This is a genomic window from Kosakonia sp. MH5, from assembly GCF_009935945.1.
Taxonomy (GTDB): domain Bacteria; phylum Pseudomonadota; class Gammaproteobacteria; order Enterobacterales; family Enterobacteriaceae; genus Kosakonia; species Kosakonia radicincitans.
The window spans coordinates 171,210-286,552 of sequence record NZ_QODH01000004.1 but is presented as its reverse complement, the minus strand read 5'-3'; the positions used below and the strand labels follow the sequence as shown (position 1 = coordinate 286,552).

At 55.4% G+C, this 115,343-nt stretch carries 94 protein-coding genes, 1 tRNA gene, 1 other RNA gene and 1 pseudogene (2 of these 97 cut by a window edge); 66 read left to right on the top strand and 31 right to left on the bottom strand.

The window, feature by feature from the left end; genetic code table 11:
- Positions 1 to 610: the 5' portion of a D-xylose ABC transporter substrate-binding protein gene (gene xylF / locus DK872_RS13575; protein WP_007369540.1), read on the bottom strand. Its footprint begins 383 nt before the window's first position; the window shows 610 of its 993 coding nt (coding positions 1-610); its start codon is at positions 608 to 610; its stop codon lies off the left edge, out of view.
- Positions 611 to 959: 349 nt separating this feature from the next.
- On the opposite strand from xylF, the gene xylA reads away from it, so the two are divergent.
- From xylA to DK872_RS13555, 4 genes are all read left to right on the top strand, one after another.
- Entirely contained in the window at positions 960 to 2,282 is a 1,323-nt protein-coding gene (gene xylA, locus DK872_RS13570) for a xylose isomerase (protein ID WP_071921688.1), read from the top strand.
- Positions 2,283 to 2,332: 50 nt separating this feature from the next.
- Positions 2,333 to 3,787 carry a xylulokinase gene (gene xylB / locus DK872_RS13565; RefSeq protein WP_079517235.1) on the top strand — a complete coding sequence of 485 codons (1,455 nt, stop codon included), beginning with the start codon at positions 2,333 to 2,335 and terminating at the stop codon, positions 3,785 to 3,787.
- A gap of 121 nt (positions 3,788 to 3,908) precedes the next feature.
- Positions 3,909 to 4,445 carry an isochorismatase family protein gene (locus DK872_RS13560; protein WP_007369544.1) on the top strand — a complete coding sequence of 179 codons (537 nt, stop codon included), beginning with the start codon at positions 3,909 to 3,911 and terminating at the stop codon, positions 4,443 to 4,445.
- Positions 4,445 to 5,365 carry a GlxA family transcriptional regulator gene (locus tag DK872_RS13555; RefSeq protein WP_035886765.1) on the top strand — a complete coding sequence of 307 codons (921 nt, stop codon included), beginning with the start codon at positions 4,445 to 4,447 and terminating at the stop codon, positions 5,363 to 5,365. The genes DK872_RS13560 and DK872_RS13555 overlap by 1 nt, the downstream gene beginning before the upstream one ends.
- Here DK872_RS13555 and DK872_RS13550 read toward each other — a convergent pair.
- Positions 5,358 to 6,353 carry an acyltransferase gene (locus DK872_RS13550; RefSeq protein WP_090398080.1) on the bottom strand — a complete coding sequence of 332 codons (996 nt, stop codon included), beginning with the start codon at positions 6,351 to 6,353 and terminating at the stop codon, positions 5,358 to 5,360. The genes DK872_RS13555 and DK872_RS13550 overlap by 8 nt on opposite strands.
- A gap of 169 nt (positions 6,354 to 6,522) precedes the next feature.
- Here DK872_RS13550 and DK872_RS13545 point away from each other — a divergent pair, with 169 nt between their 5' ends.
- The 3 genes from DK872_RS13545 (at position 6,523) to glyS (ending at position 9,949) form a co-directional block, all read left to right on the top strand.
- Positions 6,523 to 6,822, top strand: a complete 300-nt coding sequence (locus tag DK872_RS13545; protein ID WP_072439470.1) for a YsaB family lipoprotein — start codon at positions 6,523 to 6,525, stop codon at positions 6,820 to 6,822.
- A 136-nt stretch (positions 6,823 to 6,958) separates the two neighbouring features.
- Complete coding sequence (glyQ, locus tag DK872_RS13540) at positions 6,959 to 7,870, top strand: glycine--tRNA ligase subunit alpha (RefSeq protein WP_035886762.1); 912 nt, start codon at positions 6,959 to 6,961, stop codon at positions 7,868 to 7,870.
- Positions 7,871 to 7,879: 9 nt separating this feature from the next.
- On the top strand, positions 7,880 to 9,949 hold the full coding sequence (gene glyS / locus DK872_RS13535) for a glycine--tRNA ligase subunit beta (protein ID WP_035886761.1): 2,070 nt from the start codon (positions 7,880 to 7,882) through the stop codon (positions 9,947 to 9,949).
- A 54-nt stretch (positions 9,950 to 10,003) separates the two neighbouring features.
- Here glyS and DK872_RS13530 read toward each other — a convergent pair whose 3' ends face one another.
- From DK872_RS13530 to DK872_RS13515, 4 genes are all read right to left on the bottom strand, one after another.
- On the bottom strand, positions 10,004 to 10,960 hold the full coding sequence (locus tag DK872_RS13530; RefSeq protein WP_035886759.1) for a GGDEF domain-containing protein: 957 nt from the start codon (positions 10,958 to 10,960) through the stop codon (positions 10,004 to 10,006).
- A gap of 2 nt (positions 10,961 to 10,962) precedes the next feature.
- Positions 10,963 to 11,601: a chemotaxis protein CheC gene (locus DK872_RS13525; protein WP_007369551.1), complete on the bottom strand. Its 639-nt coding sequence runs from the start codon at positions 11,599 to 11,601 to the stop codon at positions 10,963 to 10,965.
- A complete protein-coding gene (locus tag DK872_RS13520; protein ID WP_071921684.1) occupies positions 11,598 to 11,969 on the bottom strand; it encodes a response regulator in 372 nt (123 codons plus the stop codon). The genes DK872_RS13525 and DK872_RS13520 overlap by 4 nt, the downstream gene beginning before the upstream one ends.
- A 380-nt stretch (positions 11,970 to 12,349) precedes the next feature.
- Positions 12,350 to 12,643 (bottom strand): HTH-type transcriptional regulator, encoded by a 294-nt coding sequence (locus tag DK872_RS13515; RefSeq protein WP_007369554.1) that lies wholly within the window; start codon positions 12,641 to 12,643, stop codon positions 12,350 to 12,352.
- 391 nt (positions 12,644 to 13,034) lie between these two features.
- On the opposite strand from DK872_RS13515, the gene DK872_RS13510 reads away from it, so the two are divergent.
- Positions 13,035 to 13,748: a DUF3053 domain-containing protein gene (locus tag DK872_RS13510; protein WP_007369555.1), complete on the top strand. Its 714-nt coding sequence runs from the start codon at positions 13,035 to 13,037 to the stop codon at positions 13,746 to 13,748.
- A 66-nt stretch (positions 13,749 to 13,814) separates the two neighbouring features.
- Here the strand turns inward: DK872_RS13510 and ghrB are convergent, their stop codons facing one another.
- From ghrB to DK872_RS13485, 5 genes are all read right to left on the bottom strand, one after another.
- Positions 13,815 to 14,789, bottom strand: coding sequence for a glyoxylate/hydroxypyruvate reductase GhrB (ghrB, locus tag DK872_RS13505; RefSeq protein ID WP_007369556.1), 975 nt, complete (start codon positions 14,787 to 14,789; stop codon positions 13,815 to 13,817).
- Positions 14,786 to 16,078, bottom strand: coding sequence for an MFS transporter (locus DK872_RS13500; RefSeq protein ID WP_161518447.1), 1,293 nt, complete (start codon positions 16,076 to 16,078; stop codon positions 14,786 to 14,788). The genes ghrB and DK872_RS13500 overlap by 4 nt, the downstream gene beginning before the upstream one ends.
- 92 nt (positions 16,079 to 16,170) lie before the next feature.
- Positions 16,171 to 17,112, bottom strand: a complete 942-nt coding sequence (locus DK872_RS13495) for a sugar kinase (RefSeq protein WP_035886756.1) — start codon at positions 17,110 to 17,112, stop codon at positions 16,171 to 16,173.
- Positions 17,105 to 17,866 (bottom strand): sugar phosphate isomerase/epimerase, encoded by a 762-nt coding sequence (locus tag DK872_RS13490; protein ID WP_161518446.1) that lies wholly within the window; start codon positions 17,864 to 17,866, stop codon positions 17,105 to 17,107. The genes DK872_RS13495 and DK872_RS13490 overlap by 8 nt, the downstream gene beginning before the upstream one ends.
- A gap of 113 nt (positions 17,867 to 17,979) precedes the next feature.
- Positions 17,980 to 18,996 carry a LacI family DNA-binding transcriptional regulator gene (locus DK872_RS13485; RefSeq protein WP_035886754.1) on the bottom strand — a complete coding sequence of 339 codons (1,017 nt, stop codon included), beginning with the start codon at positions 18,994 to 18,996 and terminating at the stop codon, positions 17,980 to 17,982.
- A 205-nt stretch (positions 18,997 to 19,201) separates the two neighbouring features.
- Between DK872_RS13485 and DK872_RS13480 the strand changes: the two genes are divergently transcribed.
- Positions 19,202 to 21,532 (top strand): molybdopterin guanine dinucleotide-containing S/N-oxide reductase, encoded by a 2,331-nt coding sequence (locus DK872_RS13480; RefSeq protein ID WP_161518445.1) that lies wholly within the window; start codon positions 19,202 to 19,204, stop codon positions 21,530 to 21,532.
- Here the strand turns inward: DK872_RS13480 and DK872_RS13475 are convergent.
- Both DK872_RS13475 and tag read right to left on the bottom strand, forming a co-directional pair.
- Positions 21,495 to 21,941 carry an N-acetyltransferase gene (locus DK872_RS13475; protein WP_035886752.1) on the bottom strand — a complete coding sequence of 149 codons (447 nt, stop codon included), beginning with the start codon at positions 21,939 to 21,941 and terminating at the stop codon, positions 21,495 to 21,497. The two genes, DK872_RS13480 and DK872_RS13475, sit on opposite strands and share 38 nt — an antisense overlap.
- A complete protein-coding gene (gene tag, locus DK872_RS13470) occupies positions 21,922 to 22,500 on the bottom strand; it encodes a DNA-3-methyladenine glycosylase I (RefSeq protein WP_161518444.1) in 579 nt (192 codons plus the stop codon). The genes DK872_RS13475 and tag overlap by 20 nt, the downstream gene beginning before the upstream one ends.
- Positions 22,501 to 22,646: 146 nt before the next feature.
- On the opposite strand from tag, the gene DK872_RS13465 reads away from it, so the two are divergent.
- The 18 genes from DK872_RS13465 to DK872_RS13380 all read left to right on the top strand — a co-directional run bounded on the left by DK872_RS13465 (position 22,647) and on the right by DK872_RS13380 (position 45,744).
- The gene (locus DK872_RS13465; protein ID WP_161518443.1) at positions 22,647 to 23,336 is read left to right on the top strand and encodes an autotransporter domain-containing protein; all 690 of its coding nucleotides are present in this window, start codon (positions 22,647 to 22,649) and stop codon (positions 23,334 to 23,336) included.
- A 244-nt stretch (positions 23,337 to 23,580) separates the two neighbouring features.
- Positions 23,581 to 24,783 carry an MFS transporter gene (locus DK872_RS13460; RefSeq protein ID WP_007369566.1) on the top strand — a complete coding sequence of 401 codons (1,203 nt, stop codon included), beginning with the start codon at positions 23,581 to 23,583 and terminating at the stop codon, positions 24,781 to 24,783.
- A 118-nt stretch (positions 24,784 to 24,901) separates the two neighbouring features.
- Positions 24,902 to 25,333: an organic hydroperoxide resistance protein gene (locus DK872_RS13455; RefSeq protein ID WP_007369567.1), complete on the top strand. Its 432-nt coding sequence runs from the start codon at positions 24,902 to 24,904 to the stop codon at positions 25,331 to 25,333.
- A gap of 198 nt (positions 25,334 to 25,531) precedes the next feature.
- On the top strand, positions 25,532 to 27,214 hold the full coding sequence (eptB, locus tag DK872_RS13450) for a kdo(2)-lipid A phosphoethanolamine 7''-transferase (protein WP_007369568.1): 1,683 nt from the start codon (positions 25,532 to 25,534) through the stop codon (positions 27,212 to 27,214).
- Positions 27,215 to 27,305: 91 nt separating this feature from the next.
- Positions 27,306 to 27,382 (top strand) — tRNA-Pro (locus DK872_RS13445).
- Between the two features lie 37 nt (positions 27,383 to 27,419).
- Positions 27,420 to 27,552, top strand: a non-coding RNA gene (locus tag DK872_RS13440) — RtT sRNA.
- A 701-nt stretch (positions 27,553 to 28,253) separates the two neighbouring features.
- Positions 28,254 to 29,861, top strand: a complete 1,608-nt coding sequence (dppA, locus tag DK872_RS13435) for a dipeptide ABC transporter periplasmic-binding protein DppA (RefSeq protein ID WP_035886750.1) — start codon at positions 28,254 to 28,256, stop codon at positions 29,859 to 29,861.
- Positions 29,862 to 29,995: 134 nt separating this feature from the next.
- On the top strand, positions 29,996 to 31,015 hold the full coding sequence (dppB, locus tag DK872_RS13430; protein WP_007369570.1) for a dipeptide ABC transporter permease DppB: 1,020 nt from the start codon (positions 29,996 to 29,998) through the stop codon (positions 31,013 to 31,015).
- 9 nt (positions 31,016 to 31,024) lie between these two features.
- On the top strand, positions 31,025 to 31,927 hold the full coding sequence (gene dppC, locus DK872_RS13425; protein WP_161518442.1) for a dipeptide ABC transporter permease DppC: 903 nt from the start codon (positions 31,025 to 31,027) through the stop codon (positions 31,925 to 31,927).
- A gap of 10 nt (positions 31,928 to 31,937) precedes the next feature.
- On the top strand, positions 31,938 to 32,921 hold the full coding sequence (dppD, locus tag DK872_RS13420; RefSeq protein WP_007369572.1) for a dipeptide ABC transporter ATP-binding protein: 984 nt from the start codon (positions 31,938 to 31,940) through the stop codon (positions 32,919 to 32,921).
- A complete protein-coding gene (dppF, locus tag DK872_RS13415) occupies positions 32,918 to 33,931 on the top strand; it encodes a dipeptide ABC transporter ATP-binding subunit DppF (protein ID WP_007369573.1) in 1,014 nt (337 codons plus the stop codon). The genes dppD and dppF overlap by 4 nt, the downstream gene beginning before the upstream one ends.
- Before the next feature lie 625 nt (positions 33,932 to 34,556).
- Positions 34,557 to 35,048, top strand: coding sequence for a cellulose biosynthesis protein BcsO (bcsO, locus tag DK872_RS13410; RefSeq protein ID WP_161518441.1), 492 nt, complete (start codon positions 34,557 to 34,559; stop codon positions 35,046 to 35,048).
- The gene (bcsQ, locus tag DK872_RS13405; RefSeq protein WP_007369575.1) at positions 35,039 to 35,842 is read left to right on the top strand and encodes a cellulose biosynthesis protein BcsQ; all 804 of its coding nucleotides are present in this window, start codon (positions 35,039 to 35,041) and stop codon (positions 35,840 to 35,842) included. Before bcsO ends, bcsQ (DK872_RS13405) begins: the two co-directional genes overlap by 10 nt.
- Positions 35,843 to 35,858: 16 nt before the next feature.
- The gene (gene bcsA / locus DK872_RS13400; RefSeq protein ID WP_007369576.1) at positions 35,859 to 37,973 is read left to right on the top strand and encodes a UDP-forming cellulose synthase catalytic subunit; all 2,115 of its coding nucleotides are present in this window, start codon (positions 35,859 to 35,861) and stop codon (positions 37,971 to 37,973) included.
- Positions 37,970 to 40,255 carry a cellulose biosynthesis cyclic di-GMP-binding regulatory protein BcsB gene (gene bcsB, locus DK872_RS13395; protein WP_035886746.1) on the top strand — a complete coding sequence of 762 codons (2,286 nt, stop codon included), beginning with the start codon at positions 37,970 to 37,972 and terminating at the stop codon, positions 40,253 to 40,255. Before bcsA (DK872_RS13400) ends, bcsB (DK872_RS13395) begins: the two co-directional genes overlap by 4 nt.
- A 14-nt stretch (positions 40,256 to 40,269) precedes the next feature.
- Positions 40,270 to 44,265, top strand: coding sequence for a cellulose biosynthesis protein BcsC (locus DK872_RS13390; RefSeq protein ID WP_161518440.1), 3,996 nt, complete (start codon positions 40,270 to 40,272; stop codon positions 44,263 to 44,265).
- Entirely contained in the window at positions 44,262 to 44,744 is a 483-nt protein-coding gene (gene bcsD, locus DK872_RS13385) for a cellulose biosynthesis protein BcsD (RefSeq protein WP_161518439.1), read from the top strand. The genes DK872_RS13390 and bcsD overlap by 4 nt, the downstream gene beginning before the upstream one ends.
- Positions 44,745 to 44,748: 4 nt before the next feature.
- A complete protein-coding gene (locus DK872_RS13380; RefSeq protein ID WP_007369580.1) occupies positions 44,749 to 45,744 on the top strand; it encodes a glycosyl hydrolase family 8 in 996 nt (331 codons plus the stop codon).
- Between the two features lie 39 nt (positions 45,745 to 45,783).
- On the opposite strand, the gene bcsG is transcribed toward DK872_RS13380, so the two are convergent.
- Genes bcsG through bcsE form a run of 3 tightly spaced genes read right to left on the bottom strand, consistent with a single transcriptional unit; the run spans position 45,784 to position 49,209 of the window.
- Positions 45,784 to 47,463, bottom strand: coding sequence for a cellulose biosynthesis protein BcsG (bcsG, locus tag DK872_RS13375; RefSeq protein WP_007369581.1), 1,680 nt, complete (start codon positions 47,461 to 47,463; stop codon positions 45,784 to 45,786).
- Positions 47,456 to 47,653 carry a cellulose biosynthesis protein BcsF gene (gene bcsF / locus DK872_RS13370; protein WP_043956159.1) on the bottom strand — a complete coding sequence of 66 codons (198 nt, stop codon included), beginning with the start codon at positions 47,651 to 47,653 and terminating at the stop codon, positions 47,456 to 47,458. The genes bcsG and bcsF overlap by 8 nt, the downstream gene beginning before the upstream one ends.
- Complete coding sequence (bcsE, locus tag DK872_RS13365; RefSeq protein WP_007369583.1) at positions 47,650 to 49,209, bottom strand: cellulose biosynthesis c-di-GMP-binding protein BcsE; 1,560 nt, start codon at positions 49,207 to 49,209, stop codon at positions 47,650 to 47,652. The genes bcsF and bcsE overlap by 4 nt, the downstream gene beginning before the upstream one ends.
- A 174-nt stretch (positions 49,210 to 49,383) precedes the next feature.
- Here bcsE and bcsR point away from each other — a divergent pair, with 174 nt between their 5' ends.
- The 9 genes from bcsR (at position 49,384) to DK872_RS13320 (ending at position 65,335) form a co-directional block, all read left to right on the top strand.
- Positions 49,384 to 49,572, top strand: coding sequence for a cellulose biosynthesis protein BcsR (gene bcsR, locus DK872_RS13360; RefSeq protein WP_007369584.1), 189 nt, complete (start codon positions 49,384 to 49,386; stop codon positions 49,570 to 49,572).
- An 11-nt stretch (positions 49,573 to 49,583) separates the two neighbouring features.
- Positions 49,584 to 50,342 carry a cellulose biosynthesis protein BcsQ gene (gene bcsQ / locus DK872_RS13355; protein WP_007369585.1) on the top strand — a complete coding sequence of 253 codons (759 nt, stop codon included), beginning with the start codon at positions 49,584 to 49,586 and terminating at the stop codon, positions 50,340 to 50,342.
- On the top strand, positions 50,339 to 52,942 hold the full coding sequence (gene bcsA / locus DK872_RS13350) for a UDP-forming cellulose synthase catalytic subunit (protein WP_007369586.1): 2,604 nt from the start codon (positions 50,339 to 50,341) through the stop codon (positions 52,940 to 52,942). The genes bcsQ (DK872_RS13355) and bcsA (DK872_RS13350) overlap by 4 nt, the downstream gene beginning before the upstream one ends.
- 25 nt (positions 52,943 to 52,967) lie before the next feature.
- Complete coding sequence (gene bcsB / locus DK872_RS13345) at positions 52,968 to 55,358, top strand: cellulose biosynthesis cyclic di-GMP-binding regulatory protein BcsB (protein ID WP_161518438.1); 2,391 nt, start codon at positions 52,968 to 52,970, stop codon at positions 55,356 to 55,358.
- A gap of 6 nt (positions 55,359 to 55,364) precedes the next feature.
- Positions 55,365 to 56,471 (top strand): cellulose synthase complex periplasmic endoglucanase BcsZ, encoded by a 1,107-nt coding sequence (bcsZ, locus tag DK872_RS13340; RefSeq protein WP_161518437.1) that lies wholly within the window; start codon positions 55,365 to 55,367, stop codon positions 56,469 to 56,471.
- Complete coding sequence (gene bcsC, locus DK872_RS13335; RefSeq protein ID WP_161518436.1) at positions 56,453 to 59,950, top strand: cellulose synthase complex outer membrane protein BcsC; 3,498 nt, start codon at positions 56,453 to 56,455, stop codon at positions 59,948 to 59,950. The genes bcsZ and bcsC overlap by 19 nt, the downstream gene beginning before the upstream one ends.
- 223 nt (positions 59,951 to 60,173) lie before the next feature.
- The gene (gene hmsP / locus DK872_RS13330) at positions 60,174 to 62,180 is read left to right on the top strand and encodes a biofilm formation regulator HmsP (protein ID WP_237656200.1); all 2,007 of its coding nucleotides are present in this window, start codon (positions 60,174 to 60,176) and stop codon (positions 62,178 to 62,180) included.
- Between the two features lie 157 nt (positions 62,181 to 62,337).
- Positions 62,338 to 63,624 carry a dicarboxylate/amino acid:cation symporter gene (locus DK872_RS13325; RefSeq protein ID WP_007369591.1) on the top strand — a complete coding sequence of 429 codons (1,287 nt, stop codon included), beginning with the start codon at positions 62,338 to 62,340 and terminating at the stop codon, positions 63,622 to 63,624.
- A 217-nt stretch (positions 63,625 to 63,841) separates the two neighbouring features.
- Entirely contained in the window at positions 63,842 to 65,335 is a 1,494-nt protein-coding gene (locus DK872_RS13320; RefSeq protein WP_007369592.1) for a pitrilysin family protein, read from the top strand.
- Positions 65,336 to 65,379: 44 nt separating this feature from the next.
- Here the strand turns inward: DK872_RS13320 and DK872_RS13315 are convergent, their stop codons facing one another.
- A complete protein-coding gene (locus DK872_RS13315) occupies positions 65,380 to 66,315 on the bottom strand; it encodes a sugar kinase (RefSeq protein WP_072439496.1) in 936 nt (311 codons plus the stop codon).
- Between the two features lie 232 nt (positions 66,316 to 66,547).
- On the opposite strand from DK872_RS13315, the gene pdeH reads away from it, so the two are divergent.
- Positions 66,548 to 67,318, top strand: coding sequence for a cyclic-guanylate-specific phosphodiesterase (gene pdeH, locus DK872_RS13310; RefSeq protein WP_161518435.1), 771 nt, complete (start codon positions 66,548 to 66,550; stop codon positions 67,316 to 67,318).
- 65 nt (positions 67,319 to 67,383) lie between these two features.
- Entirely contained in the window at positions 67,384 to 69,438 is a 2,055-nt protein-coding gene (locus DK872_RS13305) for an AsmA family protein (RefSeq protein WP_161518434.1), read from the top strand.
- A 38-nt stretch (positions 69,439 to 69,476) separates the two neighbouring features.
- Here DK872_RS13305 and DK872_RS13300 read toward each other — a convergent pair whose 3' ends face one another.
- The 3 genes from DK872_RS13300 to DK872_RS13290 all read right to left on the bottom strand — a co-directional run bounded on the left by DK872_RS13300 (position 69,477) and on the right by DK872_RS13290 (position 73,049).
- Complete coding sequence (locus DK872_RS13300; RefSeq protein ID WP_007369597.1) at positions 69,477 to 70,793, bottom strand: MFS transporter; 1,317 nt, start codon at positions 70,791 to 70,793, stop codon at positions 69,477 to 69,479.
- A gap of 273 nt (positions 70,794 to 71,066) precedes the next feature.
- The gene (gene yhjD, locus DK872_RS13295) at positions 71,067 to 72,098 is read right to left on the bottom strand and encodes an inner membrane protein YhjD (RefSeq protein WP_007369598.1); all 1,032 of its coding nucleotides are present in this window, start codon (positions 72,096 to 72,098) and stop codon (positions 71,067 to 71,069) included.
- Between the two features lie 54 nt (positions 72,099 to 72,152).
- A complete protein-coding gene (locus tag DK872_RS13290) occupies positions 72,153 to 73,049 on the bottom strand; it encodes a LysR family transcriptional regulator (protein WP_035941981.1) in 897 nt (298 codons plus the stop codon).
- 118 nt (positions 73,050 to 73,167) lie between these two features.
- Here DK872_RS13290 and DK872_RS13285 point away from each other — a divergent pair, with 118 nt between their 5' ends.
- On the top strand, positions 73,168 to 73,926 hold the full coding sequence (locus tag DK872_RS13285) for an SDR family NAD(P)-dependent oxidoreductase (protein ID WP_161518433.1): 759 nt from the start codon (positions 73,168 to 73,170) through the stop codon (positions 73,924 to 73,926).
- 44 nt (positions 73,927 to 73,970) lie between these two features.
- Here DK872_RS13285 and DK872_RS13280 read toward each other — a convergent pair whose 3' ends face one another.
- Both DK872_RS13280 and DK872_RS13275 read right to left on the bottom strand, forming a co-directional pair.
- A complete protein-coding gene (locus DK872_RS13280; RefSeq protein ID WP_161518432.1) occupies positions 73,971 to 74,369 on the bottom strand; it encodes a YdeI family stress tolerance OB fold protein in 399 nt (132 codons plus the stop codon).
- 68 nt (positions 74,370 to 74,437) lie between these two features.
- On the bottom strand, positions 74,438 to 74,974 hold the full coding sequence (locus DK872_RS13275) for a GNAT family N-acetyltransferase (protein WP_007369602.1): 537 nt from the start codon (positions 74,972 to 74,974) through the stop codon (positions 74,438 to 74,440).
- Between the two features lie 158 nt (positions 74,975 to 75,132).
- Here DK872_RS13275 and DK872_RS13270 point away from each other — a divergent pair, with 158 nt between their 5' ends.
- Positions 75,133 to 76,722: an STY4199 family HEPN domain-containing protein gene (locus DK872_RS13270; RefSeq protein WP_007369603.1), complete on the top strand. Its 1,590-nt coding sequence runs from the start codon at positions 75,133 to 75,135 to the stop codon at positions 76,720 to 76,722.
- A 69-nt stretch (positions 76,723 to 76,791) separates the two neighbouring features.
- On the opposite strand, the gene DK872_RS13265 is transcribed toward DK872_RS13270, so the two are convergent.
- Positions 76,792 to 78,441: an alpha,alpha-trehalase gene (locus DK872_RS13265; protein ID WP_007369604.1), complete on the bottom strand. Its 1,650-nt coding sequence runs from the start codon at positions 78,439 to 78,441 to the stop codon at positions 76,792 to 76,794.
- Positions 78,442 to 78,736: 295 nt separating this feature from the next.
- On the opposite strand from DK872_RS13265, the gene DK872_RS13260 reads away from it, so the two are divergent.
- Positions 78,737 to 79,144, top strand: a complete 408-nt coding sequence (locus DK872_RS13260; RefSeq protein WP_079517248.1) for a GNAT family N-acetyltransferase — start codon at positions 78,737 to 78,739, stop codon at positions 79,142 to 79,144.
- Positions 79,145 to 79,177: 33 nt separating this feature from the next.
- On the opposite strand, the gene aguA is transcribed toward DK872_RS13260, so the two are convergent.
- Together aguA and aguB are read right to left on the bottom strand one after the other, a co-directional pair.
- Positions 79,178 to 80,260, bottom strand: coding sequence for an agmatine deiminase (gene aguA, locus DK872_RS13255; RefSeq protein ID WP_161518431.1), 1,083 nt, complete (start codon positions 80,258 to 80,260; stop codon positions 79,178 to 79,180).
- A gap of 3 nt (positions 80,261 to 80,263) precedes the next feature.
- Positions 80,264 to 81,148 carry an N-carbamoylputrescine amidase gene (gene aguB / locus DK872_RS13250; RefSeq protein WP_007369608.1) on the bottom strand — a complete coding sequence of 295 codons (885 nt, stop codon included), beginning with the start codon at positions 81,146 to 81,148 and terminating at the stop codon, positions 80,264 to 80,266.
- Between the two features lie 132 nt (positions 81,149 to 81,280).
- On the opposite strand from aguB, the gene DK872_RS13245 reads away from it, so the two are divergent.
- The 3 genes from DK872_RS13245 to DK872_RS13235 all read left to right on the top strand — a co-directional run bounded on the left by DK872_RS13245 (position 81,281) and on the right by DK872_RS13235 (position 83,316).
- Positions 81,281 to 82,174: a LysR family transcriptional regulator gene (locus DK872_RS13245; protein ID WP_074989322.1), complete on the top strand. Its 894-nt coding sequence runs from the start codon at positions 81,281 to 81,283 to the stop codon at positions 82,172 to 82,174.
- A gap of 370 nt (positions 82,175 to 82,544) precedes the next feature.
- The gene (dinQ, locus tag DK872_RS13240) at positions 82,545 to 82,628 is read left to right on the top strand and encodes a damage-inducible type I toxin DinQ (RefSeq protein WP_143091372.1); all 84 of its coding nucleotides are present in this window, start codon (positions 82,545 to 82,547) and stop codon (positions 82,626 to 82,628) included.
- A gap of 82 nt (positions 82,629 to 82,710) precedes the next feature.
- Positions 82,711 to 83,316, top strand: coding sequence for a histidine phosphatase family protein (locus DK872_RS13235; protein WP_007369610.1), 606 nt, complete (start codon positions 82,711 to 82,713; stop codon positions 83,314 to 83,316).
- Positions 83,317 to 83,504: 188 nt separating this feature from the next.
- Here the strand turns inward: DK872_RS13235 and gorA are convergent, their stop codons facing one another.
- Both gorA and DK872_RS13225 read right to left on the bottom strand, forming a co-directional pair.
- A complete protein-coding gene (gene gorA, locus DK872_RS13230; protein WP_007369612.1) occupies positions 83,505 to 84,857 on the bottom strand; it encodes a glutathione-disulfide reductase in 1,353 nt (450 codons plus the stop codon).
- 82 nt (positions 84,858 to 84,939) lie between these two features.
- Positions 84,940 to 85,782, bottom strand: coding sequence for a 23S rRNA (adenine(2030)-N(6))-methyltransferase RlmJ (locus tag DK872_RS13225; RefSeq protein ID WP_007369613.1), 843 nt, complete (start codon positions 85,780 to 85,782; stop codon positions 84,940 to 84,942).
- Positions 85,783 to 85,975: 193 nt separating this feature from the next.
- On the opposite strand from DK872_RS13225, the gene DK872_RS13220 reads away from it, so the two are divergent.
- From DK872_RS13220 to rsmJ, 3 genes are all read left to right on the top strand, one after another.
- Complete coding sequence (locus tag DK872_RS13220; protein WP_007369614.1) at positions 85,976 to 87,247, top strand: phosphatase PAP2 family protein; 1,272 nt, start codon at positions 85,976 to 85,978, stop codon at positions 87,245 to 87,247.
- Positions 87,248 to 87,403: 156 nt separating this feature from the next.
- Complete coding sequence (prlC, locus tag DK872_RS13215; RefSeq protein WP_071921666.1) at positions 87,404 to 89,446, top strand: oligopeptidase A; 2,043 nt, start codon at positions 87,404 to 87,406, stop codon at positions 89,444 to 89,446.
- 4 nt (positions 89,447 to 89,450) lie between these two features.
- The gene (rsmJ, locus tag DK872_RS13210; protein WP_007369616.1) at positions 89,451 to 90,203 is read left to right on the top strand and encodes a 16S rRNA (guanine(1516)-N(2))-methyltransferase RsmJ; all 753 of its coding nucleotides are present in this window, start codon (positions 89,451 to 89,453) and stop codon (positions 90,201 to 90,203) included.
- Between the two features lie 66 nt (positions 90,204 to 90,269).
- Here rsmJ and uspA read toward each other — a convergent pair whose 3' ends face one another.
- Entirely contained in the window at positions 90,270 to 90,707 is a 438-nt protein-coding gene (gene uspA / locus DK872_RS13205) for a universal stress protein UspA (protein WP_007369617.1), read from the bottom strand.
- A gap of 26 nt (positions 90,708 to 90,733) precedes the next feature.
- On the opposite strand from uspA, the gene DK872_RS13200 reads away from it, so the two are divergent.
- Together DK872_RS13200 and uspB are read left to right on the top strand one after the other, a co-directional pair.
- Entirely contained in the window at positions 90,734 to 90,949 is a 216-nt protein-coding gene (locus DK872_RS13200) for a hypothetical protein (protein ID WP_035886712.1), read from the top strand.
- Between the two features lie 212 nt (positions 90,950 to 91,161).
- Positions 91,162 to 91,497: a universal stress protein UspB gene (uspB, locus tag DK872_RS13195; protein WP_007369618.1), complete on the top strand. Its 336-nt coding sequence runs from the start codon at positions 91,162 to 91,164 to the stop codon at positions 91,495 to 91,497.
- Between the two features lie 73 nt (positions 91,498 to 91,570).
- Here uspB and pitA read toward each other — a convergent pair whose 3' ends face one another.
- Positions 91,571 to 93,067: an inorganic phosphate transporter PitA gene (gene pitA, locus DK872_RS13190; RefSeq protein WP_007369619.1), complete on the bottom strand. Its 1,497-nt coding sequence runs from the start codon at positions 93,065 to 93,067 to the stop codon at positions 91,571 to 91,573.
- Positions 93,068 to 93,295: 228 nt separating this feature from the next.
- Here pitA and DK872_RS13185 point away from each other — a divergent pair, with 228 nt between their 5' ends.
- The 4 genes from DK872_RS13185 to DK872_RS13170 all read left to right on the top strand — a co-directional run bounded on the left by DK872_RS13185 (position 93,296) and on the right by DK872_RS13170 (position 98,751).
- Positions 93,296 to 94,486, top strand: coding sequence for an NAD(P)/FAD-dependent oxidoreductase (locus DK872_RS13185; protein ID WP_007369620.1), 1,191 nt, complete (start codon positions 93,296 to 93,298; stop codon positions 94,484 to 94,486).
- Between the two features lie 184 nt (positions 94,487 to 94,670).
- The gene (locus DK872_RS13180; protein ID WP_161518430.1) at positions 94,671 to 96,083 is read left to right on the top strand and encodes a hypothetical protein; all 1,413 of its coding nucleotides are present in this window, start codon (positions 94,671 to 94,673) and stop codon (positions 96,081 to 96,083) included.
- A gap of 304 nt (positions 96,084 to 96,387) precedes the next feature.
- A complete protein-coding gene (locus DK872_RS13175; RefSeq protein ID WP_007369622.1) occupies positions 96,388 to 97,614 on the top strand; it encodes a RimK family alpha-L-glutamate ligase in 1,227 nt (408 codons plus the stop codon).
- A gap of 27 nt (positions 97,615 to 97,641) precedes the next feature.
- A complete protein-coding gene (locus DK872_RS13170) occupies positions 97,642 to 98,751 on the top strand; it encodes a phosphoserine transaminase (RefSeq protein ID WP_007369623.1) in 1,110 nt (369 codons plus the stop codon).
- A gap of 44 nt (positions 98,752 to 98,795) precedes the next feature.
- Here DK872_RS13170 and DK872_RS13165 read toward each other — a convergent pair whose 3' ends face one another.
- Positions 98,796 to 99,500: a GNAT family N-acetyltransferase gene (locus DK872_RS13165; protein WP_007369624.1), complete on the bottom strand. Its 705-nt coding sequence runs from the start codon at positions 99,498 to 99,500 to the stop codon at positions 98,796 to 98,798.
- 523 nt (positions 99,501 to 100,023) lie between these two features.
- On the opposite strand from DK872_RS13165, the gene DK872_RS13160 reads away from it, so the two are divergent.
- The 9 genes from DK872_RS13160 (at position 100,024) to DK872_RS13120 (ending at position 110,859) form a co-directional block, all read left to right on the top strand.
- On the top strand, positions 100,024 to 101,946 hold the full coding sequence (locus DK872_RS13160) for a type VI secretion system Vgr family protein (protein ID WP_161518429.1): 1,923 nt from the start codon (positions 100,024 to 100,026) through the stop codon (positions 101,944 to 101,946).
- Complete coding sequence (locus tag DK872_RS13155) at positions 101,946 to 102,359, top strand: DcrB-related protein (protein ID WP_071921661.1); 414 nt, start codon at positions 101,946 to 101,948, stop codon at positions 102,357 to 102,359. Before DK872_RS13160 ends, DK872_RS13155 begins: the two co-directional genes overlap by 1 nt.
- Before the next feature lie 3 nt (positions 102,360 to 102,362).
- Positions 102,363 to 106,892, top strand: a complete 4,530-nt coding sequence (locus DK872_RS13150; protein WP_161518428.1) for an RHS repeat-associated core domain-containing protein — start codon at positions 102,363 to 102,365, stop codon at positions 106,890 to 106,892.
- Positions 106,889 to 107,515 carry an imm11 family protein gene (locus tag DK872_RS13145; RefSeq protein ID WP_071921659.1) on the top strand — a complete coding sequence of 209 codons (627 nt, stop codon included), beginning with the start codon at positions 106,889 to 106,891 and terminating at the stop codon, positions 107,513 to 107,515. The genes DK872_RS13150 and DK872_RS13145 overlap by 4 nt, the downstream gene beginning before the upstream one ends.
- A gap of 147 nt (positions 107,516 to 107,662) precedes the next feature.
- On the top strand, positions 107,663 to 107,926 hold the full coding sequence (locus DK872_RS13140) for an RHS domain-containing protein (protein WP_071921658.1): 264 nt from the start codon (positions 107,663 to 107,665) through the stop codon (positions 107,924 to 107,926).
- Positions 107,927 to 107,964: 38 nt separating this feature from the next.
- Entirely contained in the window at positions 107,965 to 108,120 is a 156-nt protein-coding gene (locus DK872_RS13135) for a hypothetical protein (RefSeq protein ID WP_161518427.1), read from the top strand.
- Between the two features lie 41 nt (positions 108,121 to 108,161).
- Entirely contained in the window at positions 108,162 to 108,641 is a 480-nt protein-coding gene (locus DK872_RS13130) for a hypothetical protein (protein WP_236946367.1), read from the top strand.
- 142 nt (positions 108,642 to 108,783) lie between these two features.
- Positions 108,784 to 109,761 carry an AEC family transporter gene (locus DK872_RS13125; protein WP_007369632.1) on the top strand — a complete coding sequence of 326 codons (978 nt, stop codon included), beginning with the start codon at positions 108,784 to 108,786 and terminating at the stop codon, positions 109,759 to 109,761.
- A gap of 99 nt (positions 109,762 to 109,860) precedes the next feature.
- On the top strand, positions 109,861 to 110,859 hold the full coding sequence (locus DK872_RS13120) for a bifunctional helix-turn-helix transcriptional regulator/GNAT family N-acetyltransferase (protein WP_071921657.1): 999 nt from the start codon (positions 109,861 to 109,863) through the stop codon (positions 110,857 to 110,859).
- A gap of 35 nt (positions 110,860 to 110,894) precedes the next feature.
- Here the strand turns inward: DK872_RS13120 and DK872_RS13115 are convergent, their stop codons facing one another.
- A complete protein-coding gene (locus DK872_RS13115) occupies positions 110,895 to 111,689 on the bottom strand; it encodes an SDR family NAD(P)-dependent oxidoreductase (protein ID WP_007369634.1) in 795 nt (264 codons plus the stop codon).
- Between the two features lie 220 nt (positions 111,690 to 111,909).
- Between DK872_RS13115 and DK872_RS13110 the strand changes: the two genes are divergently transcribed.
- The 4 genes and pseudogenes from DK872_RS13110 to DK872_RS13095 form a co-directional block, all read left to right on the top strand.
- A complete protein-coding gene (locus tag DK872_RS13110) occupies positions 111,910 to 112,803 on the top strand; it encodes an ABC transporter substrate-binding protein (protein WP_035886702.1) in 894 nt (297 codons plus the stop codon).
- Positions 112,803 to 113,729 (top strand): amino acid ABC transporter permease, encoded by a 927-nt coding sequence (locus DK872_RS13105; RefSeq protein ID WP_007369636.1) that lies wholly within the window; start codon positions 112,803 to 112,805, stop codon positions 113,727 to 113,729. Before DK872_RS13110 ends, DK872_RS13105 begins: the two co-directional genes overlap by 1 nt.
- Positions 113,722 to 114,483, top strand: a complete 762-nt coding sequence (locus tag DK872_RS13100) for an amino acid ABC transporter ATP-binding protein (RefSeq protein WP_007369637.1) — start codon at positions 113,722 to 113,724, stop codon at positions 114,481 to 114,483. Before DK872_RS13105 ends, DK872_RS13100 begins: the two co-directional genes overlap by 8 nt.
- A gap of 2 nt (positions 114,484 to 114,485) precedes the next feature.
- Positions 114,486 to 115,343, top strand: a pseudogene (locus tag DK872_RS13095) (molybdopterin-dependent oxidoreductase) (it continues 1,419 nt past the right edge of the window).

Sequence of the window (115,343 nt, the reverse complement as noted above, 5' to 3'; positions counted from 1 at the left end):
CGTTTTCCATTATTTTCAGCGCATTTTCCGGCAGCCAGCCATCGACCCACTGATCGCCGACAATTTTGATTTTTCCGCTATCGATATACGGTTTTAAAACTTTCATCTGCCCGGCGCGGAACAGCTTAGCGTTATTATCCACCGGTGAGCCGCCCATTAAAAAGTAATTCCCTTGCGGCACTTTCTTGACCAGGCTTTGCGCCTGTAATTCCCCGACTTTTTCATTGTCGAAGGAAATATAGAAGTCGATGTCGGCATTATTAATCATGCGATCGTAAGCCAGAACTTTAATTCCTTCCTGTTTGGCTTCTTTTATTACGTTACTTAATACCTGACCGTTGTAGGGAATAATAACCAGCACATCAACGCCACGGTTTATCATATTTTCAATTTGCGACATTTGTGTTTCTTCATTGCCGTTGGCGGATTGAACAAACACATCAGCGCCGAGCGATTCGGCTTTTTTAACAAAAATATCGCGATCTTTTTGCCAACGTTCAAGGCGCAGATCGTCAATCGCCATGCCAATCTTCACTTCTTTGGCGTGACCAACGGCGCTGGCAAGGAGCAGGGAGGCGCAGAGTGTAAGGCAAAGGTTCTTTATCTTCATAATAGTAATACCTTTCGTAGGGTGATGAGCGAGATAAAAGAAACATGCAATGCTTTGGACGAGCAAATTTTTAACACGGAACGTTAAGTTGGCAATTACTGATTTTTATCCACGCATTACGTTTTTTGGTTTATTTGCTGATTTATGACCGCGATCTTATTTTAAAAAAAGCAAAACCGATTTTGCATAAAAAAGAGGAAGGCGACACGCAACAATTGTCGGCGTTATTTTGCGAGCCAGCGCACGTTTGTGCATTCTCTTAATAGCGGTGTGAAATAACGTAATTGAGCAAGCCAGAGAGAGAATCCAGTATTACTTCAGAATTGTTCACTCGCCAATGGAGCTCATTATGCAAGCTTATTTCGATCAGCTGGATCGGGTTCGTTATGAAGGCCCAAAAACCACGAATCCTTTAGCGTTTCGTCATTACAATCCGGATGAGCTAGTGCTCGGTAAGCGCATGGAAGATCACCTGCGTTTTGCCGCCTGCTACTGGCACACTTTCTGCTGGAATGGCGCGGATATGTTCGGTGTGGGCTCTTTCGATCGCCCGTGGCAACACCCCGGCGAGGCTATGGAACAGGCGAAACGCAAAGCTGATGTCGCCTTTGAGTTTTTCCATAAGCTGAACGTCCCCTATTACTGCTTCCATGACGTCGATGTCTCTCCTGAAGGCGCATCGCTGAAAGAGTACCTCAACAACTTTGCGCAGATGGTGGATGTGCTGGCTGAGAAACAGCAGCAGAGCGGCGTGAAGCTGCTGTGGGGCACGGCGAACTGCTTTACCAACCCGCGCTATGGCGCAGGCGCGGCGACCAATCCCGATCCGGAAGTCTTTAGTTGGGCCGCCACGCAGGTGGTGACGGCGATGAATGCCACCCATAAGCTCGGCGGCGAAAACTATGTGCTGTGGGGCGGGCGTGAAGGGTATGAAACCCTGCTGAACACCGATTTGCGCCAGGAGCGCGAACAAATCGGCCGCTTTATGCATATGGTGGTTGAGCACAAACACAAAATTGGTTTTCACGGCACGCTGCTTATCGAACCGAAACCGCAGGAGCCGACCAAGCATCAATACGATTATGACGCAGCTACCGTGTATGGCTTCCTGAAACAGTTTGGTCTGGAGAAAGAGATCAAGCTCAATATCGAAGCCAACCACGCCACGCTGGCGGGCCACTCTTTCCATCACGAAATCGCCACCGCCATTGCGCTGGGGCTGTTCGGCTCGGTGGATGCGAACCGCGGTGACCCGCAGCTCGGCTGGGATACCGATCAGTTCCCGAACAGCGTGGAAGAGAATGCGTTGGTGATGTATGAAATTCTCAAAGCTGGTGGTTTCACTACTGGTGGGCTGAACTTTGACGCCAAAGTGCGTCGCCAGAGCACCGATAAATATGACCTTTTCTACGGACATATCGGCGCAATGGATACCATGGCGCTGGCGCTGAAAGTGGCCGCTCGCATGGTGGAAGATGGCGAGCTGGATAAACGTGTTGCGAAGCGCTATGCCGGCTGGAATGGTGAGCTGGGCCAGCAAATTTTGCAGGGACAGCTTAGCCTGGCGGAGCTGGCGAAGTACGCTGAGCAGCAAAACCTGGCGCCGCGCCATCAGAGCGGTCATCAGGAACAACTGGAAAATCTGGTCAATCATTACCTCTTTGACAAGTAACCGGTGCCGCGCCGCGGATAACGCGGCGCACATCAACAGGAGTGGTCACTATGTATATCGGGATCGATCTCGGCACCTCAGGCGTGAAAGCTATTCTGCTCGGTGAGCAGGGGGATGTGCTGGCCTCTCATACGGAAAAACTCAGCGTATCGCGCCCGCAGCCATTATGGTCCGAGCAGGATCCTGAACAGTGGTGGCAGGCAACGGATCGTGCAATTCAGGCGCTGGCCGCCGCGCATTCGTTACAGCAGGTGAAAGCCATCGGGCTTGCCGGGCAGATGCACGGCGCCACGCTGCTGGATAACGAAAACCGCGTGCTGCGCCCGGCTATTTTGTGGAATGACGGCCGCTGCGGCGAAGAGTGCAAGCTACTGGAAGCGCAGGTGAAAAATTCCCGCGCCATTACCGGCAACCTGATGATGCCTGGTTTCACCGCGCCGAAGCTGCTGTGGGTTCAGCGCCACGAGCCGGACGTCTTCGCCAGAGTCGCGAAAGTATTGCTGCCCAAAGATTATCTGCGTCTGAAAATGTCCGGTGTTTTTGCCAGCGATATGTCGGATGCGGCGGGCACTATGTGGCTGGATGTCGCGAAGCGCGACTGGAGCGATGAGATGCTGGCGGCCTGCTCGCTCACCCGCGCACATATGCCGGCGCTGTTTGAAGGCAGCGAAATAACCGGCGAACTGCTGCCGGAGATTGCCCGACGCTGGTCAATGCCCGTTGTTCCCGTGGTGGCGGGCGGCGGTGATAATGCGGCAGGCGCCGTGGGTGTGGGCATGGCCGATGCCGGGCAGGCGATGCTCTCGCTGGGGACGTCCGGTGTTTATTTCGCGGTCAGCGAAGGATTTCTGAGCAAGCCGGAGAGCGCGGTACACAGCTTTTGCCACGCGCTGCCGGGGCGCTGGCATCTGATGTCGGTGATGCTTAGCGCTGCTTCCTGTCTGGACTGGGCCGCAAGACTTACGGGGCTGGAATCGGTGCCCGCGCTGATTCACGCGGCGGAGCAGGCGGACGACAAGGCGGGCGATCTCTGGTTTTTGCCCTATCTTTCTGGCGAACGCACACCGCACAACAACCCGCAGGCGAAGGGCGTTTTCTTCGGCCTGACGCATCAGCACGGGCAGGGCGAACTGGCGCGCGCAGTGCTGGAAGGTGTCGGTTATGCGCTGGCGGATGGTATGGATGTGGTGCATGCCTGCGGCGTGACGCCTAAGAGTATTACGCTTATCGGCGGCGGCGCACGCAGCGCCTGGTGGCGGCAAATGCTGGCGGATATCAGCGGCCTGCAACTCGATTACCGTACTGGTGGCGATGTTGGCCCGGCGCTGGGTGCGGCGCGGCTGGCGCAGGTCGCGGTGAACCCGGATGTTCCGCTGGCAACGTTGCTACCACAGCTTCCCATTGAACAACAACACCTGCCGAACGCTGAACGTCATGGTGGATACGCTTCGCGTCGCGAGACGTTCCGGCGCATCTATCAGCAGCTGTTGCCGCTAATGTCCTGACCGTTCCGGCTCACTTTCTTCAGTGGGCCGGAATCACCCTGAGGTTGTCCTTTTTTGGTCTTAGCAGACGTAACACTCCTTGCCAGAATAGCATTATCCCCACTGAGCAAGGAGTCCTGAAATGTCACGTACCGCCCTTATCAATATCGATACACAACAATCTTTCTTTCATCGTGAATACTGGCAGGAGAAGGATTTTCCTGCTTTCCAGCAGGCCATTTCTGCTCTGATTTCCGGCTGTGAAGCGCGCGGCATTCCGGTTGTCGATATCTTTCACGTTGCAGACAGCGGCCCCTTCTCGCTGGAAAGCGGTTTTGTTGTGCCGATGCCTTTTCTGACGCATCAACCAGCCGTTACCTTTTACAAGCATGTGCACAATGCCTTTACCGATACTGGCCTGGATCACTGGCTGCGCGCGCGTGATATAAATCATCTGATTATTTGCGGTATTCGCACTGAACAGTGCTGCGAAACCACGGCGCGCGTGGCGTCGGATTTGGGCTATCGTGTGACGTTTGCCAGCGAAGCGACGCTGACCTTTCCGATGACGCATAAAGGGATTACGCTGGATTGCGATGCGTTGCGTCATCGTACTGAAACGGTGCTGGAAGGCCGCTTCGCCACGATTCAAACTGTCCACGAAATTCTGGAACGCTAATGACGACAGATGTCTGGTTTGTGATGTTGCCGGGAGTGCTGGCGCTGGATATGACCGGCCCGGCGGAAACATTCGTGCTGGCGCAGGATGCTTTCCGCCTGCATTACATCGGGCCAGACGCCGAAGTGCCCACGTCGATTGGCCTGAATATGGGCAACATCTCGCCGCTGCCGGAAACCCTGCCGGCAGGCAGTTTGCTGGTGTTGCCTGGCGTCAGCGATTCGGCGAATTTTTTCAACACGCCGCAGGCCAGTCTTGTGCTGCACTGGCTGATGCGCCTGCAACCGCAGATCCACAACCAGAGCATTACCCTGATGTGCGTCTGTTCGGGCGCAGTGCTGGCAGCGAAAGCAGGGTTGTTGAGCGGCGTGCAGTGCACCACGCATCATGACGTGATTGCGCGTTTAAAAGCGGCAGCGCCGACGGCGCAGGTGAAAGAGAACCGTATTTTTATTGAAGATCGCGGTATCTGGACCAGCGCGGGTATCACCTCCGGCATCGATCTGGCCCTACATCTGATCAACCGCCTGCGGGGGCCGGAAACGGCGCTGGCGGTAGCACGTGAGATGGTGGTCTGGTTCCGCCGTTCCGGCGACGATCCGCAGATTTCGCCGTGGCTGCGTTACCGCAATCATCTTCACCCGGCAGTGCATCGTGCGCAGGATGCGCTTACCGCCGAGCCGCAAAAAGCGTGGCAATTGGCGGAAATCGCCGAATGTGCGCACGTCAGCCCGCGCCATTTGACGCGCCTGTTCCAGCAACATCTGGGTATCAGCGTGCGTGACTACCTTGAACAGTTACGTCTGGTGATTGCTGAGCAGTGCTTATTGCAGGGGCACGGTGCGGAGCAGGCGGCGTTGGCCGCCGGGTTCTCTTCGCCGCGCCAGTTGCACCGGGCGCGGGCGCGAACGGCTAGCTAACGAAACGCCGTCGGTCGAGGCGCTGAACCAGCATCGACAGCGCCAGGCTTGCCAGCAGCGTGGCGACAAAAATCCACACGATATCGAGTAGCGGCCAGTTGCGCAGCTCCATGCCGCGCGTGCGCAGCGCATGGATAATGAGCGCATGGAAACCATAAATCCCCAGCGAGTGGCGCGAAATCAGCGCCAGGCCGGGCAGCGTGCGATCGTTCAGCGTATTTTTAACCAGCGTGAACAGCGCGATGGCGCAGAGGAACACCAGCGGACCGCAGTAGAGATACCAGGTGTCGGCAAAGTTGCCGCGCCACTTCAACTCGTGCAGCGTACCGCGCGAAATTCCCCATATCGCCAGCAAAAAGATCGCCGCGCTGAAAAGCGTCAGCTGCCGTCTTTGCGTCTCCATCATGCCGATCGCCCGCCCCAGCATGCCGTAAAGGATGTAGTAAAACGTGTCGCCACTGATGTAGAGGTTGATGGGTAACCATTCAAAATGGCCGATCTTCTGCGACACCGTATTCGGGTTAGCCACGATGCCAATCACTATGACCAGCGCCAGCAGCATTTTGCCGCTGAGCGCTTTCACCTGAATCAACGGCGAAACCAGGTAGATAACGATAATCGCAAAGAAAAACCACAGATGGTAGAACACCGGTTTTTGCAGCAGGTAGCGCAGAGATAACTCGCTGTTAATCGAGGTAAATAGCACGATATAGAGCAGGGCGATAAGGCTATAAAACATCAGACATAGTGCGATGCGCAGGAAATGGCGCGGCTGCGCGCTGCGTTCGCCAAAAAAGAGATAACCTGAAATCATAAAAAACAGCGGTACGCTGACGCGGGAGGCGGAATTCAGCAGATTCGCGACATTCCAGTCGAAAGTGGTAATGCTGGCCGGGTTGGTGATGTACCAGGTGGTGGTATGGATCATCACCACCATCAAACAGGCTATCCCTCGCAGATTATCTATCCAGTAAATTTTCGACTGCATCAGTTCCTCTGTTTCAATGTTAAATATCCTCTGACCTGCCATTTATCCACCTGACGCTCTGGATAATTCTGAGTTTTCCCGCATCCGCTTGTGCAGTTTTCCACAGATTTGCAAAACTAGTGTTCTTCCCCTTTAAAAATAACAGCCAGCGAACAGGGCAGTGATAAAAATGATGAAATCTCTTGTACCGATGTTGCTGCTGTTAGTGGCAGGATGCAGCGCTGCACCGGGCACGCCCGTGCAGCGCGCGCAAAACGCCAGACCGGACCCCGTTCACTCCCTCGATATGGAGCAGTTATGCCGGCAAAACGCTGCGCATCGCTACAATACCGCAGCGCAAAAAATTGCCGTTACTGGTTTTGAACAATTTCGCGGCAGCTACGAAATGCGTGGTATGACACCCCGTAGCGAGGCGTTTGTCTGCACTTTTGACGCAGAAGGTCAGTTTCTACATCTTTCGATGCGCTAAGCGTCCAGAATGCGGCCTGCGGCCGTGTGATTTTCCCAATTTTCCGTAAACACCTCCGTTTCATACTGTATATCTTGCAGTCAGCGGGTATACTGGTCGCTTCCTTTAAATCCACACGTATCCAGCACGAAAGAATATGCAAAAGTTTGATACCAGGACCTTTCAGGGTCTGATCCTGACCTTACAGGATTATTGGGCCCGTCAGGGCTGCACCATCGTTCAACCTCTGGACATGGAAGTTGGCGCTGGCACCTCCCACCCAATGACCAGTCTGCGCGCGCTGGGGCCAGAACCGATGGCGACTGCTTATGTCCAGCCATCCCGCCGCCCGACCGATGGCCGTTATGGCGAAAACCCGAACCGCTTACAGCACTATTACCAGTTCCAGGTGGTGATTAAACCCTCCCCGGATAACATTCAGGAGCTGTACCTCGGGTCACTGAAAGAGCTGGGCATGGATCCGACGATTCACGATATTCGTTTCGTGGAAGATAACTGGGAAAACCCGACGCTGGGTGCCTGGGGTCTCGGCTGGGAAGTGTGGCTGAACGGCATGGAAGTGACGCAGTTCACTTACTTCCAGCAGGTAGGCGGTCTGGAGTGCAAACCGGTTACCGGTGAGATCACGTACGGTCTGGAACGTCTGGCCATGTACATTCAGGGCGTAGACAGTGTTTACGACCTGGTCTGGAGCGATGGCCCGCTGGGTAAAACCACTTACGGCGACGTTTTCCATCAGAACGAAGTGGAGCAGTCCACTTACAACTTTGAATACGCAGACGTCGATTTCCTCTTTAGCTGCTTCGAGCAATATGAAAAAGAAGCGCAGAAGCTGCTGGCGCTGGAAAACCCGCTGCCGCTGCCTGCGTACGAACGCATTCTGAAGGCCGCCCATAGCTTCAACCTGCTGGATGCGCGTAAAGCCATCTCCGTAACGGAACGTCAGCGCTATATCCTGCGTATCCGTACGCTGACCAAAGCAGTCGCTGAAGCGTATTACGCTTCCCGTGAAGCCCTTGGCTTCCCGATGTGCAACAGAAATAAATAAGAGGCGGCCATGTCTGAGAAAACATTCCTGGTGGAAATCGGCACCGAAGAGCTGCCACCAAAAGCACTGCGCAGCCTGGCCGAGTCCTTCGCTGCCAATTTTACCGCTGAACTGGATGCCGCGGGCCTGGCTCACGGCGACGTACAGTGGTTTGCCGCGCCGCGCCGTCTGGCGCTGAAAGTGGCAAAACTTGCCGCATCGCAGCCGGATCGTGAAGTTGAAAAACGCGGCCCGGCGATTGCGCAGGCGTTTGATGCCGAAGGCAAACCAAGCAAAGCTGCTGAAGGCTGGGCGCGTGGTTGCGGTATTACTGTCGATCAGGCCGAGCGTCTGACCACCGACAAAGGCGAGTGGCTGCTCTATCGCGCCCATGTAAAAGGCGAAAGCGTCGAAACGCTGCTGCCGAACATGGTTGCCACCTCGCTTGCTAAGCTGCCGATCCCGAAACTGATGCGCTGGGGCGCGTCGGAAGTGACGTTTGTGCGTCCGGTGCACACCGTTACGCTGCTGCTGGGCGACACCGTTGTTCCGGCGACGATTCTGGGCATCAATTCCGATCGTGTGATCCGCGGCCATCGCTTTATGGGCGAGCCGGAATTCACTATCGATAATGCCGATCAGTATCCGCAAATTCTGCTCGAGCGCGGCAAAGTGATCGCCGATTACGACGCGCGTAAAGCCAAAATCAAAGCGGATGCTGAAGAAGCGGCGCGCAAAATCGGCGGTAATGCCGATCTGAGCGACAGCCTGCTGGAAGAGGTCACTTCGCTGGTGGAATGGCCGGTGGTGCTGACGGCGAAGTTCGAAGAGAAATTCCTCGCGGTTCCGGCGGAAGCGCTGGTCTACACCATGAAAGGTGACCAGAAGTACTTCCCGGTTTACGGTAACGACGGCAAACTGCTGCCGAACTTTATCTTCGTCGCCAACATCGAATCGAAAGATCCGCAGCAGATTATCTCCGGTAACGAGAAAGTAGTGCGCCCGCGTCTGGCGGATGCCGAGTTCTTCTTCAATACCGACCGCAAAAAACGTCTTGAGGATCATCTGCCGCGCCTGCAAACCGTGCTGTTCCAGCAGCAACTGGGTACGCTGCGCGACAAAACCGACCGCATTCAGGCGCTGGCAGGCTGGATCGCCGGGCAGATTGGCGCTGACGTCAATCATGCCACCCGCGCGGGTCTGCTCTCCAAGTGCGACCTGATGACCAACATGGTGTTTGAATTTACCGACACCCAGGGCGTGATGGGCATGCACTACGCGCGTCACGACGGCGAAGCAGAAGATGTTGCTGTTGCGCTGAACGAGCAGTATCAGCCGCGTTTCGCCGGTGATGAACTGCCGTCGAACCCAATTGCCTGCGCGCTGGCGATTGCCGATAAAATGGACACGCTGGCGGGTATCTTTGGTATCGGCCAGCATCCAAAAGGCGATAAAGACCCGTTCGCACTGCGCCGCGCCGCTCTGGGCGTGCTGCGTATTATCGTTGAGAAGAACCTGGCGCTGGATCTGCAAACGCTGACCGAAGAAGCGGTGCGTCTGTACGGCGACAAGCTGACCAATGCTAACGTGGTGGATGATGTGATCGACTTTATGCTGGGTCGCTTCCGCGCCTGGTATCAGGACGAAGGTTTCAGCGTTGACACCATTCAGGCCGTACTGGCGCGCCGTCCGACCAAACCGGCGGACTTCGATGCGCGCATGAAGGCGGTTTCGCACTTCCGTACCCTGGAAGAAGCGGCGGCGCTGGCGGCAGCCAATAAGCGTGTCTCCAACATTCTGGCGAAGTCTGATGAAACGCTGAACGACATCGTTCATGCTTCGGTGCTGAAAGAAGCGGCCGAAATCAAGCTGGCCGGTAATCTGGTGGTGCTGCGCGATAAGCTGGAGCCGTTCTTTGCAGAAGGTCGCTATCAGGAAGCACTGATCGAACTGGCGCAACTGCGTGAGCCGGTTGATGAGTTCTTCGAAAAGGTAATGGTAAACGCCGACGACAAAGACGTGCGTATTAACCGCCTGACGCTGCTGGCGAAACTGCGTGAACTGTTCCTGCAGGTAGCGGATATCTCCCTGCTGCAATAGGTCATCTGCAACGAAAAAACCCGCTCCGGCGGGTTTTTTTATAGCCCCACTTCATCAGCTCTTAACCGGTTGCGATTGTCTGGTGGCGGATTTTACGCGCACCGTATTGCGGCCCGCGCGTTTGGCTACGTACAGCGCGTCATCCGCACTCTGAATAAGCTGGCCGTATTCTGTGTGTTGTTGCTGGTTGAGACTGGCGACACCAATGCTCACGCTGACGATGCGGTCGGGCGAGTTAGCATGGGGTAAATCCAGCAGTTGAACACTGGTGCGCAACCGTTCGGCAATTTCCACCGCATCGGCGGAGCGCGTTTCCGGCAGCAGGGCGCAGAACTCTTCGCCGCCATAGCGAAACAGAATGTCGTTTGGGCGATCCAGTGCATTACGCATAGCGGTCGCGATCTGTTGCAGGCACTCATCTCCGCGCTGGTGGCCGTAGCAATCATTATAGCGTTTGAAGTGATCGACATCGATAAGCAGTAGCGACAGCGATTTGTTGTTGCGCTTGCTGGCGCGCCATTCGCGGTCAATGCAGAGATCGAAGTAACGCCGGTTGCCCACGCCGGTAAGGCCGTCCGACAGCGATTGTGATAACAGTTCGTGCGCCTGGTCGCGCAGCAGGGATTCGCGGCGGACTGCGGCCGTAACGTCCACAATCTGGATCAGGCAAAACCGTTCAGTATCACCCAGCGGAACAATAGTCACGGCCTGGCTCAGCCGGGCAGCAGGCCGTGCCGGTTCGGCATAAAGCGGAAACGGAGAACGGTGCAGCGACTGCGACAGCAGGGCTGATAAATTGTGGCCAATCGCCTGGCGGATAGCATCGCCCACGCGGTGATACTGCAAGTCAGGAAAGACAGTAAAAAAATCCTCCCCCAGCGTTTCGCTGGCGGCAAGGCCGGTATGGGCTTCCAGCCAGGCGTTCCACAACGTAATGCGGTATTGCGCATCAACGATGATCACGCCGAGGCTGAGCGCAGAGAATGCATCCAGTAGCAACTTATCTTTCATGATTACATTCCGTCGGGAACACAACCGGATTCAAGGCGGCTGATATAGAGCCGGATTTGCTCACGTAAGTCTTGCAGCGCAGACATATCCAGGATAAACGCGAGATACCCCTGAATTTGCTGGCGCTCCAGCGCAAAATCGATGCGCAGCATCATCACTATCGGATCGTTTTCATCTTTGTCCGGATTGAGGATCTCCTTGCTGGTGCCGACGCGCACTTCGGGCAGTGAGCCCTGTAGCTCTTTCTGGAACATATTCGCCAGCGTACCGACACAGGCGTTGAGCACGATATTACCGATTTCGCTCATCGCTTCACGTTCCATCTCCCCCAGTTCGTGGGCGGGGATCAGATCGCCAACCATCATGCGTACGATTTCAAAACTGGCGGCTTCCGGAAACATCAAAATCGCTTCCGTAGCATACGCGCCCTCATAATGCTGACTGATACCAAACAGCGAGACACCTGCGCCCAGCTCATCGGCAGCGTCGGAGCGGGTGGTAAAGCGGATGGTTGGTACCGACATTCGTACTTCTTCATTGACGATATTGCTCATCGCTGCAGCCGCATGGCCGACGCCAATGTTGAAGATCTCCATCAGGCTGTCAGCTTCGATATCGCTGATATCCGTCAGCGCGTTCATGAATTCGTCTCCAGGCTATTCAGCAATGCATGGAGCTGCGGCTCTTTCAGCGGTTTCGGCAGAAAACCAAGGCCAAGTTCTTCGGCGGCGGCTTGCACGGAATGCTGCACATTGGCAGTGAGCAGAACAATGTGGGTTTGCGGGTGGCTTTTACGAATGCGCGAAGCCGTCTCCAGCCCGCCAATGCCCGGCATATTAACGTCCAGCAAGATCAGATACGGTGGCGTCGTCGCGGCCAGAGCGATCGCCTCTTCGCCCGTGCCGGCCTCGTCAATTTTCCAGTCGTTATGCAAATTAGTGACAAACTGCCGTGAAATCATGCGCGACAGGCGGCTGTCGTCAACAATCAGAATATATCTGGACATCATTCATTCTCTTTTAGTGGTTCGTTGCCGTAACACCAGAACAATGCTTCTCTATGGAACGGCCTTCCCTGATTATTGCTTGCACTTGCCGCAGCGTTGCGCTTTGCGCTAATGCCTTGTGTAGTCGTTTCCTTTGTGAAATTGCGTACCTGGATTACACGCCCTGTCTGCTGCTTTTAGTTAAGTCATCATATTCATCGGCAATCGCGCGCAAAAAATTAGCGCTGAATAACAGCATCACGTGAAATTTAATCCTGAAGCGCAGAGAGTCAGGCCTGTCGTTGTGGGGGCTTCAATCGTGGGTATGGGTTGTCTGGGGGACTTTACTTTAAAGCAGAAACAACAAACCCCCGGCTCAGCGGGGGTTCTGGTGGTAAATACGTTCAATCAATAAGCTGTTTGCTGAGCGTCGGGTTAGCATTAATCAGACGCATCAGTTTCATTTCAGTCGCGGTGGGTTTTATTCGTTGTGATTCCCACTCATGCACCATTGATACTGAGACTCCCATTACACGAGCGAAGTCATCAATTTGAAGCCCGGTTCCGCGTCGCAATTGTTCAAAGTCACTAAAGGAATTCGGATTTTTGCTCAGAGTTACCGGCTGCGTTACTTCATTTTTCAAAACAATCTGTTCCAGACTGCTCAGCAGTTCAAACATAGGATCTTTATACTCCATTGAGAACTCCTCGTAAAAATCACACAGCGGGATCGTGATACAGCTTATTAAGAATAGTCGTGAAAATTCCTGGTGTGTGGTTTTGGCTGTGATTAATTAGACGGTAAATGACTTTTCATACGCTTCAGATGCATCTTAAGTGAGTTTTCTGCCGCTTAATTGTTTGATTCATATGCATCTGTCGGCGCTCAGTATTTTTGTGTAAAACCTTTCGTTTAATTTGGATTAAGAATTATCTGCACGCCTTCCGGGAAATTTTCATGCCAGGTCGAATTCATCGTATTAAGAATGTAAGGAAAGGGTATCTTGCGAGGCGGACCTGGACTATCCTTGTAAGCCGTCAGGCACGCGTGTGCCGGTGTGCGCTTTTATGGGTGAAAGGAGTAATAAAATGGCGACAGGAAAGTCCTGCTCTCGCTGGTTTGCGCCTCTTGCGGCGTTATTAATGGTAGTTAGCCTGAGTGGGTGTTTCGATAAAGAAGGCGATCAGCGCAAGGCGTTTATCGACTTCCTGCAAAATACGGCGATGCGTAGCAGTGAACGTCTGCCCGCTCTGACAGCAGATCAGAAAAAACAGTTCGGTCCGTTTGTCTCTGATTATGCTGTGATTTATGGCTATTCCCAGCAGGTGAACCAGGCGATGGACTCCGGTCTGCGTCCGGTAGTGGACAGCGTTAACGCCATCCGGGTACCGCAGGATTATATGACCCAGCGTGAACCGCTTCGTCAGGCCAATGGCTCGCTCGGCGTACTTAGCCAGCAACTGCAGAATGCGAAAATGCAGGCGGATGCTTCCCACGCGGCGTTAAAACAGGCGGACGATCTCAAGCCGGTGTTTGACCAGGTGTATACCAAAGTGGTTACCAATCCGGCCAACGCACTGCAACCGCTGATCCCGGCGGCGCAGGTCTTCACTCAGCAACTGGTGCAGGTGGGCGACTTTATTGCCCAGCAGGATACGCAGGTGAGCTTTGTTGCTAACGGCATCCAGTTCCCGACGTCCCAGCAGGCCAGCCAGTATAACGCGCTGATTGCTCCGCTGGCGGCGCAGCATCAGGCGTTCAACCAGGCCTGGACCGCGACCGTTAACGCCACGCAGCAGTAAGCGGGCGCAGACAAAAAAAGAGGCGATTAATCGCCTCTTTTTTTATGTCCGCAGCAGGGTGAATCGTCAGCCTGCGACCTGCGGGTTGACGCAGTTTTTCTCCACCTTGCCATTGAGCGCGTCAATCAGGTTATCCACCGCGCAGGCCGCCATGTTGTAGCGTGTCTCGTGCGTTGCGGAGCCGATGTGCGGTAGCGCCACGACGTTGGGCAGTGACAGCAGCGGTGAATCAACGGGCAGCGGCTCTTTCTCGAAGACGTCCAGCCCGGCCGCATGGATTTCGCCGTTTTGCAGGGCTTCCACCAGCGCATTTTCATCCACTACCGGGCCGCGTCCGGCGTTAATGAAGATCGCCGATTTTTTCATCATTTCAAACTGCGCTTTACCGATCAGATGATGCGTCTCTTCGGTCAGAGGCAGCACCAGACACACAAAGTCGGACTCCTGCAACAGGGTATCGAGATCGCAATAGCGCGCCTGGAAGCGCGCTTCTGCTTCGGCGTGATGGCGACGCGCGTTATAGAGAATCGGCATGCCGAAACCAAAGTGCGCGCGTTGCGCCAGCGCCAGCCCGATACGACCCATCCCGATGATGCCCATTGTTTTGTGATGCACATCGATGCCGAACCAGTCTGCGCCAATACCGGATGTCCATTCCCCCGCTTTTACCCGCCCGGCGACCTCTACCACGCGGCGGGCGCTGCTCAGTACCAGCGCCATAATGGTATCGGCGACCGTTTCCGTCAGCACGGTCGGGGTATGCATCAATAAAATCTTACGTGCGTTCAGCGCGTCCACATCAAAGTTGTCATAGCCTACCGAGACCGTTGACGTTGCGCGCAACTGCGGCATTTTCTCCAGCAGCGCGGCATCGACTTTCTCACTGGAACCCAGCAGCCCTTGCGCAGTAGCGAAAGCCTCAGCGTGCTGTTGCACCGTTTCCGGTTTCAGGTTGGCAACCTGGGTTACGGTGAAGTGCTCGGCCAGACGTTGTTGCAGGTCATCGGGTAAGGCTTTGTACAGGATGATAGACGGCTTCATGCGGTTCTCCCTTGTGATGATGCGCCTGCCGGAATCTGCTTATTGTTAGCAGGCTTAACAATTAAAGTAAGCCACACAGAGGTGAAAAGTGCTACCCCCATGAAAATGTACGAGGCCGACGGGCTGCCGGTTGCGCCATTCAGGTAACCTACCACCCATGAGCCGCAGAATGAGCCGAGCGCGCCCATGCTGTTAATCAGCGCCATTGCGCCACCAGCGACGTTGCGCGGCAGCATTTCCGGGATAATGGCGAAGAACGGCCCGTATGGGGCATACATTGCGGCACCGGCAATCACCAGCAGGGTATAAGAGATCCAGAAATGGTTGGCGCCCACTGCCCATGAACCGATAAAGGCGAATGCGCCAATCAGCAGCAGCGGCCAGACAAACAGTTTACGGTTTTGCAGCTTATCGGAAGCCCAGGAGGCCAGGATCATTGCCAGCGTTGCGGCAAGGTACGGAACGGCAGAGAGCCAGCCTACTTCGACCATGCCGAGGTTTTCGCCGCCGCTGCGAATAATTGACGGCAGCCACAGTACAAAACCGTATACGCCAATGCTCCAGGCAAAATATTGCAGGCACAGCAGAACGACATTACGCGAGCGGAAGGCTTCACTGTAATTACGTACGGCTTTGATGCCCTGCTGCTCTTTTTCAAGCTGGGCCTGCAACGCCGCTTTCTCATCGCTGGAGAGCCACGCTACCTGCGCCGGTTTGTCTTTCACCAGCACCCACCAGCAAAACGCCCAGATCACTGCCGGAATGCCTTCAATAATGAACATTTCGCGCCAACCGAAAGCCTGGATCAGATAGCCGGACACCACCGACATCCACAGTACTGTCACCGGGTTGCCGAGGATTAAGAAGGTATTGGCGCGTGAGCGTTCCGATTTGGTAAACCAGTTGCTGATGTAGATAAGCATCGCGGGCATGACCGCCGCTTCCACCACGCCGAGAATAAAGCGGATGGCGGCCAGCATTGGGATATTGCTGACGATACCGGTTAATGATGCACAGCCGCCCCACAAAATCAGGCAGATAAAAATCAGTTTGCGGACGCTGCGGCGCTCTGCATAAATCGCGCCGGGGATCTGGAAAAAGAAGTAGCCGAGAAAGAAGAGTGCGCCGAGCAGCGAAGAGATGCCTTTGGTGATGCCCAGGTCGTCATTGATACCGGCGGCGGAGGCGAAACTGAAGTTTGCACGGTCGAGATACGCCAGACTGTAGGTGATAAATACAATCGGCATGATGTACAGCCAGCGTTTGGACGAATTTGTCGCGTTACTCATAAGATTGCCTCTATGGTTGAGGTTACTTACCGCCTGTGTGTAGGGCACAGTGCGGCGGATGTTTTTGGTTGAATAACTTTCAGGCTTTACAACTACAACGCGCCTAACTGTGCGCGTGTCGGCAATCCTTCGCTGTCGCCCGGCACCTGAATGGCCATCGCGCCGATGGCGTTACCCCGGCGTACCGCTTCAGGCAGGGTTTTACCTTCCAGCAGAGCGCTCAGTACGCCCACGGCGAAACCATCTCCGGCACCGACCGTATCGACAACATTTTCCACTTTGACCGGCGGCACCGCGCCCTGCTCACCGCTGGCGGTTTTAAACCATGCACCATCGGCGCCCGTTTTGATCACCACCGCCTGAACGCCGCGCTGCAGATAGAAATCGGCGATCCCTTCAGGTGTGCGCTGGCCGGTCAGAATGACACCCTCTTTCAGCCCCGGCAGAACCCAGTCGGACTGAAAGGCGAGGCGGTTCAGTTTCTCCACCATCTCCGCTTCGCTGTTCCACAACACCGGGCGCAGATTCGGATCGAACGAAATGGTTTTGTTTTGTGCTTTCATCCGCGCGACGGCATGTTCCAGCAGAGCATATGAGGTTGCCGACAGCGCAGCCGCCACGCCGCTGATGTGCAAATGGCGCGCCTGGCTAAAGATGTCGGCGTTAAAATCCTCCGGCGACAGATGGCTGGCCGCCGAGCCCTTACGGAAATACTCCACGATGGGATCGGTTCCATTTTCGGCTTTAGATTTAAGCTGAAACCCGGTAGCGAAGCGCCCATCCAGCGTCACGCAACGGGTATCAATTCCCTCCTGGCGCAGCGTATTGAGGATGAAACGCCCGAAGCTGTCATCGCCGACGCGGCTGACCCAACTGACTTTCAAACCCAGCCGCGACAGGCCCGTCGCCACATTCAGTTCTGCGCCTGCCGCGCGTTTAATAAAGTGTCCGGCCCCGGCGAGGTCGCCGGTTTCGGTGGCGACAAACATGGCCATTGCTTCGCCAATAGTGATGACATCCAGCGCGTTATGCATGGCGTGGCTCCTTACATAACAGTTCAACGTAATGACGGGTAACGGCGATCAGGTCGTCGCCCTGCAGGGGGAATTCAATACCGCGCGGCGCGTCGGCGGGCAGGTTATCCAGCAGCGCCAGCCAGCGGGCATCGGCTTCATCCGGCGGTACGGCGCGAAAAGTGTGCCCATGAACGACAGCCGCTTTGACGTGGATATAGCTGACCGCTGGCGCCAGATGGCGGGCAGCTTCTTCGGGTGAATCACCGACCCACAACCAGTTGCCAGTATCGAATGTCAGCGTCACCGGCAGCGAGAGGGTATGGCAGGCAGCTTTAAAGCGCAGCATCGGCGCAAGTTTGCCGCAGTCCGTCTGGTCGTTTTCCACCACCAGCGGCACCGGGCCGGTCAGTAGCCAGTCGCGCAGCGTTGCCAGTACCGCCTGATCGGTAAAATGGCCCAGCGAGACTTTCAACCAGCGGGCTTTAAGCGTATGGGCTTCGTGCAGCAAAGCGGGTAAACGAGGATTGAGCGCGCCATCCGCCAGGCACAGTGGCTCCGGCGCGGAGTAACAAGCTTGCAGATTGTGCATTTCAATGGCGAACGCCAGCGAGGACAAATGGCCGATCTCTTCGCTGCTCAGCAGCTCGCGGCGGATTTCTACGCCGTCAGCTCCGGCGGCGGCGATAACGGGCAGCAGGGCCATCTGCCCGCCCATTGCGTGGATCGTGTCATGACCGTATGCGGCGGTAACAACGATAATTTTTCTCGGCATACTCCGGCTCCCCGGCAAAGACAGCAAATAGGTTCTGTCTTTAACGCTAGATGGAACCGGTTCCAAAGAAAAGCGCGGTATGTTGAATTTATGATCGCTATCACGCAGTGTCGTTAACGAGACGTGGAGCCGCGGACGATCAGTTCGCCGGAAAATACCTGCTCGCGCACCGTGTCGCTCTGGCCTTCAATGCGTCGTACCACCTGCTCTACAGCGGCGTAACCGATTTGCCAGGTTGGCTGTTTAAGCGTGGTAATGCCCACGCCCGCCAGCTCAGCCCACTCCAGCTCGTCAAAACCGAGCAGGCCGATGTCGCTGCCCCAGTTCAGGCCGATGCGTTTGAGTGAACGCGCTACCTGTAAGGTCAGCGCGCCGTTGGCGGAGATCACCGCTTTGCGCATCCCGCGGTGGCGGGCATGGAACTGGCGCAGGGCATTGTCCAGTAGTGCAGCTTCATGCAGCGGCACTTCGGCGTTTTCCGCCACCACGCCCGGATAGCGGGCAAGGGTAGCGCGAAAGGCGCTGAGCCGCTCGCGGCGGGTGTTCACCGTTCCCAGCGGTTCGCTGAGGAAGAGTAACGCCTCAAAACCTTGTTCAATCAGGTGCTCTGTGGCCGTGGTGGCGGCCTGGGTGTTATCCAGCCCAACCACATCGCAGGCGAAATCAGGGATTTTACGGTCAATCAGTACCATCGGCAGGGCGGATTGTTGCAGCCGGTTTAATCCCTCTTCGCGCATGCCGACCGCATTCACCACGATGCCTTCTACCTGATAACTACGCAGCAGGTCGAGGTAATGCAGTTCCTGATCCAGCTCGTTGTTGGTATTACAGACCAGTGGTGTAAACCCTTTTTCCCGGCAGGCCGCTTCGATACCGCTTAGCACATGCACTGAATAGGGGTTGGTGATATCGGCGATAATCAGGCCGATAAGGCGGGTTCGGCCGCGCTTAAGGCCGCGCGCCATCAGGCTGGGGCGATAATCCAAATCGGCAATGGCCTGCTCAATACGCGCCAACAAGTCAGCCGACAGCAGATGCCTTTCACCGTTAAGGTAACGTGAAATGCTGGTTTTCCCGGTTTTCGCTGCTTTTGCCACATCGCTGATGGTTGGGCGCGCCATTTTCGCCATTGCTGCTTCCCTCGCCGTAAATGATTGTCCACACCTTAGCGCGAAATCGCGGGCAATCAAGCACTAACACAGGCATATCACCCGGAGTGTGCGCGTAATGACGTTTAATTCTTTGCGATTACACCGCGGCTGTGGATGATAGAGCGAACAGAACATCAGAGCGGCATCGTGCCGCCATCACCTGCAAGCTATTCAGGAGCGCGCTTTGGCAAACCCTGCTATCAAAACAGTTCTTACGGCGGCCCACTGGGGGCCGATGCTGGTCGATACCGACGGTGAAAACGTGCTCGCTTCGCGCGGTGCGCTACCGACTCGCCATCCGAACTCACTGCAAACCGTGGTGCAGGAGCAGGTGCACAGCCCGACGCGCGTGCGCTATCCGATGGTGCGCAAAGGCTTTCTCGCTTCGCCGTCCAATCCGCAGGGTGTGCGCGGGCAGGACGAATTTGTGCGTGTGAGCTGGGAGGATGCGCTGGCGCTGATCCACGCCCAGCACAAACGGATTCGCGACAGCTACGGCCCGTCGTCTATTTTTGCCGGCTCCTACGGCTGGCGCTCCAATGGCGTGCTGCATAAAGCGGCGACGCTGCTGCAACGCTATATGAGCCTGGCGGGCGGTTACACGGGCCATCTGGGTGATTATTCCACTGGCGCGGCGCAGGCCATCATGCCGCACGTCGTCGGCAGCAACGAAGTCTATCAGCAGCAAACCAGTTGGCCGTTGATTCTGGAGCACAGCGAAGTGGTGGTGCTGTGGAGCGCAAACCCGCTCAACACCCTGAAAATTGCCTGGAATGCGACCGACGAACAGGGCATTCCTTACTTTGATGCGCTGCGTAAAAGCAGCAAGCGGGTGATCTGTATCGATCCGATGCGATCGGAGACCGTTGATTTCTTTGGCGAGAGCATGGAGTGGATTGCTCCGCATATGGGAACCGATGTTGCCCTGATGCTGGGCATCGCCCATACGCTGGTGGAAAATGGCTGGCAGGATGACGATTTCCTGGCCCGCTGCACAGAAGGTTACCCCACGTTTGCCGCCTACCTGACCGGCGAGCAGGACGGCGTCGCGAAAACGGCAGAATGGGCAGCGGCAATTTGCGGCATTGATGCGGCGAAAATCCGCGAACTGGCGCAACTTTTTCATGAAAATACCACAATGCTGATGTCCGGCTGGGGTATGCAGCGCCAGCAGTATGGTGAGCAGAAACACTGGATGCTGGTCACGCTCGCCGCCATGATCGGGCAGATTGGTACGCCCGGCGGCGGTTTTGGTCTCTCTTACCATTTTGCCAACGGCGGTAACCCGACGCGGCGCGCAGCCGTGCTGGCATCGATGCAGGGCACGGTGCAGGGCGGCGTTGACGCGGTGGATAAAATCCCGGTCGCCCGCATTGTGGAAGCGCTGGAAAACCCCGGCGCACCGTATCAGCACAATGGCATGGACAGGCACTTCCCGCAGATCCGTTTTGTCTGGTGGGCCGGCGGTGCGAACTTTACCCATCATCAGGATACCAATCGCCTGATCCGCGCCTGGCAGAAGCCGGAGCTGGTGGTGATTTCGGAGTGTTTCTGGACAGCAGCGGCGAAGCATGCGGACATCGTTCTGCCTGCCACCACCTCGTTCGAGCGCAACGATCTGACGATGACCGGCGATTACAGCAATCAACATCTGGTGCCGATGAAGCGCGTGGTTGCTCCGCAGTATGAAGCGCGCGATGACTGGGAGGTGTTTGCCGAACTGAGCGAGCGCTGGGAAACGGGCGGCCGCGAGCGCTTTACCGAAGGCAAAAGCGAGCTTCAGTGGCTGGAAACCTTTTACAATATTGCCGCTGAGCGCGGTGCCAGCCAGCAGGTGACGCTACCGCCGTTTGCCGAATTCTGGGAAGCAAACCAGCTCATTGAGATGCCGGAAAGCGAGCAGAATGCCCGGTTTGTGCGCTTTGCCGATTTCCGTCGTGATCCTGCACAGTTCCCGCTGAAGACGCCGAGCGGCAAAATCGAAATCTTCTCGGAGCGCATTCGTAGCTTTGGTTACGCTGATTGTCCGCCGCATCCGATGTGGCTGGAGCCGGACGAATGGCACGGTAATGCCGAACCGGATCAGTTGCAGGTGCTGTCGGCTCATCCGGCGCATCGTCTGCACAGTCAGCTTAACTTTACCCGTTTGCGTGAACAGTATGCTGTTGCTGGCCACGAACCCATTACCCTGCATCCTGCCGATGCGCAGGCGCGCGGAATTGTCGCGGGCGATGTTGTGCGCGTATGGAATGCGCGTGGGCAGGTTCTGGCGGGGGCGGTGGTGACCGAGGGTATCAAGCCTGGCGTGATCTGTATTCACGAAGGCGCCTGGCCGGACCTGGAGCCTGCGGCGGGCGGCATCTGTAAAAACGGCGCCGTGAACGTGCTGGCCAAAGATCTGCCCAGCTCGCGCCTGGGCAATGGTTGTGCAGGAAACACGGCGCTGGCGTGGGTAGAGAAATATACCGGCCCGGCGCTTACGCTGACGGCTTTTGATCCGCCTGCCAGTTCATGATCCACGTCGGGTGGCGGGTCTCTTCCTGCCAGGCGCTCTCTTCAATACGAAAGCCCTGCGCATGGTAGAACTTCACCGCCCGTTCGTTTTTCTGGTACACCTCGAGGCTTAGCCAACGAAAGCGCTGTTTGACGTGATTCATCAGCGCTTTGCCAATTCCCTGGCCAATGGCGGCAGGGCGCACGAACAGCGCCCCGATAAATTGTTCATCCATCACGCTGATAAACCCTTCCAGCTCGCCATGCGCTTCCCAGACCCAGGTTTTCGCCGACGGGAGATAGGCATTACGCACCAGCGCTTCGCTCTCCTGCCAGTAGCGTGTGTCGATAAACGGGTGAGCAAAACAGGTGCTTTCCATCCACAGCGTCAGCAGAGGCGATAAATCCCGGCTATGCCACGCGCGGATCATGCATGCCTCCGGGGTGGCAAAAGCAGCCGGTAATATGGTCATTGACCAGACCGCAGGCCTGCATAAACGAGTAGCAAATGGTGGTGCCGACGAATTTAAAGCCGCGCTTTTTCAGCGCCTTTGATAAAGCATCTGACGCTGCTGTCGAAGTTGGAATCTCGCCGAGCGTCGCCGCCTGGGTGATTTGCGGCGTGTTATCGACAAACCCCCAGACAAATTCTGAAAATGACTCGCCGTTTTGCGCCATTGCCACGTATGCGCGGGCGTTGCCAATAATGGCTTCTATCTTGCCGCGATGGCGAATGATGCCGGCATTTTGCAGCAGAATCTCCACATCTTCTGCGCTCATCGCCGCTACGCGTTCAGGATCGAATTGATGAAAAGCCGCGCGATAATTCTCCCGTTTTTTCAATACGGTAATCCATGACAGCCCGGCTTGTTGCCCTTCCAGGCAGATCATTTCAAACAGCTTTTTACCATCCCTTTGCGCGACGCCCCACTCGGTATCATGGTACGTGAGATACAGAGGATCCTGAGTAACCCAACCACAACGCTGCATATTCTTACTCCATTTATGCCTGGTAAAATAAACGTCCGCCTGCCTTGACGCGCACAACAGAAAGACAATATTTAGTAAAGGGCTTTAGCCCATAAACAATCATAACGAATACGCCGGATTCGGCTCTTCTCTGGAGTCGCAACTTGATGAAAATAAAAAACAGTGGCCTTCCGCTGGCGCTGCTGCCTGCGTGTCTGCTTTTTGCTCAGACAGCGGCGGCGTGGCAGCAAGAATATATAGTTACCGACCCGCAAAGTACCGCGACCGAACGCTATACCTGGGATAGCGAACGACAACCACGTTATAACGATATTCTGGAAGAGCGTATCCGCTCTGCGCAAAATTCGCCGGGTATTGCGCTGAATTTGCCGGATGACACACCGCTAGATCCGATCACTACCATGAGTATTGGCTGGAATATTCCGCTGGTCAGCAGCGTTACCACCGGCCCGGTTGCGGCCTGGCATTACGATGGCTCAACCACGTCAATGTATAACGAATTTGGCGACAGCGCGACCACCGCGCAGTACAGCGATCCCTTGTGGCATGCCAGTATTAGCTCGCTTGGATGGCGCGTAGACAGCCGCTTTGGCGATCTTCGCCCGTGGGCGCAAATCAGCTTCAATCAGCAGTTCGGCGATAATGTCTGGAAAAACCAGTCCGGGCTTAATCGCTTAACGGCGGCGAATCAGTACGGTAACTGGATGGATGTGACTTTAGGCGCCGATATGCTGCTGAATCCACACCTTGCCGCTTATGCGTCGTTATCGCAGTCGGAAAATGTAACGCTGGGGCAACATTATTTATACAGTATGGGCGTTAGTGCACGTTTTTGAAGCACGCTTAAAACAAACTATTTACACTTAAGAAACAATAGCTGGCGCGTTTCTTATTGATAGTATGTACTAACTTACCTTGATTTATTGATGGCATGAAATTTCACTGTGTCATTCATTCCCGCTTAGATGCATTTCATTCCTCCTCTGCTGCATTTCATGCCTTTTTTCACCAGGCATGAAATGCGCTTCGTTATGGTTGTCGGCAGTGAAACTTCTCATTTATTTCTGCAGGACAACTGCCATGAAAACTTCAACTGCTAATCACACTCGCTGGCTGACGCTGATCGGGACCATTATTACGCAATTCGCGTTAGGGTCTGTTTATACCTGGAGCCTGTTCAACAGCTCGCTGGCGGAAAAACTGAACGAGCCCGTCAGTCAGATTGCGTTCTCTTTCGGTTTGTTGAGCCTTGGCCTTGCGCTTTCCTCCTCTATTGCCGGGAAATTGCAGGAGCGCTTTGGCGTGAAACGCGTCACCATAGCTTCCGGTATTCTGCTGGGTCTGGGGTTCTTCCTGACCGCGCACTCCAACAACCTGTTGATGCTGTGGATGAGCGCAGGCGTGCTGGTGGGTTTGGCAGATGGCGCGGGTTATCTGTTAACGCTCTCGAACTGCGTGAAATGGTTCCCGGAACGTAAGGGCCTGATTTCTGCCTTCTCTATTGGTTCTTACGGCCTTGGCAGCCTCGGTTTTAAATTCATCGACAGCCACTTGCTGGCAAGTGTTGGCCTGGAAAAAACCTTTATGATCTGGGGCCTGATTACGCTGGTGATGATTGTCTTCGGCGCAACCCTGATGACCGATGCGCCGCTGCAGAAAGCTGCGACCGTGAATGGTGTTGTTGCAAACGACTTCACCCTGGCGCAGTCCATGCGTAAACCGCAATACTGGATGCTGGCTGTTATGTTCCTCACCGCCTGCATGAGCGGCCTGTATGTGATTGGTGTTGCGAAAGATATCGCCCAGGGCATGGTTCATCTGGATGTCGCAACAGCGGCGAATGCGGTTACCATTATCGCCATTGCTAACCTCAGCGGTCGCCTGGTGCTCGGCATTCTCTCTGATAAAATTGCCCGTATCCGTGTGATTACTATCGGTCAGGTGATTTCGCTGGTCGGTATGGCGGCTCTGCTGTTCGCACCGCTGAATGCGACTACATTCTTTGCAGCCATTGCCTGTGTTGCCTTTAACTTCGGCGGTACGATCACCGTCTTCCCGTCGCTGGTCAGCGAGTTCTTCGGCCTCAACAACCTGGCGAAAAACTACGGTGTGATTTACCTGGGCTTCGGTATCGGCAGTATCTGTGGTTCGCTGATTGCGTCGGTGTTCGGCGGCTTCTATGTCACTTTCTGCGTTATCTTCGCACTGCTGATTCTTTCGCTGGCGCTCTCCACCACCATTCGTCAGCCGCAGCGTAGCGTGTATAAAGAAGCGCACGCCTGATCGCGAACCGGCAACATGAAAAGCCGCCGTTTTGGCGGTTTTTCTGTCTCTGCCGCCAACCTTCTCCAGAGCGTCTATCCTTATTGGTCAGGTTCTTCCCTACTGAAGGAGTCTATAGATGTCTTTAGAAAAAGTAGTTTATCGCGCTAAAGCAAAAGCAACCGGTGGCCGTGATGGTCGTGCCACCTCCTCTGACGGCGTTCTGGATGTAAAACTTGGCGTACCCAAAGAGATGGGCGGTGCTGGCGGTGAAGTCACTAACCCGGAGCAGCTTTTTGCCGCAGGTTATTCAGCCTGTTTCCTTGGAGCGCTGAAACATGTTGCCTCGGTAGAGAAAAAGAAAGTACCGCAGGATGCTTACATTGAAGGACAAGTTGGCATTGGGCCACTACCGACCGGGTTTGGTATTGAAGCGCAGCTGGATATTCACTTGCCGGGTATGGATCATCAGGAAGCCGAAGCGCTGGTACAAAAAGCCCATATTGTGTGTCCTTACTCCAACGCAACGCGTGGCAACATTGACGTAAAACTTAACGTGATTACCTCCTGATAACGCTCTTTCGTGCTAAATTTCTGACGCCAGCCATATATTTTGTAAATATATGGCTGGTTAAGCTTTCCGCATGACACTTTTCCGCCCCGCTATGGTCTACTTACCACGCTTCAGAAGTTTCCGCTGTTAACTTCCGCTGCCAATTAATAGCCTGCCTGAGTCAGGATTTTTCCCCTTAGTTGTAGAGTTGCTTGCATGAGTTATATCAAAACAATGACGCAGCAGAAGCTGAGCTTCCTGCTAGCGCTATATATCGGTCTGTTTATGAATAGCGCGGTTTTTTTCCGTCGGTTTGATGGATATGCGCAATCCTTCACTGCGTTGAAAGGTATCTCCGCAGTTGTTGAACTCGTTGGTACGGTACTGGTCACTTTCTTTTTATTACGCCTGTTGTCGCTGACGGGGCGCCGTGTCTGGCGCGTGCTGGCTTCGCTGGTGGTTGTGTGCTCTGCGGCTGCCAGCTATTACATGACGTTTCTCAACGTGGTGATTGGCTATGGCATCATTGCTTCGGTCATGACCACGGATATCGATCTCTCCAAAGAAGTGGTGGGCTGGCAGCTTATTGTCTGGATGGTGGCAGTGAGCGCGCTGCCGTTGCTGCTGATTTGGGGCAACCGCTGCCGCTTCACGCTGCTGAACGAGCTGCGTACGCCGGGGATGCGCATTCGCAGTCTGGGCCTGGTGCTGTTGGCGGGGTTGCTGGTCTGGGGGCCAATCCGTCTGCTGGACATGGAGCAGAAACAGGCCGAGCGGACGTCAAAGGTTGATATGCCGAGCTATGGCGGGGTAGTGGCGAACTCCTATCTGCCGTCAAACTGGCTCTCTGCGCTGGGGCTGTATGCCTGGGCACAGGTGGATGAATCCTCCGGCAATAAATCGCTGATCAACCCGGCGACGAAGTTTACCTATGTCGCGCCAAAAGATATCGATGATACCTGGGTGGTATTCATTATTGGCGAGACCACGCGTTGGGATCATATGGGGCTGCTGGGTTACTCCCGCGATACCACGCCGAAGCTGGCGAAGGAGAAGAACCTCGTGGCGTTTCGCGGTTACTCATGCGACACCGCGACCAAGCTCTCTCTGCGCTGTATGTTTGTGCGTGAAGGCGGCGCGGAAGATAACCCGCAGCGCACGCTGAAAGAGCAAAACGTCTTTGCCGTGCTTAAACAACTGGGCTTCGCCAGCGATTTGTACGCCATGCAGAGCGAGATGTGGTTCTACAGCAATACCATGGCCGACAACATTGCTTATCGCGAGCAGATTGGCGCGGAGCCGCGTAACCGTGGCAGAAGCGTGGACGATATGCTGCTTGTCGATGAAATGCAGAATTCGCTGGACAATAAATCCGCAGGTAAACATTTGATTATTATGCATACCAAAGGCTCACACTTTAACTATACCCAGCGTTATCCGCGCAACTTTGCGCAGTGGACGCCAGAGTGTGTCGGCGTCGATGACAAGTGCAGCAAAGCAGAGCTGATTAACTCCTTCGATAACTCTGTCAGTTATGTGGATTACTTTATTGATAGCGTGATTGATAAGATGCGCGACCGGAAAGCGATCATTTTCTATGCCGCTGACCACGGGGAGTCGATCAATGAAAAGGAGCATCTGCACGGTACGCCGCGCAAAATGGCGCCACCGGAGCAGTTCCGCGTGCCGATGATGGTGTGGATGTCCGACAAGTATCTTGAGGATCCGCAAAAGGCGCAGATGTTTGCTCAGCTTAAGCAGCAGGCAGCGTTTAAAACGCCGCGTCGCCATGTTGAACTGTACGACACCATTATGGGTTGCCTCGGTTATACCTCGCCAAATGGCGGTATTAACGAGAACAATAACTGGTGCCATTTGCCGGCTCAGGCGGCGAAGTAAGCGCTCTGCTGGCTTTATCGCCAGTCAGTATGCTTTTTTACATTAGGGGATTGACGGGGTAGCTTCACGGCAGTAAGATGCGCCCCGCATTCGGTGATTGGCGCAGCCTGGTAGCGCACTTCGTTCGGGACGAAGGGGTCGGAGGTTCGAATCCTCTATCACCGACCAAATTCAAAAAAGCCCAACCGCAAGGTTGGGTTTTTTGCTTTCCGGCCTCGAAAAGAGGATGAGAACCTCCGGGGGAAGAGGTTCGACTCGAGCATCGCGAGAGAACGTTGCTTCAGAAACGGCCCGCAGGGCGAGCCACACAGTGGCGAGTCATCCTCTATCACCGACCAAATTCAGAAAAACCCAACCGCAAGGTTGGGTTTTTTGCTTTCTGCATCCTGGAAAATAGCCTGAAGGCCGCTTCGCCTTACCGGCCTTGGCGCGATCCCGTAGACCAGATAATCGCAGCGCCAGCCGGCGAAATTATCGAAAATCTCCGTTATCCCCACTTCTCGCTGCCAGTTCACAATTTTGTACGATATTCCATTGTATTTTTTTATATATGTTTGGATCTTTTTTCGCGTTGCTTATGGATAATGACAGCATTTTTCGCTGTGCGTTTTAGCGTTCATGGCATTAATCGCTCAGATAATCATCATTCTGCAAGAAATTTTTCATAATCTGCATGAAAGTTAAGCACTGGATTTTGGTGGTTAATGAGCGAATTATTCTGCTGCGTCGGCGCTAGCACAAATTTCCCTGCTGAAAATAGAGGCTTGAAGTTTTTTTAAACTTTGTTTACCGATTCTCACCGTCGTTGTAAATCCCGATTACCTGTATTGACGTTTTGACATTCTGTTGACAGATTGTAGGGCATGAGGGGCATTTCAAGGAGAATCTGCACTGCAACTCAGTCAACCTTGTGAAAGGAATCCCCATCTCTCATAACGCCTTCGGGCACAACCGACCAGACCGGGTAAAAAACTAATAAAGGTCTGTCGGACATACCCACTGCATGGGTAACAACACATATCACATTGGAGCAGAATCAATGAGTATTTCCTTGAAGAAGTCAGGGATGCTGAAGCTCGGTCTTAGCCTGGTGGCCATGACCGTCGCGGCAAGCGTGCAGGCTAAAACCCTGGTTTATTGTTCTGAAGGCTCGCCTGAAGGCTTTAACCCACAGCTTTTCACCTCTGGTACCACCTATGATGCCAGCTCCGTACCGATTTATAACCGTCTGGTGGAATTCAAAATCGGCACCACGGAAGTGATTCCTGGCCTGGCTGAGAAGTGGGAAATCAGCGCTGATGGCAAAACCTACACTTTCCACCTGCGTAAAGGCGTGAAGTGGCAGGACAACAAAGACTTCAAACCGACGCGCGATTTCAACGCGGATGACGTGGTGTTCTCCTTTGACCGTCAGAAAAACGATCAGAACCCGTACCATAAAGTCTCTGGCGGCAGCTACGAATATTTCGAAGGCATGGGTCTGCCTGACCTGATTAGCGAAGTGAAGAAAGTCGACGACAATACCGTTCAGTTCGTGCTGACCCGTCCGGAATCGCCGTTCCTGGCCGACCTGGCAATGGACTTCGCTTCTATTCTCTCCAAAGAGTACGCGGACAACATGCTGAAAGCCGGTACGCCGGAGAAAGTGGACCTCGACCCGATCGGTACCGGTCCGTTCCAGTTGCTGCAATATCAGAAAGATTCCCGCATCCTGTACAAAGCGTTTGACGGTTTCTGGGGCACCAAGCCGAAAATCGATCGTCTGGTCTTCTCCATCACCCCGGATGCTTCCGTACGTTATGCCAAACTGCAGAAAAACGAGTGCCAGGTTATGCCGTACCCGAACCCGGCGGATATCGCTCGTATGAAGCAGGACAAAAACATCACGCTGATGGAACAGGCTGGCCTGAACGTTGGCTACATGTCCTTCAACACCGAGAAGAAACCGTTTGATGACGTGAAAGTGCGTCAGGCGCTGACTTACGCGGTGAACAAAGAAGCGATCATCAAAGCGGTATACCAGGGCGCTGGCGTGGCGGCGAAAAACCTGATCCCGCCGACCATGTGGGGCTATAACGACGACGTTAAAGACTACACCTACGATCCGGAGAAGGCGAAACAGCTGCTGAAAGAAGCCGGTCAGGATAAAGGCTTTACCGTTGAACTGTGGGCGATGCCAGTACAGCGTCCGTACAACCCGAACGCTCGTCGTATGGCTGAGATGATTCAGGCTGACTGGGCGAAAGTCGGCGTACAAGCCAAAATCGTGACCTACGAGTGGGGTGAATACCTGAAGCGCGCGAAAGCGGGCGAACACCAGGCAGTCATGATGGGCTGGACCGGCGACAACGGGGATCCGGATAACTTCTTCGCCACCCTGTTCAGTTGCGCAGCGGCGAAAGACGGTTCTAACTACTCTCGCTGGTGCTACAAGCCGTTTGAAGATCTGATTCAACCGGCTCGCGCAACCGACGATCACAACAAGCGTGTTGAACTCTACAAGCAGGCTCAGGTAGTGATGCATGACCAGGCTCCGGCGCTGATCGTCGCTCACTCCACCGTGTATGAGCCGGTGCGTAAAGAAGTCAAAGGCTATGTTGTTGATCCGTTAGGCAAACACCACTTCGAAAACGTGTCTGTCGAATAATAAGCACGATAGCTACCCTCTCTCCTTTCCGGGAGAGGGGGTAAAGCGTTTTCCCTCTGCGGAGGGAATTCCTGTTTGTGAGCAATACAGACGCGCCGCCGCCAGGCGCTGCGTCACTACTGAGAATCCGGGTTATGTTGCAGTTCATTCTCCGACGTCTGGGGCTGGTTATCCCAACGTTTATCGGTATCACCCTTCTCACCTTTGCCTTTGTCCATATGATCCCCGGCGACCCGGTAATGATCATGGCGGGTGAGCGTGGTATCTCTCCTGAGCGTCACGCTCAATTGCTGGCTGAGCTTGGTCTTGATAAGCCGCTTTGGGAACAATATGTCCACTATGTTTGGGGCGTATTGCACGGTGACTTAGGCATCTCTCTGAAGAGCCGACTTCCGGTGTGGGACGAGTTTGTGCCGCGTTTTAAAGCGACGCTGGAACTCGGTATCTGCGCCATGATTTTTGCGGTCGCTGTGGGTATTCCGGTGGGCGTACTGGCCGCCGTCAAACGTGGCTCTATTTTCGATCATACTGCGGTGAGCCTTGCGCTGACCGGCTACTCCATGCCTATCTTCTGGTGGGGCATGATGCTGATCATGCTGGTTTCGGTGCAGCTCAACCTGACGCCGGTTTCCGGACGCGTCAGCGATATGGTGTTCCTTGACGACAGCAATCCTTTGACCGGATTTATGCTGATAGATACCGCCATCTGGGGCGAGCAGGGCAACTTTATCGATGCCCTTGCGCATATGATCCTGCCAGCCATTGTGCTCGGCACCATTCCGCTGGCGGTGATCGTGCGTATGACCCGCTCCTCTATGCTGGAAGTTTTGGGTGAAGATTACATCCGTACCGCGCGCGCAAAAGGGCTGACCCGCATGCGCGTGATCATCGTGCATGCGCTGCGCAACGCCATGCTGCCGGTGGTGACGGTTATCGGCTTGCAGGTCGGCACGCTGCTGGCGGGCGCAATCCTGACGGAAACCATCTTCTCCTGGCCGGGTCTGGGTCGTTGGTTGATTGATGCGCTGCAACGCCGCGACTATCCGGTGGTGCAGGGCGGGGTATTGCTGGTCGCGACGATGATTATCCTCGTCAACCTGCTGGTCGACCTGCTCTACGGCGTGGTGAACCCGCGTATTCGGCATAAGAAGTAAGGGGCCATCATGTCACAAGTTACTGAAAATAAAGTTATTGCTGCACCGGTGCCAATGACGCCGTTGCAGGAGTTCTGGCACTATTTCAAACGCAACAAAGGTGCGGTTGTTGGCCTGGCTTACGTGGTGATCATGCTGATTATCGCCGTATTTGCTAACTTCCTTGCGCCGCACAACCCGGCCGATCAGTTCCGCGATGCGCTGCTGGCGCCACCGGTCTGGCAGGACGGCGGCACCTGGACGCACATTCTGGGTACCGATGATGTGGGCCGCGATACGCTGTCGCGCCTGATGTTTGGCGCTCGTCTGTCGCTGCTGGTGGGCTGTCTGGTGGTCGTGCTGTCGTTGATTGCGGGCATCGTGCTCGGCCTGGTGGCCGGTTACTTTGGCGGCGTTATCGGCAGCATCATTATGCGTGTCGTCGACATTATGCTGGCGCTGCCGAGCTTGCTGCTGGCGCTGGTGCTGGTGGCTATCTTCGGCCCGTCGATCGTCAACGCCTCGCTGGCGCTGACGTTTGTCGCCCTGCCGCACTATGTGCGACTCACGCGCGCCGCCGTACTGGTGGAGGTGAATCGCGACTACGTGACCGCTTCTCGCGTTGCTGGTGCGGGCGCGATGCGCCAGATGTTCGTCAATATTTTCCCCAACTGCCTCGCGCCGCTGATCGTTCAGGCGTCGCTGGGCTTCTCGAACGCCATTCTCGACATGGCCGCCCTTGGCTTCCTTGGCATGGGTGCGCAGCCGCCAACACCGGAGTGGGGCACGATGCTCTCCGACGTGTTGCAGTTCGCGCAGAGTGCCTGGTGGGTCGTGACCTTCCCGGGTCTGGCGATCCTGCTGACGGTGCTGGCATTTAACCTGATGGGTGACGGACTGCGTGATGCGCTCGACCCCAAACTGAAGCAGTAAGAGGTTCGAGATGGCGTTATTAAATGTAGATAAATTATCGGTGCACTTCGGCGACGTTGGCTCCGAGTTCCGCGCCGTAGACCGCGTAAGTTATAGCGTGAACCAGGGCGAAGTGGTTGGCATCGTCGGTGAATCTGGCTCCGGTAAATCCGTCAGTTCACTGGCGATTATGGGATTGATTGATTTCCCCGGTCGCGTAATGGCCGAAAACCTGGAGTTCAACGGCCAGGATCTGAAACGCATTTCTGAAAAAGAGCGCCGCAGTCTGGTGGGCTCCGAAGTCGCGATGATTTTCCAGGATCCGATGACCAGCCTGAACCCGTGCTACACGGTCGGTTTCCAGATAATGGAAGCGATTAAGGTGCATCAGGGCGGGAATAAGAAAACCCGTCGTCAGCGCGCAATTGACCTGCTGACGCAGGTCGGTATTCCCGATCCGGCCTCGCGTCTGGACGTATACCCGCACCAGCTCTCCGGTGGGATGAGTCAGCGCGTGATGATTGCTATGGCGATTGCCTGTCAGCCAAAACTGCTGATTGCCGATGAACCGACCACCGCGCTGGATGTGACCATCCAGGCGCAGATCATCGAGCTTTTGCTGGAGTTGCAGCAAAAAGAGAATATGGCGCTGATCCTGATCACTCACGATCTGGCGCTGGTGGCGGAAGCGGCGCACAAAATCATTGTGATGTACGCAGGCCAGGTGGTGGAAACCGGCGAAGCGAAAGATATCTTCCGCGCGCCGCGTCATCCTTACACCCAGGCGCTGCTACGCGCGCTGCCGGAGTTTGCACAGGACAAAGCGCGTCTGGCTTCGCTGTCGGGCGTTGTTCCGGGCAAATATGACCGCCCCACTGGCTGCCTGCTGAATCCGCGCTGCCCGTATGCAACGGACAAATGCCGCGAGCAGGAACCGGCACTGAATACCGTCGATGGCGGCCGTCAGTCCAAATGTCACTACCCACTCGATGACGCCGGGAGGCCGACACTATGAGTACGCACGAGGCCACCTCGCAGCAGCCGCTGTTGCAGGCTATCGACCTGAAAAAATACTACCCGGTGAAGAAGGGAATGTTTGCCCCGGAACGCCTGGTGAAAGCACTGGATGGCGTATCGTTCAACCTGGAACGCGGTAAAACGCTGGCAGTGGTGGGCGAATCCGGCTGTGGTAAATCCACGCTCGGCCGTCTGCTGACGATGATTGAAACCCCGACCGGCGGCGAGCTGTATTACCAGGGTCAGGATCTACTGAAACACGATCCCCATGCGCAGAAGCTGCGTCGGCAGAAGATTCAGATCGTCTTCCAGAACCCGTATGGCTCGCTGAACCCGCGTAAAAAAGTAGGGCAGATCCTCGAAGAACCTCTGCTGATTAACACTTCTCTCAGCAAAGAGGCGCGTCGGGAAAAAGCGCTGGCGATGATGGCGAAAGTTGGCCTGAAAACCGAGCATTACGATCGTTATCCGCATATGTTCTCCGGCGGTCAGCGTCAGCGTATCGCTATCGCCCGTGGTCTGATGCTCGATCCGGATGTCGTGATTGCCGACGAACCCGTTTCCGCGCTGGACGTCTCCGTGCGCGCTCAGGTGCTCAACCTGATGATGGATTTGCAGCAGGATTTGGGGCTCTCTTACGTCTTTATCTCCCACGATCTCTCTGTGGTTGAGCACATCGCCGATGAAGTGATGGTGATGTATCTCGGCCGCTGCGTGGAAAAAGGCACGAAAGACCAGATCTTTTCCAACCCGCGTCACCCGTACACTCAGGCGCTGCTCTCTGCAACGCCGCGCCTGAATCCGGATGAGCGCCGCGAGCGTATTAAACTGACCGGCGAGCTGCCAAGCCCGCTGAATCCACCGCCGGGCTGCGCGTTTAACGCCCGCTGCTCCCGTCGTTTCGGCCCCTGCACGCAGCTGCAGCCGCAGCTGAAAGATTACGGCGGTCAATTGGTTGCCTGCTTTGCCGTCGACCAGGATGAGAACGGCGAGAAACCGCACGCGTAATCCTCATGTGCCCGGCAGCGTTCAGGTTGCCGGGCCTGTCACTTTACTCTGAACCCGACAATCGATATTCTCCGCTGCTGACAATCCTTATAAACGTTCCGGCTTAATTTTGAAATTTTCAATAAATTTACCTTAAAACGAACGGAGAGATAATTTCAGTAGGAATAATGGGTTAGCGGAATAAAACAGTTTTATGACTCCCAATAATTATTTCTAAATATTTCTCTGAGTAAGCAAAAATTAAGGTTATTATTTCTTTGTCTGGATTATTACTCTTTTAATCAAGGTAAAAATGACATTTATTAATATAAATTTAGGTTAAGCTGGTTTTTATCACCGTAATATCCCTACATTTTTGGACGTTAATACTTTAATAGATACAGCAGCAAAAAAAGATGGCACATGTATGGGTATTGTTTATATATTTACCGGAAATAAACACCGTGTTAGCAATGCTGAAATGTAACACGTAAAAACAGGCGGAAGATCATCGCCGAAACATTATCTTGTACCCGCGCAAACACAGCACAGCCAAAATAAAAAGCCACAACTCGACCAATATCCGGGCGCTGAGATCTTTAGCGGTGGTGGGTACAATATTATTTTGTAAATCATGAGATTAACAATGAATCATTATGATGATTTGCAGAGGTTTAAGGATAAAACCCGCAACCAGAAACACGATTTTAAGGATCTTTCCGCGCAAAACCCTGGCAGCGACCAGGGAAACTGGGCACTGATCCAGCAGCTCTCTCCGGCAACGGATGAATCGACGCTGACCATGGGCGGCCATGTTTCTCTTCCTGTCCCGCAATCCGTTGAACCGGATCTCTTTGCCCGCACAGAGAATGCGCCCGCAGTCGACGTCAGCGAACCTGCGTCAATACCGGCTCCTTCCATTTTTCAAGGAGTTGCCAGCCAGCTTGCGACGGTCATTCCGCCCCCGGCGCCTGTGCCCGCTCCCACACCGGTGAGAGCGTTGCCTGCCGAGGGGGTAAAATCTGCCACCGTCAATTACGCGCAACTCTTCGCCGCCAAAGTGCCGGAAGCAAAGCCGAAAACAGAAAAAAACCAGCCATTACACTCGTTGTTAGAAAGGATCGCGTCATGCCGTTGATTTGTGTTTGTTCACCGAAAGGCGGTGTCGGAAAAACGACCCTGACGGCGAATCTGGCGTACGCGCTGGCCCGTTCGGGCAGCAAAGTTCTGGCGCTCGATTTTGACGTGCAGAATGCGCTGCGCCTGCATTTTGGCGTACCGCTAACGGACGGACGCGGCTACGTTGCCAAAGCGGCGGAATCGTCGGACTGGAGCCAGTTTGTCCTCACCGCAGGCGGCAATATCTTCGTCCTGCCTTATGGCGACGCCACGGAAGAGCAGCGACTCACATTTGAAGAGCGGCTGGCGAATGACGAGCACTTTTTAACGCGTGGACTGAATACGCTGTTGAACTATCCGGGTCTGATTATCGTCGCGGATTTTCCGCCAGGGCCGTCGGCTGCGTTAAAAGCCATGTCGCGGCTGGCCGATGTGCATCTGGTGACGTTGCTGGCGGATACCGCATCGCTCTCCCTGCTGCCGCAAATCGAAAACAACCGCCTGACGGGGGACGTGCTCAACCGTAAAGCTGGTCACTATTTTGTGGTCAACCAGAGTGATAACCGCCGCCAGATCAGCCGTGATGTCACCACGTTTCTTGAGCAGCGCCTGGGCAACCAGCTCCTGGGTGTGCTGCACCGCGATGAAAGCGTTGCCGAAGCGAATGCCTCACAGCAATCGGTGTTCGATTTTAGCCCGGCTTCCGCAGCCGCTTTCGATATTGAACTCATTGCAAAACGCGTCGCCGGCATCTTAGGCGTCAAAATCGGTGACGGGACGGTTCACAACTCGCCGCGCATGTCAGGTTTCTAACGCTCACGGGCAACCTATGAAAAAGCTTCTTTCTGTTTTGCTGGTACTGGCAATGGTTCCTGTCGCCCTGCTGGTGGTCATTACGCCGATGGACAGCCAAAAGCAGTATATTTTTGGCCTGATCAGCATGGGTATTTTGTTCCTGCTTGGATTCAGCAAAAAGCGCAGTGTTTCGGTGATTATGGTCGTGATGTCAGCGCTGTTGTCGACACGCTACATGTATTTCCGCCTGACCCAAACCCTGCATTTTAACTCTGAGATTGAAACCCTGCTCGGCATGGGACTGTTCCTTGCGGAAGTCTATGTCTGGGTGATGCTGCTGCTGAGCTACCTGCAAACTGTGTGGCCGCTGAAGCGTGAAATAGTGCAACTGCCGGATGATATGAGCCAGTGGCCGACGGTGGATGTCTACATTCCGACCTACAACGAACCGCTGGATGTGGTGCGTGATACGGTGCTCGCCGCGCAATGTATTGATTACCCGCGTGATAAGATGAAAATCTACCTGCTTGATGACGGTAAACGCCGGGAGTTTGCGGTGTTCGCCGCCGATGTCGGCGTTGGGTATATCACCCGTAACGACAATGCGCACGCCAAAGCCGGCAACCTGAACCACGCGATGAAGCTTACCCACGGCGAGCTGATCTGCGTCTTCGACTGCGACCATGTTGCCACGCGAATTTTCCTGCAAGCTACGGTCGGCGGTTTCCTGAAAGATCCGAAACTGGCGCTGGTACAGACGCCGCACTACTTCTATTCACCGGATCCGTTCGAACGCAACCTGTCGGTAGGCCGCAACATTCCTAATGAAGGCTCACTGTTCTACGGCCCGATCCAGCAAGGCAACGACAACTGGAACGCCACCTTTTTCTGCGGCTCGTGCGCGGTGATCCGCCGTAGCGCGCTGGAGGAGATTGGCGGTTTTGCCGTGGAAACGGTGACCGAAGATGCACATACCGCGCTGAAATTGCAGCGCCTGGGCTGGGGCACAGCGTTTATCGATATCCCGCTGGCGGCCGGTCTGGCGACCGAACGCCTGGTACTGCATGTGATCCAGCGTACCCGCTGGGCGCGCGGCATGACGCAGATTTTCCGCCTCGATAACCCGCTGCTGGGACGTGGGCTGACCCTTCCGCAGCGTCTGTGCTACCTGAGCGCGATGCTTTATTACCAGTTTGCGCTGCCGCGAATCGCCTTTTTGACCGCGCCGCTGGCTTATTTGCTGTTTAACCTGAACATTATTCACTCTTCGGCCACGTTGGTCTTCGCCTACGCGCTGCCGCATTTGTTCCTTGCCGTGTTCGTTAACTCGCGTCTGAACGGACGTTTCCGTTACAGCTTCTGGGGAGAGATTTATGACATCGTGCTGGCGTTCCATATTGTCCTGCCGACCGTCGTCACCATGCTGTTCCCGAAACGCGGGAAATTTAACGTCACCGATAAAGGCGGCCTGCTGAACGTTGGCTATTTCGATTTCAGCGTGGTGCGCCCGCATTTGATTATCGCGGTGTTGCTGGCAGCTGGCGTGGTGGCCGGGATTGTCCGCGCCTGCGCCCATGATTACTTCGGCGTCGATCCGCGCGTTATCGCCCTTAACGTCGGCTGGGGGCTGTACAGCCTGATCTTCCTGCTGGCGGCAATTGCCGTGGCGCGGGAAACCCGTCAAACCCGCAAAACCATCCGTATTGATGTCGATATTCCGGTGTTGATCCACTATGCCAGCGGTATTACCTCGCGCAGCCAGACCGCCGATTTATCGATGGGCGGCTGCCGTATCGTGGTACCGGACGAGCGCCACCAGAGCGATGAAATCGAAGAGATTGAGCTGCTGCTGCAATCGGGTGCGATTGCCATTCCGGCTCGCATCATCGCCAGCGATGCAGAGTATATCCGCCTGATGTTCGACGATATTCCGCTGTCGCGCCGCCGTGAACTGGTGCGCGTGGTGCTTTCCCGCGCGGATGCGTGGATCCATCCGCCGAAACCGCAGGACAACCCGTTCCGCTCGATGCTGACCATTGTGCGCTGCGTCTTTGATCTCTTCTGGCTGACCTGGACATCGCGTCGGGAAAACCGCCGCCTGCGGGCAGAGCTGGCGGCGAAGGCGACGTCGGAGGAGGGCGGCGTATGAAACGTCTGACAACGCTGGCTATGCTGGTCGGTATGCTGTTTATGGCGCCGCTGCACAGTGAGGAAACAACGGTTTCATCGCTGCTGCCGGTTGATTTACCCCCGCCGACAACGACGCAAAGCGCATCGGCCTTTGTGCCGTCGGTGGTCAACAGCGTGAGTCTGGCGCAGATGGGGCAACCGCAGGGATTAACCCTGAGCGGCGGCCAGTTCCAGAGCGGCATCGATTTTACCCTACCGATGGATCAGGTGATCACCAACGCCCGGCTGGCGCTGAATCTAAAGATCTCCCCGGCAATGGCGGCGCGTAATGCCACCCTGCAATTGATGCTTAATGGCCAGCCGCTGGGCACCGTACCACTGACCGCTACTGATAGTGATCTGTCGCGCTACCAGCTGGATATTCCGGCAGCGCTGATGGTTTCCAGCAACAACCTGAGCTTCAAAATCAATGATGGCGATGCGATGCAGTGCCAGCGCGATCTGAACGATAAGTATCGTGTCACCGTCCTGCCGGATTCGCGTTTTGAGCTGGAAGGGCAGCAACTGGATATCGGTGCCGATCTGAGCCACTTCCCGCGCCCGTTCTTTGACAGCATGCAGATGTCGCCCACCAGCATTGCGATGGCGTTCGGCGCGACGCTGAGCGCCGATGCCATTAGCGCCGGCGCATTGATCTCCTCGTGGATGGGGATCCAGGCCGATTATCGCGGCATCTCGTTTGCGGCGTATCACGATCGTCTGCCGGAACAGAACGGCATCCTGATCGGCCATCCCGGCGAGCAGATCGGCGGCCTGACGCTGCCGCAAACCACGCAGCCGCTGCTGAAAATTATCGATAACCCGGCGAACCCGGTGTACAAGCTGCTACTGGTTGTCGGCAAAGATGAACATGAACTGCGTGCGGCGGCCTGGCGGCTGACGCGGGGCAATTTCACGCCGCAAACGCCTGCGTTTGATGTTACGGCGCAGACCATTCCGTTGAGCAAACCCTATGATGCGCCGCGCTGGATCCCAACCGATCGTCCCATCAAGCTTCATGAGTTGATCCGCAAAGATCAAAGCCTGACCGCCACCGGGATCTGGCACTCGCCGTTGCAGGTGGCATTTCGCGCCGCGCCGGATCTGTTTTTGTGGGACGGAGAAACCATCCCGCTGCATATTGGTTACCGCTTCCCGACGGAAAACTGGATCGACGAGCAGCGCTCCTGGCTGAGCATGACCATGAACGACACTTTCCTGCACAACCTGCCGGTCAATAAACAGGGCGCGCTGGAAACGCTGTGGCACAAACTGGGCGGCGATGCGCGTCAGGAGTCGTTCGATATGCCGCTGGAGCCGTACATGATCTACGGCGATAACCAGCTCTCGCTCTACTTCAATATCGTGCCGAAAGAGAATGCGCCGTGCAGCACCTTGCTCAACAACAACATCAAGAGCCGCATTGATGATGATTCATGGATCGATTTAAGCCACACGCGTCACTTTGCGCTATTGCCGAACCTCTCCTATTTCGTTGGCGCGTCGTTCCCGTTTACCCGCATGGCGGACTACGCGGAAACGGTGCTGATGCTGCCGCAGAATCCGTCGGAAACGCAACTCGCCACGCTACTGGATATGGCTGCTCGCTCCGGTAATGCCACCGGAACGGCGCTGGGACATAACCGCGTGGTGCTTGGCGTTCCCACCGGCGGCGGCCTGCAAGAGCTGGTGCGCGATCGCGACGTGCTGGCGGTCACGGGCATGGATCAGCACGACTTCAACCATGCGCTGCTGGCTGACTCGCCGTTTATCACCCATGACAACACGCTGGGCGTGCGCGCGCCCTCCCTGTGGCAGAAAGTGCAGCGCTGGATGGCGGGCGACTGGGCGGCCGAAGGGCTGGAGGCCGACCGCTACTTCTCCTCTAACGAAGCATGGCGCGGTTTTATCAGTTTCCGCTCACCGTGGAACGATGAGCGTCTGGTGGTACTGGCGCTGGGCAGCAGCGATGAACAGCTTTCGCACCTGCATAGCGATCTGGCCTCAGCGCGTATTAACGCCGGTATTCGCGGCGATGCCGCCATCATCACCAATGAAAACGGGGTACGCAGCTTCCGCGTCGGCGAACAGTTCCCGAGCGGTCAAATGCCACCGCAGATGATGGTGGTCTGGTATGCCAACCAGCACTCAGCGCTGCTGGCCATTCTGGGACTGCTGGTCGGTTCGCTGGCGGGCTGGCTGTTCTATCTGGCGCTGAAAAAGCGCGAGCGTAAACGTCTGCATCCGGAGAACAGCAAGTGAAAAGGGTGACCACAATGCGAAACAAAACCGCCCGCCGGTGGACGACCGTTTGCCTCTCCGGCGCACTTGCGCTCAGCGCTGCCGGGCAGGCACAGGCCGCGCCGAATGATGCGGCCTTAAAAGCGCTGTTCGATCAGGCCAACTACTGGCATGAAAAATCCCATGACGACCTGGCGATGGAGTCGCTGAAAAAGGTGTTAATGGTTGATGCCAATAACACCCGGGCGATGTATCTGATGGCGCTGTGGGCGCAGCAAAATGGCGATTTGCAGACCGCCGCGCAGTGGCGTTCACGGCTGGCGCAAACCGCGCCCGGCGATGGCGAATTGCAGGCGCTGGATAACGCCAAACAGATGGCGCAGGTGCCGCAAGGGCAGCTCACGCTGGCGCGTCAGCAGGCGCGGAGCGGCAACATTCCGGCCGCGCTGGAGACCTGGCGCAGCCTGTTTAACGGCAATACGCCGCCGCCGGGTCTGGCACCGGAATATTACCTGACGATGGCGAGCGACAAAGCGCTCTATCCGCAGGCGCTGGCGCAGATGCAGCACATTGTGGCGCAGAATCCGCAGGACAATGCCGCGCGCGTGGCGCTGGGCAAGATGCTCACCTGGCGTGAAGAGACGCGCCGCGACGGGATTTTAATGCTCGAACCGATGGCCAGCGGCAGCAAAGATGCCGATGCCGGTGTACGACAGGCGCTGCTGTGGCTTGGGCCGCAGTCCGGCGATGAGCGCTTCTACGACACTTGGTTGCAGCGCCATCCGCAGGACAGCGAAGTTCAGGATTACTACCGCAAAAACATCGGCGGCGCAGCGAAAGGCGCGGGCTTTACCGCCCTGAACAGCGGCGACAGCAGTACGGCGAAGCGGCAGTTTGAACAGGTGCTGCAAACCAATCCGCAGGATGCCGATGCGCTGGCGGGCATGGGTTATATCGCCCAGCGCAATGGTGACTATCAGGCGGCGGCGCAATACCTGAATCGGGCGGCGAGCCTGGGTGGTGATGCCTCTGCCGAGCGCAAAACGCAGGCGGAGGACGCGGCGTTTTACGGCCAACTGGCGCAGGCGCAACAGGCGCTGAAAGAGGGCAATGTCAGCCAGGCGCTGGCCTTATCCGCACCGCTGGCGCAGCAGAGCGGCGAGCGGGGAACGGCGGCAAAACTGTTCCGCGCCGATGTGTTACGCCAGAACAAAGATTACCCGCAGGCGGAGCAGGCACTGCGCGCTATTCTGAACGACCAACCGCAGAATGCCCCGGCGCGCGAAAACCTCTATTACGTTCTGCGCGATCAAAACAAAACGGCAGAAGCTCAGAGCATGCTGCGAACCCTACCGGCCAGCTTGCAGGCGAAGCTGCAACCGCGCGTAGTCACCGGCGCGCCGGGCGATCCGCTGCGCCGTCAGGCGCAACAACTGGCTGCCAGCGGCAATACGCCGCAGGCGATTGCGCTGTTGCGTCAGGGCGTTGAGCGGTTGCCGGACGATCCGTGGCTGCGCCTCGATCTGGCGCGATTATTACAGCAATCCGGCCAGCAGAATGAAGCGGCGAGCGTTATGCTTCCGGCACAAAGCAGCGGCTCGGGCGCAAGCTCCCTGTATGCCGCCGCGCTGTTCGCCAGTGAAAATGGCGGCTGGCAGCAGGCCAGTTCGTTGTTGTCGCGGATCTCGCCCGCGGGGCAAAACAGCCAGACGCGCGATCTCGCCCGCCGGGTGAACTACAACCTGCAAATGGCGACCGCCGATCGTTACCTGGCACAGGGCAATACTGTTGCCGCGTCGAATACCCTGAAAGCGCTCGCCAGCACGCCACCGGAAAGCCCGGCCGATGCCGGGAAACTGGCGCGGATGCTGGCGCAAACCGGCGATCTGACAACGGCGGTTTCGCTGGTGCGGGCCAATATGCAGCAGGGCGTGCAGGGCAATGCCGGGGATTACGCCGATCAAATTGCCGTGCTGAATCAGGCCGGGCTGAACCAGGAAGCACAGGCCTTTGTTTCCAGCCCCGAGATGCAGGCGCGCAGCACCCCGGCGCAACTGGCGGGCGTGCGTAACGGTTATGTGATTAATGAAGCCGATCGTCTGCGTGAGCAGGGCAACTATGCCGCCGCCTATGACAAGCTGATTCGCGCGTTGCAAAGCGATCCGCAGAATACCGATTTGATGTTCGCCATGGGCCGTCTCTACCAGAGCGGCAAAATGAACAAAGAAGCAGGCGTGCTGTATGACTATCTGATGACCCGCGACAGCGATGATCAGGCCGCGCGTGTCGGTGCGATTGATGTGGCGCTGGCGGAAAATAATATTGATAAAGCCCAGACCCTGGCGAATGGTCTGCGCAGTAACAGTTCACCGGAACGCCTGCTACTGCTGGCGCGGCTGGAAGAAGCAAAGGGTAACCATCAGCAGGCGATGACCCTGTTGCGTAGCGCCCGCGGCAAGCTGGTGGGGCTGGAATCGACCAACAGCGCGGCCACGCCAACAATTGGCGGCGTTTTGTTGGCTGATAACCCGTTTATGACTACCAGTAAAACCACGGCTGACACGGCTGCGCCTCAGTCGCTGTATGGGCAGACGTTGCCGTGGCAGGTGGCGCAGGTGGCCCGTGAGCCGGGCAGTAATCTGCCGGGCACTACGCGTACCGATCTGCCGGTAGAAACGGCGCAAAGCCGTACGCTGCGCCAGGTGGATGACATGATGCAGCAGATGAACGAAAAAACCGGCATGTGGCTGCAAGGTGAAGTGGATATTCGCGGTCGCGACGGGGAAACCGGCACCAGCAAGTTAACGGAAGCGAAAGCGCCGCTGACCTGGTCCAGCTCGCCGTTCGGCGATGCGCGCTTTGAATTTACTGCCACGCCAGTCAGCCTCAGTTCCGGTAGCGCTTCGGGCGATGCCTGGCGTCGTTATGGTTCAAACCCGCTGGCAGATGCGGCGAGCAATATTGCCACCTCCATCAGCAATGCCAACAGTTCTACGGCAACGGACGGCAGCGATAAATTTACCGATCTGGCAAGTTACGCCGATGCCAGCAAACTGACACCGTTTACCGATGAGGGTTACAACAACCTGACCTCTTTATTGGGTTCGAGCCGCCTGAAAAGCCTGAGCGCATCGAACTACAAGAAGAATTACAACGATGCAATTAACGCCTCTACCGATTCGCAAAACGCCAGCGGCGTGGAGCTGAATATGGCGCTCAGCGGCGACAGCTACAAGCTGGATATCGGCAGTACGCCGCTCGGGCAGGATCTCACCTCGCTGGTGGGCGGCGTGAAGTGGTCGCCGAAACTGACCAACTACCTGACGCTGATCTTCACCGGCGAGCGCCGCGCGATCACCGACAGCCTGCTGTCGTATGTCGGACTACAGGATAAATACTCCGGCCAGCGCTGGGGGCAGGTCACCAAAAACGGCGGATCGGTACAGTTAAGTTACGATGATGGCGATGCCGGGTTTTACGTCGGCGGCGGAGGTTACAGTTATCTCGGGACGGATGTTGCCAGCAACACCAGCATGAACGCCAATGCCGGGGTCTATTTACGCCCGTGGCATGACGATTTCCGCCAGTTGCAGGCCGGGTTGAGCGTGAGCTGGATGGATTTCTCGAAAAACCTCAGCTACTTCACTTACGGCCAGGGCGGTTATTTCAGTCCGCAGAACTATGTCAGCGTCTCTTTACCGGTCGATCTTTCGCAGAAAATCGATAACTGGAAGCTGAGCATCGGCGGCGCTGTGGGATATCAGTCTTATACCCAGGATAAAAGCGACTATTTCCCGACCGAGCCTGAGGCACAGAAGATGCTCCAGCAACTGGCGGATCTTGGCTTTATCAAAGAGGCGCAGTACCAGGGCACTTCGCAAAACGGTATCGGCTACAACTTCCATGCGGGGCTGGATTACAACGTGAATAAAAATATGACGGTGGGCGGCAAAGTCGGCTACGACACCTTCGGCAATTATAACGAAAGCACCGCCGGGATTTGGCTCCGGTACATGTTGGGAGACAAATGATGACACACACTTCTGATACGCCGTTGCTCTTGTGGTTTCAGCAGCAGCAAACCGCGCCGGGCTGGTTTGATTTGCTGAGCGTAATGATTGACGGCATGGTAAACAACGTCGGTGAAGCGGAAAGCCTGCCGTTCCTGCGACAGATGGGTGATGCAATGGCGGAACGCACGCCGCTTCCGCCGTCGGAAACCGTGGGCGAACTGGAAGCCAATATCAATGCGCAACTGGCGCTGTTCAACTGGGGTTTTATCGATATCGATACCCGTGATGACGGGCTGGCATTTCGTCATCAGGGCTTGCCGGTCGCGCGGGAAGAAGCGCACCGGAAGCGCTGGTGCTTTGCTCTTTGCGCCGTGCTTGAGGGGCTGTATACCCGCTGGATGCAAGAGCAGGGTGGTGCGGCAGGTCTCGTTTTTACCCGCGAAAGGCTCTATTCTGTGTCGGATGTTCTCTTCCGTTACGCTAACCCAAGTGAGTAAACCCATGTTGAAGCGCGTATTCGCCGCTCTGGTGGTGATGGTGAGTCTGTTGTTTACGTCATTTTCCCAGGCTTCTGCGGCCTGGGATAGTTATAAAGCCCGTTTTTTAATGCCGGATGGACGCGTCGTCGATACCGGTAATAAAAGTGTTTCCCATACTGAAGGCCAGGGTTACGCCATGTTGATGGCGGTGGCCAGTGATGACAGAGCTGCCTTTGACAGCATGTGGAACTGGACGAATAAGACCCTGAGAAATAAAGATAACGGCCTCTTTTTCTGGCGTTATAACCCGGTGGAAGCCGATCCTGTTGCTGATAAAAACGATGCGACGGATGGCGATGTTCTGCTGGCCTGGGCGCTGCTGAAAGCGGGGCAGCGCTGGAATGTTCCGGCTTATACCAGCGCGTCGGACGCTATTACGCAGGCCGTGCTGAAACATACCGTGGTGAGTTATGCCGGTTACCGCGTGATGCTGCCAGGCGCGAACGGCTTCAACCTCAACACCTATGTGAACCTGAATCCCGCCTATTTCATCTTCCCGGCGTGGCAGGATTTCGCGAAACGAAGCCATCAAGTGGTGTGGCGCGATTTGATCGCCGACGGGCAAAAGCTGCTGGGGAAAATGCGCTTTGGCAAAGCACAGCTCCCGACAGACTGGGTTTCGCTGGCGGCGGATGGCAAGCTTTCCCCGGCAAAAGAGTGGCCGCCACGCATGAGTTATGATGCTATCCGTATTCCGCTGTATATCAGCTGGCAGGATCCGCAAAGCGCGCTGCTGATGCCGTGGCGTAGCTGGTGGCAGGGCTTTAGCCGCAATCAGACGCCGGCCTGGGTGAATGTGGCGACCAACGAAACGGCGCCGTATATGATGAATGACGGTCTGCTGGCGGTACGTGATTTAACGCTGGGAGAACCGCTGGCCGAGCCGCAAATCACCGCGCAGGATGATTACTACTCTGCCAGCCTGAAGATGCTGGTGTGGCTGGCGCAGCAGCGCTAACCGATTGACCCTCTCCCTTGCGGGAGAGGGCGCAGGACGTTACTGCGGATACGGTACCCAGTCGCCGCCGTTCAGGCGAACATACGGCTTGTTCTGGTACTGCAACACAATGGCGTTGGCGTTTTCAGAAACCGGTGCCGTTTGCGGCAGATTGCTGGTGAGCTGCTGCCAGTTGACGCTGTCCTCGGTGAAGATTTTGCCATCCAGCACCCGTGTCACCAGTTCTGATATCGCCAGGAAGCTGCTCGGCTGGTTAATCTCAATCGGCGCGCCCTGATGCGGCGCTTTCATGCCGAAGAATTTAATCGCTGTCGGTACATTGGTAATTGACGGGCTGGGGATATCACGCAGGCCGGAAACCTGCATTTTGTCGCCCTTCAGCGCCGCGCCGTGTTCCGGCACCAGCACCACCATCACTTTCCGCCCGGATTTCTCCAGCTGCGTGAAGAAGGCATCCAGCTCATCAAACAGTTTCTGCGCGCGCAGTTTGTAATCCGCCGTTTTACGATCGCCGGGATAGTGGTTCCCGTCGTGCAGCGGCAGCAGGTTGTAGAAGGTTGCGGTGCGTTGCCCCTGTTTGAAGCTGTCCGACTCCATCCAGCGGTTCAGCACGGCAGTATCGTCATAGACCGGCGAACCATCAAAAGAGAGCAGTACAGGCGGCAGGCCAGACTGATCCATCAATGGTACCTGCACGCCGCCGTTATCGCGGATCTCTTTCAGGAAACCGCCGAACTCGCCGTTATGGTCCATCATCAACTGCTGGGTAAAGCCCAGTTTCGCCAGATTATCAAACAGATAGCATTGGTTATTGGCCTGCTGATAGAGGTTTTTGTGCGACGACTGGCCGCAGCTGGCGCGCAACAGACGAATCGCCGCCGGGCCGCTGTAAGCGGTGGCAGAGTTGAAGTGTTTAAATACGATGTCGAAGTGCGACCACAGCGGGTGCGACATCAGCCCTGCTGCTTCAATATCATCCCACGAAAGGGAACAGATATTGATGACCAGCAGATCAAACGGCTGGGCGTCAGCGGGAAGCTGCGCCGGGAAAGTGCTCTGGCGCTTCTCTTCTGAGGCGTAGAAACTGGCAAGATAAGCATTCAGGTTTTCCGTGGTCGGCGGCGCGGTTTGCGCAGGCATATCGCCCACTACCGGGGTATCGCCTGCCGCCGCGACGGTTGCTGCCGCACCGCCGCCGGTTGTGGTCACCGTGGTGGTTGGCTGGCCGCCTGGCCACAAGTTAAATGCCGGTCCGGTCAGGGTCAGCACGTTCAGCCAGATCATAATGGCAACGACAAACACAGTAACGCGGATCCACTGTGATAAAAACAGCCACGCCACCAGCAGGACAAAAACCCCGCCAATCATTTGCCAGTTGATAAAACGGGTCACCAGATCAAGCAGATAGTCGGCGCTGAAACCCGCGACCTGCGAGCCCTGGCTCATCATACTTTCCGGGCCAGGCAGCCAGGTGTCATGCCAGAAGAGACCAAAACCAATCGGCAGTGCGATCCAGTGACGCAGACGATGTAACCTCATGCGCGGCAACGGCATCAGCAGGAATGCCATAAAAACCAGGTTCAGCAACGGATGAAAGTTAAGGTAGCCCGCCCATAACAGACCGAATTTCAGCAGAAAATAGAAGTTCCAGCCGGAGAGGCCGCGCCAGTATTGCCACAGCGGCGAAGGCGTTGAAGTGGTCATCGATGAATTAGTCATGTTTGCGGTCTGCCTTGACGAACGATTCCCGGCGCAATATTCCTGCCGGTTTTACATAGCGAGGTCTGGTAAACAAGATCCGAAATGCGGACCGGATAGGGCGTATCCAGTGGCGCGCAAGATAACCCAGCGGAAAAAAGATCAGTGCGCAGAAGATGATAAGCTGAACGATATCGCTGACTGACATCATGATGTGCGCTCCGTGGTGTCACTGAATAAGCGGTAAGGCTCCGGAATACGGCGCCAGCCTGTACCGTCATGTTCGGCGTTAATGACTTTCTTCATTCCGGCAGTGTCAGGCAGCGGTTTAGCCAGTTTTTCCGGCGTCAGCATACGCATCTGCACCAGTTCCGCGGCAATCTGATTATCTTCAAACCACACCATCCGGTTTGAGAAGATATCCGCCGTTGGCAGCGGGAAAATGTGGTTCAGGGCGGTATCAAGATCGTTGACACGGCAAAAGGACAAAAACAGCACCAGCCGGTTGTCGCTCATGCTGACAATATCCCCCACGCGATTAGGGCGACAAAGGGTAAGTGCTTGTTCGACGCGAATACCCGGTACCGGGCGCAGCGCAACCATTACCCCTTTGCCATCCGGCGGCAACAGTTGGTTATTGACCATATTGCTTATCGCATCGCAGAAGATATTCCACGGCTGGTAGCCGCGCAGCTTCAGAGGCTGGGTCATGGAAAGCAGGGTGGTGATATCTTCCGGCACCAGCCGGTTGAATTGTTGCCCCTGCACGCTTTCAATCAGAGTCAGGCAGCGCGATAGCGGCGCGTTCCAGGGAATAACCATATTCGCGCCGCAGCCCAGCAATAATCGCTCATCGGTCGCGCGCAGGCTGGCCTGACTTTCACGGACGATAATTTTTAAACCGCTGCCGCGCTGGCGGCGCAGGGTATGTACCTGGCGGGCGATACTGTCGATCTGGTTGTTTTGCGCCAGGGAAAAAATCAGCGTTGCCGCCTGGCTTGAACGGGCTTCTTCAAACAGCGCTTCGTTTGTTTCAAATAAAGACCAATATTCGGAAAGCGGCGGCGCACCTTCCAGAACCGCCACATTACTTAATATTCTTTTTTCATCGCTGCGCGGTTGTACGGCGGTTTCTTCCTGCTTCGCTAATTGCCACCGGTCATCATGATGATGAAGAATCAGTTGCTGGCGGGCGCTGATCCCTTTTTCATTACACCACCAGGCAACATCATAAAGATGCATACCGTTTTGATAGCGTAAACTTGCCAGACCAAACAGTGAGCGATATTCACTCATCAAAATCGAGGCTTGTTTGTCATTGTTATTGCCGGGATTAATAACCAGCAAAGTACAATTATGATATTTCGCCCACTCATGCGTTTTTTCTAACCATTGATGTATTTTGGGACCAGGAACATTCTGCCAGGCATTATTAGCACAGAGCAGTATAAGTAAATAATTCTCAGGCTCAATGGTGCAGAGTAAATCGCGGGCGAAAAAGTATAGGCTATTACTCTGGTTTGGCATGGAAAATAGACGAATTTTTTGGGGGCCGTGATCTTTATCCAGTTTAAGGATGCCCCGTAGATCGTGGTCCATACCGATAACCGCGACATTTGCCTCGGTATCTTGTTGTGCAATAGTTTGATTAATAAGGCTAACTGCATCAGTTTCGCGATCGGCATTTAACCACCAAACGCCGCCTGTAGGCATATGACGCAATTCGTCCCATAAAGACTGAATGCCAATAGAAAATATGGGGTCCACGATGTCCCTCTTGAAACAAATTTATCTGTATCTCAGTTTACTAGCGAAAGCTGAGAAATAAACCTAACATTGAAATTAAAGAACATCAGTTTTAGCATGTAAATGAATTTTGTCGGGCATGATGCCTTGCTACAATCAGTGCATGTGTTTTCTATTCAAAGGGATCGGGCCAGAATGCATAACAATGAACCAAAAACGCAAACAGACCCAACTCTGGGTTATACATTCCAGAATGATTTTTTGGCGCTGAGCAAGGCTTTTTCTCTACCCGAAATAGATTACGCCGATATTTCCCAGCGTGAACAGTTGGCTGCGGCTATTAAGCGCTGGCCGTTGCTGGCTGAATTATCCCGTCAACAATAAGGCAACAGTAGATGGCCATTTTGGGATTACAGGGGATCCGCGGCGGTGTGGGTACAACATCGATTACAGCGGCTCTGGCCTGGTCATTGCAATTATTAGGCGAATCGGTGCTGGTTATTGATGCCAGCCCTGACAATCTGCTGCGCCTTTCATTTAATGTCGATTTTGCCAGCCGTGGCGGCTGGGCGCGCTCCGTGCTTGATGGTCAGGACTGGCGCGATGCCGGTTTGCGCTACACTTCGCAGCTTGATGTATTGCCGTTCGGCCAACTCACGACGAACGAGTGGGATGTTATTCATCAGCATGACGCGTTAAACCAACTTGCTGCTCTTTTACAGGCGTTAAAAACGCAGCAACAGTATCACTGGGTGCTCATCGATCTGCCGCACGGTTTTTCACCGTTGACGCGGCAATTCGTCGCCGCGTGCGATCATGTTTTCACCATTATCAAACCCGATATCAATTGCCATATTCGCCTGCATCAGCAGCCGCTGCCTGCGGGGTCGCATATTCTGATTAACGACCTGCGGATCGGTAGCCAGTTGCAGGACGATTTGTGGCAGGTCTGGTTGCAAAGCCAGACGCGCATCCTGCCGACCACTATCCATCGTGATGAAGCGCTGGCGGAGTGTCTGGCATCGAAACAACCGCTGGGGGAATACCGCAGCGACTCGCTGGCCGCAGAAGAGATGGTGACGCTGGCGAACTGGTGCCTGCTACATTGCGCAAAGCCGCGCGAAGGTGGTGAGCGAGAGGGGAGCCGGCCATGAGCGGTCCCGCCAGCTGGTTGTTGATTCCGCCGGTCAGCGCACGCTTACGCGCGCGCTATCAGCACTATCGCCAGCATGGCGCCTCGTGGTTCAGCGCAGCTTCTGGCTGCTTCTGGGTGATCCTCGCCTGGCTGTTTATCCCGCTTGAACATCCGCGCTGGCAGCAGTTACGGGCACAACAGCAGCACTGGTTTCCGCATATCGATCCTGACCGGCCGCGCCCGCTTGATCCGGCGCGCTACCTGCTGCAAAGCCTCTGGCTGCTGGTGACATTACCCTGGGGACCGCCGAAATCGGCGCGGCGCCAGCGTTTTGCCCGTATCCGCGCATTGCGTGGACGCTGGTATCACTGGCTTGATACCTTGCCGGAACGCGTGACGCATCGTACGGGTCATCTCGATCACAAAAAAGAGCTTAGCCATATCAGCCCGCACCTGCGGCGCTTTATTTTAGGCGTCATTGTGGTGTTTTCGCTGATCCTCGCCCTGCTGTGCATTACGCAGCCGTTTAACCCGCTGGCGCAGTTTGTTTTCCTGGTGTTGCTGTGGGGTGTTGCACTGCTGGTGCGCCGTATTCCGGGACGCTTTTCAGCGCTGATGCTGATTGTGCTGTCGCTGACTGTCTCTTGTCGCTATATCTGGTGGCGCTATACCTCAACCCTCAACTGGGACGATCCGGTCAGCCTGGTGTGCGGCCTGGTGCTGCTGTTTGCCGAAACTTACGCCTGGATAGTGCTGGTGCTGGGCTATTTCCAGGTCGCCTGGCCGCTGAACCGCCAGCCGGTGCCGCTGCCGAAAGATATGTCGTTGTGGCCGTCGGTAGATATTTTCGTGCCGACCTATAACGAAGATCTCAGTGTGGTGAAAAACACCATTTACGCGTCGCTCGGTATCGACTGGCCGAAAGACAAACTTAAAATCTGGATCCTCGATGATGGCGGCCGCGAAGAGTTTCGCCAGTTCGCCAGCATGGTGGGCGTGGAGTATATCGCCCGCACGACGCATGAACATGCGAAAGCCGGGAACATCAATAACGCGCTGAAATATGCGAAGGGCGAGTTTGTCTCGATTTTCGACTGCGACCACGTTCCGACGCGCTCTTTCCTGCAAATGACTATGGGCTGGTTCCTGAAAGAGAAAAAGCTGGCGATGATGCAGACGCCGCACCACTTCTTCTCGCCGGATCCGTTTGAACGTAACCTCGGACGCTTTCGTAAAACGCCTAACGAAGGCACGCTGTTCTATGGTCTGGTGCAGGACGGCAACGACATGTGGGATGCCACTTTCTTCTGCGGCTCCTGCGCGGTTATTCGTCGTGGGCCGCTGGATCAGATTGGCGGGATTGCGGTGGAAACCGTCACTGAAGATGCACATACCTCACTGCGTTTACACCGCCTTGGGCATACCTCTGCGTATATGCGTATTCCGCAGGCGGCAGGGCTGGCGACCGAGAGCCTTTCGGCGCACATTGGTCAGCGTATTCGCTGGGCGCGCGGCATGGTGCAGATTTTCCGCCTCGATAACCCACTGTTTGGTAAAGGGCTGAAACTGCCGCAGCGGCTGTGTTACGTCAACGCCATGTTCCACTTCTTATCGGGCATCCCGCGGCTGATCTTTCTGACTGCGCCACTGGCGTTTCTGCTGTTGCATGCCTACATCATTTACGCCCCGGCGCTGATGATCGCCCTGTTCGTGCTGCCGCATATGATTCACGCCAGCCTGACGAACTCGAAGATTCAGGGGAAATATCGCCACTCTTTCTGGAGCGAGATCTACGAAACGGTGCTGGCATGGTATATCGCGCCGCCTACGCTGGTGGCGTTGTTCAACCCACACAAAGGCAAATTTAACGTCACCGCCAAAGGCGGGCTGGTGGAAGAGGAGTACGTGGACTGGGTGATCTCCCGTCCTTACATCTTCCTGGTACTGCTTAACCTGGTAGGTGTGCTGGTGGGGATCTGGCGCTATTTCTACGGCCCGGAGAACGAAGTGCTCACCGTGTTCGTCAGTATGGCCTGGGTGTTCTACAACATGGTTATTCTTGGCGGTGCGGTGGCGGTATCGGTCGAAAGCAAACAGGTGCGACGCGCGCACCGTGTCGAAATCTCCATGCCAGCGGCCATTGCCCGCGAAGATGGTCATCTCTTCTCCTGTACCGTCCATGACTTCTCCGACGGCGGTCTGGGCATCAAGATTAATGGCCAGGCGCAGGTGCTGGAAGGGCAGAAAGTGAACCTGCTGCTGAAGCGTGGTCAGCAAGAGTATGCGTTTCCGACTACGGTAGCGCGTGTCATTGGCAATGAGGTCGGTCTGCAACTGATGCCGCTCACCACCAAACAACATATCGATTTTGTGCAGTGTACCTTTGCCCGTGCAGACACATGGGCGCTGTGGCAGGACAGCTTCCCGGAAGATAAACCTCTGGAAAGTCTGTTTGATATTTTAAAACTGGGTTTCCGCGGCTATCGCCATCTCGCGGAATTTGCTCCGCCGTCCGTCAAAGTGATTTTCCGCTCATTCACCGATCTGGTGGCCTGGGTGGTGTCATTTATTCCGCGTCGCCCGGCACGGAATATGGCCGTGCAGCAACCAACGACGTGACTGGCTCAACAATGATGAAAACGCGATGAAAAGAAAACTTTCCTGGATTTGTGCTGTGGCGGTAGGGGTAAGCGCCCTGACTCCGATGATGACTTCTGCCGCGCCCTCGCTTCCGGCGCCTAATGTCCCGGCTGTCGCACCGGCTACGGATCCGGTTGCAACGCCTGCACCGCAGCAAGCTGAATCGCTAACGCCAACAACGCCGACCGCAGGAAATGTTGTGGGCCAGGTGATGCCGGGCCTGCCAGGCGCTAATGCGCCAGTGGTGGCGACAGATTCGCCATCCCGCGACGTCAAACTCACCTTCGCGCAGATCGCACCGCCGCCGGGCAGCATGGTGTTGCGCGGCATTAACCCGGACGGTGGCGTTGAGTTTGGCGTTCGTAGCGACGAAGTGGTGTCAAAAGCGGTATTGAACCTTGAGTACACGCCATCGCCATCGCTGTTGCCGGTACAATCCCAGTTAAAGGTTTATCTGAATGATGAGTTGATGGGCGTTTTGCCGGTCACCAAAGAGCAGCTCGGTAAGAAAACGCTGGCGCAGGTGCCGATCAACCCGCTGTTTATTAGCGATTTCAACCGCGTGCGGCTGGAGTTTGTCGGCCACTATCGTGATGTTTGTGAAAATCCGGCCAGCAGCACGCTGTGGCTGGATATCGGTCGCAGCAGTTCGCTGGAGATGACCTACCAAAGTCTGCCGCTGAAAAACGATCTCTCCCACTTCCCGGTACCGTTCTTCGACCCGCGTGATAACCGGGCGTTAACTCTGCCGATGGTCTTTGCCGGTGCGCCGGACATCGCGCAGCAGCAGGCTGCGGCGATCATCGCTTCGTGGTTCGGTTCACGTGCCGGCTGGCGCGGCCAGACTTTCCCGGTCTCTTACAACAGTCTGCCGGATCGTAATGCTATTGTTTTCGCCACTAACGATAAACGCCCGGATTTCCTGCGTGATGCGCCTGCGGTGAAAGGGCCGACCATCAGCATGATCAACCATCCGGATAACCCGTATGTGAAGTTGCTGATCGTGATGGGGCGTGACGATAAAGATCTGTTGCAGGCGGCAAAAGGTATCGCTCAGGGGAACGTGCTGTTCCGTGGCGATAGCGTCACGGTGGATGACGTGAAACCGCTGCTGGCTCGCCAGCCGTATGACGCGCCGAACTGGGTGCGTACTGACCGCCCGGTGACCTTCGGCGAGCTGAAAACCTATGAGGAACAGTTGCAGTCCACCGGGCTGGAGCCGTCGTCCATCAACGTGTCGCTGAACTTGCCGCCGGACCTCTATCTGCTGCGCAGCACCGGTATCGATATGAATCTCAACTATCGTTATACCGCGCCGTTGACCAAAGATAGCTCGCGCATGGATATCAGCCTGAATAACCAGTTCCTGCAATATTTCAACCTGACCAGCAACCAGGACACGAACCGTCTGTTGCTGCGCCTGCCGGTACTGCAAGGTCTGCTGGACAGCAAAACGGATGTGTCGATTCCGGCGCTGAAACTGGGGGCGGTCAACCAGTTGCGCTTCGACTTCCAGTATATGAATCCCATGCCGGGCGGCAGCATCGATAACTGTGTGACGTTCCAGCAAGTACCGAACCGCGTGGTGATTGGCGACGACTCAACTATCGATTTCTCGAAGTATTACCACTTTATCGCCATGCCGGATCTGCGTGCCTTTGCTAATGCAGGCTTCCCGTTTAGCCGGATGGCGGATCTGTCGCAAACCCTCATTGTCACTCCGGTGCAGCCGACGACAGCACAGGTTGGTACGCTGCTGGATACGCTTGGCACCATCGGCGCGCAAACCGGCTTCCCGGCCATTAATATGCAACTGACCAGCGATGCCAGCCAGCTGCAGGGCAAAGATGCCGACATCATGATCATCGGCTCGATTCCGCAACCGTTGAAGAATGACGAGAAGATCGACCTGCTGGTGAATGCGACGCAAAGCTGGGTGAAAACGCCGCTGCGCCAGTCGCCATTCATGGCGAGTGAAACGGATGCCGCCGACCGCAAAGCCGATACGAAAACGGCAGTCAGTTCCGATGGCCCAATGGCGGCAGTGATTAGCTTCCAGTCGCCATTTAACGATCAGCGCAGCATTGTGGCGTTGCTGGCGGACAGCCCGCGCGGCTACGAACTGCTGAACAATGCCATGAACGACAGCGGTAAACGCGCGGCGATTTTTGGTTCAGTGACGGTGATCCGTGAATCCGGTGTTAACGGTCTGCGCGTGGGCGATGTTTACTATGTCGGTCACTTGCCGTGGTTTGAGCGTATCTGGTATGCGCTGGCGAACCACCCGGTACTGCTGGCCATTCTGGCTGCGGTCAGCGTTGTATTGCTGGCATGGGTACTGTGGCGCTTGCTGCGGATTATCAGCCGCCGCCGCCTTGATTCGGACCATGAGTAATCAGTAATGAAGGCGCTACGTTGGGTGGTGATGATGGCGCTGATGCTGGCGGCGGTGAGTACGCGCGCCGCCTGCACCTGGCCTGCCTGGGAGCATTTTAAACAGGCCTATATCAGCGATAGCGGACGGGTGGTGGACCCAAGCGATGCGCGCAAAATCACCACATCGGAAGGGCAAAGCTATGCGATGTTCTTCGCGCTGGCCGCCAACGATCGCAAGGCATTCGATAACTTGCTGCAATGGACGCAAAACAACCTGGCGCAAGGCTCGCTCAGCGACCATCTTCCTGCCTGGCTGTGGGGGAAAAAAGACGAAGAGAGCTGGACGGTGCTGGATACCAACTCGGCTTCCGATGCCGATCTCTGGATCGCCTGGTCACTGCTGGAAGCCGGGCGCTTGTGGAAAAACGATGCTTACACCCGCCTGGGGAAATCGCTGTTAGACCGCATCGCCAAAGAAGAGGTGGTGAAGGTGCCAGGGCCTGGATTGATGCTGCTGCCGGGAAAAATCGGCTTTGCCGATGACAGCGCATGGCGTTTTAACCCCAGCTATTTGCCGCCGCAACTGGCGAGCTATTTCACCCGTTTCGGCGCGCCCTGGACAACGCTGCGCGAAACCAATCTGCGGCTGTTGCTGGAGACCGCGCCAAAAGGCTTTTCGCCGGACTGGGTGCGGTATCAAAAGGGGCAGGGCTGGCAACTTAAAAGCGAAAAGACGCTGATCGGAAGCTACGATGCGATTCGCGTCTATTTGTGGGCTGGCATGCTGAATGACAACGACACGCAGAAAGCGCGGTTGCTGGCGAAGTTTAAACCGATGGCGACGGTCACAAAGAAAAATAACGTGCCCCCGGAAAAAGTGGATATAGCGACCGGCAAGATCCAGGGTAACGGGCCGGTCGGTTTTGCCGCGGCACTGTTGCCATTTTTACAGGATCGTGATGCCCAGGCCCGGCAGCGGCAGAACGTCGCAGACCATTTTCCCGGTGACGATGCCTACTACAGCTATGTTCTCACCCTGTTTGGACAAGGGTGGGATGAGCACCGTTTTCGTTTCACCCCTCGTGGTGAGTTACAACCTGACTGGGGCCAGGAATGCGTAAGTTCACAGTAAGTCTTCTCTGTTTCTCACTTGGCCTCGCGCTGGCGCCAGCCGCGCGCGCGGCGGATACCGCCGCGCAGCAACAGTTGCTGGATCAGGTGCGCCTGGGGGAAACAACCAAACGCGAAGATTTAGTTCGTCAGTCGCTCTATCGCCTTGAACTGATCGATCCGAACAACCCGGAGGTGATTGCCGCCCGTTTCCGCTATTTGCTGCGCCAGGGCGACAATGCCGGCGCGCAGCAGCAGCTCGATCGGATGAAGCAACTGGCACCGGAATCCGCGGCTTACCAGTCCTCTCTGCTTGCGATGTCGCTCTCCACGGCGGAGGGGCGTCAGGCGTTGCAGCAGGCGCGTTTGCAGGCCACCACCGGGCATACGCAGGAGGCAATTGCCGCCTACGATGCGCTGTTTAAAGGTCATACGCCGGATGGCGATTTGGCGGTCGAGTACTGGGTACTGGTGTCGAAAGTCCCGGCGCGCCGTGCGGAAGCCGTGAATCAGTTGAAACGGCTGAACGCCCGTTATCCCGGCAACGATCAGTTGCAAAACTCGCTGGCGCAGCTGCTGTTTGCCGATGGTCATGACGTGGAAGGCTATGCTGTGCTGGAGCAGATGGCGAAATCGAGCAATGGACGCAATGCTGCCGCCACACTCTGGTATCAGCAACTTCAGAACATGCCGGTCAGTGATGCCAGCGTGAAAGCGTTGCAGCATTTTCTGACGATCTTCAGTACGGGCGATGCCGTTGACAGCGCCCGTACGCTGCTGGCTACGCAGCAAAAACAGATGGCCGATCCGGCGTTTCGCGCTCGCGCCACGGGTCTTGCGGCAGTGGATGCCGGTAAAGGTGCGCAGGCGGTGGGGGAATTGCAGCAAGCGGTTAACGCTAACCATAACGACAGTGAAGCCGTGGGCGCGCTGGGGCAGGCGTATTCCCAGCGGGGCGATCGCGCCCGTGCGGTCACGCAGTTTGAGAAAGCCATCGCCATGGATCCAACGAGCGGCAGCCGCAGCAAATGGGAAAGTTTGCTGAAAGTGAACCGCTACTGGCTGCTGATCCAGCAGGGTGATGCGGCGCTGAAAGCCAATAATCCGGCGCAGGCCGAGCGGCTTTACCAGCAAGCACGCAGCATTGATAACACCGACAGCTATGCGGTGCTGGGCCTCGGCGATGCGGCGGTGGCACGCAAGGATAACGCGGCGGCAGAGGGTTTCTATCGTCAGGCATTGCGCATGGACAGCGGCAACAGCAATGCGGTGCGCGGCCTGGCGAACATTTACCGCGCCCAGTCGCCGGAAAAAGCAGAACGCTTTATTCAGTCGCTCTCTGCCAGCCAGCGGCGCAGCATTGACGATATTGAACGCGGCATGACCAACGATCGTTTGTCGCAGCAGGCCGAAGCGCTGGAAAACCAGGGGCAATGGGCGCAGGCAGCGGAGTTGCAACGTAAACGGCTGGCACTCTCGCCCGGCGACGTCTGGATAACTTATCGACTGGCCAGTGATTTACGCCAGTCCGGAAGGCGTGGCGAAGCCGATTCGCTGATGAGCCAGCTGGCTGTGCAAAAGCCGGACGATCCGGAGCAGGTCTTTGCCTACGGGCTCTATCTGTCGGGCAATAATCAGGAATTGGCGGCGCTGAACCATCTCAACGGGCTGCCGAAAGCAAAATGGAACAGCAATATTCAGGAGCTGGCCGACCGGCTGCAAGCTAACCAGTTACTGGAGAAGGCGAACAGGTTACGGGACAACGGCGACGAAGTGCAGGCGATTGCCTTCTTAAACCAGCAACCCGCTTCCACTCGTATTGATTCAACACTGGCTGACTGGGCGCAGCAGCGCGGTGACTTCAGCGCGGCGCGGCAATATTACCAGCGCGTACTTGACCGTGAACCGGCCAATGAGGACGCATTACTTGGCCTTGCGGAAGTGTATACCGCAGAAGGCAATAAGATGGCGGCGCGCGATCAACTGGCAAAACTGCCTGCGCCGACAGCGGCGCAGCCGCGTTCCATCAATACCCAGCGGCGGATTGCGCTGATGCAGGCGTCGCTTGGTGATAGCGCCAGCGCGCAGCAGGCTTTCAGTGCGCTTGTACCGCAGGCTAAATCCCGGCCGCCATCCATGGAGAATGCGCTGGTACTGCGCGATGCCGCTCGTTTCGAAGCGCAAAATGGCGAACCGCAGCAGGCGCTGGAAATCTGGAAAGATGCGATGGTCGCCTCCGGTATTACCACTACGCGCCCGGCGGATAACGACAGCTTTACCCAACTGACGCGCAACGATGAAAAAGATGACTGGCTGAAGCGCGGCGTGCGCAGCGATGCGGCGGATCTTTACCGCCAGCAAGATGTTAACGCCACCCTGCAACATGACTACTGGGGTTCCAGCGGTACGGGCGGTTATTCTGACCTGAAAGCGCACACCACCATGTTGCAGGTTGATGCGCCGCTATCGGACGGGCGCATGTTTTTCCGTACCGACGTCGTCAATATGGATGCCGGGAGTTTTGCCACAACCAATGGCACTTACGATCCAACATGGGGGACATGTTCCGCTACACCGTGTAGCGGCAGCACCAGCCAGACCGCGAACGGCGCGAGCGTTGCCGTCGGTTGGCAAAACCGTACCTGGGCGGCGGATATCGGCACCACGCCGATGGGATTTGATGTGGTCGATGTGGTCGGCGGCGTGAGTTACAGCAGCGATCTCGGCCCCATTGGTTATACCGTTAACGCGCACCGGCGTCCGATCTCCAGCTCACTGCTGGCCTTTGCCGGGCAGAAAGACCCGAATACCGGCACCACCTGGGGCGGCGTACGCGCGACCGGCGGCGGGGTCAGCATCAGTTACGATAAAGGTGAAGCTAACGGCGTCTGGTCGAGCCTGAACGCCGACACTCTCACCGGTAAAAACGTCGAAGATAACTGGCGCGTTCGCTGGATGACCGGTTACTACTACAAGCTGATCAACAAAAACAACGAGCGGTTGACCATTGGCGTCAACAATATGTTGTGGCACTACGATAAAGATCTGAGCGGTTATTCGTTCGGCCAGGGCGGTTACTACAGTCCGCAGCAATACCTCTCCTTTGCTTTGCCGGTCAACTGGCGCAAACGCACGGAAAACTGGTCGTGGGAGCTGGGTGGTTCGGTCTCGTGGTCGCACTCGAAGACCGATTCGATTCTGCGCTATCCGTTGCAGAACCTGATCCCGGATAACCAGTTCTTCCCGGACGGTACGGCAATGTATGCGGATAAAGATAATTTAGGCGCGGGCAGCAGTTCGAATGGTTTCGGTTATACCGCAAGGTTGCTGGTGGAGCGGCGCGTCACGTCGCACTGGTCAATTGGTGCTGGCATCGATATTCAGCAGGCGAAGGATTACACTCCAAGCCACGGCATTCTGTTCGTGCGGTATTCAATGGCGGGCTGGCAGGGCGATATGGATATGCCTCCGCAGCCGTTGACGCCGTACGCTGACTGGTAATACAAGAACATTCCTGGCGGGATACGCGGTAAAGACAGGCTGTCGATACCGCGCTTAACCGCCAGATATTCAAACTGTTATCTTCCTTTTCTGCCGTTGTTTCGCCCGCGAAAACGATCTATCAGCCCGTTTATCTAACCGCATTGCGATCGAGTATACTCTGGCGTCAGAGTTTACTGTGTTAGCTCTGAACTCATGGCTTTGTGTCTCTGGAGAAGTAATTTTGCGTGTCAGCCGTTCTTTAACCATTAAACAGATGGCCATGGTTGCCTGTGTTTCCATGGTGTTTGTTTTTATTTTCTGCGTTATTTTGCTGTTTCACTTCTTACAGCAGAATCGCTATAACACGGCTACGCAACTGGAAAGCATTGCCCGCTCTGTGCGTGAACCGCTCTCGGCGGCCATTTTGAAAGCCGATATCCCCGAAGCGGAAACCATCCTGAAACAGATTAAACCGGCGGGCGTGGTCAGCCGGGCGGATGTGGTGTTGCCGAATCAATTTCAGGCGCTGCGCGTACGCTTTATTGCGGAACATCCGGTGCCGATCACCATCACCCGCTTTTTCGAATTACCGATCCAGATTACGCTGCCGATTTACTCGCTTGAGCGTCCGGCGAACCCGCAGCCGCTGGCGTATCTGGTGTTGCAGGCGGATTCCTGGCGCACCTACAAATTTATCCTCAGCACGCTCTCTATGTTAGTAACGACTTACTTACTTTTGTCGCTGATGATTACGGTGGCGATTACCTGGTGCATTAACCGGCTGATCGTCCATCCGCTGCGCAAACTCTCTGCCGAACTGAACGCGTTGTCCGCGCAGGAAAGCATTGGTCACCAGTTAACGCTGCCCGGCCACCACTTTGATGATGAAATCGGCGTTCTGGTGCGCAACTACAACCGCAACCAGCAGATGCTGCTGCGCCAGCTTGAAGAGATGAATATCCAGTCTACCCGCTTCCCGGTTTCGGAGCTGCCCAACAAGGCGTTCCTGATGGCGATGCTGGAGCAAACCGTGGCCCGGCAAAAGCCGACGGCGCTGATGATTGTCTCCTGCGAAACGCTGCGCGACACCGCCGGTGTGTTGCAGGAATCCCAACGTGAAGCACTGCTGGTCACGCTGGTTGAGAAGCTGAAATCGGTGCTTTCTCCACACATGATGCTGGCGCAGGTCAGCGGTTATGACTTTGCCATTATTGCCAACGGCGTTCAGGAACCGTGGCATGCGATGACGTTAGGTAAGCAAGCACTCACTGTCATTAATGAACGTGTTCCACTGAACGGTATTCAATTGCGGCCTAACGCCAATATCGGCGTGGCAATGTTTTATGGCGATCTGAGCGCCGGGCAGATTTACCATCGCGCCATGTCCGCGGTGACCAGCGCACAGCGTAAAGGGAAAAACCAGATCCAGTTCTTCGATCCTGAGCAGATGGAGCTGGCGCAGCAGCGGTTAACGCAGGAGAGCGATATCCTCACCGCCCTCGATCAGGGAGAATTTGCGCTCTGGCTTCAGCCGCAGGTGGCGATCGACAGCGGTGAACTGGTTAGCGCGGAAGCGTTGCTGCGGGTTCGCCAGCCTGATGGGAGCTGGGATTTACCGCAGGGGTTGATTGAACGCATTGAATCCTGCGGCCTGATGGTGACCGTTGGTTACTGGGTGCTGGAAGAGTCCTGCCGTCTGCTGGCCGCCTGGCAGTCGCGCGGCATTATGTTGCCGCTGTCGGTCAATCTCTCGGCAATCCAACTGCTGCATCACGATATGGTACCGGACATGCTGGCGCTGTTGAATCGCTACCGAATCGCCCCGCAGACGATGATCCTTGAAGTGACGGAAAGTCGCCATATTGATGACCCGAAAGCCGCCGTGGAGATCCTGCGTCCGCTGCGTAATGCCGGGGTACGCATTGCGCTGGATGATTTCGGCATGGGCTATGCTGGTCTGAGTCAACTTCATCATATGAAATCACTACCGGTGGATATGCTGAAGATCGATAAAATGTTTGTTGAAGGTTTGCCGGAAGACGACAGCATGGTGTCGGCCATCATTCATCTGGCGCGTAGCCTGGAGCTGCACATTATCGCCGAAGGCGTAGAAACGCAGGCGCAGCGGGAGTGGCTGGCGGCGGCTGGCGTGGAAGTGGCGCAGGGCTTTTTATTTGATCGTGCAACGTCGGCGGATCAGTTTGAACATCGCTACCTTGCCGCTTCGGAAAGGGTTGAAAAATCCTAAATTGTTACGAGGTTGTGCGAGTCAGTTCAAACTTTTAACATTGTTGTTTCTGATTTGATGTAAGTTCATTTCTGTCATGTTTATCGGGTGTTATTTTTAAACCGCAGGCTTAATGAAAGCCCTAAAAAGCCTGAGGTTTTAATTTCAAGGACACCTTATGAAAACCTCCCTGTTTAAAAGTCTCTACTTTCAGGTTCTGACGGCAATCGCCATCGGTATTTTACTTGGCCACTTCTACCCTGACATCGGGGCGCAGATGAAACCTCTTGGTGACGGCTTCGTGAAGCTCATCAAGATGATCATCGCCCCCGTGATCTTCTGTACGGTTGTTACCGGTATTGCCGGTATGGAAAGCATGAAGGCTGTAGGTCGCACCGGTGCGGTTGCGCTTCTGTACTTTGAAGTCGTCAGTACGCTGGCGCTGATCATCGGCCTGATTATTGTTAACGTGGTGCAACCCGGCGCAGGAATGAACGTTGATCCGGCGACGCTGGATGCAAAAGCCGTGGCCGTTTATGCCGAGCAGGCAAAACAGCAGGGGATTATCGACTTCCTGCTGGATGTGATCCCGTCCAGCGTTATCGGTGCCTTCGCCAGCGGTAATATCCTGCAGGTGCTGCTGTTTGCCGTGCTGTTTGGTTTTGCGCTGCACCGTTTGGGCCACAAAGGCCAGCTGATTTTTAACGTTATTGAAAGCTTCTCGCAGGTTATTTTCGGCATCATCAATATGATCATGCGCCTGGCACCAATTGGCGCTTTCGGCGCGATGGCTTTCACCATCGGTAAATACGGCGTCGGTACGCTGGTGCAACTGGGGCAGCTCATTATCTGCTTCTACGTCACCTGTATCCTGTTCGTGGTGGTGGTGCTGGGGTCGATTGCCCGCGTGACCGGATTCAATATCTTTAAATTTATCCGCTACATCCGCGAAGAGCTGCTGATTGTGTTGGGCACTTCCTCGTCGGAGTCTGCGCTGCCGCGCATGCTGGAGAAGATGGAGCGGCTGGGCTGCCGTAAATCGGTGGTGGGGCTGGTGATCCCAACGGGTTACTCGTTCAACCTCGACGGAACCTCCATTTACCTGACGATGGCGGCGGTATTTATCGCGCAGGCCACCAACAGCCATATGGATATTGTCCACCAGATTACGCTGCTGGTGGTGTTGCTGCTCTCTTCCAAAGGCGCAGCAGGAGTGACGGGCAGCGGGTTTATCGTGCTGGCGGCGACGCTTTCTGCGGTCGGCCATCTGCCGGTGGCCGGGCTGGCGTTGATTCTGGGTATCGACCGTTTTATGTCCGAAGCGCGTGCGTTGACCAACCTGGTCGGTAACGGTGTGGCGACGATCGTGGTGGCTAAATGGGTAAAAGAGCTCGATCAAAAACAGCTTGTCGATACGCTGGATAATCGTACAAGCACCGCGAAAACGCGCGAAATCTCCTCGTAATTTCAGCACTTAAGCCAGCAGCCCTTGTCGGACTGCTGGCTCCTGCGCATAATTGACCCCTGTCTCCGTTACCATTCATGATGAGTTTTCGGGAAAATTCGCTTCGTGTTGTGACGTTTTGCGTTTCCTGCGGTCTAAAAGCGAAGTGTTTTTATCTCTCTTTAGCCTCCTTCTGGCGGGCATACTTTTTAACCAGGAATGTTGATTAGGGGTTCACATGCAGGGCACAAAAATTCGACTGTTAACGGGCGGTTTGCTGATGCTGGCAGCTGTCGGTTATGTGCAGGCAGATGCGCTCCAGCCCGACCCGGCCTGGCAACAGGGGACACTGGCGAACGGTTTTCAGTGGCAGGTATTGGCCACGCCGCAGCGTCCCAGCGATCGCATTGAAATTCGCCTGTCTATTGATACCGGTTCGCTCGCCGAAAGCACGCAGCAGAGCGGCTACACCCATTTTATTCCCCGCGTCGCACTGACCCACAGCGGTAGTCTTGAACCGGCGCAGGTTCGTTCGCTGTGGCAACAAGGGATCGACCCTAAACGCCCGCTGCCGCCGGCGCTGGTCTCCTATGAATACACGCAGTACAACCTGAGCCTGCCGAATAACCGCACGGACCTGCTGAAAGAAGCGCTGGTCTATCTGGCGGATGCGACGGGCAAACTCACCATTACGCCTGCCACCATCAGTCACGCGCTCGCCAGTAACGATATGGTGGCAACCTGGCCTGCGGATACCAAAGATAGCTGGTGGCGCTACCGTCTGAAGGGTTCGTCGCTGCTGGGACACGATCCCGCCGAAACGCTGAAAGAGCCGATTGATGCGGCACAGCTGAAAGCGTACTACGAAAAATGGTACACGCCGGACGCGATGACGCTGGTAGTGGTCGGCAATGTGGACAGCCGCGCGGTGGCCGAGCAAATTAGCAAAACCTTCGGCGAGCTGAAAGGTAAACGCCAGACGCCAACGCCGGTGGCCACACTTTCTCCGCTGCCGCGCCAGGCGGTCAGCCTGATGAGCGAGTCGGTGACCCAGGATCGATTGTCGATTATGTGGGATTCCGCCTGGCAGCCAATCCGCGAATCCGCAGCGCTGGAACGCTACTGGCGTGCAGATTTGGCGCGCGAAGCGCTGTTCTGGCATATCCAGCAGAACCTGACGAAAAATAACGCCAAAGAGATCGGCCTGGGCTTTGATTGCCGCGTGCTGTTCCAGCGCGCGCAGTGCGCCATTAATGTCGATACGCCAAACGACAAGCTCAGCGCCAATGTCGGTGTGATCGCGCGTGAACTGGCGAAAGTCCGTGAAAAAGGTCTGCCGGAAGAGGAGTTTAAGGCGCTGATTGCGCAGAAAAACCTTGAACTGCAAAAGCTTTTCGCGACCTACGCCCGCGCCGATACCGATATTTTGATCGGCCAGCGGCTGCGATCGTGGCAGAACCAGGTGGTGGATATCGCGCCGGAGCAGTACCAAAAGCTGCGTCAGAGCTTCTTAAATGGCCTTACGCCGGAGATGCTGAATCAGGATCTGCATCAGCAGTTGTCGCAGGATATGGCGTTGATTCTGATGCAGCCGAAAGGCGAGCCGGAATACAACATGAAAGAGTTGCAGGCAACGTGGGATGACGTGATGCGCCCGGCGGGTTCCGCAGCAGCGCCTGCAGCGGGTGACGACGGGCATACCGATGTGTCGGATATCCCGCCGCAGCAGTAATGTGTGCCCTCTCTCTTCCGCAAGGTTGAGAGGGGGCAGAAGCTTTACTCTGACTTTGGCATTGCTTCGCGCGGAATAATCGCCCCGCGATACTGAATGACCGTACTGGCCGTTAAGTGACCACGTTTTGCCGCTGCCGTGGCATCGCCGCCGGTCAAGCGTACGGCCAGGTAGCCCGCGCTGAAGGAGTCACCTGCCGCCGTTGTATCGATCACTTTCTCTTTCGGCAGTTTCACGGCCGGCACTTCAACCAGCGCTTCACCGGCAATCGCCACCAGGCAAGAGTCTGCGCCGCGCTTAATCACCACTTCTTTTACGCCTGCGCGCTGCGTGCGTTCGATAACCTCTTCGACCGGTTTTTCGCCCCACAACAGATCTTCATCGTCCAGCGTCAGGAACGCGATGTCGGTGCAGGCCAGCATTTGCTGATAGACCTGGCGCGTCTCTTCTTTGCTGGCCCACAGGCGCGGACGGTAGTTGTTATCAAAGATGACTTTGCCGCCGTTGGCGCGGCAGGTTTGCATCAGAGACAGCAGCTTGTTGCGGCTGGCCGGGCTTAAAATCGCCAGGCTGATACCGCTCAGATAGAGATAGTCGAATGACGCCAGTTCTTCGCAGATTGCCGCAGACTGCTCGCTCTCCAGCCAGAATTTCGCCGCTGCTTCGTTGCGCCAGTAATAGAACGTGCGCTCGCCAGTGCTGTCGGTTTCGATGTAGTACAGGCCCGGCAGGCGGTTTTCCATGCGCTGCGTCAGACGGGTATCGACATCTTCGCTCTGCCAGGCGTCGAGCATCTGCTGGCTGAAATTGTCGGTGCCAAGTGCCGTAACGTAGTGCACAGAAAGCGCTGACGGATTGACCTGGCGGGCGATATAAACGGAGGTGTTAAGGGTATCGCCACCAAAGCCACGATTAACTTCTGCGCCTTTTTGTGACAATTCGATCATGCATTCGCCGATAACGGCAATTTTCCTGGACATAGTCGTGAACCTGGATCAGATAAATTAACAGTAGTGTGCGTTTTGCGTGAAGCGCGGTCAATCATATTAAAACAACGTTCCAGTATTTTTTTGAGCTAAACCCTGTTCTGCGCAGATTCCTGCATCCTGGTTTTTAATTTTGCCGAAAAGCAGGACATAAAGTTCTTAGTCGTAGCGCCGATAACCCATTGACGAGTTGTTCCAGCTCATCCCCATCGACAGGACACCAGACATGAAGTTAAAGCAGGTCATCCAGCGGCTAAACATTCCTGAAGCGAGCATTGAAAGCCTTGAGGAGCGTCGCTATTGGCTGCAATGCGAACGTGCTTATACTTATCAACCCATCTATAAAACCGATGGTCGTCTGATGGCTGTTGAAGTATTGACCATTGTGACGCATCCGTCACAGCCGGATCAGCGAATTGCCCCCGATTGTTATTTCAGCCAAATCCCCGTGCGCCTGCGCGTAGAAGTGGTACATGAGCAGGTCGAATTGCTGGCAGAACAGCGCACTTTCTTCGCTGATAACGATGTGCTGGCTTCGGTCAATGTCGATGGCCCGACGCTGCTGGCGATGCGCGAGAATACGCGACTGATGGCGCTGGTCGAGTCGCTGCCGTGGATCCGTTTTGAACTGGTGGAGCACATTCGTTTACCGCAGGATTCTACCTTTGCGTCGATCAGCGAAATTGGCCCGCTGTGGCTGGATGATTTCGGCACCGGAATGGCGAATTTCTCGGCGCTGAGCGAAGTGCGTTACGACTACATCAAAGTGGCGCGCGACCTGTTTATCATGCTGCGTAAAACTCCGGAAGGGCAAAACCTGTTCACCATGCTGTTGCAGTTGATGAACCGCTACTGTCAGGGCGTTATCGTTGAAGGGGTTGAAACCCTTGAAGAGTGGCGCGATGTGCAGGAGTCTCCGGCTTTTGCGGCGCAGGGCTATTTTCTGTCGCGTCCGGTTCCTCTGGCCCGACTTGAACATGTGATACTCGATTTGTAATTCCGCCCTTTCAGTGAGCCTAAACTATCTTTATGAGAGGTAAGGCTTAAGAGGAAAGGGAAACAATGACAAAAACGCGTAAAGCGATCACCGCTGTTATAGCCACCGTACTGTTACTGATTGTGGTTGCCGTCGTTATCATCGCCACTTTCGACTGGAACCGCCTGAAACCCACCATTAATGAAAAAGTCTCCGCCGAACTGAATCGTCCGTTTGCCATTCGTGGCGATCTGGGCGTGGTCTGGGAGCGGCAAAAAGAGGAGACCGGCTGGCGCAGTTGGGTGCCGTGGCCGCATGTTCACGCTGACGATATTATGCTGGGCAATCCGCCGGGCATTGATGAAGTGGCCATGGTGCATCTGCCGCGTGTAGAAGCCACGCTGGCACCGCTGGCGCTGCTCAGCAAAACGGTCTATCTGCCGTGGATCAAACTGCAACAGCCGGATGCCCGCCTTATTCGCCGCTCAGAAAAACTCAATAACTGGACCTTCACCCTCGCCAGCGACACCAATAAAGAGACGAATGCACAGCCCTCTTCATGGTCATTTCGCCTTGATAACATTCTCTTCGATCGCGGGCGTATTGCCATTGATGATGCGGTGACGCGCGCTGATATCGAGATCCTCGTCGATCCACTCGGTAAGCCGTTGCCATTTAGCGAAGTGACCGGCAAAAACGATGGTAAAACGAAAGCGGGCGATTATGTCTTTGGCCTGACGGCAAAAGGGCGCTACAACGGACAGCCGCTCTCCGGGACGGGGAAAATCGGCGGCATGCTGTCGCTGCGTAGCGAAGGAACGCCTTTCCCGGTGCAGGCGGATTTTCGCTCCGGCAATACCCGCGTCGCGTTTGTTGGTACGGTCAACGATCCGCTGAACATCGGTGGCGTCGATCTGCAACTGAAGTTCGGCGGCGATTCGCTGGGCGATCTGTATGACTTAACCGGCGTGCTGTTGCCGGATACGCCGCCGTTCGAGACCGACGGTCATCTGGTGGCGAAGATCGACAGTGAAAAAGGCTCGGCATTTGATTACCGCGATTTCAACGGCCATATCGGCGACAGCGACATTCACGGCTCGCTCAATTACACCACCGGTAAACCGCGCCCGAAACTGGAAGGCGATGTCGAGTCGCGCCAGTTGCGGCTGGCGGATTTGGGGCCGCTCATTGGCGTTGATTCCGGCAAAGGGGGACAGCACTCCATACACAGTGAGCAGCAAAAAGGGGAAAAATCGGTGCAACCAGCGGGCAAAGTGCTGCCGTACGATCGTTTTGAAACCGATAAATGGGATGTGATGGATGCCGATGTCCGCTTTAAAGGCCGTCGTATTGAGCATGGTTCAACGTTGCCCATCAGCGACCTCTCCACGCACATCATCCTTAATAACGCTGACCTGCGCCTGCAACCGCTGAAATTTGGCCTCGCGGGCGGCACTATCTCATCGAACCTCCATTTTGAAGGGGATAAAAAACCGATGCAGGGCCGCGCAGAGATCCAGGCGCGGCGGCTGAAGTTAAAACAACTGATGCCGAACGTTGAGCTGATGCAAAAAACACTTGGCGAGATGAACGGCGATGCGGACATTCGTGGCGTCGGGAACTCGGTCGCCGCGCTGCTCGGCACCAGTAATGGCAATCTCAAGCTGCTGATGAATGACGGGCTGGTGAGCCGCAATTTGATGGAGATCCTCGGCCTGAACGTGGGCAACTATGTTATCGGCCAGTTGTTTGGCGATGACGAAGTGCGGGTCAACTGCGCGGCGGCCAATCTGGATCTGACGAACGGCGTGGCGCGTCCGCAAATCTTCGCTTTCGACACTGAAAATGCGCTGATTAATGTCACCGGCACCGCCAGCTTTGCTTCTGAGCAACTGGATTTAACCATCGATCCGGAGAGTAAAGGCATTCGTATCGTGACGCTGCGCTCGCCGTTGTATGTGCGCGGTAGCTTCAAAAATCCGCAGGCCGGGGTTAAAGCCGGGCCGCTGATTGCGCGCGGCGCAGTAGCCGCGGCGCTGGCGACGTTAGTGACTCCGGCGGCCGCGTTGCTGGCGCTGATCTCGCCCTCAGAAGGGGAGCAAAATCAGTGCCAGACGATTTTGACGCAGATGAAACATTAAGAATTGACCCTCTCGCCGGTGGCGAGAGGGAGAAAGGATTACAGCGACTGGTGTTTAGTTTCGTGGGTCAGCAGCAGTGCAATCAGCGTTAACCCCGCCATGGCCGCCAGGTAGAACCCGACATACATCAGGCCGTAATTCGCCTGCAACCAGGTGGCGATATACGGTGCCACGGACGCGCCGAGAATGGACGACACGTTATAGGAGAATGACGCACCGGTATAACGCACTTCGGTCGGGAACAGTTCCGGCAGCAGTGCGCCCATCGGGCCGAAAGTCAGCCCCATCAGGCTTAAGCCAATCAGCAGGTAAGTCATCACCAGCGCCGGGTTACCGGAACCCAGCAGCGGCGGGAAGACAAACAGCGCGAACAGAATGATAAGCGTGGTGATGATCACCATGCTTTTGCGACGGCCAAACGCATCGGCCAGCAGGCCCGCCACCGGCACCATCACGCCGAAGCCAATCACTGCCATCATCAGCATCCACAGCACTTCATTACGCGGCATGCCAAGCCCCTGCGGCGAGGTGCTGAACGTCATTGAATAGACCGTCATGATGTAGAACAGCGTGTAGGTTGCCAGCATGATAAAGGTACCCAGCACCGTCACGCGGACGTGTTTGGTCAGCAGCGTACCTAGCGGAATTTTGACCTGTTTTTTCGCTGCCGCGACTTTAGCGAACACCGGCGTTTCATGCAGCGAAACGCGTACATACAGGCCGATCAGCACCAGTACCGCAGAGAAGATAAACGGTACGCGCCAACCCCAGTTCATAAACTGTTCGTCGGTCAGCAGCCAGGAGAGCAGCAGGAACGTGCCGTTCGCGAAGAAGAAGCCGATTGGCGCGCCCAACTGCGGGAAAGAACCGTACAGCGCGCGTTTGCGCGGCGGGGCGTTTTCCGTGGCCAGCAGAGCTGCGCCGCCCCACTCGCCGCCAAGCCCCAGACCCTGGCCAAAACGGGCCAACGCCAGCAGCAACGGCGCCATTACGCCGATCGTTTCGTAGCCCGGCAGCAGGCCGATCACCACGGTAGAGATGCCCATGGTCAGCAGCGATGCCACCAGCGTCACTTTGCGGCCAACGCGGTCGCCGAAGTGGCCAAACACTGCAGAGCCGATCGGACGCGCGATAAAGGCAATGGCGAAGGTCGCCAGCGATTGCAGCGTGGCTGCCGTTGGGTCGCCCTGCGGGAAGAAGATATGCGGGAACACAATCACCGCAGCGGTCGCGTAAATATAGAAGTCGAAGAACTCGATGGCGGTGCCGATCAGAGAAGCAACGACGACTTTATTGCGTGAGTTTACCGGTGGGTTTTCCTGCTCGTTGTCGAAAGTGGTAGCTGTAGCTTGCATAGAATTTTCTTATTTTTGCGCGAACGAACAGCCATATTAGCCACAGCAAAAGCGACATTTCAATCTGTAACAAAACGGCAGATCGCATGAAAAATACGCAAAAAGCGGATAATTTTCACACGTGCGATTTCTCTTCCATGAAATGCTTCACATATTTTATAAATTAGTGGATAAAACTGGTTTTCGGTTAAATAAAAGTTACGGCCTGGATTTTCATGCTAAAAAGCGAGAGCGGGCTGATATTTTACATTTTCACTCAGCCCGATCGCGAATTTAGTGGCGGGTTTTATCCGGCATGCGCTGATCACCTTTGTATTGCGCGGTGGCAATCCATGCGGCGCAGAACAGCGTCAGGCGGGCAAAGAAGTAGAAGAACGCCATCAGCCCAAGGACTGAACCAAACGCCGCGCCGGAGGGCGATTTCACCAGCGATGGCAGCGTCCAGGTCATCACGATTTTGATCACCTCAAAACCAATGGCAGCGATAAAGGTGCCGCGGATCAGCGCTTTTTTGCGCGGGCGATGACGCGGCAAGCGCCAGAAAATCCAGAAAAAGAGCAGATAGTTGGCGAATATCGAGATCACCAGGCCAATCAGCCGCCAGGCTGGTTTTAGCCACTCGATATTGTCGAGATAGAGCGCCGAGATAATCATCTGCTGCGCTGAACCGGCAATCGAGGTGATCGACAATGTGATAATCAGGGCTATCAGCAGACCAATCAGCGAAATAAAGTCGCGGAAATATTTCACCCAGATTTTCTCCGCGTCCTGGGCATTACGCTCCCAGACATCGCGCGACTGGGCGCGAATTGCCTCGCGCAGGTTGCCCATCCAGTTCACGCCGGAGTAGAGGGCGATGGCCAGCCCGACAATCCCCACCGTAGTGCGCTGTTGTACGGCAATATTGATGGTGTTCTTCAGCATTGCCGCCATGGTCGGATCGCTGACGCTCAACACAATTTTGTCGAAGATGTCCTGTAACAATGTTGGATGCGAGGCCAGCACAAACCCGGCGGCGGCAAACGAGACCATCAGAATCGGGATCATCGACAGAAAAGAGAAGTAGGTGATGGCCGCGCCAAACTGGTTTCCCATACGATCATTAAAGCGTTCTGCGGCGCGGATCAGGTGCGCGATGACGGGAAGGCGCTGGAGTTTTTGCGCCGTGCTGGTCACGGTCGCCAGCGTGCTGCTGACTTTTCCTTCCGTGGCGTTCTTCTGCTGTGCAGGCTGTTCCGTCATTTTCCTTACGGGTTCATAGTCGAGGTCTTGCGTCGGGCGTTTTTCATGATTTTCCGGCGTCATCAGCGCTTTTTTCCTTCTCCTGAATATGTCTGTAACGGAAATTATAGCCTGGCGCTAATCGACATAATCTTTCAGCGCTGTCACCAGCCACTCCATAAACAGATGTACGCGGCGGGAGAGATTGCGGCGGTGCGGGTAAATCAGCGAGACCGGCATCGGCTCGGCGCGATATTGTGGCAGGATCTCCACCAGCTTTCCGGCGCGCAGCGCTTCGCGCACGCCGATACGAGGCACCTGAATAATCCCCAGCCCGGCAAGGCAGGCGGCCTGATAGGTTTCGGTGCTGTTGACTGTCAGAATGCCGCCGGTTTTTACCCACCGCGTCTGCTTATCCTGCCAGACTTCAAAACCTTGCGGACGCGTACCGAGATTCACCGTGTAATGCACCAACGCATGAGAGGACAAATCATCCAGATTTTCCGGGTAACCGAAACGCGCCAGATAATCGGGGCTGGCGCAATTAATGACCGATAACCGACCCAGTTGGCGGGCGATTAAGCCGGAATCTTTCAGCGTACCAACGCGTACCACGCAGTCGAAGCCTTCGCGGATGATATCCACCAGCCGATCGCTGCTGCTCAACTCCAGTTCAATACCGGGGTACTGCTGCACGAAAGCGGGCAAGCGCGGCACCAGATTCTTCGCCACACCGACCGGCATATCCACGCGCAATCGCCCGCTGATGCTGGAAGGGTCGTGCAAAAACAGGCCGTCCAGCTCGTCCATATTCGCTAACAGATCTTTTGCCCGCTCGTAATAGACCATGCCGTCCTGCGTGAGCTGTACCCGGCGGGTGGTGCGGTGCAACAATTGGGTGCCGAGATGGGTTTCCAGCGCCTGAATCTGGCGAGATACGCTACCTTTAGGTAATCCCATTGAATCCGCCGCCCGGGAAAAACTCTCCAGTTCCGCGACGCGGATGAACAGTTGCATTGCGTAAATTTTATCCATGTCGACACTCTATTGTTGTCGTGAACGAAACAGTGAAGCTTAATTTAGCATCTTTATTGTTTCTGTCTCAGTTAATAAGCTTTTCTCACTCTCTACATCAGCGAAAACGAGGTTCCTTATGACACAACCTATTGCATTAGTGACAGGTGGCAGCCGTGGGCTGGGTAAAAATGCGGCCCTGAAGCTGGCAGCGAAGGGAACGGGCATTATCCTGACCTACAACAGCAATGCCGAAGAAGCACAGAAAGTCGTACGCGAAATTGAACAAAAAGGCGTGAAAGCTGTAGCATTGCAATTGAACGTCGGCGATATTTCGAGTTTTGCTGCCTTTACCCATGAAGTCCATGAACAGTTGAAACAGGTCTGGCAGCGTGAGACGTTCGATTGTTTATTGAACAATGCCGGAATCGGCATTCGCGCGGCGTTTGCTGAAACCACCGAAGCGCAGTTTGACCAACTGGTGAACATCCACATGAAAGGGCCATTCTTCCTGACGCAGAATCTGCTGCCGCTGCTGAAAAATGGCGGTCGCATTCTTAATGTTTCCAGCGGCCTGACGCGTTTTTGCCAGTCAGGATATGCCGTTTATGCGTCAATGAAAGGGGCGATGGAAGTATTGACCCGTTATCAGGCAAAAGAGCTTGGCGCGCGCGGAATTGCAGTGAATATCATCGCGCCGGGCGCTATCGAAACCGATTTTGGCGGCGGCCAGGTGCGTGATAATGAGCAGATTAATCAGTATATCGCTGCGCAAACCGCACTGGGGCGCGTAGGTCTGCCGGACGATATTGGCGATGCGATGGCAGCGTTGCTGAGCGATGAGCTGGGCTGGATGAACGCGCAGCGCGTGGAAGTTTCTGGCGGTATGTTCCTGTAAAATAACGACGCCCGGCGGGCTTCTGGCTGCCGGGCGCGCATTGGCTACTGTTTCTGAAAATGCGTAACCCGGATAAACGCGGGCTGCTGCTTTTTATCCAGCGAGCCGCTGATACCGACGAGTTCATCCGGCGATACGGATTTGCCGTCAAATAGCGTCAGCGGAATCACTACGTTTATCTCGCCTGTTTTATCGCGAAGCAGGTAGCGATCCTCGCTCTCCTTTTTCACCAGGTTGCCGCGTAGCGAGACGGATGCGCCGTCATGCATGGCTTTTACGTCTTTGATGGTGGAACTTCGCGCATCTTCCATTCCACGGTAGCCATCCTCCATTTTGTGTGGTGGCGGCGGGGCTTTATCGGTTTTCAGGCCGGGTGAATCTTCGGCGAATGCCGTCATGGAGAACAGTGTTGCTACACAGAGGGTGAGCACAGTTTTCTTCATAACTTCTCCTGTCAGTTGCCGGAACACGTCTTTAAGCCTGGCAGAAGGGCGTGCGATGTGCTGATAAATTAGCCTTTTTCTGTATATTCATGGCGCAGTAAGCCAAACAGCCAGTCGTTATGCCACGCTCCCGCCAGCCACCAGGCCTCCCGCAGTTCACCTTCCAGTACAAACCCTGTTTTTTCCAGTAAACGGCGCGAAGCCAGATTCCCGGCGGTAACTGTGGCGACCAGCCGACGAATACCGCCCTGGTTAAACGCGTAATGACACAGGGCGGTAAGGGATTCCTGGCCGTAACCTCTGCCCTGCGCTTGCGGCGCAAACAGGAACCCCACTTCGGCGCAATCATCCTCACGGTGGATATAGCCGGTCACCCCCAGTGGCGCGTTGGTGGCGTTATCGCGTACCAGCAAACAGAGCCAGTGCGGGCTGCCGGGGTGCCATTCAGGCAGACGGGCGTCAAACGCCGCGCGGATCTCCTGTTCACTGCGGGTATCCGAAACGTAACGCATCACATCGGGGTGCTGTTGCAGCGCAAGAAAAAAGGGCCAGTCCTCTTCAGACAGCGGCGAACAGGTCAGTCTGGGCGTATGAAATATAAGCATGATGAATGTCTCCAGCCGTTTTTTTTTAGGCGTTGAAACCAGTATCACTGATCATAATCCTTAAGTGGTCTATCTTTTAACTACACGTAATTAAAGAAAAAATTCAGCGCTGACATTGGCCAGATAATTATTTCTTAAGTTGTACTTAAAGGAAAATAATGACAAGTAACGCCCCTGTTAATACGGGTGAACAGTTTGAAAAATGCATTGCCGTGATTCGCCAGGCGTCCGTCGAAATTCTGTTATTACTGAATGTCCGTTTCGACGAGGGTAAAGATCCGCGCTGGTTTTTAGAACAACTTGATATTGCGCGCCTGAGTATGGGTGGCTGGGGCGCGGTGGCTAAACGACTTAAACTCAACGATGCGGAATTAACACAGTTCACTTTGCAGCTCCGTCATTTGCAGCAGCTTGTCCCGCGCTATGAGAGCGGGCAGAACGTGACGGAAAATCAACTGATTGCCGCGCTCCGCTTTGTTAGTGCGCTGGAAAATCTGCGCACCCGGCAGCCGTTACTCAGCTACAGCACGTCGCTCGAAGTGGAGGAGAACCAGCAGCAGCGCGCTCAGCAGCAACTGCGCGCGCTGGAGATAATGATCACCTCGCTGGTGGCGCAGGCGTGGCCGGATACGGAACGACTGCGTAACCATTTGAAAATGCAGTTTGGCGCCGATCATGTGCGCCGCTGGCTGCGGCTGGGCGATCGCGACGATGTTTTGAGCGGGATGCGCTTTAGCGAGCTGGCGTTGTTGCTGGTGGATAAAAAAGAGTTCAGCCAGCATTACGCCCGTTTGTTTAACGATAACGCGGTATTAAACCTGTATCTGGAAACGCGTAAAACGTTGCACACGTTCCTCGACGATGTGCGGCACATGCGCGCTTTGGTCGTGGCGGGACAGCCGCTGACCTCCAGTCAACTCAGTTTACTGGATAGCTACTATCCGCAGATTACGGGGCCGGTACAACGCGCATGGGAAGAGGGGCGCACCACAACTAATCCCGCTGAAATATTGCGCGAGGCGGGCGATAACTTAGACGCTTTCTGGGAGCAGGCGCGGAAAAAAGACCGCGCCGCAGGAGGTGATGCGATGCCAATGCGTGACAGTATCGACAGACCGGCTAAACGCCCGGTACGTAGCCGTGAAGAGCGGGAGCAGCTGTTTGTCAGCATGTTATGGGGTTCGGTGGCCGTGGTGGCGCTGATCGTGGCGATTGGCGGCTTCTGGCTGTTCCTCAGTGATGTTCAGGCACCGATGGCGCGCGGCAGTGGCATTACGGTGCCCATTTCGCAGGATAAGGAAAAAATCTCGCCGAAAGAGGAGCTGAGCCGCATGGGGCTGCCGCGCGACGAGAACAACTTCCGCGCGGCAATCGATCGTAACGATACGCGCGTGGTGTCGCTGTTTTTGCGTACCGGAATGAACTGGAAACTGTCGTGGACGGAGCAGGCGGTGGCGGCCAATTATACCGAGGTGCTGGATATGCTGCTGCGTTACCGGATACAAATGGATGAGAGTCGCCCCTGCCGTCGGTTTATCAGCACGTTGACCCATGAAATGGCGGTGAATAACAAGGGGTTGTCATCGATCGGGAAAAGTTATTTACGGGCATTTTGCACCATAAAACCGGTGGTTGAGCGTCAGCGTTATGAGATGGAACAGGCGCAGTTGCGTTACCAGGCAGAGCCGGGTGACGAAAACCGTAAGTGGGCGGATATTCAGACCGCCATTTATAACGCCATCAATTAAGATGGCCTGATAAGCGAAGCGCCATCAGGCGTTTAGCCCGATGGCGCAATTAACGAAAGGCGGCGAGCATTACGGCTCGCCGTACAGCCCGATTAACCGGCGCACCACGCCGTTTGTCCAGCCGAAACCGTCCTGCAACGGGTATTCCCCCCCGCCCCCTTCGCGCGGTGTGCTGCTGGCAATATGGTACTTCTCGATCAGCTTGTGGTGATTCTGGTAGTAGTGATTCACCGTTTTCAGCCAACTGCGGGCGATCTCGTCACCCAGCGCGTCGTTACCGTAAAGCTTAAAGCCCTGCACCGCCATCCACTGTAATGGCGCCCAGCCGTTGGGTTTATCCCACTGTTCGCCAGTTTCATATTCCGTCGCCAGAATGCCGCCAGGTGTGAGCAGACGATTTTTCACCGATTCTGCCAGCCGATCCGCCTGTTCATGCGTCGCCATACCGACGTACAGCGGCACGATACTGGCGGCGGAGAACAGCGCCATCTCTTCTCGGCGCCAGTCGTAATCGCGGTAGCAGCCATTCTCCTCATCCCACAGATAGCGGTTAACCGCCGCCCGGCGATCGCTCGCTTTCTGGCGGAATTCCGCTTCACGCTCGCGATCGCCTTTCAGCCCGGAAATATTGGCGATCGCGCTTTCCAGTTTGAACAGAAAGGCGTTCAAATCGATGGGAATAAACTGCGTGGTGCGAATGCTCGCCAGCCGGTGCGCGTCACGGAGCCAGCGGGAAGAGTAATCCCAGCCGGAGGCGGCACCTGCGCGCAAGTCGCGATAAACTTCATTCGCCGGGCGACCGGAGTGGCGGGCGGTTTCCACGTCCTCCAGCCAGGATTCGTCTCGTGGCGTATCGCGATCGTCCCAGTAACGGTTAAGCAGCGAACCGTCCGGCATCCGCACGACATGGCGGTAAGCCTGGTTCAGCACCAGCGATTCCGCGCCATCCATCCAGAAAGCGTACTCCATCAGCAGATGTTCAAGGTAGCGCCGCGCGCCGCGCACGCCATCCTCTTCGAACAGTTCCACCATCAGAGCGAAAACCGGCGGCTGCGAACGGCTCAGATAGTAAGTCCGGTTGCCGTTCGGAATATGGCCGTAGCGTTCGATCATCCACGCGAAGTTATCGGCCATACAGCGCAGCAGATCGTCACGGCCGCTCTCCGCCAGCCCCAGCATGGTGAAGTAAGAGTCCCAGTAGTAGGTCTCTCTGAATCGACCGCCCGGCACAATGTATGCCTGCGGCAGCGCCAGCAGCGATGACCACGGAATATGATCCTGTGGCTCGCGGGTCAGCACCGGCCACAGATTGTCGATATGCTCTTTCAGCGAATGCTCTGGATTGGAAACATACTCTTTAGTCGTGTTTTCCGGCAGCCAGAAATGCGCTTTCACGAACTGCTTCAGGTCGAACTCGGGTTTGCGTTTAATTTTGCGATAGCGAATCAGAATGTCGAGCGGATCCCGTTTCGGCGCACAGTCGGGGAAGGTTTTGCTGTCGGCAAAGAGACGTGACGACTGCACGTGTTCAAACAATTCAAGGTAACGATCGGCAGGCGTCAGCGCATCGGACGCCGGCAGCCCTTCGATCATTTCGGGTTCCGGCTCCGCTTCAATCATTTCATCCAGTTTTAACTCGCACGGATCGGTTTCATAGAGAAGCTCTTCTTCGATGATAAACTCGACGTTTTCTGCGCTTTGTAGTTTCTGGTTGAACATAGTGGCTCTGGCCTCCGGATGTCGTCGTAAAAAATGACGGGTGTGTCCCGGCTATCTATAAAGCGTAGACATTCGCTTCGATCTCTGGGGGATGAAATGTGCGTTAGATCACGTTTTGTTTCCCGTTACGCGCAAGCAAAAATTAAGCAACCTATTGATTAATTTTATTAAAATTGCAAAACGGATCGGATAACGCAGCGGCGGCTTTCAGAGTAATCAATTTGCAACGATTTATGAATAATCGCCCCTGCACGCTTATATTGCCCGGAAGCCCCATTAAAGGGAGAGAGAACCCGTGAATTTCGCCACTATTACGTTAGAGCAATGTCTGGATATTCGCCAGGCGGTACTGTGGCCGCATCTGGAGCGCAATGCTTCACGCGTGGAGGGCGACGAAAGCGCCGCACATTTTGGCGCGCTGTTCAATGCTCAGGTGGTGAGTTGCCTGTCGGTGTTCATCATCGGTGAGAAGCGTTGCCAGATCCGCAAATTCGCCACTTTGCAGGCGTATCAGCAGCAGGGGTTTGGCGGTTTTCTGTTTCAGTCGGTGCTGGATAAGCTGATGCAGGACGGGGTGAAAACGGTCACTCTGGACGCCAGAACTTCGGCGGCAGGGTTTTATACGCGCTTCGGTTTTACCCCAGAGGGTGAGACGTTTTATAAAAAAGAGGTGCAGTACATTCGGATGTCGCGCACGCTGTAAAACACCCGGCGGCATTCACCGCCGGGCTGTGGATCAACGCGGGATTTGCTGAGTGATGCAGTGAATATTGCCGCCGCCGAGCAGAATTTCGCGCGCCGGAACGCCAGTGATGACGAAATCCGGGAACATCTCCTCAAACAGCGCCTGCGCCGCGCCATCGGTGGCCGGGTGCAACTGCGGATAGATAATCTGCTGGTTGCTGACCAGATAGTTGACGTAGGAACCCGCCAGACGATTGCCTTCGTGGCGCTCAATCGCCGTGCCTTTTTCCACATCATTGGTCTCTTCCGCACTGGCGTACAGCGCCGGCGGCGACGGGACTTTCCACACTTTCAGCGTACGACCCTGCGCATCTTTGGTGTTTTCCAGCACCTGCAACGCCGCTGCGGAGCGGGCGTACTGCGGGTCATTCTGGTCATCAGTCCAGTGCAGCGCCACTTCGCCGGGGCGCACGAAGCAGCAAATATTGTCGATGTGACCGTCGGTCTCATCGTTAAACACGCCTTCCGGCAACCAGATGATTTGTGACACGCCAAGGTAATCGCGCAGCTGTTGCTCGATCTCCGCCTGGCTCAGATTCGGGTTGCGGTTCGGGTTCAGTAGACACTCGGCAGTGGTCAGCAGGGTGCCTTCACCGTCAACGTGAATGGAGCCGCCTTCCAGCACTAAGTCCGTGTTGTAGCATGGCATTTGGTGGTAATTCGCCACCTGGCCTGCCACTAACTGATCGCGATCCCAGCTGGCATAAAGCCCGCCGTTCAGGCCGCCCCACGCGTTGAACGTCCAGCTAATACCGCGCTGTTCGCCCGCCTGATTCAGCACTACGGTCGGGCCGGTATCGCGCATCCAGGCGTCGTCGCTCTCCATTTCAATCAGCGTCACTTCCGCTGGCATGGTGCTGCGCGCTTTCGCCATTTCGACCGCAGGAACGCCCATGATGACCGGCGTATTGCGGGAAATCGCTTTTGCCACGGCCGCAAACGCCTGCTGGGCTGGTGCAGCATTGGCGCGCCAGTTATCGGTACGATAAGGCCAGATCATCCACACAGCCTGATGCGGCGCCCACTCTGCCGGCATTGCGAACCCGTCTTTTACGGGCGTGGTCAGCTGCGCCATCGCTTAGCTCCTCACGCTACCGTCAGAGGTCGCAATCGCGCCGTACATGTTCGGGCGGCGGTCGCGGAACAGACCCCAGGAGGCGCGCTGCGCGGCAACGGCATCCAGATCGAAGGTGTGCACCAGCACCGCTTCGTCGGTTTTATTGGCCTGCGCTACCAGTTCACCGGTCTGATCGGCGATGAATGAAGAACCGTAGAAGGTCATTTCCAGGCCTTCAATGTATTTACTGGCTTCGGTGCCGATACGGTTCGAGGCAATCACCGGAATGACGTTGGCGGCAGCGTGGCCCTGCTGAACACGGGTCCAGTGCGGCTGGCTGTCGATATCCGGGTAGGCCGGTTCAGAACCGATAGCGGTCGGGTAGAAGATCAACTCTGCGCCCTGCAATGCCAGGCAACGCGCGGTTTCCGGGAACCACTGATCCCAGCAAATGCCGACGCCGATTTTGGCGTAGCGGGTGTTCCAGACTTTGAATCCGGTATCGCCAGGGATGAAGAACTGTTTTTCCTGGTAAGCCGGACCGTTCGGAATATGGGTTTTACGGTAGGTGTCCAGCACGCTGCCGTCGGCATCGATCATCACCAGCGAGTTGTAGTACGCGTTATTGCATTTTTCGAACAGGCTCAGCGGCAGCACCACTTCCAGCTCTTTCGCCAGCGCTGAGAAATGCTTAATCAGCGGGCTGGTTGCGACTTCCTGCGCCAGCGCATAGTGCTCCGGGCTCTGATCGATGCAGAAATAAGGGGCAGCAAAAAGCTCCTGGATCAGGATCACCTGTGCGCCCTGGCGGTGCGCTTCGCGAACTAAACGTTCCGCGTTCTGTACGTTTTTTTCCAGTTCCCAGGTGCAAGCCATCTGGGTCGCGGCAACAGTTACATTTCTCATCAATTCTCTCCCGTTGGTCTCGGTTCAGACAGTGCAAATCATCCGCACTTCTTTTGCTGCAAACTATAGCAACGATCTTCGTTATGCATAAAATGTATTGTTATCATGAAAACATGAAAAGGGTGCATAGTGGTGGTCGATCTGAATTTGCTGCGGCTGGTGCCGATCCTGGCGAAAGAGAAAAACGTGACCCGGGCGGCGCAGAAGGCCAATCTTTCACAATCTGCGTTTAGCCATGCGTTGAACCGTCTGCGCGAGCAGCTCAAAGACGAAATGTTTATTCGCACGCGCAACGGCATGGAGCCGACGCCGTACGCAGCGATGATGATCCCGGTGATTGAGAATGCGCTCAGCAAGCTGGATACCGCCACGCGCGGGCCAAGCCACTTCGATCCCGCCCGCGATGCACATACTTTTTATATCGGCGCGGTGGATTACTTCGAATTTATGTTTATGCCAGTGCTGACCGCCCGCTTTAAAACCATCGCCCCGAATGTGCGGTTGTCGGTCGATATTCTTTCGGAAACCATCAAGGTTGAACGGGTAGAAAAAGGGCAACTCGACGCGTTTATCGGCGTTGATACCGTGCAGCATATTCCGCACTACTTTAATCGATACCCGCTGATTTCCGACCATTTCGTGGCAATTGCTTCTATGGAGCGCACCGATTTGCCGGAAACCCTGACGCTTAAACATCTGGTCAGCGAGTCACAAATCCATTTACCGGCGGTTAGCTCTGGCGCGGATCATATTGATAGCTGGCTGCTGTCGCAGCATCTCTACCGTCCGCTGGCGACGGTAGTGCAAAGTTATGCTGTTGGAGGACGTGTGGCCGTCGCGACCGGTTATTTGATGTGCGTTCCGTTCCGTATTGCCCAGGAGATGGCAAAGATGTTGCCGCTGCGCATCATGGCGCTGCCGGACGGCGCGCCCTCTTACGATTTACTGCTGCTTACCCACCGGCTTTATGATTATCAGCCTGCGGTGCAGTGGCTGATCAATGAGTTGAAGGCGGTGCGGGTTTAGCGAATCTACAGGCGAAAAAAAACCGACTGGTGAGGTCGGCTTTTTTACATCCGGAACAGCCAACTGCTCTGGCCGGTTTTGAACTGTCTCTGACTAACCGCTGCAGTATAAAACAAGGGGGATAAGCGAGCAAATTTTGAACTCGTCGGATGCCCTGAGGGTGGTTATAATCTGCCCGTTAGTGCTGGTGACAAGACTACTCCGGGGCCGCTTTTACGCTTTTTAAGTCCTGGCCGGATGTACGGGTGGTGCCGCATCGGGTGCTCTGGCCGGAGTAGAACTGTCTCTGACTAACACTGAGATCAACCTCTGTGACAGGCAGTCCACGAGTAAGCAGCGGCGTTCTCACTCCGTTTTATGGAGAAAACGGGTGATTGATAAAGCAATCATCATTCTGGGAGCGTTAATCGCGCTGCTGGAATTGATCCGTTATCTACTTCAGTTGCTGAACTGATAACGGAAACGTACCTAAGGGCAGGGAGTTAACCACTTCCTGCCTTTTAATATTTCAGGCCGATAAGCCGCGAGCTTCGAAAATGAACGTGTTTTTAATTCGCCATCCGCAAACCGAGTGGAACCGCGCCGGAATTATCCAGGGGCGTCTCGATAGCCCGTGGACATTGCGCGGACAGGAAGAGTGCAACGCACTGATTGCCGGGTTGCAGGCCGAGGAGGTAACGCCTGGCGCTGTTATCTCCTCTCCGGCAGGCCGGGCACAGCAGATGGCGGCGCGGATAGCCGCGCATTTCGCCTGCGATTTTCAGTTGCACGACGCGCTACAGGAGCAACATTTTGGCGAGCTTGAAGGTCGCAGTCTGAGCGAAATACAGCGCGCATATCCGCCGTTTATCGATGATGAACATTTCTGTCCGCCGCAGGGCGAATCTTTGGCGCAGGCGGTGCAGCGGCTACTCACTTTTCTGCACAGATTGCCGGATATTTGCTCGCAGGAAACAGTGGCACTGGTCTCGCATGGTCATGTGATTCAGGCGGTTATTGCGCAACTGATGGAAAACTCGCTGAGCAATGTTGCGCGTTACCACCACCCGAATGCCAGCTTTTCGCTGCTGGCGATAGAGGAGAAATCTTGTCGGGTGATGCGCTGGGGAATCGCCAGCCATTTATTGAGGCTGCCCGCGTGACACGTTTTGTGGTTCAGCTTGCTTCTTAAAAAAGTGGGTGATTTCTTGCATCAGTGACGGTTCGCTTTCTGACCAACATTCCGACCTGGTGATATGCATTTCTCCGCTCATCTGATGCAGGCGACACCGATGAAAAAAAAGAAGCCCCGTTTGGGGCTTCTCTGGTGTGTCGTTTTTACCGCTGATGCTTAGCGCATCGTGACAAACTCTTCTGCGGCAGTCGGGTGAATGGCGACGGTGTTGTCGAAGTCTTTTTTGGTGGCGCCCATCTTCAGCGCAACCGCAAAGCCCTGCAACATCTCGTCCATGCCGGAGCCGATACCGTGGATACCGACGATTTTCTCTTCCGGACCGACGCAGACCAGCTTCATGCGACACGGCTGGCGGTGAGAGGTGACGGCGGTGTACATCGCGGTGAACGACGATTTATAGATTTTCACCTGATCGTCGCCGTACTGCTCGCGCGCCTGCGGCTCGGTTAAACCGACGGTGCCAATCGGTGGGTGGCTGAACACAACGGTAGGAATATTGGTGTAGTCGAGATGCTCATCCGGCTTGTTGTTAAACAGGCGTTCGGAGAGACGACGGCCAGCGGCAACGGCAACCGGAGTCAGTTCTACCGCGCCGGTATTATCGCCCACCGCGTAAATCCCCGGCACGCTGGTGTTCTGGAATTTATCGACTTCAATATAACCTTTGTCATTGGTTTTCACGCCAGTGGCTGCAAGGTTGAAGTTATCGGTCGCCGGTTCACGGCCAATCGCCCAGATCAGGCAATCAACGGTTTGCGAGCGGTCATCTTCCAGGGTGATGGTCAGGCTGCCGTCAGCGTTTTTCACTACCGTTTTCGGAATCGCGTGGGTATGCAGCGTCGGGCCTTCCGCCGCCATCACTTCGACCAGCGTTTCAGTGATCAGCGGATCGAAGTTGCGCAGCGGCGCATGTTTACGCACGAACAGATGTGTTTCAGCTCCAAGGCCGTTCACCACGCCCGCCAGCTCAACGGCGATGTACCCTGCGCCAACAATGGCAACGCGCTTTGGCAGCGCGGGCAGGGCGAAGAAACCATCGGAATCAATGCCGTATTCCGAGCCCGGAATGTCCGGGTGGCTCGGACGGCCGCCAGTGGCGATCAGAATATGATCGGCGGTGATCGTTTCACCGTTCACTTCCACGGTTTTGGCATCAACAAAACGGGCAAAACCACGGATCACATCGACGTTATTTTTACCCAGCACGTTCTCGTAAGAGGTATGGATACGGTCGATGTAAGCGCTGCGGCTGGCAACCAGTTTGCTCCAGTCGAAATGGTTGACGGTGGTGTCAAAGCCGTAGTCCGGGCCATAGAGATGAATGGCTTCAGCGATCTGTGCGGCGTGCCACATCACTTTTTTCGGAACACAACCCACGTTCACACAGGTGCCGCCAAGATCTTTGGCCTCAATCAGCGCGCATTTTTGACCGTACATGGCTGCACGGTTGATCGAGGCAATACCGCCGCTGCCGCCGCCAATGGCGATGTAGTCGTAATGTTTGCTCATGGTTTTTTCCTTAATCCTGAACGAAGTCGAAAATTGTCGCGATTGTAACGCGCAATCCGAAAGGTTCCACCGATGGCTGCGATTACTCCGGGACGATCTGGTGAACCAGCGTGTGCCCGGTACCGGCCGGCACCAGCTTGCTGTGCAACCACGGCAGCACACTGTTCATCTGTGCTTCCAGCTTCCACGGCGGGTTAATGACGATCATGCCGGAAGCCGTCATGCCGCGCTGATCGCTGTCCGGCCGCACGGCCAGTTCAATTTGCAGAATATTGCGAATGCCGGTCTCTTCCAGATCGCGCAGCATGCGTTTGATCTGCTGGCGCAGCACCACCGGATACCAAAGCGCGTAAATGCCTGTGGCAAAACGTTTATGGCCTTCCAGAATACCGCTCACTACTGCCTGGTAGTCGGTTTTAATCTCATACGGCGGGTCGATAAGAATCAGACCACGACGGGAAACCGGCGGCAGTTTGGCCTTCAACTGCTGATAACCGTCGGCGCGTTCAACGCGGGCGCGGCTGTCTTTCTGGAACTCCTGGCGCAGCAGCGGGTAATCGCTTGGGTGCAGCTCGGTTAATTGCAGGCTGTCCTGCTCGCGCAGTAATTCACGGGCAATCAGCGGTGAACCCGGGTAATAGCGCAGTTGCTCACCGCGGTTGAAGTGGCGCACTGCAGTCATGTATGGCTCAAGCTCGGCCGGTAAATCGTCCTGCTGCCAGATGCGGGCGATGCCTTCCAGATATTCGCCCGTGCGCTCCGCATGTTCGCCAGAGAGCTGATAGCGTCCGGCACCTGCATGGGTGTCGAGATAGAGAAACGGTTTCTCTTTTTCTTTCAGCGCTTCAATGATCAGGCTCTGAACGGTGTGTTTAAGGACGTCGGCGTGGTTGCCAGCGTGAAAGCTGTGGCGATAACTGAGCATGGGGACTGAGATTCCGGAAAATAAACGAGATTCTGCACAGTTTACCGTAGATTGCCGCAGATTACCGCTGCACCGCGGGCTTGTTTCATTTCAGCGGAAAAGGTTTCAAAACATAACGGTGTCATGAAAATGTCAAACTGCCGCGCTAGCGTCGGGTTCAGGCAAGGTAATTCTTTGAATAAAAGGATAAAAAATGAAAATCCGTCTCACTCTTTTAACTGCCGCGCTGCTGTTGGCTAACCAGGCGATGGCAAAAGATATTCCGCTGGTGCAGGCGCGCGATATTGCCAATACCACCACGCCAGCCTCGGACAGCCAGGCGTATGTTGCGCTGGAAGCACAATCACTGGCCGGGCTGCGCCAGGCCTTGCAGGGTAACGCTGCGTCGCTGACCCGCGATCAACTGGAGCACGCCGCGCAGAGCGCTAAACAGGCGGATAGCGCCTGGCTGAAGGCGCGCGGTTATGATTTCCAGACTAAAGCAAATCAGCAGGCGGGTATCGCGCTACTCTCCAGTTTTAGCGCTCTGCCAAAGCCGGTGCTGGATACCAATCTGCATACCGTTGAGGCGATTAACCGCGATGCCACGCAGGGTTTGCGCCGTCAGGCGCTGGCTGATGCTGAGGGAATCAGCTATCTCTATTTTATTGCCGATGCGCTGGGGCCAAAACTGGGCAACGCTTTTCTCACTGCCTATGACAAAGGCGAGTTAGGCAAAGCGGCGGCGTTAATCAAAGCCAGCGAAGTGAGTACTGGCGCGGCGAAAAAGCATTTTGACTATAAGCGTCCGTTCCTGATCCAGAACAACAGCATTCACCTGGTGCCGGACGACGTGGTGGTGAAAGATAACAAAGCCTATACCGCGGATGGTGGCTCGTTCCCCAGCGGCCATACCAACACCGGTTATACTGATTCGTTGCTGATGGCGGAGATGATCCCGGAACGTTTTGACGCACTGCTGACGCGCGGCGCGCGCTACGGTTATTCCCGCGTGGTGTTGGGTGTGCACTATCCGCTGGATGTCATCGGTTCCAGGATGGTGGCGGAGCGTAACGTCGCACATTACCTGAATGATGCGAAATACCGTGCCCTGTTCAATGAAGCCCGCGACCAGCTTCGCGCCGCGCTGGAAAAAGAGTGCGGCACGTCGCTTGCGCAATGTGCGCAGAGCGCCGGGAAAGACGATCCGTATCGCGACCCGGCAATGCGCGATTTCTACCGTTTCACCATGACTTACAATTTGCCGCAGCAGAAAGGGACAGAGAAAAAACTGAAAGTACCGGAAGGGGCTGATGTGCTTTTGGAAGCGGCGTTGCCGAATCTTTCCGCCAGCCAGCGCCGTGCGCTGATGGTGAAAACGGCGATACCGGCGGGTTACCCGCTTTCTGGCGATAACGATGAACAGAGCTTCTGGCAGCGCCTGAACCTGTCTGCGGCCTATGAGATGGCGCATAAATCCCGCTGAGGTTTGCGTGTGTAATACCCGGCGAGCGCAATGCCGCCGGGCGTTTTCTTCGTTGTTGCTTATTGCAGCGATACCCTGGCACGCGGAGCGCACGGGATTGAAATCTGCGGGACTTGGCCCCATTCTTAACCAATACTTCATACCAAGGACTGCGCTATGACCAACCCATTATTGACGCCTTTTGTGCTCCCCCCTTTTTCTAAAATTCTTCCTGAGCATGTTGTTCCTGCGGTGACCAAAGCGCTGGACGACTGCCGGAGCGCAGTGGAACGCGTTGTTGCGCAGGGCGGCCCCTACACCTGGGACAATCTTTGTCAGCCGCTGGCTGAAGTGGACGATCGCCTTGGCCGTCTCTTCTCGCCGGTCAGCCACCTGAATTCAGTGAAAAACAGCCCGGAACTGCGCGAAGCGTACGAACAAACGCTGCCGCTGCTGTCGGAATACAGCACCTGGGTCGGGCAGAACGAAGGGTTGTACAACGCCTATCGCGATCTGCGTGACGGCCCGCATTACGCTGCGCTGAGCGTGGCGGAGAAAAAAGCGGTGGATAACGCGCTGCGCGACTTCAAACTGTCGGGCATCGGCCTGCCAAAAGAGAAACAGCAGCGCTATGGCGAAATCGCCTCACGCCTCTCTGAACTGGGTAACCTTTACAGCAACAATGTGCTCGATGCCACTATGGGCTGGAGCAAGCTGGTCACTGACGAATCTGAACTCTCCGGCATGCCGGAAAGCGCCCTGGCGGCGGCGAAAGCGCAGGCAGAAGCCAAAGAGCAGCAAGGCTGGTTGCTGACGCTGGATATCCCGAGCTATCTGCCGGTGATGACCTATTGCGATAACCAGGCGCTGCGTGAAGAGATGTATCGCGCTTACAGCACCCGTGCTTCCGATCAGGGGCCGAATGCGGGTAAGTGGGACAATAGCCCGATCATGGCCGAGATCCTCGCGCTGCGTCATGAACTGGCGCAACTGCTCGGTTTTGAAAGCTATGCCTTTAAATCGCTGGCCACCAAAATGGCGGAAAACCCGGCGCAGGTGCTGGAATTCTTAACCGATCTTGCCAAACGTGCGCGTCCGCAGGGCGAAAAAGAGCTGGCGCAACTGCGCGCCTTCGCTAAAGCCGAATTTGGTGTTGATGAGCTGCAACCGTGGGATATCGGTTACTACAGCGAAAAACAGAAGCAGCACCTCTACAGCATCAGCGATGAGCAACTGCGTCCGTACTTCCCGGAAAACCGCGCGGTGAACGGCCTGTTTGAAGTGGTGAAACGCATTTACGGCATCACCGCCAAAGAACGCAAGGATATTGATGTCTGGCATCCGGACGTACGTTTCTTCGAGCTTTACGATGAGAACAACGAGCTGCGCGGCAGCTTCTACCTCGATCTTTATGCCCGCGAACACAAACGTGGTGGCGCGTGGATGGATGACTGCGTTGGCCAGATGCGCCGCGCCGACGGTTCGCTGCAAAAACCCGTCGCGTACCTCACCTGTAACTTTAACCGCCCGGTCAACGGCAAACCGGCGCTGTTCACTCATGACGAAGTGATCACACTGTTCCATGAGTTTGGCCACGGTCTGCACCATATGCTGACGCGCGTTGAAACCGCCGGGGTGGCAGGGATCAGCGGTGTGCCGTGGGATGCGGTCGAGCTGCCGAGCCAGTTTATGGAAAACTGGTGCTGGGAGCCGGAAGCGCTGGCGTTTATCTCCGGTCATTATGAAACCGGCGAGCCGTTGCCGCAGGAGTTGCTGGACAAAATGCTGGCGGCGAAAAACTACCAGGCGGCGATGTTTATCCTGCGTCAGCTGGAGTTCGGCCTGTTCGACTTCCGTCTGCACGCCGAATTTAGCCCGGAGCAGGGGGCAAAAATCCTCGAAACGCTGGCCGAAATCAAACGTCAGGTCGCCGTGGTGCCGGGGCCGTCGTGGGGCCGCTTCCCGCATGCCTTCAGCCATATTTTCGCGGGCGGATATGCGGCGGGTTACTACAGCTATCTGTGGGCCGATGTGCTGGCGGCAGATGCCTTCTCCCGCTTTGAAGAAGAGGGCATCTTCAACCGCGAAACCGGGCAGTCGTTCCTCGATAACATCCTGACCCGTGGTGGTTCGGAAGAGCCGATGGAGCTGTTCAAACGCTTCCGTGGCCGCGAGCCGCAGATTGACGCCATGCTTGAGCATTACGGTATCGAAGGCTGATGCAGTGAAAATCTGTTTGCTGGATGAAACAGGCGCCGGAGACGGCGCCTTATCTGTTCTTGCGGCCCGCTTCGGGCTGGAGCCGGATGACGATAACCTGATGGCGCTGGTGTTAACGCCGACGCATCTGGAACTGCGTAAGCGCGATGAGCCGAAACTGGGCGGTATCTTTGTCGATTTTGTCGCGGGCGGTATGGCGCACCGGCGTAAGTTTGGCGGTGGTCGCGGTGAAGCTGTCGCCAAAGCGGTTGGTATCAAAGGCAGCTATTTACCGGAGGTGGTGGATGCCACGGCAGGGCTGGGTCGCGATGCGTTTGTGCTGGCCTCGGTGGGTTGCCGCGTGCGGATGCTGGAGCGTAACCCGGTCGTTGCTGCGCTGCTGGAGGATGGTCTTCATCGTGGCTATGCCGATGCGGAAATCGGCCCGTGGCTGCGCGAACGGCTGCAACTGATTCACGCGTCCAGTCTGACGAGCCTGGCGGATATCACGCCGCGCCCGCAGGTGGTTTATCTCGATCCGATGTTCCCGCATAAGCAAAAAAGCGCGCTGGTGAAGAAGGAGATGCGGGTATTCCAGTCGCTGGTTGGCCCGGATCTTGACGCCGATGGTTTGCTGGAGCCTGCGCGCAAGCTTGCCATCAAGCGTGTAGTGGTGAAACGCCCGGATTACGCGCCGCCGCTGGCCGGTGTCGCCACACAGTCGGCGGTAGTGACCAAAAGCCATCGTTTCGATATCTACCCCGGTTCCGGGGAATAAAAAAGCCCGGTCGCGTTGCGCGTACCGGGCTATGTTCAGGCTAACGGTTAATTGTTAGCGGGAATATCAATCCTCTTCTTCATCCCGCAACGGGACAATCAGCATATCAACGTGAACCGTGTTGATAAGCTGGCGCGCGGAGGACATCAGTTTGCTCCAGAAATCCTGGTGATGGCCGCACACCACCAGATCCATATCGTATTTTTTAATCGCATCAACCAGTACCTGGCCCAGGTCGCCGCTGCCGCTCAGAGTTTCGGTGATCGGATAGCCCGCGTTAGTGGACAGCTCGGTCAGCGCCTGGTGAGTTTCATCAGAAATGCGTTTTTGCATATCGCCGAGATTAACGTCGATAAGACCGGTATAAAGATCGGAGTAGTTTACATCGACATGAATCAGGGAAATCTTCGCGTTGTATGGCCGCGCCATGGATACTGCTTTCTCAACCAGCAATTTGCTTTCGGGGGAGAGATCGACTGCGATGAGGATATGTTTGTAAGCCATAGTGGTACTCCTTCCATAAGTTGTCGATGACCATCGGGGTGATTGCCCCTGATACAGTTGCACTGCGCCCGCATCCTGCGTTTCACGTGAGCGTAGCGCCCGGCCTTAAGGATCTTTTTCAGAAGATATTTCTACCTTATAACGCTCTTTTCACACCGTCAATTAACCTGGATCACGAATCACTTAAGCAATATTTACAGCCAGATGCATTGATGGTGATTAAGCTTGTGGTAAAAAAATAAACGGATCTCCTACACTATAAATAAACCGTACGGAAACAGACGGCGTCCCCCAGTTATCCGCGTAAGGAAATGCGGTCAATTGCGGGACTCCGCCTGTGTTTGTCTTCCCGTCCGGGGATTGGTAACACTATTCGTTGTCAGACTTGGTTGGGTATCCAGGCGCGAGCGTTCCGGAGGCTTTCTCCGCGGGCGATCGCCGGGGAGGGGATATGGTGATCAACACTGTTGCGCTGTTTTGGGCTTTATGTGTGGTGTGTTTGGTTAACATGGCGCGTTATTACTCATCACTACGCGCGCTGTTAGTGGTACTTCGTGGTTGTGATCCCTTACTCTATCAGTACGTGGATGGCGGCGGCTTTTTTACCGCGCACGGCCAGCCCAGTAAGCAGATGCGTCTGGTTTGGTATATCTATGCCCAGCGCTACCGCGATCACCATGATGACGAATTCATCCGCCGCTGTGAGCGCGTTCGCCGCCAGTTTATTTTAACCAGTTCGCTGTGTGGTCTGGTGGTCATCAGCCTGATTGCGTTGATGATTTGGCATTGAGCGCTGCGCTAATCAGAGAATAAAAAAAACGGACCAGTTTCCTGACCCGTTTTTTTATTGCGCCTGCGCTGCGTTAAATCAGATGCAGCGAGAGCCAGTACAGTGCGCCGGACAAAATAATCGAGGCTGGCAGGGTGAAGATCCAGGCCATCAAAATATTGGTTACGGTTTTGCGCTGCAAACCGCCGCCGTCGACAATCATTGTCCCGGCCACGGAAGATGAGAGCACATGCGTGGTGGAAACCGGCATCCCGGTATAACTTGCCAGCCCGATAGATACCGCTGCAGTCATCTGCGCGGACATTCCCTGAGCGTAGGTCATACCTTTCTTACCAATTTTCTCGCCGATGGTGGTCGCCACGCGGCGCCAGCCGATCATTGTGCCAATACCTAACGCCAGCGCTACCGCCATGATGATCCAGATTGGCGCATACTCAATGGTGCTCAGCATATCGCCTTTCAGTTTCTTCAGCAGACGCTGGTCGTCCGTGCTGATCTCCGGCTGCTTCGCCACTTTATCCGTAATATCGGAGAGGCAGAGCATAATACGGCGCAGCTGGCTACGCTGCTCCAGCGGAATCTGCTCGTAGTTTTCGATACCGGTCAGCATCACCTTCGCACGATCCAGCGCCACAATTGCGCGACCCGGATGGCAGTGGAACTCGCCAGGCTGCGTGTTCACTTCTTCCGGTGCCGGAATCAGCGGATCAACGCCGGTGGCTTTTTGCAGCAGCGCCGGATGTTGCTGGAAGTAAGTTTCTACGTTGTTGACGGCATCACGCGTACGAGTGATGTCATAACCTGACGCGTTCATATTCACCACGAAGCCTGCAGGCGCAACGCCAATCAGCACCAGCATAATCAGGCCGATGCCTTTCTGACCATCGTTCGCGCCATGGGAGAAACTCACGCCGATAGCGGAAAGAATCAAGGCGATACGCGTCCAGAACGGCGGCTTTTTCTTACCATCGATCTTCTCGCGTTCAGCTGGCGTCATATGAATACGCGCGCGTTTTTTGGTATTGCTCCAGTAGCGGCGCAGGATAAATATCAGACCACCAGCAATTACCAGCCCGACAATCGGCGAAAGGATGAGGGAGGCGAAGATATCCAGCACTTTCGGGATATTTAAGGCATCCACTACTGAAGTACCGGACATCAGCGCATTAGTTAAACCAATGCCGATAATCGCGCCAATCAGAGTGTGGGAGCTGGAAGCCGGCAGACCCAGATACCAGGTACCAAGGTTCCAGATAATCGCCGCCAGCAGCATGGAGAAGACCATCGCCAGGCCGTGCGCGGAGCTGACATTCAGCAACAGATCGGTTGGCAACATATGCACAATTGCATAGGCAACGCTTAACCCGCCCAGCAAAACGCCGAAGAAGTTAAACACCGCCGCCATCACAACCGCCAGCTGAGAACGCATAGCGCGTGTATAAATTACGGTTGCCACGGCGTTTGCTGTGTCATGGAAGCCATTGATTGCTTCGTAGAACAGAACAAAAACCAGAGCAAGCAAGAGTAATAACCCGGTATGAAGATCCAGGCCAGCAAACAAATGTAACATAGGACGTTAAGCCATTTTGAGGACATGAACGCGGCGCATTATCAGGGACATTAGCGGTGTCGGCAAAGTGAAATATGTATTTTTTTTGACATTATTTCTTACATTCCGCTGAAACTTTAAAATTATCGTATATTTTTCAATGCCATGTTGTTTTTAGCTCTCTTCGCGCTGGTGTGACCAGCGTGAACTCTTTACAATCCGCCACGATTTTTTGATGAGGGTGCAGGTGTGGAAAGGTTTGATGTCATTGTTATCGGCGCGGGTGCGGCGGGTATGTTCTGTGCGGCGCTGGCCGGGCAGGCGGGCTGTCGTGTGCTGTTACTGGACAACGGCAAAAAACCGGGGCGCAAAATCCTGATGTCCGGCGGTGGTCGCTGCAATTTCACTAACCTTTATGTCGAACCCGCAGCCTATTTGAGCCAGAACCCGCATTTTTGTAAATCTGCTCTCGCGCGTTATACCCAGTGGGATTTTATCGATCTGGTCGGCAAGCACGGTATCGCCTGGCATGAGAAGACGCTGGGACAACTTTTCTGCGACGATTCGGCGCAACAGATTGTCGATATGCTGGTGGCAGAGTGCGAAAAAGGCAATGTCACACAGCGCCTGCGCAGCGAAGTGCTGAGCGTAACGCGCGATGATCAGGGTTACACGCTGCAACTGAATGGCGACAGCGTGCAGGCTGCGAAGCTGGTCATTGCTTCCGGCGGGCTGTCGATGCCGGGGCTTGGCGCTTCACCATTTGGCTATAAAATCGCCGAACAGTTCGGCCTGAAAGTGCTGCCGACACGCGCCGGTCTGGTGCCTTTTACCCTGCATAAGCCGCTGCTGGAGCAGATGCAGACGCTCTCCGGCGTGTCAGTGCCTTCGGTTATTACCGCTGAAGACGGCACGGTTTTCCGGGAAAATCTGCTCTTTACCCACCGCGGGCTTTCAGGTCCGGCAGTTCTGCAAATTTCCAGCTACTGGCAGCCAGGCGAATTCGTCAGCATTAACCTGTTACCGGAGTGCGATCTGGCAAGCTTCCTGGATGAACAGCGCGAAGCGCACCCGAATCAAAGCCTGAAAAACACGCTGGCGATGCAGTTACCGAAACGGCTGGTTGAATGCTTGCAGCAGTTGGGGCAGATCCCGGATGTCACGCTGAAGCAGCTCAACAGTCGCGAACAGGAGTCACTGGTCGAATTACTCACGCACTGGCGCGTTCAACCGAACGGCACGGAAGGGTACCGTACCGCGGAAGTGACGCTGGGCGGCGTTGATACCCACGAACTCTCTTCCCGCACGATGGAAGCCCGCAATGTGCCGGGGCTCTACTTTATCGGCGAGGTGATGGATGTCACCGGCTGGCTGGGCGGCTATAACTTCCAGTGGGCGTGGTCCAGCGCATGGGCCTGCGCGCAGGCGCTGGCGGAGTAATCTTTCCGCCGTAAACGACGGCGTTGCCAGAGGGGTGAATCGTACTACCGGGTTCATCCATCACTATCATTTTTGGTGACTTTCAGCCTCCCCTTTAAGACCTTTATATTTCCTGCCTTCTGCCGATAACCTCATCACTACACATCTGTTGCGCTACTCCATTTGCGCTGACAAAGGAATGAAAATGAAAACGGGCAAGATTCTTCTGCCAGCATTACTGGCCGTGACGTTAAGCAGCCATGCGGCTGACGGGCAAGGCAAAAAAGTCGTTAGCAGCACGGTAAATCCGCTGGTAATGATTCGGCTTAACGATCGCATTACGGCAATGAATCATATTGTTTTTGAAGATGGGCAAAACATTAACCGTTGGGACGGCTTCGATTGCTCCACGCAAAAAGCGGTGAAACTCTACTGGGAAATGCTCGACGATAAAGAGGCGGTCGTGCGCCGTTTTTATGGCGATAGCTACGGACGTTATGCCGCCCCCAGCCCGAACAGCGAACTGAATGATGTCGCCGCCAGCCTCTGCAAATCCCCCGGGCTGAAAAATGCCAGTTGGGTCTACATTGAAAAAAAATCGCAATATGACACGCCGATCCTGCTGGATACCGCTTCGGTTATCCGCGCCAAAGATCTGTTGATTGCGAAAATCGGCTTCGAGTACAACGAGATACAGTACGATCCGCCGTATGATGCGCCGTACGACATGAAAATCGAAGTACACGCATATAACTGCGCAACCAATAAAGACAGTGTGCTCGCCGGGCTGGATATGACGCCGGAAGGTTATGTATCCGATAGTCTGAGCGGGAAAGCGGCGCTGCGCCGGGCGGCGGATTTTACCAATACGCCTGCCACCGCTGCGGCGTTTAAGCAGCTATGCGCAATGAGCACGCCTTCTGCTTTTAAAGGGGAAGGGGCTTATGTTCCCCAGGCGAAGAAAAAAAGCGTCTCCTCCAGGGTTGGCCCGATGCTGCCGGATATGAGCAGCAATTCGCCACAATGGCTGGCGCAATTCCCGTTGCCTGCGGAGATCGACAAACAAGCGCAGCAGATTGTTAACCCGTGGGCGACGCCTCGCTTCAAAAAAATGCAGTGGACTCTGAGCTGGGGGAGTGATGAAGGCGTGCCGATGGAGCTGGATGTTCAACCCAACGGGCTGATGCTGCTGCTGGAAAATTACAACGTGTTTAAGGCGCAGCGCCTGACTTTAGGTAACCTTGGGCAGTTAAAAGGCGGTATCAGCCTGGATAGCTCGCCGAGTATCATCAGCGAACTGCACACCAACCTGCGTTTCCCGCTGCATCAGGGACAGAAATTCACCTTTGATACAGTGCTGCCTGCGAAGGGCAAAGATGGTGATAAAACCGCGATCAACCGCCGTTGCGAAGTGACCGGTAGCGATGAGGCTCGCCAGATCAGCAGTGCGCTGAGTGGCCGCTACTGGAAAGTCGCATGCGAAATGCAGAGTGGCGATAAAGGCGAGAAACAGACGCTGGCCTGGCTTGTCGATTACAATGTTTTTCTGCCATTAACGCAGTGGAAAGACGGCGCGGAACTGCCCGTCACCATCAAAGATCTGCAGATAACACGCTAGTCCTGAATCAACCTGAGCCGAAAGGCTCAGGTTTTCATATCCCGAAGATGCACGATTTACCTGTGCTAACGAAGCGGCTAAAGCCGAAATATTTCATTATATTTCCTGTCAGACGTGTCGTTATTTATTGATTGTTTTTATTAATTATTTTTTTTGAGTTTTACTTTTACTTATTCACCGCGTAACTGATTTGGCCGGTTTACGCTCAGTTATCCCGACAACTAAGGCCGCTATTCCGCGAATTGTTTGTTGGCGTTATGTCGCATCATAAGCGATATGCACCATACAAACAGGATTAACCACCATGCCACTAACGACTGAATCAGGCGTTTCGTCGGCGCGATTCCTCGGAATGGCGCCTTTTTTGCGTATGAGTATTGCGGGCGTTGACTTCACCTCCGCCACGCAGGAGATGATCGCGCAGGCGCAAAATGCCCCTGAAGATGCCGTGTTATGGATGAATCTCGCGACTGCGATGATGAGCCTGAAGCACGAAGAGCTGGGCCTGCAAATCCAGGCGCAGGCGCTGGATATGCAGCGCGTTTATCACTGGCCGGCGCGTCAGCCGACAAAATTACGCCTGCTGATGTTAATGGTACCGGGCAATCTCTCGGCAAATATTCCGCTCGACTGCCTGATGGAAGACAGCGATATCGACCTCATCTACTACTACGTCGATCCGCTGAACGACAATCCGCTGACGGCACCGGTGCCGGAACATGACGTGGTTATGGTGGCGATTGGCGCCAGCGATGAGCAGGAATCCGTGCTGCTGCGTCTTGAATATGCTCTGCGTAACTGGCCAAAACCGGTACTGAACCCGCCGAAAAATGTCCCGACTTCTGAACGCCATAACGCCAGCCTGCTGCTGCAAAATGTCCCCGGTTTAGTGATTTGTCCGGCGCTGCATGTCTCCCGCCAGGCGCTGCATGATGTCGCTTGTGGTCAGAAAGCGCTGGCAGATATCGCCGCTGATCACGACTTCCCGATTATTGTTCGCCCGGTAGGCAGCCACGGTGGTCACGGCCTGCAAAAAATCGACTCTGCCGCTGCTGTTACAGCCTACCTGGAAGAGACGGCCGGAGAGGAGTTTTTCGTTTCGCGCTTTGTCGATTACAGCGGCGAAGATGGCCTGTTCCGCAAAATGCGCGTGGTGCTGATCGACGGTAAACCGTTCGCCTGCCATATGGGTGTCTCTTCGCACTGGATGATCCACTACGTTAACGCCGGGATGTACGAAGATGCGGACAAACGTGCGCAGGAAGGCCGTTTCTTCAATGAGTTTGCTGACTTTGCTGAACGTCATCGCGAAGCGCTGGACGCCATCAGCCAGCGTACCGGGCTTGAGTATATCGGCATCGACTGCGCGGAAACGCGCGACGGCGAACTGCTGATTTTTGAAATCGATCCGGCGATGGTTGTTCATGCGATGGACGATGAAGAGATGTTCCCGAATAAGCAAGTTCACATGCTGAAAGTGAAAACCGCGATGCGGGAAATGCTGCTTAAGTACGCCGGTCAGGCCCTTTAAAACGATAACTATGACTCAGGAAATAACATGTCATTAAATCCTAACAACACCCTTAATTTCTCCGGCGGGCCGGGCGCATTACCTGACGTCGTATTAAACCAGGTACAGCAGGCTATTATTAATGTCCCGGAAGTGGGCCTGTCGATTCTGGGTATCAGCCATCGCTCCGCATGGTTCGAAAATGTGGTTCGCGAAACCGAAAATAATATTCGCACCCTGCTGGGACTGCCTGCGGATTATCACATTCTGTTTTTACAGGGCGGCGCAACGCAGCAATTCTCGATGGTGCCAATGACCATGCTGCGCGGCAAAAAGCACCCGGCTGAGTATTTCGATACCGGTTACTGGAGCCGCAAAGTGATCACCGAAGCAATGCGCGAAGGGCCGGTACGCGTGATCTGGAGCGGTGAAAAAGAGGGCTACCGTCGTCTGCCGACCGACGAAGAGCTGGATTTCTCCCCGGACGCGCCTTACATCCACTATGTTTCCAACGAAACGGTAGAAGGCTTACAGTTCGATCGCGTGCTGGGCCGTGATGATGTGCCACGCGTTTGCGATATGTCTTCTGATTTTCTCTCCAAACCGTGCGATGCCGGTAAATTCTCGCTGATTTATGCCCACGCGCAGAAAAACATCGGCCCGGCGGGCGTGACCATCGTACTGGTTCGCGACAGTGTGGTGCAAAACGGCCCGACTAACCTGCCAGCGTTTCTTGATTATCGTCGCCAGGTGGAAGCGCACTCTAACCTGAATACACCGCCGGTATTCGCCATTTACGTGGTGATGCTGGTGACCCGCTGGTTGCTGAATGATATTGGCGGTCTGGAAAACATGGCGCGCATCAACCAGCAGAAATCGGCGCTGCTCTACAGCACCATTGATAACAGCGACGGTTTCTATCGTAACTGGGGCGATGCGGCCTTCCGTTCAGATATGAACGCCGCGTTTACACTGCCGACGGCGGCGCTGGAGGATAAATTCCTGCAGGAAGCGGAGCTGGCGGGTTTCTCTGGTCTGACGGGACACCGCGCGATCGGCGGCATCCGTGCCTCGATCTATAACGCGCTGACGCTTGGTGCAGTGGAAAAACTGAGCAACTTTATGGACGATTTCCGTTTCAAACAGCACGGAAAATAAGCCCTAAAGCCATGCGTTGCGCGGTAAGCCAACGCATGGCAACCTCAGTAGCGGCGAAACGACGCCAGCTTGTGCAACTGGCGGCTGCGGTCGTCGAAGTTATCTGCGCGCAGCCAGCCAGTTATCATTGACGAGATCGCCGGCCATTCCCGTAAGGTAATCGAGAACACCGAAATATCCGTCAGATGGCCTTTGCGAATTCGCTTATCCCTTAATACGCCTTCTTTCACAAAACCAATTCGTTCTGCCGACTTAATCGCTTCCGTATTATAACTGCTGGTGCGCCATTCACAGCGGCGGTATTTTAATTGATCAAAGAAATAAGCCAGAACCAAATAAAGGCTTTCGGTGCTGATGCGCGTCCTTTTCATTAATGGCGTCCAGTTAACGCCGCCAATATCGAAGGAGCCATTCTCCGGATCAAATTTACCGGCATAAAATATCCCTTTTATTTGCTGATCGGCTTTATCCTGTACGGCATAATAAATTCTTTCTTTGTGTGTAGACAGATTTCTTAAATAGGAATAACAGGCCGTCATATCCTTTGGCCTGACATCCTCAAGGTAGGTCCAGTCGCGATCGTCGTCGATACTCTGCCATTCCGGGAAGAGGTCTTCGGCGTGATCAACCGCCAGTGGAACAACGTTACAGTATTGACCAGCAAGAGCGACTTTCTCGGGCATCGCCCGTTTTGTCCATTCCGAAAATTCCTGACCAATACGTTGTCCATACTGATTATACGTTTCCATTATTCCCTCCAGTTTAGTACTGATTTAATCCTGCTTAACGACCATTAAATGGGTATTAAATATTCGTAGGGTCTATGCCTTGGGCATATAATGGCTTAATTTGATATAAGTAAAAAATAAGGATGCGATAGTAATGAAAACGTTATACCGTGTTTCCGGTCGGCTGTCTCATCTTTAATGTTAAAGTGCGAGAATAGGCGAGAAAACGTTATCACCGGTATAGTTTTATCTGTGGTAAATAACACCTGTATGACATGTTTCCGCGTGAATAAATGTCATAAAAATTTCGTATAAGTATTATTTCCAGATTGTGCTACGTGGCTAACCCTCTAAAAATTGGCGGGTTTTCTGGTTTTTAGATACCTGATTAGGACTATTCCTGGCATTTCTCGCGCCGAAAAATCAGACAATAACGTCCTTTTACATTTACAGAAATTGTGCGGTAGCGTGTCAATTATTCTGTAACGTTAAACTTACAGGCGAAGCCCGGAGCGGCTTGCGTCGTTATGTCAGGATTCGATTTATGAGCAATCGTATTACTGTTCAGTTACCCGTCGAAGGACTGCTTTTCTGGAAATTTTCAGGTCGTGAGGCGTTATCCGAGGCGTTTGCATTCAACCTGCAATTGCTGGGCACCGACGCGCGCATGGATCGCAGCCAGTTGCTCGGCAAAGCGGTCACCGTTACCGTGCCCACGCAATCGCTTTCCGGCTCCCGCTACTTCAACGGCAAAATTACCCGCGTCGCAGTCAGCGCGGTGGAACTGAGCGGGACACGCTACGCCGTCTATCAGCTTACCGTCGAGCCGGATCTGTGGCCAATGAAACGCGACCGTAACCTGCGCATCTTCCAGGGGCAGACGGTGCCACAAATCGTCAAAACCCTGCTTGGCGAATACCAGGTCAATCTGGAAGATAAGCTGAGCGGCAGTTACCGCGTCTGGGAGTATTGCGTTCAGTACCAGGAGAGCAGCTTCGATTTCCTCAGCCGCCTGATGGAGCTGGAAGGGATTGCTTACCACTTTAAGCATGAAGCAGATAAACACACGCTGGTGCTGACCGACGCCGCTACGCAACATCAACCCTTCAGCGGCTATGAAACCATTCCTTATCACCAGACGCCGTCCGGCGGCAGCACGGATGAAGAGGGCATCAGCCAGTGGGCGCTGGAAGACAGCGTCACGCCGGGCATCTACAGCCTTGACGATTATGATTTCCGCAAGCCGAATGCATGGCTGTTCCAGGCGCGGCAAAACCCTTCATCGCCACAGCCGGGCAGCATTGACGTTTACGACTGGCCAGGGCGTTTTGTCGAACATGGCCACGGCGAGTTTTATGCCCGCATCCGCCAGGAACGCTGGCAGGTGGAACATCAGCAAATCGAAGGCACCGCCACGGCGATCGGCATCGTGCCGGGCAGCACTTTCCAGTTGACCAACGCCGCGTTTTTCAATGATAACGGCGAATATCTGGTAACCGCCGCGCATTACAACTTTGAAGAGAACCGCTATGCCAGCGGTGCGGATAGCCAGACGGTGCACCGCATTGATTTCAGCGTCATTCCCTCCTCGGTGGTCTTCCGCCCCGCGCAGCAAACCGCCTGGCCGCGAACTTATGGCCCACAAACCGCGCGCGTCGTCGGTCCGCAGGGCGAAAGCATCTGGACGGACAAATATGGCCGGGTGAAGGTGAAGTTTCACTGGGATCGACTGGCGAAGGGCGACGACACCAGCTCCTGCTGGGTGCGCGTCTCCAGCGCCTGGGCGGGCCAGGGTTTTGGCGGGATGCAAATTCCGCGCGTCGGCGATGAAGTGGTGATCGACTTTATCAACGGCGACCCGGACAGGCCAATCATCACCGGGCGCGTCTATAACGAAGCCAGTATGCCGCCGTGGGCGCTGCCCGCCGCCGCGACGCAAATGGGCTTCCTCAGCCGTTCGAAAGATGGCTCAGTCGATAACGCCAACGCCCTGCGCTTTGAAGATAAAGCCGGGGAAGAGCAGGTGTGGATTCAGGCCGAGCGCAATCTTGATACCAACGTGAAAAACGACGAAACGCATACCGTTGGCGGTTCGCAGACCGTTAATGTGACGCGGGATTACACCGGCGCGGTGGCGGGATCGCATACCCAGGCCACGCAACTGGCGCATGAACAACTGGTCGGCGGCGGTTTTACCCAAAAAGTGCAGGGCGCGCTGGTGCAGGCTTCCGACAGCGGCATCATGCTGGTGGCGGGCAAATCGGTGCTGACGCTTGGCGCTAACGGCACGGTTTCACTGCAATGCCTGAACTTCAGCATTGATGCGCTGAGCAATGGTGAAATCAACACCGGCGGAACGCTGGATCTGAATATTACGCGGCCAGAGAGCCTGCCGACTGTCGAGCCGACGCCGGAACAAATTCAGGCCGCGGTAAAAGCCGCATTTAATCAAGGGACGGATAAATAATGGCGACATTTACACTCTCAGAAGGCGTGCTGGCGCTGCCGGGCGCGTATCAGGATCACAGCATCAACGTGCTGAAATTCAAAGAACAGGGCGCAACGCTTGTCATCACCCGCGCGTGGGATATCAAACCCGGCGAGGAAGAGAATTTCCTCCAGCAACAGTTGGCGAAAGTGAAGCGCAGCATGAAAAAGGTGGTGCTGGACGAGGTGCAGGATAGCGTCATCGGCGGGCTGCCCGCCCGTGAGGTCGCACTGCGTTTTGAAAATCAACACGTCACGGTGTATGAAAAACTCGCCGTCGCTCGCGTGGAAGATCACCTGATGGCGTTCACGCTCAGCCGTGTCGCCCCGTTTGATGCTGATGCAGAGGCGTTCTGGACGGCGGTAAAAAGCGGTGTGCAGCCGGGGGCGTAACGGATGACGGATTACCTTGCAGCGCGCATTGATGACCCGCTGATCCATAGCTCTGCGCTGGCAGATTTTGTCGGCGGATTAGTGGAAGGGGCGATTGTCGCCGCGATCTTTATTGCCGCTACCACGCCTATCGGTATCGTCGTCGCCGGTGTGGCGGTGGCTGGCTTGATGTTCAGCGGCGCGCTGGAGAGCGTGGGCAATGCGGCGGGAAAACTCGTCGATAGCCTGATAGACCCTGGGCCTCCCGATGCGCAAATTATCTCTGGTTCGGATAACGTGCTGATCATGGGCAAAAAGGCGGCACGTGCCGCTGGCACCGTCGATCGCGATTATCTGAACGCGACCGCTTCTGCGGACGAGAGCAGCTTCGACTGGGCCGGGTTCGGCATGATGGCGCTGGCGGGCGTCGCCGCAACGCTGAAAACGGCGCTGATGCCGGGCGAAGCGCTGATGGCGATGGCTGAACGCGCCAGCAAGCTGACCCTCGACGATGTCAAACAGTGGGGAAAAAACACCTGGAACGACCTGACGCAGCCGCTGGTGGAGAGCGCCAGCCCGTATGCGTCTCCCGCGCCGCACGATAACGTGGCCTGCAAAAAAGGCCATATGGTTACCAGCAGCAACTTTATCGCCCAGGGTTCAAAAGCGGTGCTGATCAACAACCAGCCCGCTGCCCGCAATGGTCACCTCAGCACCTGCGAAGCGGAAATCAAAGTCAGCGAAAACCCGCGCGTGCGTATCGGTGGCGACACCATCACCGTGCGCGATATCCACAGCGGTAAAAACCAACTGGCTTACCTCGCGGGCAACCTGCTTGGCAGCGCGGTCGTGGCGATTATCCCCTCGCTTATCAAGATGGGCTGTAACCGGCTGATCGTGAACCGCCTGATGCGGGAAATTATCTGTCCGCTTGGCGCTTATGTTGCCTCGGCGGGCGTGATGCCGGTACTGGCGGCAGCAGTAAACACCGTACACCCGGTCAATATCCTTACCGGCGCGAAAATCCTCAGCAAAGAAGAGGATCTCGATTTCGTGCTGCCGGACAGAATGCCGCTTTACTGGCAGCGCATTTACCACAGCCGCAACCTGTCAACCGGCATGCTCGGCACCGGCTGGATGCTACCGTTTGAAACCCGCCTTTACCGGCAAGCGGATAATCAGCTGATATTCCTCGATATGACTGGCCGCGAGCTGGGCATGGGAAATGTGCAGCCGGGCGACATGATCGATTACCAGGAAGATGGCATTAAGCTGTTCTGTAGCCCGAACGGGGCGATGGTCATTCAGCAAAATGACGGCGAGCACCAGTTGTACGAACCGGACCCAACGCGTCCCGGCGAGTGGCGCATTCAGCGCATTTATGACCGCCATGAAAACGTACAGCACTTTAGCTGGAACGAGCGCGGGCAACTGGCGCGCATCTCCGGCGATAACGAGGCGCTGGACGTTGAGCTGGAGTATGACGCGCTTTCCGGCCGCCTGTGCGCGGTTTATCAGGCGTACGATGGCGCGCGCCATCTGTTGGTCTCTTACCGTTTTAACGAGCAGGGGCAATTGATCGCCGTCACCGACGCCGACGGCATCGTCACCCGCCAGTTCGGCTGGGATCAGGCCAGCGAGATGATGGCCTGGCATGCCTACGCCACCGGGCTGAAAGTGCAGTACCAGTGGCGGCCCGACGCCAACTCGCGGCACTGGCGCGTTGAGGCGTATCAGGTGCTTGATGATCGTGGCGAGGTGCTGGAACGCTGGCGTATCGATGCCGATGAAACACAGCGTCGCGCGCGCGTCAGCAACGACGAAGGCGTCTCAAGCGAACATCACTGGGATGAACTGTTTCGCATCACCGCTTACACCGATCTGCACGGCGGCAAATGGCAATTTCGCTGGGCGGGCAACACTGAACAACTGCTGGCAATGGTGCAGCCGGACGGCGCGAGCTGGGAATATGCATGGGATGCGCGCGGCAATCTGACCATGGAGCGCGATCCGCTGGGCCGCACGACGCTGACCAGCTGGCATCCGCTGTACGCCTTCCCGTTGAAAGAAGTACTGCCCGATGGCGCAATCTGGCAGTACGAATACAACGTTGCGGGCGATGTGGTGAAACTGACCGATCCGGAAGGTGGCGTAACGCGCTTTGAGTGGAACGCGCAGGGCGATCTGCTGCGGCGCATTGATGCGCTGGAGAACAGCCATCGCTTCTGGTGGGACGCGCTCGGCCAGCTTATCCGTGAAGAAGATTGTTCCGGCTATCAGAGTCGCAACCAGTATGACGCTTCCGGCAAACTGATTAGCACCACCGATCCGCTCGGCAACAGCGAACGCTATATCTGGAGCCCGGCAGGCCGTCTGCAAACCTGGATCCGCGCCGACGGGCGAGAAACCCTGTTCAGCTATAACCACGCCGGGTTGCTGTGCGGGCAGAACATTGATGGCCTGCTGGAGCGTAAAGTGACGCTCAATGCGCGCGGCCAGGTGATTGAGGCTATCGATCCCGCCGGGCAGGTGACGCGTTTTCGCTTCAACCGCGCGGGCCGCCTGGTGACGCTGACCAACGCTAACAACCAGCAATGGCGCTTTGACTATACGCCTGAAGGCTTGCTGACCCGCCAGCACGATTACGCCGGTCGGCAGACGGAGTATCAGTACAACGCCATGCAGCAGGTGGCGACGCTGGTGCGTCATCCCGCCAGCGGTAGCGGTTTGTCGCCGCTGGTGACGAATTATGAATACGATGCGATCGGCCGCATGGTTGTGCGGGAAACCGAGCAACACCGCACCGAGTATCGCTACAACGCCCTGACTACCGAAATTCACTGCTTCCCGTACAGAGCGTGGCGGCAGGCGATGATCGACCAGCGCGAGCCGGAGAATGGCGAAGTGGTGGTTTTCCGCCGCAATAAACTCGGCGATCTGGTGGGGGAAGAGAACCATTCCGGCGCGTATCTGCATCAGTACGATGCATTAAGCAATCTCAGCGCGACCACTTTCCCGGACGGGCGGCAGTTGCAGTATCTGCGCTACGGTACCGGGCATTTGTTGGAGATGCAGCTTGCCGTTGGCGGGAATACGCTGCCGGTTGCCAGTTACCAGCGTGACAAACTGCACCGGGAGGCCCGACGCACCACGGGTGCGGTGGAGCTGGAAACGCACTACGACATCGCCGGGCGCATCAGCCAGCGGCGCTGCGTTGATAATGTGCGCCAGAGGCTGGTGTTTGAGCGCCGCTACCAGTGGGATCGGGCCGATCAGATCATCCGCCAGATGTACACCGATGGCGCGCCGTCGACGCCTGCGGATAAATATCGCCAGTCGCTGTGGGGATACGATGCAGCAGGTCGCATGACGCAGAGTATTCAGCCTTCTGGAGAAGAGCGTTTCTGGTATGACGCGGCAGACAACCGCACAACAGCGGATTTGCCGCCAGTCTGGGACAACCTGCTAAAACGCCTCGACGGCGTGCGCCGCGAATATGACGGCTTCGGGCGCATGACGGAACGCCACGATACGCATCGCGGTATCGTGCAGCGCTTCAGTTATGACGATGAGCAGCGCATCAGCCAGGTCCTCATTGAAGGCGACGCGGAGTTCAGCAAAGCGGAATACCGTTACGACGCACTGGGCCGCCGCACGGAGAAACAGGTGTGGCGACGGCACAGCCGCACGCCGGAACGCACGCAGTACGCATGGTCCGGGCTGCAAATGGTGGGCGAAACTGGCGACCGCGAGCCGGAAGCCGCCGTGCAGTATATCTACACGGAAAACAGCTACGAGCCGCTGGCGCGCGTCGACAGCCGCCAGCAGTACGCGGAAATTTACTGGTATCACAGCGAAATCAACGGGCTGCCGCAATCGGTCACCGACAGTAACGGCGATATCGTCTGGCGCGGCGCGTTCAGCGCATGGGGACGCACGGAGCGGGAAAACGACGCGCTGAGGTGGGACACCCCACAAAACCTGCGCTTCCAGGGACAGTATCTCGACCGCGAAACCGGGCTGCACTACAACACGTTCCGCTACTATGACCCGACCGGTGGCTGCTACACCCAGATGGACCCGATAGGGTTGCTGGGTGGGTTGAATACGTATACCTATGTTGGCGATCCCTTAGCATGGATTGACCCTTTGGGACTTAGTAGCTGTGTGTTAGGGCGTAATATGGGAGCACGGAGTGGTGATGGCATGGCGAACCATCACCTTATTCCGGAAGAATTGATAAAAGATAAAAACTTTAAACCAATTTTTGAAAGGCTTCGAAAAATTGGTTGGAATGGCGATGGCGCTTCAAATGGCATTTTCTTACCTGGCTCTCAAGATCTGGCAGGGAAGATAGGACTCCCTGGCCACTGGTCTAATCACAATCAGTATACCGCTGCTGTTAGAGGCCGATTAACTCAACTTGCAAGTCAGGCCAGCAGAATGAGTGATACTCAACTGGCATTAGGCGTAAAAAACATCCAGGATTGGGCAAGCAAAGGTCTTGAGTCTGGCATGTTTAAAATTGATCCGAATACCGGGAGATTACTATGAGTAATACAACTGAACAATTTTATGTTATGGAATATTTACCAGATGATGTTGGTTCTCCGTATTTTATGGATAAAGAGTGGGACCCGGAATTACCGGATTATGATATTTTTACAGCGCCGCCAAAATCCACTGATTTTTCTCCGGCATATCGTTTAAAAGCGAGTGCTACACAATTAGATGGCGATTTTTTGATTAGTGATAATCTGGTCTCTTTTGATTTTCTTAGACTGTGTGAAGAATATTTGGTACATAGCATACATATCCCAGTTGATATCTCACTCCTTAGAAAGAAAAAACCTGGAAAAGAGTATTATTTATTTTTCTTGCTGGACTATATTGAGATTCTCGATCGAGAAAAGTCTGACTATACGATTTCTCAGGATGTTGAGTCAGGTTTGCTGAATACCCCGGAATCTCGTGGGCTTGATAAAACGTATTATGATACAATTGATTTGTTTATTGTAAAAAAAGAAATAAAAAACAATCTCTTTTTCTGTCAGGAATTATCAAAGCCAGTATGCTCCTGGTCTTTTAAAGAAAAATTTGAAATGCTGGGTTTAAAAGGAGTTGACTTTAAATCTATTGACGAAAATTTCAAATATGATGCCTGGGCTGGCTGGTGATAATTAAAAATAATGCCTGAAAAGCTCGATGGTTATAACGATAGCCTTCGGGCTTTATTAAACATACCAGAGCATTAACAAGGCGATGCGGAGTTCAGCAAAGCGGAATACCGTTACGACGCGCTGGGCCGCCGCACGGAGAAACAGGTGTGGCGACGGCACAGCCGCACGCCGGAACGCACGCAGTACGCATGGTCCGGGCTGCAAATGGTGGGCGAAACTGGCGACCGCGACCCGGAAGCCGCCGTGCCGTATATCTACACGGAAAACAGCTACGAGCCGCTGGCGCGCGTCGACAGCCGCCAGCAGTATGCAGAAATTTACTGGTATCACAGCGAAATCAACGGGCTGCCGCAATCGGTCACCGACAGTAACGGCGATATCGTCTGGCGCGGCGCGTTCAGCGCATAAAATCTATAAATGTTAAAGATTCAGCAGCACTGACCTGGATGACCTATCCTGATATGCCAGAAGTGGGTAAAAGATGGAAAGAAAATAATGCATTCTTTAAATCTGAAGACGACCAAATAAATATCGGCCCAGGAAAAGGTAAAACGTTAGATATATTCAATAATGGCATTCAGAGTTTTGAAAGGTTAAATTAACATAAATGATACCTGAAAAGAAAAAATTGATTGTGTCGTTAATGAAAAACGATATTGACTTTTCACGATTTCTTAATAAATTCAATGAGGCGCATGGAGAACTAGATATATGCAACGAACTTATTTTAGCCCGTGAAGCGAAGGATGGTGAATTCGTTGATCTATTGCTATATCTTGCTGCTGTGGTAAGTTATGAATTCAAATGCATTGATGTCTTAAATGATTTGATTACAGATGATTGGCATGAAAAGCATGAAGAATTGGTTAGACTATTGGATTTTTATAAGAGTGCGTCAAGTGTAAATTCTCTATATTACGCAGCATTATTAAAGCTCAGTTATCGTGATTATGATGAAGATTTCGTGTTGGCAGATAAATGTATAAGAACCTTGGCAAAAATAAATAATAAAGATGCTATTGAAAAATTAAAGTTACTTAGTGCCGCTAATAATGATGCAATAAGTAATAGCGCGAAGAAACAATTAAAAAAGTTGGGAGTAATTGTAAGCCCCCCGTTTTAGTTCCACATCCTTTTTTGAGATTTCCAGGCGCAAGCCATTTCTCACAAAACGGGCGTCAGGCAAGCAGACGTACGCAAAACCATCCCCTATACTGCGGAAAACAAAGAGAAAATCACTTTTATCAATATCAACAGGGTAAGGGATGGATACAGCTGAATTTTTCGGCCAGCTTGTGCAGCAACTTTTGCTCTCTGCGCCGCTCTTTTTACTGATTGCACTGGGATACTCGCTGGGGCGCTTTGCCGGCTGGCCGGAATCGGTCAATGAGGGGTTAAACCGCTTCTGCTTTAACGTGGCGATCCCCTGTATGTTGTTCAAAGTAATGAGTAAATTCTACGAAAGCCCGGCGGTGGATGTGCGGTTGCTGATTGCTTATTTCGGCACTTGCTTTGTGATCTACGTTATCGGGCGGATTCTGGCGAAAGGCATATTTCGCCTGGATTCGGTTTCTGCCTCGGTGTTTGGCCTTGCGGGCATCTTCTCTAACAACGTGATGCTCGGCATTCCTGTCGCGGTGATCCTGCTTGGCCCGGCGAGCCTCGCTTCGGTGGCGCTGGTTTTAGTGTTTAACAGCCTGATCCTGTGGACGCTGGTCACCGTGTCGGTGGAGTGGGCGCAGAACGGCAGCTTCTCGCTGCGCGGGATTGGCAAAACGCTGCTCAGCGTACTGCGTAACCCGATTATCATCGGCATTTTCACCGGTTTTGCCTGGAGCTTTCTGCTGCATCGCCCGGTGCCTGGCTTCCTCGATAGCCCGGTCAGCATGGTGGCGCAGGTGGCCGCGCCGCTGACGCTCATCACCCTCGGCATGAGCCTGTCGCGCTATCAAATCCGCAAAGGGCTGCGCGAAAGCGGCGCTATCTGCCTGTTGAAGCTGATCCTGATGCCGGGGCTGATTTGGGCGATAGCGTATCTGCTGCATCTGCCGCGTCAGGAAAGCCAGGTGGTGGTGCTGTTAGGCTCAATGGCGGTGGGGATCAATGTCTATCTGATGGCGCAAAAGTTCCAGGTATTGCAGGGCGCAACGGCAACCAGCATGCTGCTTTCCACGCTGTTCTCTACCGTAACGACGCCGCTGTGTATGATTTTGATGGCACATTTCTACCCCAACTGGCCCTGAAGATTCTCTCTCTTTCGCCTTCTGGACTTGAATTCATTTGCCGTATGTATGTATATATAATGATTTATATAAGTCATTATATATTTCTGCGGGTGACTAATGGATATTCTCTCTGATATGCCTTACGCCTTTCTCGGTAGCCGGTTAAAACGGCTGGCCGAGCAGTTGCAGGCGGAAGCCAGTGTATTGGTACAAAATACCGGGATTCATGTACCGGCCGGGTTGTACCCGGTTTTGCTGGCGCTCCATCGCCAGCCTGGTTTGACGATTGGCGAACTGGCCCGCTGTTCGCGGGTTAGCCAGCCTGCGATGACCAGCAGTATCAACCGCCTGATCCACGCTGGGTTAGTCACCCGTCAGAGTGACGGTGAAGATCGACGAAAATCGTTTATTCGCTTAACGGACGAGGGGACAAACGCCATTGTGCGGGGTGAAGAGATGGCATGGCCGCTGCTGGGCAAAGTCGTTCAGGAGCTGACGGCAGGCCTTTCGGGCAACTTTATCGAGCAGATCACGCAGCTTGAAAAACGCCTTGCCGAGCGCCCGTTGCCGGTTCGTGGCGCGCGTTACACCAAACTCGATGTTCGCCCCGTGAGGGAAGACGAAATCGCCGATGTCGTCAAATTACTGAACCGCGCTTACCGCAGCGGTGGCGAAGAAGCTGGCTGGACAACCGAAGCGGGTTTACTGGATGGCGATCGCATTAGCGAGCAAACGCTACGTGAAGAGCTGGCGAGCAAACCACAGGCGACGTTGCTGGTCTGGAAAACCGCCAGCGGCATTGATGGCTGTGTCTGGGTAGAGCCGCAGCAGGACGGCGTGTGGTATCTCGGATCGCTGGCGATTTCTCCGTCGCAGCAGAATGCGCAGTATGGCCGACGCCTGCTGGAAGCGGCGGAACAGTGGTGTCAGGCGCGCGGCGGGAAACGTATCCTGATGACGGTGTTGCAGGTGCGGGAGTCGCTGCTGGTCTGGTATCTGCGTCGCGGCTATCGCCGCACCGGGGAAACCGAGCCGTTTCCGGTGGATGATACCCGGTTTGGCATTCCGACCCGGCCCGGTCTGCTGTTCGAAGTACTGGTGAAAACGCTTAATTGAAACAGTGGCTGCCCGGGTTGAGGGCAGCCACCGGCTCAGACAATATCGTCCACCACGCCGCCATCAACGCGCAGCGCCGCGCCGGAAGTGGCCGAAGCCTGTTTCGAACAGACGTAAACCACCATGTTTGCTACCTCTTCGACGGTGGCCGCGCGCTGGATCACCGAGCTCGGGCGGTGTGCCATCACAAACTCTTTCGCCAGCGTTTCCAGCGATTTACCGGTTTTCTCGATCTCGTCTTTCATCATATCGGCAAAACCGTCCGACATCGTCGGCCCCGGCAGCACGCTGTTAACCGTCACACCGCTACCGGCGACGAATTTTGCCAGCCCGCGCGCCAGCGAGAGCTGCGCAGTTTTCGTCACCCCGTAATGAATCATATCCGCCGGAATATTCAGCGCCGATTCCGAAGAGATAAACACCACGCGGCCCCAGCCTTTTTTCACCATGCCCGGCAGCAGCGCGCGGGAAAGGCGCACGCCGGACATCACGTTGGTCTGCCAGTATTTTTCCCAGGTTTCATCATCGGTAGCGTAAAAATCCTGCGGGCCGTAAATCCCGGCGTTATTAACCAGAATGTCGGCTTCCGCCACCGCTTTCAGCAGTGTTTCCACGCCCTGCGCCGAACCGAGATCGGCAATCGCCGTGCGCAGACGCGCGCCCGGCACCTGCTTTGTCAGCGCCTCTTTCGCCTTATTGACCGACCCTTCGCTGCGTCCATTCAGGATCACTTCCGCACCGCTCTGTGCCAGACCTTTCGCAATTGCAAAGCCGATCCCGCCCGTTGAGGCGGTGACCAGCGCGACTTTATCGTGCAGCTCAATCTTCATCGTCCGCTCCTTGCCAGTTGGATTTTACAAATAACTAAGGCTAGCACCTGCGCCGCAGAACCGTTGTCAATTGTTGCGCCATTACGCGTGGAGGCTGGCTTATGCCATTCCTGGCATTGCTTTTCCGGTTTTATTCGTTCCCTCGTTTTCAGCGCTCTACCAGAATGGATTGTACAAAATATATTGGTTTTTTTGCTCATTTCAGGGGACCGACAAACAGATGAATAAATACGGCATATTTTCCCTTCTCCTCGCAATAAGCGGCGTGCAGCAGGCCAATGCGGCGGAAGAGAGTGTACCCGCGCATCCGACATTTACGATTCAGGCGGACAAAACATTAAACGCAAAATTACCCGCCGATATTGCAAAGCGTGGTTATATTATTGCCGGTACCAATCCAAATACGCCGCCAACCACGTTTTATCAGGAAGATAATAAAACGCTGGCCGGGCGTGAAATCGATATTATGACCGCCGTTGCCGAACGTCTCGGCGTGAAAGTGCAATGGCACGATACCGGCGGTTTCGACAATATTATTCCGGGGCTGAAATCAGGCCGCTACGATGTGGCGCTCGCCAATATTAACGCCACGCAAAAACGCCTGGAGCAGGTTGATTTTGTCAGTTATTACGACGCCTCGCGCTTAGGCATTATTTCCCGCCAGGATGCCAATATTCCCGCCTTCACCGAACTCACCCAGGTGTGCGGCAAAGAGATTGGTGCCGGGGCTGGCACTACGCAAATCAACCGCCTGAACGAAGGCAGCAAAGCGTGTGAAGCGCAGGGTAAACCGCCGATTAAAGTCGCCGTCTTCCCGGATCGCCCGGCAGGTGTGCAGGCGGTGGTCAGCGGCCGCGTGCCGATGTTCTTTGGCCCTTACGAAGGCCTGACCTGGCAGGTCAGCAAAGTGAAACCGCTGACCATGAGCGGGCAAATCAGCGTTAACGATGCACCGGTTTCTATCGCCTTCCCGAAAGGTTCCGGGCTGGAAGAGGCCGTTCAGGCCGCGCTCAACTCCTTGATCAAAGATGGCTCTTACCAGAAGATCCTCGACCACTGGTCGATCGGTTTTGGCGCGGTAAAAGAGTCCAAACGTAACGAAGAGATTTTCTAATGGCGCACACCACCGCTTCACAATCGCAGGATGAACTGCGCATCATCGGAAAACGCTACTACGGGCGCTGGTTCAGCGCCCTGTTCGTTTTGCTGCTGCTGGCAGGGCTGCTGCACTCTGTTTTCAATAACCCGCGTTTTGAGTGGGGCGTAGTGGCGCAAAGCTTCACCGAAGAGTCCATCCTCAGCGGCGTGCTGATGACGTTGCAACTGACCGCCATTTCGGTGGTGCTCGGCTTTGCCGGCGGCACTGTGCTGGCGCTGATGCGCCTTTCATCGAATCCGGTGCTGGTCGCTGTTAGCTGGGGCTATACATGGTTTTTCCGTGGCGTGCCGATGCTGGTGCAACTGTTCCTCTGGTACAACATTGCGGCGCTCTATCCAACGATTTCAGTAACCTTGCCAGGGATTGGCGAACTCTACAGTTCTCCGGCGAACGCGCTGATAAGCCCGTTCAGCGCGGCGGTCATTGCGCTGGTGATGCACCAGTCGGCCTATGCGGCGGAGATTATTCGTGCCGGAATTCAGAGCGTCGGCAACGGCCAACTGGAAGCCGCGCGGGCGCTCGGCTATTCGCGCGGGCAGATTTTCCGCCATACCGTACTGCCGCAGGCGATGCGTGCCATTCTGCCGCCTGCCGGTAACGAAGTGATTGGCCAGCTCAAAACCACCGCTGTGGTGTCGGTGATCTCCTTGCAGGACGTGCTTTACTCGGCGCAAATCATCTACCAGCGCACCTATGAAGTGATCCCGCTGTTGCTGGTGGCAACGGCATGGTATCTGCTGCTCACCTCGGTGTTGTCGGTCGGGCAGTTCTATGTTGAGCGCTACTTCTCGCGCGGCGTGAAACGCGTGGAAGCAAAAGTCTGGTTTGCCCGTAAGCTGCCGGTTTATCTGTTGAATGCCAGGAGAGTGAGCAATGGCTGAAGCCATCGAATTACGCAACATTACCAAACGCTTCTCCGGGCAGACGGTGGTCGATAGTGTTGATCTGGATGTCGATGCCGGTTCGGTTACCGTGATCCTCGGCCCGTCGGGTTCCGGGAAATCCACGCTGCTGCGCTGCATTAACCATCTGGAAAAGCTCGATGCGGGCACCATACGTATCGGCGGGGAGCTGGTGGGCTATGAACAAAAAGGCCAGGCGCTGTTTGAAGTTAGCGACAGTAAAATCGCCCGCCAGCGCAGCCGCATTGGCATGGTGTTCCAGCAATTTAATCTGTTCCCGCATCGCACGGTGCTGCAAAACATTATCGACGCGCCGATCCGCGTGAAGAAACAGCCGCGCGCGCAGGCGGTGGCGAAAGCGCGCTTGCTGTTGCAGCAAGTGGGGCTGGCGGGGCGGGAAAACGACTGGCCGCAACAGCTTTCCGGCGGTCAGCAGCAGCGTGTGGCGATTGCCAGAGCGCTGGCGATGGACCCGGAAGTGATGCTGTTTGATGAGCCGACATCGGCGCTGGATCCGGAACTGGTGGGCGAAGTATTGCAGGTGATCAAAGCACTGGCGCACTCCGGCATCACAATGGTCATTGTCACCCACGAGATTGGTTTTGCCCGCGAAGTGGCCGACAACATCGTCTTTATGGAGGCAGGCAAAATCATCGCTTCCGGCCCGGCGCGCCAGTTGCTGGAGAATAACGCCAACGCCCGCGTCAGCCATTTCCTCTCTACGGTGTTGTAATTATGGCTTCTGTTACCCACAGCTCGCACTGGGGGGCATTCACCGCCTCCGATAGCGGCGACGAACTGTAGATTACGCCGTTTCCCGGCGATCCCGATCCCAGCCCGCTGCTGGAAAACCTTGCTGATACGCTGCGCCACCCGGCGCGTGTCACGCAGCCGATGGTACGTAAAGGCTGGCTGGAGAACGGCCCTGGCCCGGATGCGCGCCGCGGCGCAGATGAGTACATCGCTATTAGCTGGGAGCAGGCGCTGGATCTGGCGGCCAGTGAATTGAAACGTGTGGCGGATAATTTTGGCCCGCAGGCGGTGTTCGGCGGCTCTTACGGCTGGTCGAGCGCCGGGCGTTTTCACCATGCGCAAAGCCAGCTTCATCGCTTTCTCAACACCACTATCGGCGGTTATGTGCGCTCGGTGTGGTCGTACAGCTCCGCCGCTGCCTGCGTCATTCTGCCGCACATTGTTGCTCCGCAGGATGAGATCGCCCGGCGCGGCGTAAGTTGGCGCGAGATCGCCGAACACAGCGATATCGTGCTGGCGTTCGGCGGGCTGGCGCTGAAAAACTCGCAGGTCGCCAGCGGTGGAATGAGTGAACATACCGAGCGCGGCTATATGCGCCAGGCCGCCGCGCGTGGCGCGACGTTTATCTCCGTCAGCCCGCTGCGCAGCGACTTACCGCAGGAGGCTGCGGGTGAGTGGCTGCCGGTACGTCCGGGCACCGATGCGGCCTTGATCCTCGCGCTGCTTCACACGTTGTGGCGCGAAGGGCTGAGCGATGAAGCATTTCTTGCCCGTTACTGCACTGGCTGGCCGATGCTGGTGGCTTCGTTATCCGGTGAACAGGATGGCACGGTGCGCGAT

Bases quoted from the DNA above. Each gene is read 5' to 3' on its own strand.
- xylA (WP_071921688.1), top strand. From the start codon at position 960: ATGCAAGCTTATTTCGATCAGCTGGATCGGGTTCGTTATGAAGGCCCA.
- xylB (WP_079517235.1), top strand. From the start codon at position 2,333: ATGTATATCGGGATCGATCTCGGCACCTCAGGCGTGAAAGCTATTCTG.
- DK872_RS13560 (WP_007369544.1), top strand. From the start codon at position 3,909: ATGTCACGTACCGCCCTTATCAATATCGATACACAACAATCTTTCTTT.
- DK872_RS13555 (WP_035886765.1), top strand. From the start codon at position 4,445: ATGACGACAGATGTCTGGTTTGTGATGTTGCCGGGAGTGCTGGCGCTG.
- DK872_RS13550 (WP_090398080.1), bottom strand. From the start codon at position 6,353: ATGCAGTCGAAAATTTACTGGATAGATAATCTGCGAGGGATAGCCTGT.
- DK872_RS13545 (WP_072439470.1), top strand. From the start codon at position 6,523: ATGATGAAATCTCTTGTACCGATGTTGCTGCTGTTAGTGGCAGGATGC.
- glyQ (WP_035886762.1), top strand. From the start codon at position 6,959: ATGCAAAAGTTTGATACCAGGACCTTTCAGGGTCTGATCCTGACCTTA.
- glyS (WP_035886761.1), top strand. From the start codon at position 7,880: ATGTCTGAGAAAACATTCCTGGTGGAAATCGGCACCGAAGAGCTGCCA.
- DK872_RS13530 (WP_035886759.1), bottom strand. From the start codon at position 10,960: ATGAAAGATAAGTTGCTACTGGATGCATTCTCTGCGCTCAGCCTCGGC.
- DK872_RS13525 (WP_007369551.1), bottom strand. From the start codon at position 11,601: ATGAACGCGCTGACGGATATCAGCGATATCGAAGCTGACAGCCTGATG.
- DK872_RS13520 (WP_071921684.1), bottom strand. From the start codon at position 11,969: ATGATGTCCAGATATATTCTGATTGTTGACGACAGCCGCCTGTCGCGC.
- DK872_RS13515 (WP_007369554.1), bottom strand. From the start codon at position 12,643: ATGGAGTATAAAGATCCTATGTTTGAACTGCTGAGCAGTCTGGAACAG.
- DK872_RS13510 (WP_007369555.1), top strand. From the start codon at position 13,035: ATGGCGACAGGAAAGTCCTGCTCTCGCTGGTTTGCGCCTCTTGCGGCG.
- ghrB (WP_007369556.1), bottom strand. From the start codon at position 14,789: ATGAAGCCGTCTATCATCCTGTACAAAGCCTTACCCGATGACCTGCAA.
- DK872_RS13500 (WP_161518447.1), bottom strand. From the start codon at position 16,078: ATGAGTAACGCGACAAATTCGTCCAAACGCTGGCTGTACATCATGCCG.
- DK872_RS13495 (WP_035886756.1), bottom strand. From the start codon at position 17,112: ATGCATAACGCGCTGGATGTCATCACTATTGGCGAAGCAATGGCCATG.
- DK872_RS13490 (WP_161518446.1), bottom strand. From the start codon at position 17,866: ATGCCGAGAAAAATTATCGTTGTTACCGCCGCATACGGTCATGACACG.
- DK872_RS13485 (WP_035886754.1), bottom strand. From the start codon at position 18,996: ATGGCGAAAATGGCGCGCCCAACCATCAGCGATGTGGCAAAAGCAGCG.
- DK872_RS13475 (WP_035886752.1), bottom strand. From the start codon at position 21,941: ATGATCCGCGCGTGGCATAGCCGGGATTTATCGCCTCTGCTGACGCTG.
- tag (WP_161518444.1), bottom strand. From the start codon at position 22,500: ATGCAGCGTTGTGGTTGGGTTACTCAGGATCCTCTGTATCTCACGTAC.
- DK872_RS13465 (WP_161518443.1), top strand. From the start codon at position 22,647: ATGAAAATAAAAAACAGTGGCCTTCCGCTGGCGCTGCTGCCTGCGTGT.
- DK872_RS13460 (WP_007369566.1), top strand. From the start codon at position 23,581: ATGAAAACTTCAACTGCTAATCACACTCGCTGGCTGACGCTGATCGGG.
- DK872_RS13455 (WP_007369567.1), top strand. From the start codon at position 24,902: ATGTCTTTAGAAAAAGTAGTTTATCGCGCTAAAGCAAAAGCAACCGGT.
- eptB (WP_007369568.1), top strand. From the start codon at position 25,532: ATGAGTTATATCAAAACAATGACGCAGCAGAAGCTGAGCTTCCTGCTA.
- dppA (WP_035886750.1), top strand. From the start codon at position 28,254: ATGAGTATTTCCTTGAAGAAGTCAGGGATGCTGAAGCTCGGTCTTAGC.
- dppB (WP_007369570.1), top strand. From the start codon at position 29,996: ATGTTGCAGTTCATTCTCCGACGTCTGGGGCTGGTTATCCCAACGTTT.
- dppC (WP_161518442.1), top strand. From the start codon at position 31,025: ATGTCACAAGTTACTGAAAATAAAGTTATTGCTGCACCGGTGCCAATG.
- dppD (WP_007369572.1), top strand. From the start codon at position 31,938: ATGGCGTTATTAAATGTAGATAAATTATCGGTGCACTTCGGCGACGTT.
- dppF (WP_007369573.1), top strand. From the start codon at position 32,918: ATGAGTACGCACGAGGCCACCTCGCAGCAGCCGCTGTTGCAGGCTATC.
- bcsO (WP_161518441.1), top strand. From the start codon at position 34,557: ATGAATCATTATGATGATTTGCAGAGGTTTAAGGATAAAACCCGCAAC.
- bcsQ (WP_007369575.1), top strand. From the start codon at position 35,039: ATGCCGTTGATTTGTGTTTGTTCACCGAAAGGCGGTGTCGGAAAAACG.
- bcsA (WP_007369576.1), top strand. From the start codon at position 35,859: ATGAAAAAGCTTCTTTCTGTTTTGCTGGTACTGGCAATGGTTCCTGTC.
- bcsB (WP_035886746.1), top strand. From the start codon at position 37,970: ATGAAACGTCTGACAACGCTGGCTATGCTGGTCGGTATGCTGTTTATG.
- DK872_RS13390 (WP_161518440.1), top strand. From the start codon at position 40,270: ATGCGAAACAAAACCGCCCGCCGGTGGACGACCGTTTGCCTCTCCGGC.
- bcsD (WP_161518439.1), top strand. From the start codon at position 44,262: ATGATGACACACACTTCTGATACGCCGTTGCTCTTGTGGTTTCAGCAG.
- DK872_RS13380 (WP_007369580.1), top strand. From the start codon at position 44,749: ATGTTGAAGCGCGTATTCGCCGCTCTGGTGGTGATGGTGAGTCTGTTG.
- bcsG (WP_007369581.1), bottom strand. From the start codon at position 47,463: ATGACTAATTCATCGATGACCACTTCAACGCCTTCGCCGCTGTGGCAA.
- bcsF (WP_043956159.1), bottom strand. From the start codon at position 47,653: ATGATGTCAGTCAGCGATATCGTTCAGCTTATCATCTTCTGCGCACTG.
- bcsR (WP_007369584.1), top strand. From the start codon at position 49,384: ATGCATAACAATGAACCAAAAACGCAAACAGACCCAACTCTGGGTTAT.
- bcsQ (WP_007369585.1), top strand. From the start codon at position 49,584: ATGGCCATTTTGGGATTACAGGGGATCCGCGGCGGTGTGGGTACAACA.
- bcsA (WP_007369586.1), top strand. From the start codon at position 50,339: ATGAGCGGTCCCGCCAGCTGGTTGTTGATTCCGCCGGTCAGCGCACGC.
- bcsB (WP_161518438.1), top strand. From the start codon at position 52,968: ATGAAAAGAAAACTTTCCTGGATTTGTGCTGTGGCGGTAGGGGTAAGC.
- bcsZ (WP_161518437.1), top strand. From the start codon at position 55,365: ATGAAGGCGCTACGTTGGGTGGTGATGATGGCGCTGATGCTGGCGGCG.
- bcsC (WP_161518436.1), top strand. From the start codon at position 56,453: ATGCGTAAGTTCACAGTAAGTCTTCTCTGTTTCTCACTTGGCCTCGCG.
- DK872_RS13325 (WP_007369591.1), top strand. From the start codon at position 62,338: ATGAAAACCTCCCTGTTTAAAAGTCTCTACTTTCAGGTTCTGACGGCA.
- DK872_RS13320 (WP_007369592.1), top strand. From the start codon at position 63,842: ATGCAGGGCACAAAAATTCGACTGTTAACGGGCGGTTTGCTGATGCTG.
- DK872_RS13315 (WP_072439496.1), bottom strand. From the start codon at position 66,315: ATGTCCAGGAAAATTGCCGTTATCGGCGAATGCATGATCGAATTGTCA.
- pdeH (WP_161518435.1), top strand. From the start codon at position 66,548: ATGAAGTTAAAGCAGGTCATCCAGCGGCTAAACATTCCTGAAGCGAGC.
- DK872_RS13305 (WP_161518434.1), top strand. From the start codon at position 67,384: ATGACAAAAACGCGTAAAGCGATCACCGCTGTTATAGCCACCGTACTG.
- DK872_RS13300 (WP_007369597.1), bottom strand. From the start codon at position 70,793: ATGCAAGCTACAGCTACCACTTTCGACAACGAGCAGGAAAACCCACCG.
- yhjD (WP_007369598.1), bottom strand. From the start codon at position 72,098: ATGACGCCGGAAAATCATGAAAAACGCCCGACGCAAGACCTCGACTAT.
- DK872_RS13290 (WP_035941981.1), bottom strand. From the start codon at position 73,049: ATGGATAAAATTTACGCAATGCAACTGTTCATCCGCGTCGCGGAACTG.
- DK872_RS13285 (WP_161518433.1), top strand. From the start codon at position 73,168: ATGACACAACCTATTGCATTAGTGACAGGTGGCAGCCGTGGGCTGGGT.
- DK872_RS13280 (WP_161518432.1), bottom strand. From the start codon at position 74,369: ATGAAGAAAACTGTGCTCACCCTCTGTGTAGCAACACTGTTCTCCATG.
- DK872_RS13275 (WP_007369602.1), bottom strand. From the start codon at position 74,974: ATGCTTATATTTCATACGCCCAGACTGACCTGTTCGCCGCTGTCTGAA.
- DK872_RS13270 (WP_007369603.1), top strand. From the start codon at position 75,133: ATGACAAGTAACGCCCCTGTTAATACGGGTGAACAGTTTGAAAAATGC.
- DK872_RS13265 (WP_007369604.1), bottom strand. From the start codon at position 78,441: ATGTTCAACCAGAAACTACAAAGCGCAGAAAACGTCGAGTTTATCATC.
- aguA (WP_161518431.1), bottom strand. From the start codon at position 80,260: ATGGCGCAGCTGACCACGCCCGTAAAAGACGGGTTCGCAATGCCGGCA.
- aguB (WP_007369608.1), bottom strand. From the start codon at position 81,148: ATGAGAAATGTAACTGTTGCCGCGACCCAGATGGCTTGCACCTGGGAA.
- DK872_RS13235 (WP_007369610.1), top strand. From the start codon at position 82,711: ATGAACGTGTTTTTAATTCGCCATCCGCAAACCGAGTGGAACCGCGCC.
- gorA (WP_007369612.1), bottom strand. From the start codon at position 84,857: ATGAGCAAACATTACGACTACATCGCCATTGGCGGCGGCAGCGGCGGT.
- DK872_RS13225 (WP_007369613.1), bottom strand. From the start codon at position 85,782: ATGCTCAGTTATCGCCACAGCTTTCACGCTGGCAACCACGCCGACGTC.
- DK872_RS13220 (WP_007369614.1), top strand. From the start codon at position 85,976: ATGAAAATCCGTCTCACTCTTTTAACTGCCGCGCTGCTGTTGGCTAAC.
- prlC (WP_071921666.1), top strand. From the start codon at position 87,404: ATGACCAACCCATTATTGACGCCTTTTGTGCTCCCCCCTTTTTCTAAA.
- uspA (WP_007369617.1), bottom strand. From the start codon at position 90,707: ATGGCTTACAAACATATCCTCATCGCAGTCGATCTCTCCCCCGAAAGC.
- DK872_RS13200 (WP_035886712.1), top strand. From the start codon at position 90,734: ATGACCATCGGGGTGATTGCCCCTGATACAGTTGCACTGCGCCCGCAT.
- pitA (WP_007369619.1), bottom strand. From the start codon at position 93,067: ATGTTACATTTGTTTGCTGGCCTGGATCTTCATACCGGGTTATTACTC.
- DK872_RS13180 (WP_161518430.1), top strand. From the start codon at position 94,671: ATGAAAACGGGCAAGATTCTTCTGCCAGCATTACTGGCCGTGACGTTA.
- DK872_RS13175 (WP_007369622.1), top strand. From the start codon at position 96,388: ATGCCACTAACGACTGAATCAGGCGTTTCGTCGGCGCGATTCCTCGGA.
- DK872_RS13170 (WP_007369623.1), top strand. From the start codon at position 97,642: ATGTCATTAAATCCTAACAACACCCTTAATTTCTCCGGCGGGCCGGGC.
- DK872_RS13165 (WP_007369624.1), bottom strand. From the start codon at position 99,500: ATGGAAACGTATAATCAGTATGGACAACGTATTGGTCAGGAATTTTCG.
- DK872_RS13160 (WP_161518429.1), top strand. From the start codon at position 100,024: ATGAGCAATCGTATTACTGTTCAGTTACCCGTCGAAGGACTGCTTTTC.
- DK872_RS13155 (WP_071921661.1), top strand. From the start codon at position 101,946: ATGGCGACATTTACACTCTCAGAAGGCGTGCTGGCGCTGCCGGGCGCG.
- DK872_RS13150 (WP_161518428.1), top strand. From the start codon at position 102,363: ATGACGGATTACCTTGCAGCGCGCATTGATGACCCGCTGATCCATAGC.
- DK872_RS13145 (WP_071921659.1), top strand. From the start codon at position 106,889: ATGAGTAATACAACTGAACAATTTTATGTTATGGAATATTTACCAGAT.
- DK872_RS13135 (WP_161518427.1), top strand. From the start codon at position 107,965: ATGACCTATCCTGATATGCCAGAAGTGGGTAAAAGATGGAAAGAAAAT.
- DK872_RS13130 (WP_236946367.1), top strand. From the start codon at position 108,162: ATGAAAAACGATATTGACTTTTCACGATTTCTTAATAAATTCAATGAG.
- DK872_RS13125 (WP_007369632.1), top strand. From the start codon at position 108,784: ATGGATACAGCTGAATTTTTCGGCCAGCTTGTGCAGCAACTTTTGCTC.
- DK872_RS13120 (WP_071921657.1), top strand. From the start codon at position 109,861: ATGGATATTCTCTCTGATATGCCTTACGCCTTTCTCGGTAGCCGGTTA.
- DK872_RS13115 (WP_007369634.1), bottom strand. From the start codon at position 111,689: ATGAAGATTGAGCTGCACGATAAAGTCGCGCTGGTCACCGCCTCAACG.
- DK872_RS13110 (WP_035886702.1), top strand. From the start codon at position 111,910: ATGAATAAATACGGCATATTTTCCCTTCTCCTCGCAATAAGCGGCGTG.
- DK872_RS13105 (WP_007369636.1), top strand. From the start codon at position 112,803: ATGGCGCACACCACCGCTTCACAATCGCAGGATGAACTGCGCATCATC.
- DK872_RS13100 (WP_007369637.1), top strand. From the start codon at position 113,722: ATGGCTGAAGCCATCGAATTACGCAACATTACCAAACGCTTCTCCGGG.